Origin of the sequence: Kocuria dechangensis, assembly GCF_014636775.1 — a bacterium.
Classification (GTDB): Bacteria; Actinomycetota; Actinomycetes; order Actinomycetales; family Micrococcaceae; genus Kocuria; species Kocuria dechangensis.
This window is the reverse complement of sequence record NZ_BMEQ01000008.1, coordinates 1-114,212: the sequence shown is the minus strand read 5'-3', so window position 1 is coordinate 114,212 and position 114,212 is coordinate 1. Positions and strand designations below refer to the sequence as shown.

Below are 114,212 nucleotides of genomic sequence, written 5' to 3'. Positions count from 1 at the left end.
TACCTCTCGGACGCCTACAAGGCGCTGCGCCAGACCGTGCCGCTGGACATGCTCCGCGAGGACCTCGAGGACCTCGTCGAGTGGCTGGGCGAGCTCATCCGCCAGACGGACAACTCCCTGCTCGACGAGTGGGAGAAGCTGGCCGCCGGGGAGGAGTCGCCCATGGGCACCTCCGCGGACTCCCTGGAGGAGCTGATCGAGGAGCAGCCGCCGGCCATCACCTCGAACGCCCGCGCGTTCCGGGTCATGGTGCGCAACGCCCTGTTCCAGCGCGTGGAGCTCTTCGCCGACGAGAAGGACAAGGTGCTGGGCGCCCTCGACGGCGAGCACGGCTGGGACCGGGACCGGTGGGCGGACGCGATGGACGCGTACTTCGCCGAGCACAAGGACATCTACACCGATCCCCAGTCCCGCGGCCCCGGCCTGATCCGCATCGACGAGAAGCCCGAGGGGCTCGAGGGGTACTGGACCGTGGTCCAGGTCTTCGACGACCCGGACGGCCACCACGACTGGGGCATCAACGCCCGCATCGACCTGCGCCTCTCCGACGAGGACGGCTTCCCCGCGGTGGTCGTGGACAATGTCGGTCCCATCACCGAGTCGGGGCGCTGAGCCCGGCGGGCTGGCCCCGGTCCCCGTCACGACCGCGCCCCGCCCCACCTGACGGTGGGGCGGGGCGCGGTCTCTACGGGTCCTGGGGGACGACGGGTCAGACGGTGTGGCTGCCTCCGCCGCGGTGCGGGCCGTCCGCGGTCGTGGTGCCGGCGGCCTCCTGCACGTCCGCCCGCTCGCCCTCGACCGACTCGGCCTGCGCGTCCGGGACGCGGTCCGGCTCCGGGGCGACCCCGGTGCTCTCGAACTCGCGGTGCTTGCCGCGGGCACGGTCCAGCAGGTCGTGGAAGTACTTCTCGGACTCGATGAGCTCGTCCTTGTACCGGGCCGGGACCTTCGACAACCGCTCCTGGTACCGGGCCGCCTTGGCGGCCAGTGCGTGCCGCTCCTCGGCGGGAGCGGTCTGCGGGAGCGTGACGTACTGCTCGGCGACGGTCTGCAGGCCGCCGATCACGTGCACCGCACGGCCCTTCGGGCTGAACAGCGAGGCGAGGACGGTGATCGTCAGCACGCCCAGGATGACGCTCAGGGACAGCCCGATGCTGACCTCGATGACCTCCACGTGCTCGCCGTTGTTGATGAACGGCAGGTTGTTCTCGTGCAGGGCGTGGATGATGAGCTTCACGCCGATGAAGGCCAGGATGATCGCCAGACCCCACGAGAGGTAGATGAGCCGGTCCAGGAGACCGTCGATGAGGAAGTACAGCTGGCGCAGGCCCATGAGGGAGAAGGCCACGGCCGTGAAGACGAGGTAGGTCTCCTGGGTCAGGCCGAAGATCGCGGGGATCGAGTCGAGGGCGAAGAGCACGTCGGTTCCGCCGATGGCCACCATGACCAGCAGCATCGGCGTCATGACCTTCTTGCCGTTCTCCACGGTGAAGAGCTTGTCGCCGTCGTAGTGCTCCGACGTCTGGATGAAGCGCTTGGCAAGGCGGATCACGAAGTTGTCCGCCTCGTCGTGCTCGTCGCCGGCCAGCTCGCCCTTGATGAGGGAGCCTGCCGTCAGGAGCAGGATGAGGCCGAAGGCGTAGAAGACCCACGCGAACTGGTTGATCAGCCCGGCGCCCACGAAGATCAGGGCGGTGCGCGCCACGAGCGCGAAGGTGATGCCGAACAGCAGCACCTTCTGCTGGTCCGCGCGCGGCACCTTGAAGGAGGCCATGATGATGAGGAAGACGAAGAGGTTGTCGACGGACAGCGCCTTCTCCGTGATGTACCCGGCGTAGTACTCGCCGGCGTACTGGCCGCCCCACCGGAGGAGGACGAAGAGTCCGAAGAGGAGGGCGAGCCCCACGTAGATCGCCGACCAGACGGCGGCCTCCTTGAGCTGGGGCTCGTGGGCCTTGCGGACGTGGAAGAAGTAGTCGAACAGCAGGAGACCGACGATCACGACGATCGTCGCTGCCCACACGCTGGTTGAGACGTCCATAGGATTCTGCTTTCGGGGTCGGGGACGGGACAGCCGTAAGTCTCTCCGCCGCTCGGTCGGGACCGTCACGGTCCACCGTGCCGAGGTCGGCCGCTGCGTCCGGCCGGGCTCGACCACCCGACGTGCTGACGTCCACAGCGCTGAGGGATACTCCCCTAGGCCCTCCCAGTGTATACGGGACCCGCCGCCCACCTGCGCAGAGGGGCCCGTCCCGCCGTGCGGCGGGACGGGCCCCTCTGCGTGCCGGGCCCTGCGGGGCCCGGCGTCACCGGCGCGCGGGGACGGTCAGCGCTCGGTCTCCCGGGGCTCGACCGGCGTGGCGCCCTGGCTCTCCTCGTGGTGCTCGTCCACGGTCTTGCCGGTGTGCTCGTGCAGGTCCGGGACGTCCATGGGTGAGCGCTCCGCGGCGGTCCTGGCCGCGTGGTGCTTGCGCACCAGGTCGGCCTGCAGGACACGGATCTCCGTGGTCGGGGTGCCCTCCGGGATGCTCCGGTAGACCTCGATGGCCCGGTGCAGCTCCCCGACGGCCTGGGCGGTGCGGCCCTTGGGGCTGACCATGGAGGCGACGGTCGCGACCGCGATGATGGCCACGATCACGCCCAGTGAGACGAAGGTGGGGATCTCCGGGGCCCACGCGATGTGCTCGCCGCCGTTGACGAAGGGCAGCTCGTTCTCGTGCATGGCGTGCAGGATGAGCTTCACGCCGATGAACGCGAGGATCAGGGACAGGCCGTGCTTGAGGTAGATGAGCCGCTCCATGAGCCCGCCGAGCAGGAAGTAGAGCTGGCGCAGACCCATGAGGGCGAAGATGTTGGCCGTGAAGACGATGAACGGGCTCTGCGTGAGGCCGAAGATGGCGGGAATGGAGTCGAAGGCGAACATGAGGTCGGTGAGGCCGATGGTCACGAAGACGACCAGCATCGGCGTGAAGAGCTTCTTGCCGTTCACGACCGTCCGCAGCTTGTTGCCGTCGTACTCCTCCGTCATGGGCACGACGGTGCGCAGCCTGCGGATGAGGGCGTTCTCCTCGGTCTCGTCCTCGCCGTCGTCCTTGGCCTGGTGGTAGGCGGTCCACAGCAGGAAGACGCCGAAGATGTAGAAGACCCACGAGAAGTTTGCGATGATCGTGGCGCCCAGCAGGATGAAGATGCCGCGCAGGACCAGAGCGATGATGATGCCCACCATCAGCACCTCCTGCTGGTACTTCCGCGGCACCGCGAACCGGGTCATGATCACGATGAACACGAACAGGTTGTCGATGCTGAGGCTGTACTCCGTGATCCAGCCGGCGATGAACTGGGTGCCGGGCTCGGGTCCGGCGAACGCGAACATGAGCCCGCCGAACACGAGAGCCAGGGCCACGTAGATGCCGACCCAGATGCCGGCCTCCTTCATGGAGGGCTCGTGGGGCCGCCGGGCGACGATGACAAGGTCCAGCAGCAGGATCAGTCCCAGGACGATGAAGGAGCCGATCTCGAACCAGGCCGGTAGTTGTGTGTGCACGCGAGTACTTTCGCTTCGAAGTGGCGGCGCCCGTCGTGCGCCGCGTTCGGGGACGAGGCGGCGAGGGCACCGGAATGAGCCGCAAGTCTCTCCGCCGGCCTCGCCGGGCTCCGTGCCCGCGTCCCGAGATCGACCGTTGCGCCCGGCCAGGCTCCATTGCCCGGCGTGCTGACGTCCGCAACGCTGAGGGATACTCCCCTACGCGGGGAGAAGTCTACCCGAAGCTGGGAGAACGCCGGGAAAACCCCTGTCCTGCCGTTCCGGAGCCGGGCCGATCAGGCGTGCCCGGCCTGCTGCATCTGCCGCAGCTCCTTCTTGAGGTCGGCGATCTCGTCGCGGATCCGCCCCGCGAGCTCGAACTGCAGCTCTTCCGCAGCGGCCTGCATCTGCTGGGTCATCTGCGCGATGAGGTCGACGAGGTCCTCGGCGGGGGCGGCGGCGAGCCCGTCCCGGCGCAGCTTGTCCTCCGCGGCCACCACGGCGTCCCGTCCGCCCTTCTTCCCGGTCGGCGCGGTCTTCTTGCCGGCGGCCGCCCGCTGGGCGAGCAGCTCCCGGGTGTCCTCCTCCTCGCGCTGGAGCTGGTCGGTGATGTCCGCGATCCTCTTCCGCAGGGGCTGCGGGTCGATCCCGTGCTCCGTGTTGTAGGCGACCTGGATCTCCCGGCGCCGGTTCGTCTCCTCGATGGCGGTGGCCATGGAGGCGGTGATCCGGTCCGCGTACATGTGCACCTGCCCGGAGACGTTGCGGGCGGCGCGGCCGATCGTCTGGATCAGGGACGTCGTCGAGCGCAGGAAGCCCTCCTTGTCCGCGTCGAGGATCGCCACCAGGGAGACCTCCGGCAGGTCGAGGCCCTCGCGCAGCAGGTTGATGCCCACGAGGACGTCGAAGGTGCCCATCCGCAGCTCGCGCAGCAGCTCCACGCGGCGGAGGGTGTCCACGTCCGAGTGCAGGTACTGGACCTTCACCCCGTGCTCCATGAGGTACTCGGTGAGGTCCTCGGCCATCCGCTTGGTGAGCGTGGTGACCAGGACGCGCTCGTCGCGCTCCACGCGCACGTTGATCTCGTCGAGCAGGTCGTCGATCTGGCCCTTGGTGGGCTTGACGATCACCTCGGGGTCCACCAGGCCGGTGGGACGGATGATCTGCTCCACGTAGCCGTCCGCCTGGGACAGCTCGTACTTGCCCGGGGTGGCGGAGAGGTAGACGGTCTGGCCGATCCGCTCGAGGAACTCGTCCCACTTCAGCGGCCGGTTGTCCATGGCCGAGGGCAGCCGGAAGCCGTGCTCCACCAGCGTCCGCTTCCGGGACATGTCCCCCTCGTACATGCCGCCGATCTGCGGGATGGTCACGTGGGACTCGTCGACCACCAGGAGGAAGTCGTCCGGGAAGTAGTCGATGAGGCAGTGCGGGGCGGACCCGCGGGGGCGGCCGTCGATGTGCAGCGAGTAGTTCTCGATGCCGTTGCAGTAGCCCATCTGCTCCATCATCTCGAGGTCGTACGTGGTGCGCATGCGCAGCCGCTGGGCCTCGACCAGCTTGTTCTGGGACTCCAGCTCCTTCAGCCGCGCCGCCAGCTCCGCCTCGATCGACTTCACGGCCTTCGCCATCCGGTCCGCGCCGGCCACGTAGTGGGAGGCCGGGAAGACGTACATCTCGTTCTCGTCCCGGATGATCTCGCCGGTCAGCGGGTGGAGGGTGTAGATGGACTCGATCTCGTCGCCGAAGAACTCCACGCGGATCGCGTGCTCCTCGTACATGGGGATGATCTCCACTGTGTCCCCGCGCACGCGGAACGTGCCGCGGTGGAAGTCGACGTCGTTGCGCGCGTACTGCATGTTCACGAACCGGCGCAGCAGCTCGTCGCGGTCCATCTCGTCGCCCTTGCGCAGGGTGACCATCTGCTCCACGTACTCCTCGGGGGTGCCCAGGCCGTAGATGCAGGACACGGTGGCGACGACGACGACGTCCCGGCGCGTCAGCAGGGCGTTGGTCGCCGAGTGGCGCAGCCGCTCGACCTCCTCGTTGATGGAGGAGTCCTTCTCGATGAAGGTGTCCGTCTGCGGGACGTAGGCCTCCGGCTGGTAGTAGTCGTAGTAGGAGACGAAGTACTCGACCGCGTTGTTGGGCAGCAGCTCCCGCAGCTCGTTGGCCAGCTGCGCGGCGAGCGTCTTGTTCTGCACCATGACCAGCGTGGGCCGCTGGACGCGCTCGATCAGCCACGCGGCCGTGGCCGACTTGCCGGTGCCGGTGGCGCCCAGGAGCACGATGTCCTTCTCGCCCGCCTCGACGCGCGCGGCGAGCTCCTCGATGGCCTTCGGCTGATCGCCCGCGGGGACGTAGTCGGAGATGACCTCGAAGGGGGCGACGACACGGTTGATCTTCTGGGCGAGGCTCATGGGACAAGGCTACGCGCCGCCCCGGACACGGAAACGGGGTTCCTCCCCCGGCGATCAGGGCGGGTGAGCGGCCGCCGGGACGGGCCCGGGAAATAGGCCCCGGCCGCTCCCGGTTGCACCGGACACAGCACCGCGCCCCCGCAGGCGCGGCCCGTCGAGAGGAACCTCATGTCCATCGTCATCACCGGTGCCACCGGCCAGCTCGGCCGCCACGTGATCAGCTGCCTGCTGCGCCTCGACGTGCAGATCCCCGACATCGTGGCCGCGGGCCGCAACGAGGAGAAGCTCGGCTCCCTCGCGGAGCTGGACCTCAAGACAACACGGATCGACTACGACGACCCGGCGAGCCTCGACGACGCCTTCGAGGGGGCGGGCACGGTGCTGATGATCTCCGGCAGCGAGGTGGGCCGGAGGGTGGCACAGCACCGGAACGTGATCGACGCCGCCGTCCGGGCCGGGGTCTCCCGCCTGGTGTACACCAGCGTCCTCGGCGCGGACCTCGGCAAGCTCATCCTCGCCGAGGAGCACCTGGCCACGGAGCAGGCGATCGCCGAGTCCGGGCTCCCGTACACGATCCTGCGCAACGGCTGGTACACCGAAAACTACGAGCCGGCCCTCCGGTACGCGGAGGACACCGGGCTGCTGCTGGCCAATGCCGGGGACGGCAGGGTGGCCAGCGCCGCCCGGGAGGACTACGCCGAGGCGATCGCGGCGGTGCTGGCCCAGGACGGGCACACCTGGCAGACCTACGAGCTGTCCGGGGACCACGCGTGGAGCTTCGACGAGCTCGCCGCGGCGCTCACGGAGGTCCTGGGCCGGGAGGTGACGTACCGGCGTCTCACGCCCGAGCAGCACCTGGCGGCGCTCGAGGAGGCCGGCGTGGACGAGGCGACCGCACGGTTCCTCGTCGCCCTCGACGCCAACATCGAGGACGGCGCCCTGGACCTGATCACCGGGGACCTCTCCCGGCTCATCGGCCGGCCCACCACCCCGCTGGTCGAGGCCCTGCGCGCGATGCTCTGAGCGGCCCTGCGGCCTGCCTCCGACATGTTCGCCCGCATCACGTCCGAGGGGTTGTGAAGCTCCCCGGGAGTGCCCATGGTGGTGGGACGCACACCGGGGAACCCCTCGAGCTCCCCTTCCCAGCCAGCTAGCGAGTTCTTCCCACCAGGAGACGATCATGGCCACCTGCGACACCTGCGGCAACGACTACGACAAGACCTTCACCGTCACCCAGGGCGAGAGGACCGGCACCTTCGACAGCTTCGAGTGCGCGGCCCACGCCATGGCCCCGACCTGCGCGCACTGCGGGTGCCGCGTCCTCGGCCACGGCGTGGAGGCCGGCGGCACCATCTACTGCTGCGCCCACTGTGCCGAGCACTCCGGCGCCCACGGGCTCACCGACCGGGTCTGAGGCGACCGCCGCACCGGTGCTACAGGCCGATCTCGTCGAGGTCCGACCCGATGACGACCTTCCCGCTGTAACCGGTCTGCGCCGCCTGCCACTTCTCGACCGGCCAGCTGCCCGGCACGAAGTGGTTGAGCACGAGCGTCGGAACGCCGGCGGCCTCCGCGACGGCGCCGACCTCCTCCACGGGTGTGTGCGACTTGATGAGGTGCTGGAACGCCGCCTCGTCCTCGGGACTGCGTGGCTCCGGGTAGCGCTGGGCCGCCCACTCCGTGGCGATCACCTCGTGCACCAGCACGTCGGCGCCCCGGGCCATCCGGATGAGGTTCTCGCTCGGACCGGTGTCGCCGGAGAACACGACGCTGCCGTCCTCGGTGTCGAAGCGGAAGGCGAAGGACGGAAAGACCGGAGCATGCTGGACCAGCGTCGCCGACACCCTGACCCGGTCGTCCTCGTAGAAGACGACCGGCTTCATCCTCGGGTGCGGGTCCCCGTTCGGATCGTCCACGAGTCGCTCCGGCAACGGGACGTCGTGGCCGGCGAACATGTGCTGCGGGACGGGCATGCCCCCGTCTATGGCTCTGTCGTTGAAGTCCGTGGCGAAGGCGCGCACCAGCAGGCCGACTATCTCCTCTGTGCCGGGAGTGGGATTCTCCGGGGCGACGATGGGAGGCATCGGGTGGGAACCGGTCTTCGGCGGGAGGACGCCCCGGTTGCCCGGTCCCCAGATCTGCACAGGGATGTCGGCCTGACCGAGGCCGTTGTAGGCGCCGAGGCTGAGGATGTTCGAGAGGTCGTTGATGTGGTCCGAGTGCAGGTGCGTCAGGAACACCGCCCGCAGACCGCTGAGGGCCGCACGCGTCTGCCAGTTGCCCAGCTTCGCGTCCATGAGCCGGAAGCCGACGCCCTCGCCGGCGTCGACCAGGTAGTAGCGGTCCCCGACGACGAGCGCGGAGGCGATGCCCTGCCGGGGCGGCTCGGTGGTGCCCCAGCCAGGGCCGCCGCTGGTGCCGAGCAGAACGATCTTGGTCCGTGCGTCGGTACGCAACGGGGCAGCTGTTGAGACGGCCGCCGCAGCGGCGGGTGTCAGGAGAGGGACTGCTCCGGCCGCCGCGAAGCCTCCGAGCATCGTGCGCCGGGACAGAGAAGGTTTGTGAGAGGACACCGTGGACTCCTTCGGCCAGGTAGGGGTGGGATGCACATCACACTAGACCGGACGTCCGAGCGGGGCACCCTCGCGCGTGGATCCCGCGAACACGGCGGCGATCGCACGCTGCCGGTCACTGCTGCAGCCGACGCAGCGCACGCATCGTCGCGTCCCCGTACGCACCGCCGAACCGGACGGCGTGCACCAGCAGCGGCGGCAGCTGGTACCACGGCACCCGCTCCTCCCACCCGGGGGCGAGCGGGTGCTCCACGTGGTAGGCCGCCAGGCACTCCTGCCCGAATCCGCCGAACAGCAGCATCATCGCGATGTCCACCTCCCGGTGGCCCCAGTACGCCGACGGATCGATAAGCCAGTTCCGCCCGTGGACGTCCACGAGCCGGTTGCCGGCCCACAGGTCCCCGTGCACCAGGGTCGGTGCCTCCTCCGGCCCGGCCAGCTCCCGTGCACGCGGGGCGAGCTCCTCGACGACGTCGGCGGCGCGCGGGTCGATCCGGCCGGACCCGACGGCCTTCTGCGCCAGCGGCCGGATCCGCCGCTCCAGCAGGAACGCCGCCCAGTCCTGGGTCGGGGACATGTCCACCTCGAAGGACCCGATCCGCCCCGGCAGCTCGGGGTCGAGAGCGCCGAAGGCCTCCCCCTGCGCCCGGTGCAGCGCCGCCAGCCCGCGCCCGAACTCCTCCTCGGTGCCCGGCGAACGCCTCCCGTCCGCTTCCTCGATCCACTCCAGGACGATGCCCCGGTCGTTCCAGCGCACGACCTCCGGCACCCCGAGGACCTCTGGCGTGTGCTCCCGCAGGGCATGCAGCCCGGCGACCTCCACCGCCATCATCCCGGCGGGCGGATCCGCCATCGTCTTGGCGAACAGCGGCCCGCCGGCCGTCGCGAGGCGGTACGCCGCCGCGGTGTCACCGCCGCTGATCGGCACTGCCGCTTCGACGCCGAGGCCGTCGGTGAGGTCGTGGGGCAGGTCCAGGGAACTCATGCCTTCCGTTCTACTCCATCTCCTCCGCGAAAGGACGGTACGCAGGCATCCGACCGACCCGGAGCACACCCCAGCACCGGAAGATCCTGCCCCGGCAGGCGTTTCCGGCGGTAAAATCGAGGCCAGGGCTCCCAGGATCCAGGGGAAGGACCCAGCGATGGACGGCCAGGGTGAAGCGGTGGAGATGCCCGTGCCGGACGGCGGAGACGCCACGGCCACCGTGCTGGGCCTCACCGCCGCGGTGCTGCAGACGCTGCTCCTGCTGTTCATCCTGGTGCTGGGCCTGATGTGGGGCGGGTGGAGCCATCTCGCGTCCATGGCGCTGGCGCTGCTCGGCCTGGTCGTCGTCATCGGGATGACGGTGCAGCGGCGGCGATCCGTCATCGCCGTGCCTGTCGTCTCTGGGGTCCTGGCGTTCGTGCTCTCCTTCCTGGGTCCGCTCCCGGTCGGGAGCCCGTGATCCCGATGGGCACGAACGAGATCCCGAACCGCCGCCGCGGTGACCGGGCCGTGATCCTCGGACTCCTCTCGGCCACGGCCCAGACACTCCTCCTGGGTCTGACCCTCGTCGCCGGGATCGAGGGCGGGCGCTGGAACTGGTCCCTGTCGCTGCTGCTGATCGTCGCCGGCCTGGCCGTGATCTTCAGGCTGACGGTCCGGGGACGGCGCCTGGTCGCGCTCGTCCCGGTTCTCTCGACGGCTCTGGTCGTCGGACTCCTCGTGCTCGGGCCGTCCCCGTTCGGGAACGTCTGAGCCCGGATCCCCGCTGCCCGCAAGCACGCAGTGCGCATTTCTCGACGGCGGGAGGCGAGCGCCCGGAGCGAGCGCCCGGGACCAAGCGCCCAGGACCGAGCGCTGCGCGGCGTCCTCGCCGGAGGTCGCGCGTCCAGCATCGGCAGGAGGCGTGGCCGGACAGGGGTGCAGAACCGTCCGAGAGGGGTGGAAAATCATCGGAAGGGCCGCGGCCGCCTTCGCCGGCAGCACCGTTCCGCTGATCGACCACCCTGCCGGTGGCATCTGGTCCGACCGCACCGCATCGAGCTGACGACCCTGACCGTGGGAACCGAATACGACCGAGGACGGAGCACACCATGCAGATGGGACTGGTAGGACTGGGCAAGATGGGCGGCAACATGCGCGAACGCCTGCGCCAGGCCGGGCACACCATCATCGGGTACGACACCGACCCGGAGCTCTCGGACGCCGAGAGCCTGGCCGCGATGGTGGAGCGGATCGACCGCGCACCGCAGGTCGTGTGGGTGATGGTGCCGGACACGGTGGTGGACCCCGTGATCGACGAGCTGGCCGGGCTGCTGGGCGAGGGCGACGTCGTCATCGACGGCGGCAACTCCCGGTGGATCCACGACGCCCCGCGGGCGGAGAAGCTCGCCCGCCGAGGGATCGAGTACCTCGACTGCGGGGTCTCCGGGGGCGTGTGGGGCATCACCCAGGGCTATGCGCTCATGGTCGGCGGTGAGGAGAAGACCGTGGCGAAGGTGCAGCCGATCTTCGACTCCCTCAAGCCCGCGGGCGAGTTCGGGTTCGTCCACGCCGGTGAGCACGGCGCAGGCCACTTCGCCAAGATGGTCCACAACGGCATCGAGTACGCGATCATGCAGGCCTACGCCGAGGGCTGGGAGCTGCTGGAGGCCGCAAGCCACGTCACCTCGGTGCGCGAGACCTTCAACTCCTGGCGCGAGGGCTCGGTGATCAAGTCCTGGTTGCTGGACCTGGCGGTGAACGCGCTGAACGAGGACGAGCACCTCGACCGACTCGCCGGCTACGCCGAGGACTCCGGGGAGGGCCGGTGGACCGTCGAGTCCGCCCTCGACCTGGCGGTCCCGGTGCCGGCCATCGCCAACGCACTGTTCGCCCGTTTCGCCTCCCGCCAGGACGAGGCCCCGGCGATGAAGATGATCGCCGCGATGCGCAACCAGTTCGGCGGGCACGCGGTCAAGGACGTGGCCGCCGGACCCGAGCACGTCGAGGCCGGCCCCGGGGAGGAACCGGCCCACCCGGCCGAGCAGTAGGACCACCCCTCGACCCGGCTCGGTCGGAGCCGGGTCCGATGGGCCCGCTCCACGGCCTGCACAGCGGTGTGCGCGCGGGGTGTCAGTCCGAGGAGGCCCAGTGCTCGGGGCCTGCCGACCCTGCCGGGTACTCCTCCAGGGGCACCCGGCCGGACGTCCACGCCTCACGGATCTGGTCGACGACGCCCCAGGCGTGCTCGGCGGCCTCCGCGGAGATGGACAGGGTCGGGTCGCGGTCGAGGAGACCGTTGAGGACCTCCCCGTAGGGGGTCAGCCGTCCTGCGCCGAGGTCGGCGGTCAGGACGGCCCGGTCGACGACGAAGGGGTCGCCGGGTCCGTTGACGTTCAGCTCCAGGGTCATGGCGTCGGGGCTCAGACAGATGCGCAGGACGGTGGGTCCGGTCACCCCGGGCAGCCCGGCCGGCTGGTGGGGGACGTCCCGGAAGGTCACGGCGATCTCGCGGCGGGGGCGTGCCACGGCCTTGCCCGAGCGCAGCACGAAGGGCACCCCGGCCCAGCGCCACGTGGCGGACTCGAGGGTCACCTCGGCCAGGGTCTCGATCCCCCGGCCCGGGTCCACACCGTCTTCCTCGACGTAGGAGGGCAGGTGCAGGCCGTCGACGGTGCCCGCGGTGTAGCGGGCGCGCCGGCCGGCGGCCACGGGGTCCCCCGCCCAGGGACGCAGGGCCCGCAGCGCCTCGGTCTTGGTGTGGCGCAGATCGGTGGCGTGCACGGACAGCGGGGCGTCCATGGTGACCAGCGCCATGACCTGCAGCAGGTGGGACTGGATCATGTCGACCATCGCCCCGGCACGGTCGTAGTACCCGGCCCGGTTCTCCAGCCCCAGGGACTCGTCGTAGACGATCTCGACCTTGGCGACGTGCTCACGGTGGAGCACCGGCTCGAACACACGGTTGGTGAAGCGCAGGCCCAGGACGTTGAGCACGGTGGACTTGCCCAGGAAGTGGTCCACCCGGAAGACCTGGTCCTCGGGCACCAGGGAGGCGAGCATCCGGTTCAGCTCCGAGGCGCTGGGCTGGTCGACGCCGAAGGGTTTCTCCAGGGCCAGCACGGTGTGCTCCGGCAGCTCGACCCGGTGCAGGGCCTGGACGGCCTGGGCGGCCACGGCCGGGGGCACGGCGAAGTACAGGGCGGGGATCCCGGTGGCCGCGGCCAGCACCCGGCCGAGGTCCTCGGCCGCGGTGGCGTCGGTGACGAGGTAGTCGGCACCGGCCAGGGCGTGCTCCACAGCGGGCCCGGTGGCCTCGACGCTGTCGAAGGCGGCTCGGACGGTGTCCACCCACTGCTCCCTGTCGCGGGGCGCGCGGTCGGCGCCGATCAGGCGGAGCCGGCGGTCAGGCTGTTCGGTGAGCAGCCGCCCCAGGCCGGGCAGCAGCAGCCGGGAGGTGAGGTCGCCCGTGGCGCCCAGAACGACCAAGGTCCCGATGGTGTCCATGACTGCCTGCTCCTCCCACCGCCCGGGGGCGAGGCGGTCTCACATCCGCTGGTACTTGGCCCGGACCACCATGAACAGCCCGTAGCAGATCAGTCCCAGCGCCACGGCGCCGAGCAGCCAGACGCCGAACGGCTGCTCCTGGAGGGACTTGAGGGCGCCGTCGAGCCCCGAGGCCTGGGCGGGCTCGCTCTTGACGGTGGCCACGACGAACAGCACGCCGAGCACCCCAAGCGCGATCCCCTTGGCGACGTAGCCCACGGTGCCCAGGGCGCGCACTGCGGTCCCCGCCCGGCCGGGCGGCAGGGCCGTCAGGTTCTCCTCGAACTTCTTCGTGACGCCCTTGTGGACGAAGTACCCGGCCGCGACGATCAGCCCCAGCCCCACGGCCACCAGCAGGACCACGCCCGCGGGGTTCGCCATGAGCTGCGCGCTGGTCGACTGCGACGACTCCCTGCTGTCACTGGTCCCGCCGAGGGCGTAGACGCCGAAGATCGCGCCGATCGCGCCGTAGACCACGGCCTGGCCGCCGGCCTTGAGCCGTTTCTTGAGGGCCTCCTTCCCCGAGCGCCCCCGGCCCTCGAGGAGGGCCTCCGCGAGGAAGAACACGGCCAGGGCCGCGCAGCCGAGGAAGCACGCCCACAGCAGGACGCGTCCGCCCGGGGCGGTGCCGAGCTGGGCGATGGCGCCGCTCTGGTCGGCCTGGCCGGTGCCGCCGGTGGCGACCTGCAGGGCGATGACGCCGATCATGACGTGCAGCAGGCCGGAGGCCACGAAGCCCGCCCGTGCGGCCAGGAGGAACCCCCGGGAGTCCGTGGCGTCGTCCGCGGCATCGGCCGCCCGTCCGGCCTGTCGTCTGACCTCGCCCATGCTCGCCTCCACGGTGTGTGGGCCTCATCCTGCCACGGCTTCCGGCGCGCGTCACGGGGCACAAGTGGGGCGGGCGTTGTGCAGGCGAGCGCGGCGCAACCCCGTGGAGGAGGTGGCGCCGCGCTCGCGGGGCTGAGACCCGTGCGTCAGTTGTGCGGGCTGCTGCCGGTCGCCGTGCCCTCCGCGGAATCGTCCTTGTGGTAGAGGTACTCGTTGCCGTGCTCGTCCTTCTCCACGACGAAGTGCTCCTCGACCTCCCGGCAGTAGTCCTCGACCTGGCGGGCCCGCTTCTCGCCCGCCACGTCCAGGTCGCTGCGGTCCGCGGCGCCGTAGATCTTGAGGGCGATGTCGTTGAGGCGGTCGATGATGCTGTAGCCCGACGACGGCGCGTCGTCCGTGGAGGTGTGCTTCTTCTTCGACATGACGTCCCCCTGGTGGCTCCCGTGATGGAGGACACCATTTTATCGCCGTCGAACCGCCGATTCCCAGGGGCAGGGCGGTGGGGGTCAGTTGCGGGAGGTCCCGGTGTCCGTGGGCTCCCCGGAGTCGTCCCGATGGTAGAGGTACTCGTTGCCGTGCTCGTCCTTCTCCACGACGAAGTGCTCCTGCACCTCCCGGTACCACTGGTGGGCGGCTGCGCTCTGCGGCGTCCCCTCGAGGTCCTGCCGGCTCCGCGCGGCCGGGCCGTAGACCCGCATGGCGAGATCGTTCAGCCGGTCGAGGATGCGGTGCCTCGGCTCCGCGCCCTCACCCTCGGTGTGCTTGTCCTTCGACATGGCGACCCCCGTTGCTCCTGTGATGCTGGTCACCACTCTAGCCCCGGGGTGCGCGCGGCGGGGTCGGCTCCGGGCTGTTACGTCCGGGAACCGCGCCGTGGGGTGCCTGACCTCCTCGATGGGCGCGGCTCAGCGGCGCGGCGCCACGCGCTCCGCCCAGAAGCGGTCGACCTGCCGGAGCAGGTCCGCCACGGTCCCGTCGTTGACGAGCACGACGTCGGAGACGGCCGCGCGCTGCTCGTCCGTGGCCTGCGCCGCGATCCGGGCGCGGGCGTCGGCCTCGGTCATCCCCCGGTCCTCGACCATCCGCCGCACCCGCTCCTCCGCGGGCGCCTGGACCGTGAGCACGAGGTCGAAGCGTCCGTGCTGGCCGGTCTCCACGAGCAGCGGGATGTCCTCCACCACCACCGCGTCCTCCCCCGCCGCCGCGGCGAGCCGCACGGCCTCCCTGCGGACCAGGGGGTGGATGACGGCGTTGAGGCGGGCGCGGGCCTCGGGGTCGGCGAACACGATCGCCCCCAGGGCCTGCCGGTCGAGCCGGCCCTCCGGGGTGAGCACGGACGGCCCGAACTCGGCGATGATGCCCTCGAGCCCCGGCTGCCCCGGTTCCTGGACGGCGCGCGCGATGGCGTCGGCGTCGACCACCGTGGCGCCGAGCTCGGCGAGCCGCCGGGACACCGTGGATTTGCCCGAGGCGATCCCGCCCGTGAGTCCGATCGTCAGCATGGGCCCAGCCTAGCGGCGCGGCGGTGCGGGCCCGGGACGCGGGCCGGTCAGCCTCCTCCGGAACCTCCGCCCGAGCCGGCCACGGTGGTCATGACGTCCGGGAGCGTCCCGGGTCCGTGCGGGCGCCGGACCCGCAGCCAGCGGTACCCGTAGCCCTCCAGCCCGAGCTCCACGGCCGAGTCCCCGTCGAGGGCGCACGTGCCGTCGGCCAGCAGGTCCACCAGCTCGGCGCCCTCCTCCTCGTCCGGCAGCCGCAGCGGCACCTTCGTGGGGGACGCCCCCAGGTTGTGCAGCGCCACGATGCTGGAGCCCTCCCACGAGCACCGGTGGGCCAGCACCTCCGGACGCGGCTGGTCCAGGATCTCCACGCCGCCCCAGGCCAGCTCGCTGCACTCCCGGTACCGGCGGGCCAGGTGGGTGACGAAGTTCAGCAGCGAGTCCGGCGCCCTCCTGGCGGCGGCCACGTTGACGTTCGCCGGCCCGAACTCCCCCTCGACGACGGGCGCGGAGAGGGCCTCCGGGTCGGCGGCAGAGAAGCCGCCGTTGCGGCCCGAGGTCCACTGCATGGGCGTGCGCACGGCCATGCGCCCCTCCACGGCGAGGTTCTCGCCCATCCCGATCTCCTCGCCGTAGTACACCACCGGTGTCCCGGGCAGGGAGAAGAGCAGCGAGTAGACCATCCGGATCCGCTGCTCGTCGCCCTCCAGCATGGGCGGCAGCCGCCGGCGCAGCCCCCGGCCGTAGATCTGCATCCCCTCCTCCGGGCCGAACGCCGCGAAGACCTCCTGGCGCTCGGACTCCGAGAGCTGGTCCAGCGTGAGCTCGTCGTGGTTGCGCACGAAGTTGGCCCACTGGGCGTCCTGCGGGATGCGCGGCCGGTTCCGCAGCGCGGTCGCCAGCGGGCCCGCGTCCTGCCTGGCCAGCGAGAGGTACAGGTTCTGCATGGCGACGAAGTCGAAGATCATGGTCAGCTCGCCGGCGTCGTCGGTGCCGAACAGCTCGAGCTGCTGCTGGTACGGGAGGTTGACCTCGCCCAGCAGCGCCGCGCGGCCGTTGCGGCGGTTCATGAACTTCCGCAGGGACCGCAGGAAGCCGTGCGGGTCGGTGAAGCCGCCCTGGTTCTCGAAGTCGTCGCCCTGGCTGAGCGTCAGGAGCTGGGGGATCCCGTCGACGCGGAAGCCGTCCAGGCCGAGGTGCAGCCAGAACCCGACGACCTTGGCGATCTCGTCCCGGACCTTGGGGTTCGCCAGGTTGAGGTCCGGCTGGTGGCGGTAGAAGCGGTGCAGGTACCACTGCCCGGTGACGTCGTCCCGGGTCCAGATGCTGTCCTCCTTGTCGGGGAACACGGCCTTCTCGGACGTGTCCGGGGGCTCCTCCGCACGCCAGACGTAGTAGTCCCGGAAGGGGTTGTCCGTGCTCGAGCGGGCCGCCTGGAACCACGGGTGCTGGTCGGAGGTGTGGTTGACGACGAGGTCGGCGATGACCCGCAGCCCGCGGTCCTGCGCGGTGCGGACGAGCTCCACGAGGTCCCCGAAGCTGCCCAGCCGATGGTCGATCCCGTAGAAGTCCTGGACGTCGTACCCGTCGTCCCGGTTCGGCGTGGGGTAGAACGGCATGAGCCACAGGCAGGTGACGCCCAGCTCGGCCAGGTAGTCCACGCGCTCCGCGAGCCCGGCGATGTCCCCGGTGCCGTTGCCGTCGGTGTCCAGGAACCGCTCGATGTCCACGCAGTACACGACGGCCTGCTTCCACCAGAGGTCGGAGGTGTCGGCGATGCGCATGGGTGCTCCCTCGGTTGCGGATGCATCCCTGTCTAGCACCGCTCCCCCGTCCCGTCGAGGGTCCCGTCCTCGCCCTAGAGTGGGGGCCATGGACCCCGACCCCCTGCTCAGCCGCGCCACCCGCTACACGACGCTCGCCGCGGGCGCGGAGGCGGTCGCGGAGCTGGAGATCAAGCGCTCCCGGTTCCTGGCCGTGCTCCGCCGGGCGGGCACCGAGGCCGAGGCGCGGGCTCTGGTCGACGAGCTGCGCCGGAGCTTCCACGACGCCCGGCACCACTGCTCGGCGTTCGTGCTGGGCCCGGACCGGGACGTCCAGCGCTCCTCCGACGACGGCGAGCCGTCCGGCACCGCCGGCCTCCCCATGCTCGAGGCCCTGGTCCTGCGCCGCACCGGGACCGACGACCGCGGCCGGGACGTCGCCGACCTCTCGGACGTCAGCGCCGTGGTGGTCCGCTGGTTCGGCGGCACCCTGCTCGGGGCGGGCGGCCTGGTCCGCGCATACTCCGACGCCGTCTCGCAGGCCCTGGACGGGGCCCGGCTGGTGACCCGCCAGCGGATGCGCCTGTACCGGCTGCCCGCCTCCCACGCGGACGCGGGCCGGATCGAGAACGAGCTGCGGGCTGCCGGGACCGCGGTCCTGGGCACCGGCTACGGGGCCTCCGGCGCCGAGATCGGGCTCGCGCTGCCCGACGACGAGGACGCCGCCGCCACGCTGGCCGCCCGGGTCGCGTCCCTGACCGCCGGCACGGGGCAGCTGCGCCCGGCCGGTGTGGACTGGGTGGACCTCCCCCGCTGACCCGGGACGCCGGTCCCCGTGACGCGTCCCCGACGCCCCCTGGTCCCCCTGCTGCGCAGACGGCGACGGCCCCCACCCGGGAAGGGTGGGGGCCGTCGTCGTCAGTGCAGTGCGGGACTGCCTACCGGGTGCCTGTCGGCTCAGGCGCCGGTGAGCTTCTCGCGCAGAGCGGCCAGGGCCTCGTCGGAGGCCAGGGTGCCGGCGTCGGCGGCCGGGGCCTCGGAGGAGTAGCTGGTCGGAGCCGGGGTCGAGGAGGACGAGGAGGTGGTGCCACCGGCGGCGGCCTCGGCGTCCTCGGCGATCGACTTCCGGACCTGCTCCTTGTGGGCCTCCCAGCGGGCCTGGGCGTCGGCGTACTGCTGCTCCCAGGCGGCGCGCTGGGTCTCGTAGCCCTCGATCCACTCGTTGGTCTCGGGATCGAAGCCCTCGGGGTACTTGTAGTTGCCCTGCTCGTCGTACTCGGCGGCCATGCCGTACTGGGCGGGGTCGAACTCGGTGGAGTCCGGGTCCACGCCCTCGTTGGCCTGCTTGAGGGACAGCGAGATGCGGCGGCGGTCCAGGTCGATGTCGATGACCTTGACGAAGAGGTCGTCGCCCACGGAGACGACCTGCTCGGCCATGTCCACGTGGCGCTGGGCCAGCTCGGAGATGTGCACCAGGCCCTCGATGCCGTCCTCGACGCGCACGAACGCGCCGAACGGAACGAGCTTGGTGACCTTGCCCGGCACGACCTGCCCGAGGGCGTGGGTGCGGGCGAACAGCTGCCACGGGTCCTCCTGGGTCGCCTTCAGCGACAGGGAGACGCGCTCGCGGTCCATGTCGACGTCCAGGACCTCGACGGTGACCTCCTGGCCGACCTCGACGACCTCGGACGGGTGGTCGATGTGCTTCCAGGACAGCTCGGAGACGTGCACCAGGCCGTCGACGCCGCCCAGGTCCACGAAGGCACCGAAGTTGACGATCGAGGAGACCGTGCCCGTGCGGACCTGGCCCTTCTCGAGCTTGTGCAGGAAGTTGGAGCGGACCTCGGACTGGGTCTGCTCGAGCCAGGCGCGGCGGGACAGGACCACGTTGTTGCGGTTCTTGTCCAGCTCGATGATCTTCGCCTCGATCTGCTGGCCGATGTACGGCGCGAGGTCGCGCACGCGGCGCATCTCGACGAGGGAGGCGGGGAGGAAGCCGCGGAGGCCGATATCGAGGATGAGACCACCCTTGACGACCTCGATGACGGTGCCGGTGACGACGCCGTCGTCTTCCTTGATCTTCTCGATGTCGCCCCAGGCGCGCTCGTACTGAGCACGCTTCTTGGAGAGGATCAGGCGACCTTCCTTGTCCTCCTTGGTGAGGACCAGAGCCTCGACCTCATCACCCACGGTCACGACCTCGTCGGGGTCGACATCGTGCTTGATGGACAGCTCGCGGGACGGGATGACGCCCTCGGTCTTGTAGCCGATGTCGAGAAGGACCTCGTCGCGGTCGACCTTGACGACGGTGCCCTCGACGAGGTCGCCGTCGTTGAAGTACTTGATGGTCGCGTCGACAGCGGCGAGGAAGTCCTCCTCGGACCCGATGTCGTTGACGGCAACCTGCGGGGTGGTGGTGGTCATGTAGTAGGGGCTCCGATGTGGATAGTTTGTGATCAGTCGGAACGGAGAATGTCCGGCCGGACCGCGGCCGTTCCGAAGGATTGATGGACAAGGCACGTGCAGAGCACGCACCGGGTCAGTCTACGGTCGGTCCAAAACGGGGTCAACACGGCCCCGCGTGCGTGTCGCCACACCCCGCCGCGGCCCGGCACCGGCGCGGGTCAGGAGGGCGTCACCGGGTCAGAAGTGCGTCACGCCGTAGGGGGCCGTGGGCGTCTCCATGAAGTCCTGCAGGTCCCGCAGGGCGTCCTCGTCCCGGGCCACGATCAGCCCGGCCTGCTCCAGGGTGCTCGCCTTGACCGCCCCGAGGTACAGGGAGCCCAGCACGTCGACGCGCATCGCGACGTCCGCGCCCTCCGGCAGCTCCACCGCCGGCACCGACCGACCGGCGTCGTCGTCGGCGGTCCGGGGGCGGTCCCCCAGGCGCTCGACCACGGGCCGGCCGCTCGTGGTGTCGAGCTCCCAGATGCCGTCGGCGTAGCCCATCGAGTCCACCAGGGAGAGCACGATCCGGCCCCGGGGCGTGTAGGGGCGGGCCTCCAGGGCTGCGACCGGGTCGAGGACCCGGACCCAGACCTCGTCGAACTCGGCGGTGACCCGGTACTTCGCGCGGTCCACCATCGCCCAGGCCAGCGGGTCCTCCACCGGGGCCCGGCGGAACCGGACCCGGTCCACGAGGTCCAGGGAGGTGACGAACTCCCACAGGGCGAGGGAGACGTCCGGGGTCGCGCCCACGAGGTCGACGACGGTCAGCGTCAGCGGGTAGGACGTGTTCGGCTCGAACCGGTACGTCACGTAGCCGTCCGGCTGCATGGCGTCGTCGTAGTGCACGGCGCAGCGGATCTCGGGGTCCGGCTTCTGCGGGGTGAGCTGGTACTCCCCCGTGTACTCCGGCCAGTGGTAGGCCACGCGGCTCACCGACCCGTGCGAGCGCTCGTGGAAGCGCTGGAACAGGACCGGGGCGAGCCTGCGCACGGCGTCGCCGTCGGCCATCTCCACGGTGCCCACCGTGGGCGCCTTGAGCTGCAGGCGGGTGGTGGCGTCCACCTGCACCTCGCGCAGGAACGTGGCGGCGCCGAAGCCGAACCGGCCGTAGATGGTCGCCTCGGTGGCGGTCAGCAGGGCCACGGGGTAGCCGTCCCGCCGGGCGCGGTCGAGGTCCGCGGTCATCAGCCGGCGCAGCAGCCCGCGGCGGCTGTGGGTGGGGCGCACGGTGACCTCGGAGATCAGCCGGGCGCGCAGCAGCCGGCCCCGGCCCACGTTCACGGACCCCTCCCAGGAGGCGAAGCTCGCCACGGGCCGGTCGGTGGGCAGGGCGGCCTCCGGCACGGCGTGCGGGTAGGCCCCGCGCAGCCGCACGCGCTCGGCGTGCATCCAGGACAGGGTGCGCTCGAGGGTCTCCTCGCACGGCTCCGCCTGGTGGAAGCCCTGGCGGATCGCCCGCACCCACTCGGCCGCCGCCGGGTTGCGGGCGGTCCCGCCCGGGCCCACCCCGAACTCCGCGAACGTGTAGTCGTGCCCGCCGGCGGAGTAGGCCTCGGTCATCCGGCCCGGGACCGCCGGGGCCTCCGGAGCGGTCGGTGCGTTCTGCTGGGCGTCCATGGTGTCCCCCTCGGGTCGTGGTGCGGTGCTCGGGCGCGCGGCGCGGGTCAGTGGGCCGCCTCGTGCCAGGTCCGGCCCACGCCCACGTTGACCTCTAGGGGCACGGTCAGCCGGGCCGCCCCGCCCATCTCCTCGCGCAGGACCCGCTCCACGGCCTCCCGCTCCCCCGCGGCGACCTCGACCACGAGCTCGTCGTGGACCTGCAGGAGCATCCGCGAGCCCAGCTCCTCCTCCCGGAAGCGGCGGGCGACGCCGAGCATGGCCTTCTTGATGATGTCCGCGGCCGAGCCCTGGATGGGGGCGTTGAGGGCGGCCCGCTCGGCGACGGAGCGCAGCTGGCGGTTGTCGCTGGAGAGGTCCGGCAGGTAGCGGCGGCGGCCGTCGATCGTGGCGGTGTAGCCGTTGCGGCGGGCCTCCTCCACGACGCCGCGGAGGTAGTCCCGCACCGCGCCGAAGCGGGTGAAGTAGTCGCTCATCAGCGTCCGGGCCTCGTCCACCGGGATCCGCAGCTGCTTGGAGAGCCCGAACGAGCTCAGCCCGTAGACCAGCCCGTAGCTCATGGCCTTGACCTTGGAGCGCATCTCGGGGGTGACGTCCGCGGGGGCGACGCCGAAGATCTTGGAGCCCACGAAGCGGTGCAGGTCCTCGCCCTCGCGGAACGCCTCGATGAGCGCGGCGTCCCCGGACAGGTGCGCCATGATGCGCATCTCGATCTGGGAGTAGTCGGCGGTCAGCAGCGCCTCGTACTGCCGGCCCTCGGACGGCGCGCCCACCACGAACAGGGCGCGGATCCGCCGCCCCTCCTCCGTGCGGACGGGGATGTTCTGCAGGTTCGGGTTGGTGGAGGACAGCCGGCCGGTCGCGGCGACGTTCTGCATGTAGGTGGTGTGCACGCGGCCGTCCTCGGCGATGGCCTTCTGCAGCCCCTCGACGGTCTGCCGGAGCTTGTTGGCGTCACGGTAGGCCAGCAGCCCGGCGAGGAAGCGGTGGCCCTTGGAGTCCGGGTCCGTGCGGGTCAGCAGCTCGGCCACGGCGTCGGCGTCGGTGGTGTAGCCGGACTTGATCTTCTTGGTCTTCGGCAGGCCCAGCTCCTCGAACATCACCTGCTGCAGCTGCTTGGGGGAGCCGAGGTTGACGGGCTCGGCGATCTGGGCGAGCGCCTCCTCCTGCGCCTGCTCGATCACCCGGGCGAAGTCGTCGAGCAGGGTCTGCACGCCCTCGGGGTCCACGGCGATGCCCGCGAGCTCCATGCTGCCCAGCACGGCCGCCAGCGGCAGTTCGAGGTCCACGAGGAGGGCGGTCTGGTGCGTCTCCTCGAGCTTGGCCAGCAGGTGCTCGGACAGCCCGGCGGTCGCGACCGCCAGCTCCGCCGCCCGCCGCAGCGCATCCGGGGCGGGCCAGGGCTCGTCGTCGAAGCTCAGCTCCTGCTGGCCGCCCGCGGCCGCGGCGGCCGCGTCCGCCGGCGGGGCCACCGCCACGCCGAGCCGGTCCTCGAGGAGGGCCTCGAGCTCGTAGCTGCGCCGCGCCGGCTGCAGCAGGTAGGCCGAGAGCTGGGGGTCGTCCACGACGCCGGCCAGCAGCAGCCCGCGCACCGCCAGGGACTTCCAGACGTCCTTGAGCCCGACCACGACCTTGGCCCGGTCCTCGTCCGCGAGCCAGCGGCCCAGCGCGGCGTCCAGCGCGGCGTCCGCGGCGGCGAGGTCCAGGAACGCGGCGGACGGCTCGTCCCCGCTCCGGGCGAGGACCATCCCGGAGAGCTCACGGGCGCCCGGGACCAGGGCGTCGTCGTCGCGGTGGAGGGCGTGCAGCACGACCGGTCCGGGCGCGCCGGCCAGCCAGCGCTCCAGCTCCTCGGCGGTGCCGGGGCGCTCGACGTCCCCGAGGCCGAGGTCGACGGGAGCCGCGCCCTCCTCCTCGGCGCGGCCGAACGCGTCGAAGAGGCGGCGGCGGAGGCCCTCGCCGAACTCGAGGTCGTCGAAGACCTCCTCCACGGCCGCGGGGTCGGGCGTGGGCAGGGCTGCGTCGGCGAGGTCGACGTCCAGCTCGAGGTCGGTCAGCAGGCGGTTGAGCCGCCGGTTGCGCTCGACGGCCGCGCGGTGCTCCCGCAGCGCCTCCCCCTTCTTGCCCTTGATGCGGTCGGCGTTCTCCAGGAGCGAGTCGACGCCCCCGTAGGCGAGGATCCACTTGGCCGCGAAGCCCGCGCCCACCCCCGGCACGCCCGGGAGGTTGTCGGCCTGCTCGCCGGTCAGCGCGGCGAGGTCCGGGTAGTGCCGCGGCGGGATCTTGTACTTCTCCACCACGGCGGCGGCGTCCATGTGCTTGAGGTCGGAGGGGGTGCGTCCCGGGTAGACGACCGTGACGTGGTCGTCGATCATCTGGAAGGCGTCCCGGTCCCCGGAGAAGACGAGCACCTCGTAGTCCTGCTCGGCTCCCCTGCGGGCCAGGGTGGCCAGGACGTCGTCGGCCTCGTGGCCCTCCGCGGTGACCACCGGCACGCCGAGGGCGTCGAGGATCCGCTGGATCTGCGGGACCTGCCCGTGGAACTCCTCGGGGGTCTCGTCGCGCCCGCCCTTGTACTCCTCGTACTGCTCCGATCGCAGCGTGGGGCCGTCCAGGTCGAAGGAGACCACCAGGTGCGTGGGCTGCTGCTCCCGCACCAGCTTCACCAGCGTGTTCACGAAGCCGTAGACGGCCTCGGTGTGCCGCCCGTCGGAGGTCACGAACGCCGGGCCGCCGCCGTACTCCGCGGCCCGGGACAGGGCGAAGAACGCCCGGAAGGCGAGGGAGTGGCCGTCGATCAGCAGCAGCTTCCGGTCCGGGCGGGAGACCGGCCGGGGGATCTCGACGTCGACCGGGTGGTCGGTCTCCGTGCCGACGGTCACGGTGGGGACGGCGGTCTCGGGGCTCGGGTCGGTCTGGGTCTGCTGCGTCGTTGTGCTCACGGTCCCCATCCTAGGGCCCGGCCCGGACGGCGCGCGGGCCCCCCTCGCCGCCCCCGGGGCCGTCAGGAGACCTGGTTGATGATCGCCTCGGCGACCTCGCGCATGGACAGCCGCCGGTCCATCGACGTCTTCTGGATCCAGCGGAACGCCTCGGGCTCGGTCAGGCCCATCCTGGTGATGAGCAGGGACTTCGCGCGCTCCACGAGCTTGCGGGTGGCGAACTGCTCCTTCATGTCGGAGACCTCGCGCTCGAGCGCGGAGATCTCCTCGAACCGGGAGATCGCGATCTCGATGGCGGGCACGACGTCGTCGACCGTGAACGGCTTGACCACGTACGCCATGGCCCCCGCCTCGCGGGCCCGCTCCACGAGCTCCCGCTGGCTGAACGCCGTGAGCAGCACCACCGGGGCGATCCGCTCGGAGGCGATCTGCTCGGCGGCCGTGATCCCGTCGAGGACGGGCATCTTCACGTCCATGAGCACGAGGTCCGGGCGGTGCTGCCGGGCGAGCTCGACGGCGAGCTGGCCGTTGTCGGCCTCGGCCACCACGTCGTACCCCGCGTCCCGCAGCATCTCCACGATGTCGAGGCGGATCAGGGCCTCGTCCTCGGCCACGACCACGCGGCGGGCCGGGCGCAGTCCGGCGCTCTCCTCGGAGGCGGCGCTCTGCTCGGGGGCGGCGCTCTGCTCGGGGGCGGGGGCGTCCAGGGGCTCTGTGCCGTCCGCCGGGGACGTGTTCGGCTGCTCCGTCACGCTGACTCCTTGCTGGTGCTTCGGCCCCGCGGCGGGCTGGGCCGCGGGGGCGCCGGGGCTCACGAGCGGCTCGGGGAGGCCCGGCGCCGCGTGTTCCGTCCGACCCGCCCCAGCCTATAACTGTTGTAGAGTGGTCGAGCGCAGGACCGCCCCGTCGGGGCGACGCGGACTGCGACCGCCGGCCCAAGTGGCGGAACTGGCAGACGCGCCGCACTCAAAATGCGGTTCTCCGGAGTGTGGGTTCGAGTCCCACCTTGGGCACGAGCACCCCGGACCTCTCGGTCCGGGGTTTTTTCGTGCCCGCTCCCGCTCCTGCCCGGCCGGGGCGCTCAGGCCGGCCGGGGGCGCAGCAGGTTGGTGACCCGGGCCGTGGACAGCCGCCGGCCCTGCTCGTCCTCGACCACGACCTCGTGCACCGTGAGCGTCGCGCCCAGGTGCAGGGCCGTGCACGTGGCGGTCACCGTCCCGGTGGCCACCCCGCGCTGGTGGGTGGCGTTGACGTCCACGCCCACGGCGTACCGGTCGGGCCAGCCGTGCACGCTCGCCGCGGTCGAGGCCAGCGTCTCCGCGAGCACGCAGTGCGCTCCCCCGTGCAGGATCCCGCCGGGCTGGGTGTTCGGCTCCACCGGCATCGTGGCGGCCGACCGCCCGGGCGAGAGCTCCGTGAACCGGATGCCCATCGCCCGGGCGAGCCCGCCGACGCCGTGGCCGGGGAAGACCCCGTGCAGCTCCTCGGGGACGCCGTGGTCGAGCAGGTCCCGCACGTGCTCCTCGGGGCTCACGCCCGGCCCCCGCCCGGCCGCCGTGCGGCGGGCCGGCTCAGCCCTCGCGCCACGGGCCCACGCGCTCGCGCTCGCGGTTGGTCAGCAGCTCCCCGGCGTCGGCGATGTCCCCGACGCGGTGCACCTTGACGAGGTTGGTGGTGCCCGCGACGCCGGGGGGCGAGCCGGCGCAGATGACGACCATGTCGTCCTTGCCCGCGAGGCCCTGCTCCTGCAGGTGGCGGTCCACCTGGCGGGTCATCGCGTCGGTGTGGTCGACCTTCTCCACCTGGATCGGGGTGACGCCCCACAGCAGGGACATGAGGGCCATGACCACCCGCTCCGGGGTGAACGCCAGAATCTGGTGGGCCGGGCGCAGCCGGGAGAGGCGGCGGGCCGAGTCGCCGGACTGCGTGAACGCGCAGATGTAGCTGACGTCCAGCTGGCGGGCGATGGTCACCGCCGCCCGCGTCACGGCGCCGCCGCGGGTCCGGGGCTCGGTGCCCAGGCCGGGGACCCGCTCGAGCGCCTGGCTCTCGGTGGTCTCGATGATCCGGGCCATCGTCTCGATGGTCTCGATGGGGTACTTGCCCACCGAGGTCTCCCCCGAGAGCATGACCGCGTCCGCGCCGTCGAGCACCGCGTTGGCGCAGTCGGAGGCCTCGGCGCGGGTGGGGCGGGGGCTGTCGATCATCGACTCGAGCACCTGGGTGGCCACGATGACGGGCTTGGCCCAGCGCCGGGCCAGCTCCACGGCCCGCTTCTGCACGATCGGCACCTGCTCCAGCGGCAGCTCCACGCCGAGGTCGCCGCGGGCGACCATGATGCCGTCGAACGCGTCGATGATCTCGTGCAGGGCGTCCACGGCCTGCGGCTTCTCGATCTTGGCGATGACGGACAGCCGCTTGCCCTCCTCGTCCATGATCTCGTGCACGCGCTCGATGTCCTTGGCGTCGCGCACGAAGGACAGGGCGATCAGGTCGACGCCGCGGCGCAGGGCCCAGCGCAGGTCGTCCTCGTCCTTCTCGGACAGGGCCGGCACGTTGACGGCCACGCCGGGCAGGTTGATGCCCTTGTTGTTGGAGACCGCTCCGCCGACCACGACCTCGCAGGTCACGTCGGTGTCCGTGACGGCGGTGGCGCGCAGGGCGACCTTGCCGTCGTCGATGAGCAGGGAGTCGCCCACCTGCACGTCGCCCGGCAGGCCCTTGTGGGTGGTGGAGCAGATCTCCGCGGTGCCCTCGACGTCGCGGGTGGTGATGGTGAAGACGTCGCCGGGGAGCAGCGTGTGGGGGCCGTCGGCGAAGCGGCCGAGGCGGATCTTCGGCCCCTGGAGGTCGGCGAGGATCGCGACGGTCTGGCCGAGCTCCTCGGAGGCCCGGCGGAGGTTCTCGTAGGACGCGTCGTGCACCGAGTGGTCACCGTGGCTCATGTTCAGCCGGGCGACGTTCACCCCGGCCTGGATCGCCCGCACCAGGTTGTCGTAGGAGGAGATGGCCGGGCCGATCGTGGCCACGATTTTCGCTCGTCGCATGTGTGCCGCCTTGGGTTGAGGGATCTCGCCGCCGGGACCGCGCACGAGGAAGCGGCCGTGCCGCCGCGCAGGGCGCGGCGGAGCTCACGGCCGCTCTGCCTCGACGTCCCCGGCGGCGAGGAGGTCATCACCAGCCTATCAACGGCGCCCGGGCTGTCGAGGTGTCCGGCGCGCCCCCGCGGTGCGGCGCGGGGCCGACGTCCACGAGGACGTCCGGGGCGGGCTCGGGGGACGACGACGGCGCGGGCCGCACCTCCCAGGGGGGTGCGGCCCGCGCCGTCGTCGGGATGGAGCCCTACAGGGTGAGGTCGATCGCCCGGTCGGTGGGGGCCACCGGCTCGGGCAGGCGGGTCGAGCCCATGAGGAAGCGCTCGACGGCCGCCGCGCACGCACGGCCCTCGGCGATCGCCCACACGACCAGGGACTGGCCCCGGCCGGCGTCGCCGCAGGAGAACACGCCGTCCACGTTGGTCATGTACTGGTCGTCGCGGGCCACGTTGGTCCGCCCGTCCAGCTCGGCGCCGAGCTGGCCCGTGATCTCCTCGGACTCGTTGCCGGTGAAGCCGAGCGCCAGGAACACGAGGTCCGCCGGCAGGACCCTCTCGGTGCCTCCCTTGGGGGCGCGGCGGCCGTCGGGCAGGTACTCCGTCTCGGCGACCTTCAGGCCCGTGAGCTTCCCGTTCTCGCCCACGAACTCCACGGTGGAGGCCATGTAGGTGCGGTCGCCGCCCTCCTCGTGGGAGGTGGAGACCTCGAAGAGCCGCGGCATCATGGGCCAGGGGTCGGCGTCGGAGCGGCCGGCCGGGGGCTTGCGCCCGATGGCCAGGGACGTGATCGACGCCGCGCCCTGCCGGTTGGCGGTGCCGATGCAGTCGGAGCCGGTGTCGCCGCCGCCCAGGACGATGACGTGCTTGCCCTCGGCGTGGATCTGGCCCTCGACCTCGTCGCCGGCGACCACGCGGTTGGCCTGCACGAGGTAGTCCATCGCGAAGTGCACGCCGTCCAGATCGCGGCCGGGGATGCCGAGGTCGCGGGGCCGGGTGGCGCCGGTGGCGACCACGACGGCGTCGTAGCGGCGCTTGAGCTGGTCCCAGGTGATGTCCTTGCCGATCTCCACCCCGGGACGGAAGCGGGTGCCCTCGGCGCGCATGATGTCGAGGCGGCGGTCGAGGACCTCCTTCTCCATCTTGAAGTCGGGGATGCCGTAGCGCAGCAGCCCGCCGATGCGGTCGTCGCGCTCGTACACGGCCACCGTGAAGCCGGCCTGGGTGAGCTGCTGCGCCGCCGCGAGCCCGGCGGGGCCGGAGCCCACGACCGCCACGGTCCTGCCCACCAGCCGCTGCGGGACGAACGGCTTGATGATGCCCTCGTCGAAGGCCATCTCGCCGATCGAGTACTCGATCTGCTTGATGGTCACCGCCGGCTGGTTGATGCCCAGCACGCAGGAGGACTCGCAGGGCGCCGGGCACACCCGCCCGGTGAACTCCGGGAAGTTGTTGGTGGCGTGCATGCGCTCGACCGCCTCGGCGTCGAGGCCCCGCCACACGAGGTCGTTCCACTCGGGGATCAGGTTGCCCAGCGGGCAGCCCTCGTGGCAGAAGGGGATGCCGCAGTCCATGCACCGGCCGGCCTGCTTCTGCAGGACGCCGCGCTCCTGCGCCTCCTGGACCTCCTTCCAGTCCATGATCCTCACCGGCACCGGCCGCTTGGGGCGGTCGACGCGCTCGGTCACCTTCAGAAAACCGCGCGGATCAGCCACGGGTCGTCACCTCCAGGATCTTGTACCAGGTCTCGTCGCCGTCGGGGTCCTGCCCCGTGGTGAGGGCCTCCTCGCGGATGCCCTGCACGGCGGCGTACTCGCGCGGGAGCACCTTGGTGATCCGCGAGAGGGTGGCCACGGGGTCGGCCAGCAGGCGGTCGGCCAGCGCGGAGCCGGTCTCCTCGCCGTGCTTCTTGATCAGCTCGAGCACGGACTCGGCGTCCGCCTCGTCGAGCGGGAGCAGCTGCAGCTCGCCGCTGTCCCGGGCGTGCTTGTTGACCGAGGTCTCGGCCAGGTCGATCACGTAGGCCACGCCGCCGGACATGCCGGCGCCGAAGTTCCGCCCGGTCCTGCCCAGGACCAGGGCGGTGCCGCCGGTCATGTACTCGCAGCCGTGGTCGCCGATGCCCTCGACCACCGCGGTGGCGCCGGAGTTGCGGACCAGGAAGCGCTCCCCCACGGTGCCGCGCAGGAAGATCTCCCCGCTGGTGGCGCCGTAGCCGATGACGTTGCCGGCGATGACGTTCTCCGAGGCCTCGAAGACCGCGTCCCGCTCCGGGCGCACGACGATCCGCCCGCCGGAGAGGCCCTTGCCGGTGTAGTCGTTGGCGTCGCCCTCCAGCCGCAGGGTGATGCCCTGCGGGAGGAACGCGCCGAGCGACTGGCCGGCCTGGCCGGTGAGGGTCACGTCGATGGTGTCGTGGGCGAGGACGTCCGTGCCGAACGTCTTCGTGACCACGTGGCCCAGCATCGTGCCGACCGCGCGGTCGGTGTTGATGATCCGCTGCTGGATCCGCACCGGCTCCCGCTTCTCCAGGGCGGGCCGGGAGAGGCGGATGAGCTCGTTGTCGAAGTGCTTGCCCAGCTCGTGGTCCTGCCCGCGCATGTTGCGCACGGCGGCCCCGCGGTGCTCGAGGACCGTGGAGTGCAGGATCGGGGACAGGTCCAGGCCGTGGGCCTTCCAGTGGTCGATCGCGTCCCGGGTCTCGAGGACCTCGGCGTGCCCGACGGCCTCCTCGAGGGAGCGGAACCCCAGCTGGGCCAGGTACTCCCGGACCTCCTCCGCGATGAACTCGAAGAAGTTGATCACGTGCTCGGCCCGGCCCGTGAAGCGCTTGCGCAGGTCCGGGTTCTGGGTGGCCACGCCCACGGGGCAGGTGTCCAGGTGGCACTTGCGCATCATGATGCAGCCCTCGACGATCAGCGGGGCCGTCGCGAAGCCGAACTCCTCGGCGCCGAGCAGCGCCGCGATCATCACGTCGCGGCCGGTCTTCATCTGCCCGTCGGCCTGGACGACGACGCGGTCCCGCAGCCCGTTGAGCATCAGCGTCTGCTGGGTCTCGGCGAGGCCGAGCTCCCAGGGGGCGCCGGCGTGCTTGAGGGAGTTCAGCGGCGCTGCGCCCGTGCCGCCGTCGTGGCCGGAGACCAGCACGACGTCGGCCTTGGCCTTGGTCACGCCGGAGGCCACGGTGCCGATGCCGATCTCGGAGACGAGCTTCACGTGGACCCGGGCCTGCGGGTTGGACCGCTTGAGGTCGTAGATCAGCTGCGCCAGGTCCTCGATCGAGTAGATGTCGTGGTGCGGCGGCGGGGAGATCAGCGACACGCCCGGGGTGGAGTGGCGGGTCCGCGCCACCCACGGGTACATCTTCTGGGCCATGAGCTGGCCGCCCTCGCCGGGCTTCGCGCCCTGCGCCATCTTGATCTGGATGTCCTCGGCGTTGGTGAGGTACAGGCTGGTCACGCCGAAGCGTCCCGAGGCCACCTGCTTGATCGCGGAGCGGCGCTCCGGGTCGAGCAGCCGCTCGACGTCCTCGCCGCCCTCGCCGGTGTTGGACTTGGCGCCCAGCCGGTTCATGGCGATCGCCAGCGTCTCGTGGGCCTCCTGGGAGATCGAGCCGTAGCTCATCGCGCCCGTCTGGAAGCGCTTGACGATCGAGCTGACGGGCTCGACCTCCTCCAGCGGCACGGGCTTGCGGTCGGAGGAGAAGCCGAGCAGGCCGCGCAGGGTCAGCAGCTGCTTCGACTGGTCGTCCACGAGCCGGGTGTACGACTTGAAGATGTCGTAGCGGCCCGTGCGGGTGGCGTGCTGCAGGCGGAACACCGTCTGGGGGTTGAACAGGTGCGGGGCGCCGTCGCGGCGCCAGTCGTACTCGCCGCCGGTCTCCAGGTCCCGGAAGGGCTCGGTGACGCCGTCCTCGGGGTACGCGCGGCGGTGCCGGCTCGCGGTCTCCTCGGCGATGACGTCGAGGCCGATGCCGCCGATCTGGGTGTGGGTGCCGGTGAAGTAGTCGTCGACGAGCTCCTTGGACAGGCCGAGGGCCTCGAAGACCTGGGCGCCGCAGTAGGACGAGACCGTGGAGATGCCCATCTTGGACATGATCTTCTGCACGCCCTTGCCGAGGGCCTTGATCAGGTGGTGCACGGCCTGCTCGGCGGTGACGCCGGTGACGTCCCCGGAGCGCACGAGCTGCTCGGCGGACTCCATCGCCAGGTACGGGTTGACCGCGGAGGCGCCGTAGCCGATGAGCAGGGCCACGTGGTGGACCTCGCGCACGTCGCCGGCCTCCACGATCAGCGCCACCTTGGTGCGGGTGGCCGAGCGCAGGAGGTGGTGGTGCACCGCGGAGGTCAGCAGCAGCGACGGGATGGGGGCCCACGCGCCGTTGGAGTCGCGGTCGGAGACGATGATGTACTCCACCCCGCGCGCCACGGCCGCGGAGACCTTCTCGCAGATCTCGGCGATCCGCCCGCGCAGGGACTCCGCGCCGCCGTCCGGGCGGTACAGGCCGCGGACCTTGAGGGCCGCGGGCATGCCGTCCTCGCCCTCGATGTGCAGGAACTGGTCCAGCTGGTCGTTGTCGATCACCGGGAAGTCCAGGGCGATCTGGCGGGTGCGCACCCGCTCCGTGGTCAGCAGGTTCCCGGACGGGCCGATGGACCCGCGCAGGCTCGTGACGAGCTCCTCGCGGATCGCGTCCAGCGGCGGGTTGGTGACCTGGGCGAAGGACTGCACGAAGTAGTCGAACAGGGAGCGCTGCTTCTCGGAGAGCACCGCGATCGGGGTGTCGGTGCCCATCGCGTAGATCGGCTCCGCGGCCTTGGCCGCCATGGGGCCGATGATCATCTTCAGGTCCTCCTGCGTGTACCCGAAGGTCTTCTGGCGCAGGGTGATCGAGGATCGCGGGTGGACCATGTGCTCGCGCTCGGGGAGGTCCTTGATGTCGACGATGTTGGCGTCGGCCCACTCCTCCCACGGCTCGGCGGAGGCGATCTGGGCCTTGATCTCGGCGTCCTCGACGATCCGCCGCTGGGCGGTGTCGACGAGGAACATGGTGCCCGGGGAGACACGGCCCTTGCGGACCACCTTGCGGTCCCCGATGTCGACGACGCCGACCTCCGAGGCGAAGACGACCAGTCCGTCCTCGGTGACCCAGAAGCGGCCCGGGCGCAGGCCGTTGCGGTCCAGGAGGGCACCCACCTGGGTGCCGTCGGTGAAGGCCACCGCGGCAGGCCCGTCCCACGGCTCCATGAAGGAGGCGTGGTAGCGGTAGAACGCCTTGCGGGCCGGGTCCATGGTCTCGTGGTTCTCCCAGGCCTCCGGGATCATCATCATCATGGCCTGGGTGACGGGCCGGCCGGAGAGCACGAGCAGCTCGGCGACCTCGTCCAGGGACTGGGAGTCGGAGGCGCCCTCGGAGCAGATGGGGAACAGCTCCTCCGGGTTCCTGCCCAGCAGCGGGGACTTCAGCTGCGACTGGCGCGCGCGCATCCAGTTCCGGTTGCCCTTGACCGTGTTGATCTCGCCGTTGTGCGCGAGGGTGCGCATCGGCTGGGCCAGCGGCCAGGAGGGGAAGGTGTTGGTGGAGAACCGCGAGTGCACGACCGCGAGCTCCGTGGTGAACCGCTCGTCGGAGAGGTCCGGGTAGAACGGCTCGAGCTGCTGGGTGGTCAGCATGCCCTTGTACACGATGGTGCGGGAGGACAGCGAGGGGAAGTAGACGCCCATCTTGTTCTGGGCGCGCTTGCGCAGCCGGAACGCCTTCTGGTCCAGGCGCCGGCGGGCGGCGTCGTCCTCGGGCTGCGGCGCCGGCTCGGCGACGAACAGCTGCACGAAGTAGGGCATGACCTCCAGGGCGGAGGCGCCGACCACGGACTCGACCACGGGCACGGGACGCCAGCCGAGGACCTGCAGCTCCTCGGTGCGCGCGAGCTCCTCGAGGGCGGCCTGGAGCTTGTCGGCGTTGCGCCCGCCGTGGGGCAGGAAGGCCGTGCCCACGGCGTAGCCGCCGAGGGCGGGCAGCTCGAAGTCCACCACGGCCCGGAAGAAGGCGTCCGGGAGCTGGGTCAGCAGGCCCGCGCCGTCCCCGGTGCCCTCGTCGCCGCCCACGGCTCCCCGGTGCTCGAGGTTGCGCAGGGCGGTCAGGGCGGCGTCGACGATCTCGTGGTTCGGGGTCCCGTTGAGGGTCGCGACGACGGCGAGGCCGCAGGCGTCCTTCTCCTCGTCCGGGTGGTACAGGCCCTGTTCCTCCGGGGCGTTGGAGAACTGCTCGAACGGGGACGTCGCCTGCTCCTCGGCCTGCTCGGCCGGGCGTGGCTCGGTGCCGTCCTGGGGGTCGTTCGTACCGGGAGTGCCGGCGGGGGTAGAGGTCATGACAGACGTCTCCTCACCATGAGATGCGGTCAACAGGAGCGGCCCCCGCGGCAGAGCCCCGGTCGGGAGGTGCCGCCGGATCGAGCGCAGCCCCCCGGCTGGTCTCGGTCTGTGGTCGAGGAGGTGCCGGGCGACGGAAGGGCCCTGTTCCAAGAATGTCCGACGTTGGACGATCGTGGCGAGCGCGGGAGCCGGGACGTCGTGTTCCGCGTCCCTGGTTACGCGCCTGAGAAATCTAGCACCCGCATGTTACAGATCTGAAAACTCGGGCCGTTTTCCCGGCAAGCTCCCGGGTTCGTGGGCTACTCACGCGCGGGTCGGCGCGGGCTCCCCCGCCCGGGCCCGGCGCCGCCGGCGCGTGAGCGCGGCGAACAGGACCAGCCCGAGCAGCACGAGGCCCAGGGACGTCCACACGTGCACGCGCAGCCCCAGCACGATCAGCGACGGGTCGATCCGCAGGAACAGCTCGATCAGCATCCGGCCCAGGCCGTAGTGGACCAGGTAGAGGGCGAACAGCCGCCCGCCGTCGAGGCGGAACCGGCGGTCGAGGGCCAGCAGCAGGACCACCCCGGCCAGGTTCCACAGGGACTCGTAGAGGAACGTGGGGTGGAAGAGGGTCTCGGCGGGCAGCCCGTCCGGGAAGTTGGCGTTCGTGGGGTCGATCTCGAGGCCCCACGGAAGGGTGGTGGGGCGGCCGAAGAGCTCCTGGTTGAACCAGTTGCCCCAGCGCCCGATCGCCTGGGCCAGGAGCAGGCCCGGGGCGGCGGCGTCCGCGAAGACCGCCAGGGAGAGCCCGTGCCGGCGGCACACCCACCACGCGGCGGCCGCGCCGAAGGCGACCGCCCCCATGATGCCGAGGCCGCCCTCCCAGATCTTCAGGGCGTCCAGGGGGTCCGCGCCCGGACCGAAGTAGCCGGCCGGGTCGGTGATGAGCACGTGGTAGGCCCGGGCGCCCACGATGCCCGCCGGGACGGCCCACATCGCGATGTCCCACACGATGTCCGGGTCCAGTCCGCGCGCCTCCCAGCGGCGGGTGGTCAGCCACAGCGCCGCGGCGATGCCCGCGAGGATGCACAGGGCGTAGGCGTGGACCGTCAGCGGCCCGAGGGAGAACCCGGACCAGTCCGGCGACGGGATGCCCTGGTGGACGGGGACGGACAGCAGGGCCGGGTCAAGCAGCATGGAACGGTCGCCTCGCGGGGTCGGGGGTCGGGGCGGGCGCCGCGGGGCGCCCGCCCGTCACGCTATCAGGCGCGTCCCGACAGCTCCCGGGCCAGCGCGCCCACGGCCTCGGGGCCGCCGTCGGCGAGGGCCTTGACCAGGGCGGTGCCCACGATCACGCCGTCGGCGTACGCGCCGATCTCCTCGACGTGCTCGCGGCGGGACACGCCCAGGCCCACGCACACGTTCTGCGCGCCGGCGGCGCGGGTGTCCGCGACGAGCTGCTCGGCGACGTCCGAGACGGCGTCCCGGGCGCCGGTCACGCCCATCACCGAGACCGCGTAGACGAAGCCGCTCGCCGCCTTCACGACGAGGTCCAGCCGCTCCCGCGAGGAGGACGGGGCGACCAGGAAGATCCGGTCCAGCCCGTGCTCCTGCGAGGCCGCGAACCACTCGGAGGCCTCGTCCGGGATGAGGTCCGGGGTGATGATGCCCGCTCCCCCGGCCTCGGCCAGCCGCCGGGCGAAGGTGTCCACGCCCATCTGCAGGACCGGGTTCCAGTAGGTCATCACCACGGGCACCGCGTCGGTGCGCTCGGCCACGGCCCGGACCACCCGGAAGACGTCGGCGACCCGGAAGCCGTTGGCGAGGGCCGTCGTCGTCGCGTGCTGGATCACGGGGCCGTCCATGACGGGGTCCGAGTACGGGATGCCGATCTCGATGACGTCGGCGCCGTTGGTGCCCAGGGCCACGGCGGCCTCGATGGACTCCTCGACCGTCGGGAAGCCGGCGGGCAGGTAGCCCACCAGGGCGGGCCGGCCCTGCGCGCGGCACTCGGCGATGCGGGCGGCCAGCGGGGAGTCCGGGTTGGCGCGCAGCCCGGGCGGCAGGATCCGGGACGCGAGGTCGGGGCCGGTGGTCTCGTTGCGGGTGGTGGTCACAGCTGTTCGCCCTTCTCGCCCAGCTCCTCCTCGGAGCTGCCGTCCGGGAGCATCCCGAACCATTCCGCGGCCGTGGCCACGTCCTTGTCGCCGCGCCCGGAGAGGGAGACGACGACGATCTTCTCGGCCGCGGCCTCCGGGCCGAGGTCCTCGGCCCAGCGGCGGCCGACCTTCAGCGCGCCGGCCAGGGCGTGGGAGGACTCGATCGCGGGGATGATGCCCTCGGTGCGGCTCAGGAGCTTGAACGCGTCCATCGCCTCGGTGTCGGTGACCGGCTCGTAGCGGACCCGCCCGATGTCGTGCAGGTAGGAGTGCTCGGGGCCCACGGCCGGGTAGTCCAGGCCCGCGGAGATGGAGTGGGACTCGACGGTCTGGCCGTCCTCGTCCTGCATGAGGTACGTCTTCGCCCCGTGCAGCACGCCGGGCCGGCCCAGGGAGATCGTCGCGGCGTGCCGGCCGGTGTCCACGCCGTCGCCGCCGGCCTCGAAGCCGTAGAGCTCCACGGCCGGGTCGTCCAGGAAGCCGTGGAAGATGCCGATCGCGTTCGAGCCGCCGCCCACGCACGCGGCCACGGCGTCCGGCAGGCGCCCGGTCTGGTCGAGGATCTGGGCGCGGGCCTCCTCGCCGATCTGCTCGTGGAAGTAGCGGACCATCGCCGGGAACGGGGCGGCGCCGGCGGCGGTGCCCAGCAGGTAGTGGGTGGTGTCCACGGAGGCGACCCAGTCGCGCAGCGCCTCGTTGATCGCGTCCTTGAGGGTGCGGGAGCCGTTGGTCACGGGGATCACCGTGGCGCCGAGCAGCTCCATGCGGGCGACGTTGAGGGCCTGGCGGCGGGTGTCCTCCTCGCCCATGTAGACCACGCACTCCATGCCGAACAGGGCGGCGGCGGTCGCGGTGGCCACGCCGTGCTGGCCCGCGCCGGTCTCGGCGATGAGGCGGGTCTTGCCCATCCGCTGCGCGAGCAGCGCCTGGCCGAGCACGTTGTTGATCTTGTGGGAGCCGGTGTGGTTGAGGTCCTCGCGCTTGAGGAAGACCCGGCACCCGGCGTGGGCGGCGAACCGCTGCGCCTCCGTCAGCAGGGACGGCCGGTTGGAGTACTCGCGGGAGAGCCGCTGGAACTCCGCCGTGAACTCGGGGTCGGCCTTGGCCTTCTCGAACGTGTCCGTCAGCTCGTCGAGGACGGCGATCAGGGACTCGGGCATCCACCGCCCGCCGAAGTCGCCGAAGTAGGGGCCGGGGGCGTGGCGCAGGGACGCGGCCTCGGCCGCCGCCCCGGCGGGGTCCGCGGCGCCGCGCCGGCCGGCGCGGGCGGCGGCCCCGGCCGCGCGGAAGCCGGTGATGGTCGCGGACGGGTCGCCGGCCCGGACGAGGGCCTCGCCCACGAGGACGGCCTTGGCGCCGTGGGAGGCGTAGCGGGCGATCTGCTCCTCGCCCTCCACCCCGGACTCGGCCACGACCACGGCGCCCTCCGGCAGCAGCTCCGCGAGCCGGCCGAAGGTGTCGACGTCGACGTCGAGGGTCTTGAGGTTGCGGACGTTGACGCCCACGATGCGGGCGCCCGCGGCCGCGGCGCGCTCGATCTCCTCGGGCGTGTGGGTCTCGACCAGGGCGTGCATGCCGAGCTCGTGGGTGAGGTCGAGGAACCGGCGCAGCTGCTCGTCGGTGAGCGCCGCGACGATCAGCAGCACGAGGTCGGCCCCGTGGGCGCGGGCCTCCCAGATCTGGTACTCGTCGACGGTGAAGTCCTTGCGCAGCACCGGCACGGACACGGCGGCGCGCACGGCGTCGAGGTCGGCCAGCGAGCCGCCGAAGCGCCGCTGTTCGGTGAGCACCGAGATGACGGAGGCCCCGCCGTGCTCGTAGGCCGCCGCGAGGCGGGCGGGATCCGCGATCTCGGCCAGCGCGCCCTTGGACGGGCTGGAGCGCTTGACCTCCGCGATGATCTGGACGGCGTCCTCGTGGGGCCCGCGCAGGGCGGACTCGGCGTCGAGGGCGTGCGGGCGCTGGGCGGCCAGCCGCCGGAGCTCGTCGAGGCCGACCTGCTCCTGGCGCGCGGCCATGTCCGCCCGGACGCCCTCGATGATGGCGTCCAGGACGGTCCCCGTGCTCTGTTGCGACATGCTGTTCTGTCCTCTCGGCGGCGTGGGCCGCACTGGTGCGTGGTGCGGTGGCAGGCGCGGCCGGGACTCGGGTCGTCCCCTAGGCCGATGACCAGCCCCGGACGGGACTGGTCATCGGCTCCGCGGGCTGCGCTCCCGCGGCCGGCTCGCGCCGGCCCGGACTCAGGCCTTGTGGTGACGGGCCTCGTGCTTGCGCTGCTCGGAGCCGGCGCCGTGGCCCATGGACCGCAGGACCCAGCCGGCGATCAGGCCGACGACGATCAGGCCCAGGCCGACGATCAGCACGGGGGTGCTGCCCACGGTGAAGCCCACGATGCCGACGATCACGCCCACCGACATGATGCCCACGGTCACCCAGGCGGCGAGCGTGTTGCCGTGCCCGACGAAGCCCGTGTGGTCGAGGACGATCTGGTTTCCGTTTGCCATGTTCTGCACTCCCGATCTCCCGGCCGGGGCGCGGCCGGCCCCGGTCCCGCCGGCCCGGTCGGGGCGCGGCGCTTGCTGACAGTATGTCTCGCTCCATTGTGCCACTCCGCGGCGCGGGGCGCGCACGCGGCGCGGGGTCCCCGGGGCACGACCGTGGGGCGTCCGCGCCGGGGCGCCCCGGTCACGCGGTGGGGTCGCGGCCCTCGGTGAGGGCGTCCCACGAGTCGATCTCGTCGCCGCGGCGGGCCTCTCCCGGGCCCGGAGCGCCGGAGGTCTCGTAGCGCCGGGCCGCGGTCCAGGACCGGCCGGCGACGAGGGCCCACGCGCCGCAGGCGGCCACGAGGAGGGAGGCGGCGGCGGCGACCCACGGCCACGCGGTGCGGGCGAACTCGCCCCCGGCGTTGATCATGCCGGTGGTCTCCCCCACCACGGTGGTCGCGGCGCCGGCGGGGTCGAGCAGCACGGACACGGACGCGGCGAACGCCCCGAGCCCGGCGAGCACCACCACCACGGCCACGACGGCGCGCAGCACGCGCCCGGAGATCGCCACCGCCAGGGCCCCGGCGGCCGCGACCAGGCCCAGCGCCGTGACGGCGGGGGCGGCGTCGGAGCCGGCGACGTCCACGGTCACGGGCTGGAGGGTGGTCTGCACCGTGGCCGAGACCCATGTGGCGGCCGAGCACGCGAAGACGGCGAGCGCGGCCACCAGGGTCGCCAGGACGACGGTGGCCTTGCGGGAGCGGCGCGGGGCGGCGGGGGCCTCAGGCACGGGTCGCGTCCGGGCTCGTCGCGGCCGCCGCGGAGGGGGTCGCGACGTGGTCGACGTCGAGCACGTGCAGCCGCTCGGCGAGCAGCACGGCCCGCAGCGGCGCGGTGGCCTTGTTCAGCGACTCGAGGGCCTCGGTCTCCGGGTCCGAGTCGGCGACGATGCCGCCGCCGGCCTGGACGTAGGCCTTGCCGTCGACGAGCAGCGCGGTGCGGATCGCGATGGCCATGTCCATGTCCCCGGCGAAGTCCATGTAGCCGACCACGCCGCCGTAGACCGCGCGGCGCAGCGGCTCGTACTCGTCGAGCAGCCGCAGGGCCCGCGGCTTCGGCGCCCCCGAGAGGGTGCCGGCCGGGAAGGTCGCGGCCAGCACGTCGTACGCGGTGGCGTCGGGGCGCATCCGCCCGACGACGTTGGAGCACAGGTGCATGATGTGGCTGAAGCGCTCCACCTCCATGAACTCCGTGACCTCCACGGAGCCGGGGAGGGCGATCTTGGAGATGTCGTTGCGGGCGAGGTCGACGAGCATCAGGTGCTCGGAGCGCTCCTTCTCGTCCTCGAGCAGGTCCCGCTCCAGGGCGAGGTCCTCCTCGACGGTCCTGCCCCGGGGGCGGGACCCGGCGATGGGGTGGGTCACGGCCTCGTCCCCGGTGACGGTCACGAGCGCCTCCGGGGAGGACCCGACCACGGAGAAGGGCCGGCCGTCGGCGTCCTCGAAGCTGTAGAGGTACATGTAGGGGCTCGGGTTGATGGCCCGGAGCATGCGGTACACGTCCAGGGAGTCGGCGGTGCACTCGGTCTCGAAGCGGCGGGAGATGACCACCTGGAAGATCTCCCCGTCCACGATGGCCTTCTTGCCCTCCACGATGGAGTTCATGAACAGGGTGCGGTCCCAGCTCTGGTCGACGCGGGACTCGAGGTCCCCGCCGATCTCGTCCGTGCCGGTGAGGGTCGAGACGGTCACGTGGCCGAGCGGGCGGGCGAGCTTCTCGACCATGGCGTGCAGCCGTGACAGGGCGTCGTCGTAGGCCTCGTCGACGCGCTGGTCCGTGTTGTCGAAGTTGATCGCGTTGGCGACCAGCATGACGGTGCCGTCCGTGTTGTCGTGGATGGCGATGTCCGAGACGAGGTTCATGGCGAGCTCGGGGATGTGCAGGTCGTCCTCGGGCGGGTGCGGGAGCTTCTCCCAGCGGCGCACGGCCTCCCAGCCGACGAAGCCCACGAGACCGGAGGTCAGCGGGGGCATGTCCTCGAAGCGCTCGGTGTGGAGCAGGGCCATGGTGTCCCGCAGCGCCTCGACGGGGTTGCCGCCGGTGGGGGCGCCGACCGGGGCCTGCCCGATCCAGTGCGCCTGGCCGTCCTTGGCGGTGAGCGTGGCCCGGGAGTTGGCGCCGACGAAGGAGTAGCGGGACCACACCCCGCCCTCCGCCGCGGACTCCATGAGGAACGTGCCGGGACGGGCCGCTCCCTCCTCCAGCGCGAGCGCGCGGTAGAGGCCGATGGGGGTCATGGCGTCCGCGAGGATCTTGACGCGGACGGGGATGACGCGGCGCTCCGCGGCGAGCGCGCGGAACTCCTCGAGCGTGGGGCTGACGGTGCCCAGGTCCTGCATGGGTGTCGACCTGACTTCCTGGTGGCGGTGCGGTGCGTTGGGGGCGGTGCGGAGTGCGGTGCGGTGCGGGTTGCGGTGCGTGGGGGGGCTCAGACGGCGGCGGACGCGCCGAGGTCGCGGCCGTCGAAGCAGCTGCGGGTGCCCGTGTGGCACGCGGCGCCGGTCTGGTCCACCTGCACGAGCAGGGCGTCGCCGTCGCAGTCGAGGCTGACGCTGTGCACGCGCTGGACGTGGCCGGAGGTGTCGCCCTTGCGCCAGTACTCCTGGCGGGACCGGGACCAGAAGGTCACCCGGCCCTCGGTGAGGGTGCGGCGCAGGGCCTCGTCGTCCATCCAGCCGAGCATGAGCACCTCCTTGGTGTCGTGCTGCTGGACCACGGCGGCCACGAGGCCGGAGGCGTCGCGCTTGAGGCGCGCCGCCACGGCGGGGTCGAGGACGTCGTGGCCGGGATCCGGTGTCTGCTCGTTCATCCCCACCATCCTATCGACCCGGACGGCCGGGCCCGCCCGCCGCCGCCCGGGCCCCCGGCCCTGTCTCCTGTCCTGGTCCTGCCCTGTCTCCTGTCCTGTCGCCGTGGGACGGCACAGGTGCGCCACCGGGACGTGCCCGGTGGCGCACCTGTGCGGCCTCGGTGGCTGTCGTGGAGCGGGGCTGCCCCCCGCTCCCGGGACTAGCGGCGGTTGAGGAACCGGCGGAGCAGGCCGCCCGCGGCCCCCGCTCCGGCTCCCGCGGCGCCCGCCCTGCGCCCCCGTGCCTGACCGGCGGCGTTCACTCCCCGGGTCCCCCGGCGACCTCCCACGGCACGTCCGGTTCCTCCGGCGGTCCGGCCGGTGAGGCTCCTGATGATGCTGTTCAGTCCCACGGTGAACTCCTTCGTCGTCGACCTGTCGAGCGACTGTCGTCAGCTCACTGACGACTGTACGCCGGGAGGCCGCCCGGGGCCACGGGGCGCGGCGTCAGCGGACCTCGTAGCCCGCGGCGCGCAGCGCGTCCTTGACCTCGGCGATGGCGTGCACCGGGCCGAAGTGGAAGATCGAGGCGGCCAGCACGGCGTCGGCGCCCGCGGCCACGGCGGGCGGGAAGTGCTCGGGCGCGCCGGCCCCGCCGGAGGCGATGAGGGGCACGTGCACCCGTTCGCGCACGGCGCGGATCATCTCGAGGTCGAAGCCCTCCTGGGTGCCGTCAGCGTCCATGGAGTTGAGCAGGATCTCCCCCACCCCGCGGTCCTCGCACTCGCGGGCCCAGTCGAGGGCGTCGATGCCGGTGAGCGTGCGCCCGCCGTGGGTGGTCACCTCGAAGCCGGAGGAGGTGTTGCCCGTGCGCCGGGCGTCGAGGGACAGGACGAGCACCTGGCTGCCGAAGTGCCCCGTGATCTCGTCGATCACCCCGGGGCGCGCGACGGCGGCGGTGTTGATCGACGCCTTGTCCGCGCCGCAGCGCAGCAGCCGGTCGACGTCGGCGACCGTGCGGACCCCGCCGCCCACGGTCAGGGGGATGAAGACCTGCTCGGCGGTGCGCGCGACGACGTCGAAGGTCGTCGCCCGGGCCGCGGAGGAGGCCGTGACGTCGAGGAACGTCAGCTCGTCGGCGCCGGCGAGGTTGTAGCGCTTCGCGAGCTCGACGGGGTCGCCGGCGTCGCGGAGGTTCTCGAAGTTGACGCCCTTGACGACGCGCCCGGCGTCGACGTCCAGGCAGGGGATGACTCGTACGGCAACGCCCACGGGCGGGACCTCCTCGGGACCGGGTGCGGGGGATACGGGGTTCAGATGCGGGCGGCCTGGATCGGGGAGACCAGGATCGCCCGGGCCCCGACCTCGTAGAGGGCGTCCATCACCTTGTTGGTCTCGGCCTTGGGGACCATGGCGCGCACGGCCCACGCATTGCCGCGTCCCAGGCGGGAGATGGTGGGGCCCTCCATGCCGGGGGTGATGCTGGTCGCCGCGTCGACGAGCTCCTCGGCGACGTCGTAGTCCATCATCACGTACTGCCGGGCCACGAGGACGCCCTGCAGGCGGCGGCGCAGCACGGCCAGGCCCTCGGGCTCCTCGGCGGCGCGGCTGCGGATCAGCAGCGCCTCGGAGGTCATGATCGGGTCGCCGAAGACCTGCAGCCCGGCGGCGCGCAGGGTGTTGCCGGTCTCGACGACGTCGGCGATGGCGTCCGCCACGCCCAGGCGGATGGAGGACTCCACGGCGCCGTCGAGGCGGACCACGGACGCCTCGATGCCCTGCTCGGCGAGGTGGGCGCGCAGCAGGCCGTCGTAGCTGGTGGCGATGCGCTTGCCGGCCAGCTGCGCGACGGAGCTGAACTCCCCCAGGGGGCCGGCGAAGCGGAAGGTGGAGCGGGCGAAGTCCAGGGCCAGGTCCTCGTCGGCGTGGACGCCGGAGTCCAGGAGCAGGTCCCGGCCGGTGATCCCGACGTCGAGGATCCCGCCGCCCACGTAGACGGCGATGTCGCGGGGCCGCAGGTAGAAGAACTCGACGTTGTTCTCCGGGTCCACGAGGACCAGCTCGCGGGAGTCGCGGCGCTGCCGGTAGCCGGCCTCCTTGAGCATGGTGACGGCGGCTTCGGACAGGGCGCCCTTGTTGGGCACTGCGACACGCAGCATGGGATTCCTTCTCGACGACTTCTGGACGGCTTCTTCGACGGCTTCGGCGGGGGTGGGCGGCGCGGGCACCGGGCGGCGCCCCGGGGCGCCCGCTCAGAGGTGGGTGTAGACGTCCTCGAGGGTCAGGCCCTTGGCGACCATCATGACCTGGAGGTGGTACAGCAGCTGGGAGATCTCCTCGGCCGCCTCGGCCGGGGTCTCGTACTCGCAGGCCATCCAGACCTCCGCGGCCTCCTCGACGATCTTCTTGCCGATCCCGTGGACCCCGGTGTCGAGCTCACGGACGGTGCCGGAGCCTTCCGGGCGGGTCACTGCTTTGTCGCTGATCTCGGCGAAGAGGGTCTCGAAGGTTTTCACGACTACCAGGGTAATGGGTCGGCGGGCCCGCCCCGGACGCAGCCGCCCGGGGCGGGCCCCTCCGGCTCAGACACCCAGGGAGCGCAGCAGCAGCGCGGTCTGCACCGCGGCGGCCGCGGCCTCGTAGCCCTTGTCCTCCTGCGAGCCCTCGAGCCCGGCCCGGTCGAGGCCCTGCTGCTCGGTGTCGCACGTGAGCACGCCGAAGCCCACGGGCACGCCGGTGCGCACCGTGACGTCGGTCAGCCCCTGGGTGGCGGCGGAGCACACGTAGTCGAAGTGGGGGGTGCCCCCGCGGATCACGACGCCGAGGGCCACGACCGCGTCGACCGCCGGGGCGAGCCGGGCCGCGGCCACGGGCAGCTCGAAGCTGCCGGGGACCCGCACGACGGTGGGCTCCGCCACCCCGGCGTCGGCCAGGGCGCGGCGGGTGCCGTCGAGCAGCCCGTCCATGATCGTCGTGTGCCAGCTCGAGGCGACGACGGCGACGCGCAGGGCGCTCGCGTCGGTGCGGGTGAGGTCGATGTCGGGGGCTCCGTGTCCGCTCATGGGGCGAGGTCTCCTGTGCTGTCGATGGTGCGGTCGATGGTGCTGTCGGCGCCGGGGTGGGTGTCGTCGACGTGGTTCAGGCGGTGCCGCATGCGGTCCCGCTTGGTCGCCAGGTAGTCGTGGTTCTCGGGCCGGGCCGGGACCTCGTTGGGGACCATGGCGACGACGTCGATGCCCAGGTCCTCGAGGTGCTCGGCCTTGGCGGGGTTGTTGCTCAGCAGCCGGATCCGGGTCAGCCCGAGCCGGTGGAGGATGGCCGCGGCGGCGCTGTAGTCCCGGGCGTCGGCGGGCAGGCCGAGCAGCTCGTTGGCCTCGACGGTGTCCGCTCCCCCGTCCTGGAGCTTGTAGGCGCGCAGCTTGTTCACCAGGCCGATGCCGCGGCCCTCGTGGTTGCGCAGGTAGAGCAGGGTGCCGCCGTCGGCCGCGATCCGGCGCAGGGCGAGGTGCAGCTGGGGTCCGCAGTCGCAGCGGTAGGAGCCGAACACGTCGCCCGTGAGGCACTCGGAGTGCAGCCGCACCAGCGGGGGCTCCCCGGCGGGCGCGCCCCCGGGGTGCGCGGCGGTGAGGCTCAGGTGCTCGGCGACGGCCTCGCCGGGCCCGCCCGGCAGCTGCCAGCCGACCACCTCGAACCGGCCCTCGGGGGTGGGGACCACGACGGGCTCGGAGCTGACCAGGGGCGCGGCGGGCCTCATCGGGACTCCCCCTGCAGGTGCACCACCAGGTCCTCGATGCTCACGAGCGGGATCCCGTGGCGGTCGGCGAAGGCCCGCAGCTCGGGCAGGCGCATCATCGACCCCTCGTCGTGGACGAGCTCGGCGATGACGCCCACGGGCTCGAGCCCGGCCAGGACGCACAGCTCCACCGCGGCCTCGGTGTGGCCGCGGCGGGCGGCGACCCCGCCCTCGGCGGCGCGCAGGGGCAGGACGTGCCCGGGCCGGCTGATGTCCCCGGGTCCGGCGGAGGGGTCGGCGAGCACGCGGGCGGTGAGGGCCCGGTCGGCGGCGCTGATACCGGTGCTCACGCCCTCCCGGGCGTCGCAGGTGACGGTGTAGGCGGTGCCCTTGGCGTCCTCGTTGACGGCGACCATCGGGGGCAGCTGCATCGCGTCCGCCCGGGGACCGGTCATGGGCACGCACACCACGCCCGAGGTGTGGCGGACGGTGAAGCCCATCAGCTCGGGGGTGGCGTGCTGGGCGGCGAAGACGATGTCGCCCTCGTTCTCCCGGTCGGCGTCGTCCACGACGACCACGGGCCGGCCCTGGCCCATGGCCTCGACGGCCGCGGCGACCGGGTCCAGCCGGATCTCCTCCGGGGGTGTGCCCACGCCGTCGTGGGTGCTGGTGGTGCGCATCATGCTCCTTCTCCTGCCGCGGGCCCGGTGGCGGGACCCTGCGGCGTGCTGTCGATCCGGGCGAACGCCAGCAGGCGCTGGGCGTACTTCGCCAGGACGTCGACCTCCAGGTTGACGGTCGAGCCCGCCGGGCGGCGCCCGAGCGTGGTCTCGGCCAGGGTGGCGGGGATCAGCCCGACCTCGAACCACGGGGCGGGGTCCCCCGGCTCGCTGACGGCGGTCACGGTGAGGGAGACACCGTCCACGGCGATCGAGCCCTTCTCCGCGACGAACGGTGCGAGCTCGGCGGGCAGGGCCACGCGCACGCGCTCCCACTCGCCGAGGTCCTCGCGCTCGGCCACGGTGCCGGTGCCGTCCACGTGGCCCTGGACCACGTGCCCGTCGAGCCGGCCGCCCGCGGGCACGCAGCGCTCGAGGTTGACGGCGTCCCCGGCGGCGAGGGCCCCGAGATTGGTGCGGACGAGGGTCTCCCCGATGACGTCGGCCAGGAACTGCCCCGGGCCGATCTGCTCCGTGCGGGTCGCGGTCAGGCACACGCCGTTGACGGCCAGCGACCCGCCGTGCGGGAGGTCCGCGACGAGCGCGCCGGCGTCGACGAGCAGCCGGGCGCTCGTGCCGTCGGGGCGGGCCTCGACCGAGCGCACGGTGCCCTGGCCGGCGACGATTCCTGTGAACATCTGCTTCTTCCTCTGGTCTGGCGGGAGTGCGGGGAGTGTCGGGAGCGGCTCAGGCTGTGGGCCGCAGGTGGATCCACAGGTCGGGGCCCAGCTGCTGCACGGGCCCTCCCCCGGTCGGGTCGAGCTGCCACCGGGAGGCGCCGGCGAGGGTGCCGATCCGCAGGTCCTGGAAGGCGGCTCGGCCCGCGCCCAGCAGCAGCGGGGCCTGGTAGAGGGCGATCTCGTCGACGAGGCCGACGCGCAGGAAGGCCGCCGCGGTCGTCGCCCCGCCCTCGATCAGGACGTGCCGGACCCCGGCGTCGTAGAGCTCGGCGAGCGCGGAGTGCGGGTCGTGGGTGGTGACGTGGCGGAACCGCCCGTCCGTGCCGCGGACGGCGGCGCGGTCGGGGACGGGGCGCAGGCCCATGACCACGCGCAGGGGCTGGCGGGCGACGGCGCCGCCGTCGCCCGTGCGGGCGGTGAGCCGGGGGTCGTCCGCAAGCACCGTGCCGGTGCCCACGAGCACGGCGTCCGCGCGGGCCCGGACGTCGTGGCCGTGCTCCCGCGCGGACGACGACGTGATCCACTGGCTGGTCCCGTCGGCCGCGGCGATCCGGGAGTCGAGGGTCTGGGCGACCTTGAGGGTGACGAAGGGACGCTGCGCGCGCATCGTCTCGCCCCAGCGCTCGTTGAGCTGCTCCGCCTCGTCGGCGAGCAGGCCCGAGCGGACGTCGAGCCCGGCGGCGCGCATGGCGGCCGAGCCGCCGGAGGCCGCGGTCGTGCGGTCGGGGGCGCCGAAGACGACGCGGGGCACGCCCGCGGCGACGATGGCCTCGGCGCACGGGCCGGTGCGGCCCCAGTGGTTGCAGGGCTCGAGGGTGACGTACATGGTGGTGTCCCGCAGGTCGGTGCCGGCGGAGGCGGCGCGCTCCAGGACGTCGACCTCGGCGTGGGCGGTGCCGGCCCCGCGGTGGTGGCCGACGTGCAGGATCCGCCCGGTGGCGTCGACGAGGACCGCCCCCACGAGCGGGTTCGCCCCGCGCGGGCCGCGGGCCGCGGCGTGCAGGGCGGTCCGCATGAGCGACCGCTCGGCGTCACCGAAGGGCTGCGGGTCCATTCGCGTCGTCCTTCCCGGGTCGGGTCCGGGGCGCAGGACAACGGGGCCGCCGCCGGGGACCGGCGGCGGGCGCGGCGTGCACTGGGCGCGCGCCACGAGGGCCGTTGCACGTGTTGCCTTCCATCCAGACTGTGACTGTCGGTACCGGAGTTCCACCGGTTCGGCCGGACGGGAACCCCCGGCAGGTGCTGGCACCTGCGCGTGGGCACTCGTCCGGTTCGCGGACTGTGACCGCCGGTTCGGACTTCCACCGACCCCGGAACACGTTGTTGTTGCCAACGATTATGACACAGCGCACCCCGGGGAACGGCGGACTCAGCCCTGCCGGGCGCGCGCGGCGGCCCGCAGGGCCGTGATCGCGGCCTCGGGGTCCCCCGTGCCGTAGACGGCGGAGCCCGCCACGAAGGTGTCCGCCCCGGCCTCCGCGGCGCGCACGATCGTCTCCTCGGTGATCCCCCCGTCGACCTGCAGGGCCACCCGCCCGCCGCCGGCCCGGATCGCCTCCGCGGCGCGGCGGATCTTCGGGAGCGTGACGTCGAGGAAGGCCTGGCCGCCGAAGCCCGGCTCCACCGTCATGATCATCAGGGTGTCCAGCTCGGGGAGCAGGTCCAGGTACGGCTCCACCGGGGTCGCCGGGCGCAGCGCCATCCCGGCACGGGCGCCGTGGTGGCGCAGCTCGCGGGCGAGCTTGAGCGGGGCACGGGCGGCCTCCGCGTGGAAGGTCACGGACTCGCAGCCGAGCTCCGCGTAGGCGGCGGCCCACCGGTCGGCGTCCTCGATCATCAGGTGCACGTCCAGCGGCACCGAACTCACGGCGAGGATCCGCTCGACGACGGGCAGCCCCAGCGTCAGGTTGGGCACGAAGTGGTTGTCCATGACGTCCACGTGCACGGCGTCGGCGGTGGCGATCCGGGACAGCTCCGCCTCGAGGTTGACGAAGTCCGCGGAGAGGATCGAGGGGTGGATGCAGGTGCGGGTCACGGGGGCTCCTGGGTCGGCGGCGGGATCGGCGGGGTGGGTGGGCGTCCGGCGTCAGCGCTTGCGCAGCAGGGCCAGGAACATGGCGTCGGTGCCGTGGACGTGCGGCCACAGCTGGACGGTCGCGGGACCGGCGGTCCCCTCCCAGGGGCGGGAGGGGTCGCGGTCGCCGTCGAGGGCACCGGGCAGCGCCGCGGCCCGCACGGGCGCGAGGGCGTCGACCAGCTCGGCGTCGTCGCGGGCGGCCAGCACGTCCTGGACCACCGCCAGCGTCTCGGCGGCGTGCGGGGAGCACGTGACGTAGGCGACGGTCCCGCCGGGGCGGGTGACGTCCAGCGCCGCCTGCAGCAGCCCGCGCTGGAGGGGGCCCAGCTCGGCGAGGTCCCGGGGGGTGCGCCGCCAGCGGGACTCCGGGCGGCGGCGCAGCGCGCCCAGCCCGGTGCACGGGGCGTCCACGAGCACCCGGTCCCAGCCGGCGTCCTCGACCGGCCGGCCCCCGAGGGTCTCGGCGATCGTCCGGCCGTCGCCGGTGCGCACGGTCCAGGCCTCCGCGGGGACGGGCCGCAGCGCCTGGCGCACGAGCTCCGCGCGGTGCGGGGCGACCTCGTTGGCGGTCAGGTGGGCGCCGCGGCCGGCGGCGACGGCGGCGAGCAGCGCGGCCTTGCCGCCGGGGCCGGCGCAGAGGTCGAGCCAGCGCTCCCCCTCCGCGGGCCGGTGCCCGGCCTCGAGCAGGGCGCGGGCGACCAGCTGGGAGCCGGCGTCCTGGACGCGCACGCCGCCCTCCCGCACCGAGGCGAGCCGGTGCAGGTCCCCGCCGCTGCTCAGCGCGGAGCCCGGGACCAGCGTCCCCGGCTCCGCCCCCGTCCCGAGCGCCTCGGCGAGGTCGCCCACCCCGGGCAGGGCGACGAGGTTGACGACGGGGGCGGCGTTGTCGGCCTCGAGGAGGGCCTCGAGCTCCGCGGCGTCGCGGCCGTGGGCGACGAGCGCCTGGCGCAGGGCGCGGACCTCCCACGCCGGGTGGGCGTGGCGCAGGCCCAGCCGCGCGGCGTCGTCGGCCACGTCCTCGGTCAGCTCCGCGAGCCACTCCTGGAGGTCCTTGGCCGCGACCTTGCGCAGCACGGCGTTGACCAACCCGCCGGGCCCGGCGCCGATCACGGCCCGGACGAGCCCGACCGTCTGGTCGAGGGCGGCGTGGTCCGGCACGCGCATGGCCAGCAGCTGGTGGACGCCCAGGCGCAGCGCGTCCAGGACGGCGCCGTCGAGGTCGGCCAGCGGCCGGTCCACGCAGCGGGCCAGCACGGCGTCCCAGGTGCCCTGCCAGCGCAGGGCGCCGTAGGCGAGCTCGGTCGCGAAGCCGGCGTCGCGGCGGTCCAGCCGGTGGGCGCGGATGGCCCGGGGCAGGACGAGGTTGCCGTAGGCGCCCTCCTCGGAGACGGCGCGCAGCGTCTCGAACGCGGCGAGCCGGGCCGGGTCGGCCCGGCGGGTGCGCCGGCCCGGGGCCGAGGCGGAGAAGGACCGCTCGGCCTGCGCGCGCCGGTTGCGCTCGTGCCCCGTGGCGCTGCGGCGGGGCCCGTCCTGCCGGTCCCGGGCGGGGCGCCCGGCGCGCGGGCCCCCGGTCCGGTCCCCGGGCCGTCCGCCCCGCTGCTGTCCGCCGTGCTGCTGTCCGTCGCGCTCGCTCACTCGAACACCACTCCGTCCTCGTTCCAGCCGCGCGCCCAGGCGGGCGCGTCCATGGGCTTCTTCCCGGAGGGCTGCACCTGGCCCAGCTGCACCGCGTAGGACCCGGTGCCCACCAGCACGGCGCCGCCCCGCAGCACGCACTGCCCCGGTGCGAGACCGCGCTCGTCCGGCCGGGCGACCACCGGGCCGAGCTTGAACCGCCGCCCGTCGAGCGTCGTCCAGGCGCCGGGCTCGGGGGTGGTGCCGCGGACGCGGTGGGCGACGGCCACGGCGGGGTCGCACCAGCGGACCCGGGCGTCCTCGGCCGTGAGCTTGGGGGCGTGGCTGACCTCGCCCTGCTGCGGGGCCGGGCGCGCGGAGCCGGCCACCACGGCGAGCAGGGAGTCGGCCAGCAGCGGGGCCGCGGTGCGGGAGAGGCGCTCCAGGACGGTCCCGGCGGTGTCCTCGGGGCGGACCTCGTCGACCAGGGTGCCGATCACGGGCCCGGTGTCGAGGCCGGCCTCGAGCAGGAAGGTGCTGGCGCCCACCACCGTGTCGCCGGCCATCAGGGCGCGCTGGACCGGTGCGGCGCCGCGCCACTGCGGCAGCAGGGAGAAGTGCAGGTTGATCCAGCCGTGGGGCACGGCGTCGAGGGCGGCCTGCGGGACCAGGGCGCCGTAGGCGACGACCGCCGCGACGTCGACGCCGAGATCCCGGATCCGCCCGGTGAGCTCCGCGTCCACGCGGTTGGCCTTGAGCACCGGGATGCCGCGCCGTTCGGCCTCCTCCGCCACGGGCGAGGGCGTGAGGACCTTCTTCCGGCCGACGGGGGCGTCGGTGCGGGTGAGGACGGCCGCGACCTCGACGTCGGGGCGCTCGGCCAGGTGGACGAGGGGCGGCACGGCGACGGACGGCGTGCCCGCGTAGAGGATCTTCACGGCTCTCCTGGTGGGTGGGGGCGGGGTCTGAGGTGCCGGGGCGTCAGGCGCGGGGAGACCCGAAGGCGGAGCCGGCGCCGAAGGAGGTGCCCACGCTGGTGGCGCGCTGCCCCGCGACGCCGCTGACCACGCCGTTGTAGTCGGCGGCGCGGATGGCGCGCATCGCCTCCTTCTTCGCCTCGCCGACGAGGCGGTCCACGTAGAGGCGGCCGTCGAGGTGGTCGGTCTCGTGCTGCAGGCAGCGGGCGAGCAGCCCCGTGCCCTCGACGACGACGGGGGCGCCGTCCCGGTCCACGCCGACCACCCGCGCCCAGTCCCGCCGGGGGGTCTCGAAGCCCAGGCCGGGCACGGACAGGCAGCCCTCGCCGCCCTGCTGCGGCTCCTCGCCGATCTCCAGCACGGGGTTGACCACGTGGCCCTCGGAGCCCTCGACCGCCCAGGTGAACACGCGCAGGCTCACGCCCACCTGGGGCGCGGCGAGGCCGACGCCGCCGACGTCCAGCATCGTCTCGTGCATGTCCGCCACGAGGCGGCGCAGGGCGTCATCGAACTCCGTGACCTCCTGGGCGCGGGTGCGCAGGACGGGGTCGCCGATGGTGCGGATGGGCAGGATGGACATGGATGGACCTCGCTCTCGACCGTCCAAGTCTACGGTCCGGCCCGTGGGGCCGGGCACGCCGGGCGGCGCGCCTACGCGCCGCCGGGCTCCGCGGTGGCCTGCGCGCCCGCGCCCGGGACGGGGAGGCTCTGCACCGGCGGGGGCGGCACCGGGCGCAGCGCGGGCCCCGCCGCGGCGAGCGCCGTCTCCTGCGTCCACACCCGGTGCAGGGCACAGAACTTGTACCAGTGCGCCTCCAGCACCGCGGGCACCGCCTGCACGGGAACGACCTCGGTCTCGCCGATCGCGACCCCCAGCAGCAGGTCCGCGTTGCCGTAGGCCCACGGCTCCCACGTGCCGGCCTCGGCGTCCACGAGGGACTCCTCGGCCTTGAGCCCGGCCACGAGCTGCGTGACGACCTTCGGGTCGAGGGACTTCACCCGGCCGTCGCGGTCGGTGCCCTTGGTCTTGTAGTCGATCAGGCAGGTCCGCCCCGCGATCCGGGCCACGAGGTCGAGGGTGCCGGCGTAGCCCACGGTGGAGTTCCAGACGGTGACCTCCACGGCCAGGGGCTCCGGGGTGTAGAGGTCCCACCACTCGTCGAAGCGGGACGCGAAGCGCTCCTCGCCGTGCTCGGCCAGCGTGGCCCGCGCCTCCGCCGCCCGGTGGGGGCGGCCCATGGCGCGCAGGGCGATCTGCTCGGCGTAGGTGTGGACGCGGTCCCCGCGCGCGGCGGCGTCGTCCCGGTGCCGCTCGGCGGCCTTCGCGGCGTCCCGCACCACGGCGCGCAGCTGGGCCGGCGAGCCGAGGGCCGCGCGCAGGCGGTCGTCGCCCACGGCGGCCTGGGCGGCGCTGTAGCCGTACCAGCCGCCCAGGTCGGTGGCGGCCCGGCCGAGGACCGTGGTGATGGAGGGGACGGTCGCCTGCTCCGAGACGGAGCGGGCGTACATCCGGCCGTACTCGGTCTGTTCCGCCAACCTGGGCTGTGTCACGCTGCCTGTCGCCTTCCTGCCGGGCGGTCCCGGTCCCGTCGATCCGGCCCTGGGCGGTGCCGGTGTCCTGGGCCGAAGGCTACAGACCTCCTCGGACACCGGGGACCGGGCCGGGCCCGGTGGGCCTGGGCGGGACGGAGGACCCGGGCATGCCGGAGGCACCGGGTACGACGAAGGGCCCCGGCTCGGGAAGCCGGGGCCCTTCGGTGCGAGTGCGCGATACTGGGATCGAACCAGTGACCTCTTCGGTGTGAACGAAGCGCGCTACCGCTGCGCCAATCGCGCTCACTGCTCGAAAACCATAACCCACATCCGCGCCGGGGGCCAATTCGCCCCCGGCACCCGGGTCCGGGGCCCCTGATGGCACCCCTCTCCCCCTCCGCCCACTCCTGGGCCACCTCTCGGCCACCTCTCGCCGGCCCCGCAGGGCACGCCCCTTCCGACTCCCCCAGGACGCCCTTCACGACTCCCCGCGGGGCCCCGCCGAGCCCGCCCCGCCGCGTCCCGCCGGGGATTTGGCGTTTCCGAAACGGTCTGGGTAAAGTCTTCACCTGTCAGGAACACCGACGGGTTCCGGCCGGAGGAGCAGCCGAGAGGCGCTCCACCGACGAGGACCGGTCGGACGTCGCACGCCCCCGGCGGGAACGCCGGAAAAGGGCTGTGATACAGTTCTTCCTCGGAAGATCGAGAGATCGGCCGACAGACATGCGGACGTAGCTCAGCTGGTAGAGCACCACCTTGCCATGGTGGATGTCGCGGGTTCGACTCCCGTCGTCCGCTCGCAGTGATCGGCATTGACCATGCCGTGACCGACGGCCCTGTCCGTGAGGACCAGGTCCCGGTGGGGTGGCCGAGTGGTTAGGCAGCGGCCTGCAAAGCCGTCTACGCGGGTTCGAATCCCGTCTCCACCTCGGTGCACACCACCACGCTTGACGGTCTCCCCGGAGATCGGCAGTCAGGCGCGATTGGCGCAGCGGTAGCGCGCTTCCCTGACACGGAAGAGGTCACTGGTTCGATCCCAGTATCGCGCACCACCCAGAAGGCCCCGGCTCCCCGAGCCGGGGCCTTCGTCGTGCCCGTGGTCCGGGCCCGCCTCGTCGGTCTCGCTGCTTCGCCGGCTTCGTCGGCTTGGCGGACCGCTCCGGCCCCTCCTACGACGAGGGCCCCGGTCCCCGCACGTGCGGGGGCCGGGGCCGTCGTCGTGGGCCGCTCAGACGGCGGAGACGTCCCCCAGGATCCCCTCGCGGGCGAGCGCGGTCAGGCGCGAGACGGCGCGGAAGTACTTCTTCTGGTAGCCGCCGGCCATCATCTCGGGCGTGAAGACCTGGTCGAAGGGCTTGCCGGAGGCGATGATCGGCAGGTTCTTGTCGTAGAGCCGGTCCGCGAGGACCACGAAGCGCAGCGCGACCGCCTGCTGCTCGATGGTGTGCACGTCCTGCCACACCACCGCGTCCAGCCCGTCGATGAGCTTGCGGTAGCGGGAGGGGTGCACCTTCGAGAGGTGCTCCACGAGGGCGGCGAAGTCGTCGGCGGCCACGACCTTGCCGGAGAACCGCTCCTCGACGGCGCGCTCGAGCTCCGCCCCGGACAGCGGCGCCGGCGCCTCGGGCAGGCCGCGGTGGCGGAAGTCCTCGCCGTCGATGCGCAGCACCTCGAACTGGTCGCTGAGCACCTGGATCTCCCGCTGGAAGTCCTGGGCGGCGAAGCGGCCCTCGCCGAGGGAGCCCGGCAGCGTGTTGGACGTCGCCGCCAGCCGCACCCCGGCGTCGGAGAGCTCCCGCATCAGCCGGGACATCAGCACGGTGTCCCCCGGGTCGTCGAGCTCGAACTCGTCGATGCACACCAGCGTGTACGAGCTGAGCGCGTCGACCGCCTTGCGGAACGTCAGGGCGCCCACGAGGTTGGTGTACTCCACGAACGTGCCGAAGGCCTTCGGGCCCGGCACCGCGTGCCACAGGGAGGCCAGCAGGTGGGTCTTGCCCACGCCGAAGCCGCCGTCCAGGTAGATCCCCTGGCGCACGTCGCTGCTGCGCCCGCCCCCGCCGAAGAGCTTCGCGAAGAACCCCCCGCCGCCCCCGCCGCGGCCGTTGACGGAGCCCGCGAACCGGCGCAGCTCCTCCACGGCCCGCGCCTGCGACGGCTGCTGGGGGTCGGGGCGGTAGGTGTCGAACGAGACCTCCCCGAACCGCTCCGACGGCCGGAAGCCCTCCAGCAGTTCATCGGCCGACACATTGGGGCGCCGATCGGCGAGGTGTTCGATCTGGATGCTCACAGGTGGACCTCTCTGTCCGCCGGGACCGGCGGTTGGCTGGACGGCGTGCGCCGACGGGCGCACCCGGGTGCTCCGGCGATTTTACCGGCTGGCCGTCCCGCCTCCTGCGCCCGCGGCGAAATCCGGGCCGCGCGCGCCCGCCGGGGCCGGCCCCGGCGGACGGGCTCCGCCGCCGCCCGATACGCTGGGACGAGACCGGCCCGCCAGGGCCACATCCCGTCCCCGACCGGAAGGATCCACCATGGGCGTTGCCGTGGAGCACAACGAAGAGTTCGCGCAGTACGCGCACCCCGAGCGTCTCGTCTCGACCCAGTGGGTCGCCGAGCACCTGGGCGACCCGGGCGTCGTCGTCGTCGAGTCGGACGAGGACGTCCTGCTCTACGAGACCGGGCACGTCCCCGGCGCCGTGAAGATCGACTGGCACACCGACCTCAACCGCCCCGACACCCGCGACTACGTGGACGGCGCCGAGTTCGCCGAGCTGATGGCGCGCAAGGGCATCTCCCGCGACACCACGGTCGTGGTCTACGGCGACAAGTCGAACTGGTGGGCCGCCTACGCCCTGTGGGTCTTCGAGCTGTTCGGCCACCCGGACGTGCGGCTGATGAACGGCGGCCGGGACAAGTGGATCGCCGAGGGCCGCGAGCTGTCCACGGAGAAGGTCGTGCCCGCGCGCGTCGACTACCCCGTGGTCGAGCGCGACGACGCCCCGATCCGCGCCTTCAAGGAGGACGTGCTCGCCCACCTCGGCCAGCAGCCCCTGATCGACGTGCGCTCCCTGCCCGAGTACACGGGCGAGCGCACCCACATGCCCGAGTACCCCCAGGAGGGCACCCTGCGCGGCGGGCACATCCCCACCGCCGCGTCCGTGCCGTGGGCGCGCGCCGCCGCCGAGGACGGCCGGTTCAGGTCCCGCGAGGAGCTCGAGGCGATCTACCGCGACGAGGTCGGGCTGTCCGAGGGCGACGACATCATCGCCTACTGCCGCATCGGGGAGCGCTCCTCCCACACCTGGTTCGTGCTGAAGCACCTCCTCGGCTACGACAAGGTCCGCAACTACGACGGCTCCTGGACCGAGTGGGGCAACTCCGTGCGGGTGCCCATCGTCCTGGGCGAGGAGCGCGGCGAGGTCCCGGGGTCCGCCCGATGAGCGCGGCACTGCCCGGCCAGCTCGAGGAGCTCGTGGAGGACTTCACCGCCGTGCCGCAGGAGGACAAGCTGCAGCTGCTGCTCGAGTTCTCCCGCTCCCTGCCGGCCCTGCCCGCGCGGCTCGGGGAGCACCCGGAGGAGCTGGAGCAGGTCGTCGAGTGCCAGTCCCCGCTGTTCCTGGCCGTCGAGTGGGAGGAGGGCGCCGAGCCCGGCCCGGAGACCCCGGTGCGGCTGTTCTTCTCCGCCCCCGCCGAGGCGCCCACGACCCGCGGCTTCGCCTCGATCCTGCACGAGGGACTCGACGGGCTCCCGGCCCGGCAGGTCCTGGAGATCCCCGACGACCTGCCGGAGCGCTTCGGGCTCACCCAGCTCGTCTCCCCCCTGCGGATGCGCGGGATGTCGGCGATGCTCGCCCGGATCAAGCGCCGGGTCCGCGAGCTCCAGGCCGCCTGAGCGGCCCGGGAGCACCTCGTGGCCAGGAGCGGGCGCCGCGCCGGCCCGACGGCGGCCGTCGCGCTGCTGGAGCGGGCCGAGGTGCCCTACGCCCTGCACGAGTACGAGCACGACCCCGCGGCGGCGTCCTTCGGCCTGGAGGCCGCCGCCGCGCTGGGCCGGGACCCGGAGCAGGTGCTCAAGACGCTGCTGGTGGTCCATGACCGGGACTGGGCGGTGGCGGTGCTGCCGGTCTCCGCGCGGCTGTCCCTGCGCGCGGCCGCCGCGGCGCTGGGCTGGAAGCGCGCGGCCCTGGCCGACCCCCGGCTCGCGGAGCGGCGCACCGGCTACGTGGTGGGCGGGATCTCCCCGCTCGGCCAGAAGACGCCCTCGCCCCTCCTGCTGGACGACCCCGCGCGGGCGCTGCCCACGGTGCTCGTCTCCGGCGGGCGGCGCGGGCTCGAGCTCGAGCTGGCGCCGGAGGACCTGCTCGGGCTCACCGGAGGGCGCACGGCCGCCCTGCAGGCCTGAACGGACGCACCTCCCGCACCGCCCGCACCGCGGGCCGCGGGCCGCCGCCGCGTCAGGACTGCCGGGCCCGCTCCCCGGAGGGGCGGCGCACCAGGCGGTCCTGCGCGAGCCGTCCCGGCAGCCAGCGCCGCACGGCGTCCTCCCAGCGCCGCGGGTCCACGTTCCACTCCTTGGTGTGCCGGGCCCGGGCGAAGGGCACGAACTCGGCGAGCGGGTTCAGCTCCGCGAGCCGGCGGGAGCTCTCCGCCGGGACGAACTCGTCGTCCACGGAGTGCATGATCAGCGTGGGCGCGCGCAGGTGCTCGGACCGGGACAGCCAGTCGAGCGCCTTGAGGTCCACCGGCGCGGCGAGGCCCGTGAGCATCCGCCCGGCCGGGTGCGAGATCAGGTTCGTGGCCAGCCGCCCGATCCCGGAGGGGATCCGGCGGGTGCGGGAGTGGTGGGCGATCAGCTCGTACCAGTCCACCACCGGGCCCGTGAGCACGAGCGCCGCGACGTCGTCCCGGTAGAAGGACAGGTCCGCGGTCTGCAGGGCGATCGCCCCGCCCATCGACCACCCGAAGAGCACGATCTGGGTGGCCCCGCGCGACTTCGCGTAGCTGATCGCCGTCTGCACGTCCTTCCACTCCGTGAACCCGAGCCCGTACCGGTTGTCGTGCGAGGGCGGGGCCTCCCGGTCGTTGCGGTAGGAGATGAGCAGGGACGTCAGCCCGAGCTCCCGGGCGACCGGCACGGCGCGGACCGCCTCCATCCGGCTGGCGCCGCGGCCGTGCACCATGACCGCCCAGGGCCCGGGGAGCTCCCGGGGGCGCTCCCCCTCCGGGGTCGGCCCGCCCTCGGCGGGGACCACCCAGCACGGGGCCGGCCCCACCTCGATGGGGATCTCGACCTCCTCGAACGGCAGCCCCGCGGCCCCGGGGTCCGGGTAGACCGTCCCCGACCAGAACCCGCGCGAGGCCTTCCGGAGGTCCCCCGAGTACACCTCCTCCACGACCCGGGTGACGGTCCCCTCCTGCGGGGAGTAGGCCCGGATCGCGCCGATCCGGGCGTGGCCGCGCCCCGCGTCGAAGCGCAGGCTGTAGGTGCCGGCGACCGTGGTGTCCACGGTGGCCGGGAGCCGCACGAGCGTCGTGGCCGCGGGGTCCCCCTCCTCACCGGTGCGGGTCACCCCGAGGATCGGCAGGTCCTCCGAACGGTACTTGGGCGGGACGACCACCTGGCGCGCGAAGTAGGCGGCCGCCGCGCTCGAGAGGCCGAAGGTCAGCGACGCCGCGCCGACGGTCACGCCGGCGCCCACGACCGCACCGCGCGCCCACTGCGACGCGGGCGCGGGCACGGGGGCGGCAGGCGGCGGCAGCAGCAGGCGTCGGAGCATGGCACCCAGTCTCCCACGGGCCACGGGCATAACCGGGCCCGGCACGTCGTTGTCCTCCCCAGGCGGACCCCGTCCCACGGGCCGGCCGCGACCACCACGGACACCACCCGAGGAGACCCCATGAGCGAGACCACCCAGCCCGCCGACCGCCCCGACCCCACCGAGCCCGCCGGCGCCACCGGCCCCGCGGCACCTGCCGCCCCCGCCGCACGGACGGAGGAGGACTGGCGCTCGATCCTCTCCCCGGAGGAGTACCACGTGCTGCGCGAGGCCGGGACGGAGCGGCCCTTCACCGGCGAGTACTGGGACACCAGGACCGAGGGCGTCTACCAGTGCCGCGCCTGCGGGGCCGAGCTGTTCCGCTCCGAGACCAAGTTCGACGCCCACTGCGGCTGGCCCTCCTTCTGGGCGCCGCTGGCCGAGGAGCGGGTGCGCTACATCAAGGACACCGCCCTGGGGATGGAGCGGATCGAGGTCCGTTGCGCGAACTGCGACTCCCACCTGGGCCACGTCTTCGGCGGCGAGGGCTTCCCCACCCCCACCGACCTGCGGTACTGCATCAACTCGGTCTCGATCCGGCTGGCGCCCGCCGGGTCCTGAGCCCGCCGGCCCGCGGCGGGTCGGTGCCGCCGGGCAGGACGTCCTCGTCCCTGCGGCGTGGCACGGCCCACACCGGCCGCGCTTCGGCCTACCCTGCCAGTGTGAGTGCGGTGAACGACCTGTCACGGGTACCCCAGGACTTCAGGGCCGCTCTGGCCCACCTGCGGCGCGCCCGGTACCGGGACGGGATCGAGCTGACGGAGATCCCGGCCCCGGCCCACCTTGCCCCCTACGCGGTGGCGGTGCGCGCCGAGGTCCGCCGCCCGGCCGGTCTTCCCGCCGGCCCTGCGCTCGTGGCCGACCCGGCCGCGGCGCTCGCCCCGACCGGTCCCGCGGGCTCGGCCGGGGCGGAGGACGAGCTGGCCACCGGCCGGTTCGTGCTCCTGCACGATCCCGCCGAGCCGCCGGCCTGGGGCGGCGCGTTCCGCGTGGTCACCTGGGCACGGGCCGCCGTCGAACGGGAGATCGGCTGCGACGACATGGCGGGCGAGATCGTGTGGACCTGGCTGCTGGAGGCGCTGGAGCGCCACCGGGCCGGATATTCTCGTGAGGGCGGCACCGCGTCCCGCGTCCTCGCCGAGGGCTTCGGCGTCCTGGGCGACCAGGTGGAGGGGGCGGACGTCGAGCTGCGGGCCTCCTGGACGCCCGACGGGCCCGACGTGGAACCGCACCTGGCGGCCTGGGCCGACACGGTGTGCACGTTCGCCGGGCTGCCGCCGTACCCGCCGGGCGTCACCGTCCTGCACCCCCGCCGCTGACCACCGAACCGACCGCGCCCCGCCGGGGCCGACACAGAATCGAAGACTCTCCTTGACCACCCCAGCCGACCGACGATCCGAGTCCCCGGAGACCCCGACCCCCGTGGTCGAAGGGTTCGAGGACTACGAGATCCCCGACAGCGTCCACCTGGCCGCCCCGTTCGACGGGATCCCGCCCGTCATCGACACCGTGGACGGGCTCGAGCGGGCCGCCGCCGTGGTGGCCCGGGGCACGGGCCCCGCCGCGATCGACACCGAGCGGGCCTCCGGCTTCCGGTACGGGCAGCGTGCCTTCCTCGTCCAGCTGCGCCGCGAGGGCGTGGGCACGATCCTGATCGACCCCGAGGCCACGGGCTCCCTGGCGGTCCTCGGCGAGGCCCTCTCCGGCGTGGAGTGGGTGCTGCACGCCGCCACCCAGGACCTGCCCTCCCTGCGCGCCCTGGACATGCACCCGGACGCGCTGTTCGACACCGAGCTGGGCGGGCGCATCGCCGGGCTGCGGCGGGTGGGCCTGGCCGCGGAGACCGAGGAGCTGCTCGGCTACACCCTGGCCAAGGAGCACTCCGCCGTGGACTGGTCCAAGCGGCCGCTGCCCCGGGACTGGCTCAACTACGCCGCCCTCGACGTCGAGATGCTGATCCAGCTGCGCTACGCCATGGAGGACCTGCTGCGGGAGAAGGGCAAGCTCGAGTGGGCCCTGGAGGAGTTCGAGGCCGTGCGCACCGCGCCGCCCGCCCCCGCGCGCCAGGACCCCTGGCGCCGGACGTCTGGGATCAACAAGATCAAGGGCCACCGCCAGCTCACCGCCCTGCGCAACCTGTGGGAGGAGCGCGAGCGGCTCGCCCAGCACAAGGACCTCTCCCCCGGCCGGCTGCTGCCGGACGCCGCCCTCGTGGCCGCCGCCCAGGCGATGCCGCGGACGGTGCCGCAGCTGCTGGCGACCCCGGCGTTCCACGGCCGGCTGGCCGCCCGTGAGGCGCCCCGCTGGCTGCGGGCGGTCGCGGAGGCGCAGCGGGCCACCGAGCTGGTCCCGTTCACCGTGAAGTCGGACGCCCTGCCCCCGGTGAAGGCGTGGGAGGCCAAGCGGCCCGAGGCCGCCGCGCGGCTGAAGGCGTTCAAGCCCGCGGTGACCGACCTGGCCGAGGCCCACGGGCTGCCCACCGAGAACCTCCTCACCCCGGAGCACCTGCGCCGCTTCTGCTGGCAGCCGCCCCGCAGCACGGCCGACCAGGCCGTGGCCGACCGCCTCCAGGACCTGGGCGCCCGCCGGTGGCAGGTCGAGCTGGTCGCCCCGGTGATCGGGGCCGCGTGGCGGGAGCTGCGCGCCCGCAAGCGGGCCGGGCGCCAGGCCGGCCACGACGCCCCGGAGCCCGCCGGCGCCGAGCCGGCGGCCTGAGCCCGGCCCCGGCCTGAGCCCGGCCCCGGACGGAGCCCGGCACCGGGGACGGCGCACGGAGACGGGCCCCGGCGCGGTGCCGGGGCCCGTCTCCGTCAGCGGCGGGGTCGCCGCGCGCGGTGCCCGGTCAGTTCGAGGACTCGCCCGGGGCGGGGAACGGCTCGGCCGTGTTCACGGGGCTGTCGGTGACGACGGGCTTCGCCGTCTCGAGGTGGGAGTAGTCGCTCTCACCGGTCCCGGCGGTGGCCGTGCCCTTGTCCGTGTCCGTGGTGGAGCCGGAGACCTTCTCCTTGACGGCGGAGGACGCGTCCGCGGCCTTCGTGCCGACGGTGCCGGCCGCCTTCTTGGCGCCGCCGGCCAGCTTCTCGCCGACCACCGGGACCTCGGCCTTGACCCAGTCGGTGCCCTCGGAGACCTTCTCCTGGACCTTCGGGTCGTGCCAGGTCTTCAGGGCGTTCTGCTTGAGGGACTCGTAGCTCTTGCGGCCCGAGGCCGATCCGACCACGAAGCCGACCGCGAACCCGGTGGCGAAGATGAGGCGCTTGATCATGGTGGTGTCCTTCCGTCGGCCGGGCCCTGCGGTCCGGCCGGGCTGCTGGTGTGCTCGTCATCCTACTGAGGTTCGTCATCCTACTGAGGAACGTGACGCGACCGTCACCCCGAGCGCCGTGCTCCGCTGTCAGCGATCACGCTCCGGCCCCGCCGCCTAGACTGGCGGAGGACCACCCCACCCGTCGAGAGGACACCCATGACCGCGTCCGAGCCCATCCCCGGGCCCACCACCCTCCCCCGCCGCCGGCTGCTGGGGGCCGCCGGCGCCGGGTCCGCCGTGCTGCTCACCGCGTGCGGCGGCCAGGACGAGGCGGGGACCGCGCAGCCGGTGGCGCCCAGCACGCCCGTGGACGCCGGGGCCGTCGAGGACATCCCCGTGGGCTCGGCCGTCAAGGTGGACCAGGAGGGCGTCCAGGCGGTCGTCGGACGCCCGGACCGGGACACGGTCAGCGCGTTCTCCCCGGTCTGCCCGCACCAGGGGTGCATGGTCGCCCCGCGGGAGAAGCTCTACGTCTGCCCCTGCCACTCCTCGCAGTTCGACCTCGCCACGGGGGACGTGCTCGCGGGCCCGGCGGAGGCCGGGCTCACGCCCTACCCCGTGATGGTGCAGGACGGGCGGATCATCCTGGGCTGAGGCGTCAGGCCCGGCGGGCGTCCGGCAGACGGGGAGCGCCGGGGGCCTCCACCGGCTCCTCGGCCTCGACCGGGCGGGCGTAGGGGACGCGGGTGCCCAGCACGGACGCCAGCGTGTCCTGGGCGACCCGCTGGGCGGTGAGGCCCACCCGCTCCAGCACCTGGGAGCGGGAGCCGTGGGCGAGGAACTCCGTGGGCAGGCCCACCTCGTTGAGCGCCGTGTCGACGCCGGCGGCGCGCATCTCCTGCCGGATCCGGGAGCCGATCCCCCCGGCGCGCACGCCGTCCTCCACGACGACGACGATGCGGTGCCGGCCCGCGAGCTCGATCACCGAGCCGGGCACGGGCAGGACCCACCGGGGGTCGACCACGGTCGAGGAGACGCCGTGGGCCTCGAGCCGGTCGGCGACATCGAGGGCGAGCCCGCTCATCGCGCCGACGGACACGAGCAGGACGTCGCGGCGCGCGCCGTTCGCCCCGGGCTCCCCGCCGCGGCGGGCGAGGACGTCCACGCCGTCGGCCAGCCGCTCGACGGCCGGCACGGGGGTGCCCACGGAGCCCTTGGGGTAGCGGATGACGGTGGGGGCGTCGTCGACGGCGACGGCCTCCCGCAGCTCCTCCATCAGCGTCGGCTCGTCGCGGGGAGCCGCGAGGTGGAGCCCGGGCACGATCTGGAGCAGGGCGAGGTCCCACATGCCGTGGTGGCTGGGCCCGTCCGGGCCGGTGACGCCGGCCCGGTCCAGGACCACGGTGACGCCGGCCCGGTGCAGGGCCACGTCCATGAGCAGCTGGTCGAAGCCCCGGTTGAGGAAGGTGGCGTAGAGCGCGACCACCGGGTGCAGCCCGCCGTAGGCCATGCCCGCGGCCATGGCGATCGCGTGCTGCTCGGCGATGCCGACGTCGACCACGCGGTCGGGATGGGCGGCCTGCATCTTCTGCAGGCCCACCGGGATGAGCATCGCGCCCGTGATCCCCACGACGTCCTGGCGCTCGTCGGCGATGCGCGCGATCTCGTCGCGGAACACCGCGGTCCAGCTCCGCTCGGAGCTCGTGGCGGTGGAGCGCCCGGTGAGGGGGTCGATGACGCCCACCGCGTGGAACTGGTCGTCCTCGTGGGCGATGGCCGGCGCGTAGCCGTGGCCCTTCTCCGTGATGGCGTGCACGATCACGGGCCCGCCGTAGTTCTTGGCGTTGCAGAGGGCCTGCTCGACCGCCTCGAGGTCGTGGCCGTCGACGGGGCCGAGGTACTTCATGCCGAGGTCCTCGAAGATGCCCTGCGGGACCACGACGTCCTTGAGGCCCTGCTTCATGCCGTGCAGGCCGCGGTAGACCATCTCGCCGAGGGGCCCGGAGTGCTTCAGGAGGTTCTTGACGGAGTCCAGGGTCTGCTCGTAGCGGCGGTCGGTGCGCACGGCGTCGACGCCCTGCTGGACGCTCGCCTGCAGCTCCGCGAGGTGGTTGGCGAAGCCCCCGACGGTGGGGGCGTAGGAGCGGCCGTTGTCGTTGACGACGATGACGACCTTGCGCCGCCGGTCGGAGGCGATGTTGTTCACGGCCTCCCAGGCCATGCCGCCGGTGAGGGCGCCGTCGCCCACCACGGCCACCGTGTGGCGGTCGTCCTGGCCGGTCATGGCGTAGCCGCGGGAGATGCCGTCGGCCCAGGACAGGGAGGAGGAGGCGTGGGAGGACTCGACGATGTCGTGCACCGACTCGCCGCGGTCCGGGTACCCGGAGAGCCCGCCCTGCTGGCGCAGCGACCCGAAGTCCTTCCGGCCGGTGAGCAGCTTGTGGACGTAGGACTGGTGGCCGGTGTCGAAGACGATCGAGTCCCGGGGCGAGTCGAAGACCCGGTGCACGGCGACGGTCAGCTCGACCACGCCGAGGTTCGGGCCCAGGTGCCCGCCGGTCGCGGAGACGTGCGTGACGAGGAAGTCGCGGATCTCCGCCGCGAGCTCGACCAGCTCCGCACGGGACAGCCCCGCGAGGTCCTCCGGGCCGGACACCCGCTCCAGCACGCTCATGCTTCCTCCCGCACTCCATCGACGTCGTGGCCCGCGCCAGCCGGGATCACCGGCGCGGCACGTCCCCCCGATCCTACTCGCTCGCCCCGACACGCCCGGACGGCGCGGAGGGGCCCGGTCCGTTCCCGGACCGGGCCCCTCCGTCCAGCGGCCGAAGCCCTGGGGTCAGGACTTGGCGATGTTCCGCAGCACGTACTGCAGGATGCCGCCGTTGCGGTAGTAGTCGGCCTCACCCGGCGTGTCGATGCGCAGGACCGCGTCGAACTCGACGGTGGAGCCGTCCGCCTTCTTCGCGAAGACCTTGAGGGTCTTCGGCGTGGAGCCCTCGTTGAGCCCGGTCACGCCCTGGATGTCGAAGATCTCCGTGCCGTCCAGGCCGAGGGAGTTCGCGGACTCGCCGGCCGGGTACTGCAGCGGCAGGACCCCCATGCCGATGAGGTTCGAGCGGTGGATGCGCTCGTAGCTCTCGGCGATGACGGCCTTGACGCCCAGCAGGGAGGTGCCCTTCGCGGCCCAGTCGCGCGAGGACCCGGAGCCGTACTCCTTGCCGCCCAGCACGACCAGGGGGACGCCGGCCTCCTTGTAGTTCATCGCGGCGTCGTACACGGCGGCCTGCGGGGCCCCCTCCTGGGTGAAGTCGCGGGTGAAGCCGCCCTCGACCCCGTCCAGGAGCTGGTTCTTGATCCGGATGTTGGCGAAGGTGCCGCGGATCATGACCTCGTGGTTGCCGCGGCGGGAGCCGTAGGAGTTGAAGTCCTTGCGCTCCACGCCGTTCTCGATGAGGTACTTGCCGGCCGGGGTGTCGGACTTGAAGGAGCCCGCCGGGGAGATGTGGTCGGTCGTGACCGAGTCGCCCAGCTTCAGCAGCACCCGGGCGCCCGAGATGTCCTCGACCGGGGTCGTCTCCATGGTCATGCCCTCGAAGTACGGGGGCTTGCGCACGTAGGTGGACTTCGGGTTCCACTCGAACGTCTTGCCGGTCGGGGTGTCCAGGTTCTGCCAGCGCTCGTCACCGTCGAAGATGGTGCTGTACTCGCGGGTGAACATCTCCGTGTCGATGGACGCGTCGATGATCTTCTGGACCTCGGACGGGTCCGGCCAGATGTCCTTGAGGAAGACGTCCTTGCCCTCCGAGTCCTGGCCCAGGGGCTCGGTCTCGAAGTCGAAGTCCATGTTCCCGGCCAGGGCGTAGGCGATGACCAGCGGCGGGGACGCCAGGTAGTTCATCTTGACGTCCGGGTTGATGCGGCCCTCGAAGTTGCGGTTGCCCGAGAGCACCGAGGTCACGGCGAGGTCGTTGTCCTGGATCGCCTGGGAGATCTCCTCCTCCAGCGGGCCGGAGTTGCCGATGCAGGTGGTGCAGCCGTAGCCGACGGTGTAGAAGCCGAGCTCCTCGAGCGCCGGGACCAGCCCGGACTTCTCGTAGTAGTCGGTGACGACCTTCGAGCCCGGGGCGATCGAGGTCTTGACCCACGGCTTCGCCTTGAGCCCCTTCTCGACGGCGTTGCGGGCCAGCACGGCCGCGGCCATCATCACCGACGGGTTGGAGGTGTTGGTGCACGAGGTGATCGAGGCGATCGACACGGCGCCGTGGTCGAGCTCGAACTCGCGGCCGTCGGGCATGGTCACGGGGACCAGCTTGGTCGGGCGGTTGTTCTCGGCGTAGGCGTGGTGCTCGCGCGGCTTGTCCACCTCGGACTGGTGGTCCTCGGGGGTGTAGCCCGGCGCGTCGGAGGCCGGGAAGGACTGGGCCGAGGCGTCGTCGACGGTGGTGCCGGAGGCGTTGTCGTCGACGTGCGTGGCGTAGTTCTTCAGGTCCTCGTGGAACTGGGACTTCGCCTCGGAGAGCGAGATGCGGTCCTGCGGGCGCTTCGGGCCGGAGATCGAGGGGACCACGGTGGAGAGGTCCAGCTCGAGGTACTCCGAGTAGGCGACCTCCTTGGCGGGGTCGTGCCACATGCCCTGTTCCTTGACGTACGCCTCGACGAGCGCGATCTGCTCGGCGGAGCGGCCGGTGAGGCGCAGGTAGTCCAGGGTGACCTCGTCGATCGGGAAGATCGCCGCGGTGGAGCCGAACTCGGGGCTCATGTTGCCGATGGTGGCACGGTTGGCCAGCGGCACCGCGCCGACGCCCTCGCCGTAGAACTCCACGAACTTGCCGACGACGCCGTGCGCGCGCAGCATCTCGGTGATGGTCAGCACCACGTCGGTGGCGGTGGCGCCGGCCGGGATCTGGCCGGTGAGCTTGAAGCCCACCACGCGCGGGATGAGCATGGAGATCGGCTGGCCCAGCATCGCGGCCTCCGCCTCGATGCCGCCCACGCCCCAGCCGAGCACGCCGATGCCGTTCTCCATGGTGGTGTGGGAGTCGGTGCCGACGCAGGTGTCGGGGTACGCGCGCAGCACGCCGTCGACCTCGCGGGTCATGACGACGCGGGCCAGGTTCTCGATGTTGACCTGGTGCACGATGCCCATGCCCGGGGGCACGACCTTGAAGTCGTCGAACGCGGTCTGGCCCCAGCGCAGGAACTGGTACCGCTCGCCGTTGCGCTGGTACTCGATGTCCATGTTGATGCCGATGGAGTCCGTGGTGCCGAACGAGTCGATCTGGACCGAGTGGTCGATCACGAGCTCGGCCGGGGCCAGCGGGTTCACGCGGGCGGGGTCGCCGCCGAGGTCGGCGATGGCCTCGCGCATGGTGGCGAGGTCCACGATGCAGGGCACGCCGGTGAAGTCCTGCATGATGACGCGGCCGGGGGTGAACTGGATCTCGATGCTGGGCTCAGCGGTCGGGTCCCAGTTCGCCAGGGCGTTGATGTGCTCGGAGGTGATGTTGGCGCCGTCCTCGGTGCGCAACAGGTTCTCGAGCAGAACCTTCAGGCTGTACGGGAGCTTCTGCGCGCCCTCCAGCGTGTTCAGTCGGAAAATCTCGTATTCGGTGCCGTCGACGTCGAGGACGCCCTTGGCTCCGAAGCTGTCCACTGTGCTCATGTGCGTGGAACTCCTTCTCGCCACCGTCTGGGAAACGTCCGCGCAAGGGTCCGGGGTGCCCGGATGTTCCTCCGCGAACAGTCACCCGTCAGTGTAGCCCGTGTGAGCCGCACGACCTCGGAGGACGCCGCCGGGGCCCGACACACGACGGCGCCCGTCAGGGCTCCAGCACGGCCAGGGTTTCCACGTGGTGGGTGTTGGGGTACATGTCGAAGGCCCGCACGGACCGCACGTGCCACCCAGCGCGGCGGAACCGCCCGAGGTCGCGGGCCAGCGTCGCGGGATCGCACGCGAGGTAGGCGATCCGGCGCGGGGCCAGCGCCACGAGCTGGTCCACGACCGTCCGGCCCGCCCCCGCCCGCGGCGGGTCGAGGACGACGACGTCCGGGCGGGACGCGCCCCGGTCCCGGGACGCGCTCCGGCCCCGGGAGGGGCGGCGGCCTCGGGACGGCGCCGCGGCCTGCGGCCACAGCCGCGCCAGGACCTTGTCGACGCTGCCCCGCTCGACACGCACCTGCGGGCGGTCCGCGAAGGTGCGCCGGGCGTCGGCGCTGGTGACCGGGGACCCCTCGACGGCCACGACGGACCCGGCCTCCCCCACGGCGTCCGCGAACGCGGCCGTGAACAGCCCCGCCCCGGCGTAGAGGTCCAGGGCGTGCTCGCCCGGCCCGGCGCCGGCGGCGTCGGGCACGGCCCGGTGCAGCAGCTCCGGGGCGGCGCGGTGGATCTGCCAGAAGCCCTCGGCGGAGACCTCCCAGCGGTGGGGGCCCGCGTGCTCGACGACGGCGGGGCGGCCCGCCCACGCCTGCGCCTGCCGCTCGTCCTCGGCGCGGGCGGTGACCGAGACCTCCCGCCGGGCCGTGAGCCGGGCCAGCTCGCGGCGCAGCCGGTCACGGTCCGCGCCGGGGGCGAGGCTCAGGTGCACGAGCGGGGTGCTGCCGTCCGCGGGGGCCGCGACGTCGACGCGCTCCGCGCCGGTCAGGTCCAGCTCCGCCAGGCGCAGCTCGTCGACGGCCGGCAGCACGAGGGGGAAGCGGTCCACCGGGACGACGGCGGCGCTGCGGTGCGGGTGCATGCCGATCCGCCCGGCGGCGTCGACGGCGAAGTGGACGCGGGTCCGCCAGCCCCGCCCCAGGGGGTCCTCCCCCGGCATCGGCTCCACCTCGACGACCGTCTCGAGCCCGGCGAGGCGGGAGAGCTGCTCGGCGACCACCGCGGCCTTGAGGGCGCGCTGGGCGGGCAGCTCGGCGTGGCCGAACTCGGCCCCGCCCACAGGGGCCTCGCCGCGCGCCCACGTCAGCAGCGGGTCCGCGAGGGCCCACACGTGCTCGGCGCGGCGCTGCGGGTCGGCCTCCAGGACGCCGACCACGTCGCCGCGCCAGAAGCGCGCCTCGGGGCCGGCCTCGGTGAGGCGCACGCGCACGAGCTCGCCGGGCAGGCCGTGGCGGACGAACACGACGCGGCCCTCGGCGGTGCGGGCGACGGTGTGCCCGCCGTGCGCGATCGGTCCCAGGCGCAGCTCCAGCTCGGCGGGCGGGGCCGTGTCCGGGCCGGGGGTCCCGGGGGCGGGAGCGGGGAGGGGGGCAGGGTTCACGGTCGGGGCGCTCTCTGGTCGGGGGCGGCGGGCCGGTAGGCGGTGGCGGACTCGGGGCCCACGTCGTGCCCGGCGGCGGAGGCGAGGTGCCAGGGCACGGAGGCGGTCATGACCCCGCGCTCCTGGTGGAGCCGGGCCCGCAGGGGGCGGATCGCCTGGTTGTGCAGCAGGCGCTCCCAGCGCCGGCGCACGACGTACTCGGGGAGGTAGACGACGACGAGGTCCCGGGGGGACTTGCGGCGCACCGAGCGCACGTGGTCGACGACGGGCCCGATGGTGTCGCGGTACGGGGAGTGCAGGACGGTCACCGGGACGGGGATCTCCAGCCGCTGCCACTCGTCGAGGATCCGCCGGGTCGCGGCGGCGTTGGTGTCCACGACCACGGCCTCGAGCGTGGAGGGGCGGGAGGCCCGGGCGTAGGCGAGGGCCCGCATGAGCGGCTTGCGCACCGAGGAGACGTAGATGATCGCGTGCACGCGGGAGGGCAGGGCCCGCACCGGGGAGTCGGGCTCCAGGGCGAGCTCGGCGTCGACGGCGTCGTAGTGCCGGCGGATCCCCCACATGACGGCGCTGAGCACGCCGATGGCCACGATGGTGATCCACGCGCCCTGGGTCAGCTTGGTCACGAGCACCACCACGAGCACCGCGGCGCACAGCACGAGCGCCACGGCGGCGACGGCCCGGCGCGCGAAGAGCTCGCGCCCGGCGCCGGGGCGGCGGTGCATCCGCCGCACCCGGGCCCAGTGCCGGACCATCCCGGCCTGGGTGAGGGTGAAGGAGACGAACACGCCCACGATGTAGAGCTGGATGAGCCGGTTGACGTTGGCCCCGAACGCGACGGTGAGGACCACGGCGACGAGCAGCAGCAGGAGGATGCCGTTGGTGAACGCGTACCGGTCCCCCCGGGCCTGCAGCTGCCGGGGCAGGAACGCGTCGCGGGCCAGCCGGGAGGCCAGCGTGGGGAAGCCCGAGAAGGCGGTGTTGGCGGCGAGCACGAGCACGCCCACGGTGGCGGCCACGAGCACGTAGAACCACAGCGAGTCGGTGCCGAAGACCGTCTTGGCGAGCTGGCCCAGGACGGGGTCCTGGAAGAAGTCGGCCGCCGGGTGGCGGCCGTCGATGAGCAGCTGCTCGTCGGGGTCGCCGACCACGACGACGTCGGTGCGGTCCGCCAGGTACATGACCCCGGCCAGCAGGGCCGCGGAGAGCGCGCCCAGCACCCCGAGGGTGGCCGCCGCGTTGGCGGCGCGGGGCTTGCGGAAGTAGGGCACGGAGTTGGTGATGGTCTCCACGCCGGTGAGCGCCACCGCGCCGGAGGAGAAGGCGCGCAGCACCAGCAGGGCCCCGGCCAGGCCCGCGAGGCCGGCGTCGAAGCCGGCGGCGGGCAGCACCTCGTACCCGGCGCTGGGGGCCTCGTCCAGGCTCCCGGCGACGTCCAGGCCCAGTCCCACGAGGATGAGGGCGGCGAGGACCACCAGGAAGAAGTATGTGGGCACGGCCGCGGCCCGGCCCATGAACGCGAGCCCGCGCAGGTTGAGCAGGCCCACGACCAGGATCCCCGCCACCGCGAGCACCACGCGCCGGTCGGCGAGGGCCGGCAGCGCCGCCGTGACGTACTGGGCGGCGGTGGCCATGGACACCGCGACGACGAGCGCGTAGTCGGCCATCAGCGCGGCCCCGACGCCCACGCCGGCGGTGCGGCCCAGGTTCTTGGAGGCGATCTCGTAGTCCCCGCCCCCGGAGGGGTAGGCGCGGACGTTCTGCCGGTAGGCGGCGATGACCACCCCGAGCACCACGAGCACGGCCAGTCCGACCCACGGGGAGATCGCGACCGCCGTCGTGCCCGCGAGCGCGAGCGTGAGGATGATCTCGTCCGGGGCGTAGGCGACCGACGACAGCGCGTCCGCCGAGAACACGGGCAGGGCCGTGCGCTTGGGGAGCACGGCGTCGTTGAGCCGCTCGTTGTGGATGGGCTTGCCGACGACTGCTCGCCGCACCGCCCGGGGAATGCTCTGCACGGCTCCCCACGGTAGTCCGTCCCGGCCCGGTTGTCCGCCGCGCCACCGGGACCTGGGGCGTGATCTGCGCCGTCATCCTCCTCACCCATGCTCCCCTCGGGCCCGGGGCCGGAGGAGGCGGCCGCCTCACCGCTCGATCGCGGCCCGGACACTGGTGAGGAAGTCGTCGACGAGCGGCGTCGTGTCGCGGCGCCAGACGGCGGCGAGGTCGATGGTGGGCGTCCGGTCGAGGGCCACCACGTGCGTGCTCCGGCTGTCCGGTGAGCCGGGCCGGGGGGCCGCGCTCTCGGGGACCAGCGCGACGCCGAGACCGCAGGCCACCATGGCCAGCTGGCTGGTGATGGAGTGGGCGGTGTGGCGGGCCTCCGGGGCGAAGCCGGCCGCCCGGCAGGAGGCGACGACCTGGTCGTGGTAGTCCGGGGAGATGTGGCGCGGCAGCCAGATCCAGGGCAGCTCGGCCGCCGACCCGAGGTCGTGCGGGGCCAGCGGGGTGCCGGCCCAGTCGGCGGAGACGGCCAGGACGAACTGCTCGCTGCGCAGGATCGCCCGCCGGCAGTCCGGGGGCGTGGCGAGCTGGCGCACCAGGGCCACGTCGAGCTCGCGGCGGCGCAGCATCCGGACGGCCATGTGCGTGTCGACCTCCTCGACCTGGATCTCGACGCGGGGGTGGCCGCGCCGGAAGAGGGACAGGGCGCCCGGGAGCGGGTCGTTGAAGGCGGAGGTCACCGCCCCGATGCGCAGCTCGCCGGCCTGTCCGTCGGCGGCGTGCCGCGCGGCGGCCTCCGCGGCGGTGGACGCGCCCACGAGCATCCGGCACTGGTCGAGGAAGACGGCCCCGACGGCGGTCAGCCGCACCTCGCGCGTGCTGCGGTGCAGCAGGACGACGCCGAGGCGGTGCTCGAGGCCCTTGATGGCCTGGGACAGCGGGGGCTGGGACATGTGCAGCCGCTCGGCGGCCCGCCCGAAGTGCAGCTCCTCGGCCACGGCGATGAAGTAGCGGGCCTCGCGCACCTCGACCATTGATTCACCAGGCCTCTCACTGTCGGTCCGATTCGGACCTTCAATCTACAGCCGCGACCGGGTCCAATGGAGGCATGACGAGCAACGACCTTCTCCGACGGCTGGCGCGGCTGGACCCCCCGCGGTCAGCGACGCCCTGGACTCCCTCGGCCTCTCCCCCGGCACCGGGGGACTGCGGGCCCAGTGGAGCGCACCCCGCATCAGCGGCGTGGTGCGCACGGTGGCCCTCGAGCCGGATCCCGGGGACGCCCCGAGCCCCCACATCGCCACCGCCGCCGTCGCCGCGGCCGCCCCCGGCGACGTGGTGGTCGTGGCCAACGACGGGCGCACCGACGTCTCGTGCTGGGGCGGGCTGCTCTCCCTGGGCAGCGTCCGGCGCGGGATCGCCGGTGTGATCGCCGACGGGGCGTGCCGCGACGTCGCCGAGGCCGAGGAGTACGGCTTCCCCGTCTTCGCCCGCGGGACGACCCCGCGCACGGCCCGCGGCAGGCTGCGGCAGAGGGCCGTCGGGGGCACCGTCACGGTGGCCGGCGTGGAGGTCGAGGAGGGCGACCTGGTGGTCGCCGACGGCTCCGGGGTCGCGTTCGTCCCCCGCGCCCGTGCCGAGCAGGTGCTCGAGCGGGCCGAGCAGATCCTGGCGCGGGAGGCCGCCGTCGCCGCCGACCTCCGCGCCGGGGCGGCCGTCGACCGGGCCGTGCACGACGCCCGGCTGGCCGGCACCGCGTCCCCCGGCCGCCCCGGGGAGGCGGCTCGACGAGCGCCACGACCACCGGGCGCTCCCCCGCGGAGGTCCTCGCGGCCCTGCCCACCGCGGCGGTCTCCGACGCCCTGGACCGGCTCGCCCTGCCCGGGTCCCTGCACGGGATCGGGCCGCTGCGCCCCGGCCTGCGGGCGTGCGGCCCGGCCTACACCGTCGTCCACGGGGTGTGCCGGGACGTGGAGACCATCCTGGCGACCGGCTATCCGATGTGGAGCTCCGGGCGCTTCATGCGCACCGGCAAGGACCGGGTCCGGGTCGCCGCCGTGCAGCAGCCGCTGACCGTCGACGGCGTCACGATCCGTCCCGGTGACCTGGTGTGCGGCGACGAGGACGGCGTCGTGGTGGTGCCGGCCGACCGTGCCGGAGAGGTCGCCGACCTCGCCGCCCGGATCGACGCCGCGGAGGACGCGATCGTGGCCGCGGTGCGCTCCGGCCTGACCCTGACCGAAGCCCGCGCCGCCCACGGCTACCACGCCCTGCAGACCGCCCGCACCACCGCAGCCCGCACCAGCGCAGCCCAGGAGGCCACCCGATGACCGCCACGACAGGCACCACCCGGCCGGTCCGGCTCGACACCCGCGGCCACTCCAGCGCCACCCTCTACGAGGCCGCCCAGGCCGAGAGCCGGCGGCGTGCCCCGGGCGCAACGCCCTCCTGCCTCGAGGCCGACATCGCCGTGGACCCGGCCGTCCGCGCCGCCTGGCCCGGGGCCCGGATCGCCGCACCGGCCTACACCGTGCAGGGGGCCGGTGGGGACAACCCCGCGCTGCACCACGCGGTGGCCGCCGCACCGGCCGGTCACGTCCTGGTCGCCGACCTCGGCGGCGCACCCTTCGGGCACTGGGGCGAGGTCCTGGCCGTCGCCGCCCGGCACCGTGGCCTCGCCGGGCTCGTCGTCGACGGCGGGGTCCGCGACGTCGAGGAGATGCGCGCCCTCGGGTTCCCGGTGTTCTCCCGCGGCAGCTCCGTCCGCGGCACCCGCACGCTCTTCGCCGGCGCCCTCGGGGTGCCGATCCACGTCGGGGGCGTCCCCGTGGCCACGGGCGACCTGGTCGTCGGCGACGCCGACGGCGTCGTGGTCGTCCCCCGGCACCGCGTCGACGCGGTCCTGGAGCAGGCCGACGAGCGGATCGCCGAGGAGCAGCACATCCTTGCGGCGCTGGGCTCCGGGGCCACGACCCTCGAGCTCTACGGACTGGAGTGAACCCGGCATGAGCAACCGACCCGTCAACGAGCTCCACCAGTTCACCCTTCCGCTCACCATCGGGGGCACCCGCCTCGAGATCGCCGGCATGCACCGGGAGGGCACCGGCGTCCCGCTGGTGTTCCTGCACGGCTTCGGGTCCACCAAGGAGGACTACGCCGACGTCGTCCAGCAGGCCGAGCTGGCCGACCGGCCGGTCCTGGCCTGGGACGCCCCCGGCTGCGGGGCCACGACCTGCTCGGACCTCACCGCGATCTCGGTCCCGTTCCTGGTCGAGGTCGCCCGGGCCGTCCTGCGGGCGAAGGGCATCGAGCGGTTCCACGTCGTCGGCCACTCCATGGGCGGGCTCACCGCCCTGGTGCTCGCGGACCAGGACCCGTCCCGGGTGGTCGGCTTCGTCGACATCGAGGGCAACGTGGCGCCGGAGGACTGCTTCCTCAGCCGCCAGATCATCAGCCACCAGATCATCAGCCACCACCACCCGGACCCGCAGGGCTTCATCGACGAGTTCCGGACCCGCGTCTGGGCCTCTCCCTACTGGTCCAGTGCCCAGTACGCCGCGGGCCTGCCGCACAAGGTCCGGGCCGGGGCGGTGCGGCCCATCTTCGAGTCCATGGTGGAGCTCTCCGACCACGGCGGCCTCATGGACCGCTTCCTCGGCCTCCCCTTCCCGAGGATGTTCATGTACGGGGAGCAGAACGACACCCTGTCCTACCTGGGGCACCTGGCTGAGAACGGCGTGGAGCTGGCCGAGATCCCCCACAGCGCGCACTTCCCCATGTACTCCAACGCGCCCGCCATGTGGGCCCGGATCACCGGCTTCGTCCTCCGCACCGGCCGGCAGGAGGTGCCGCGCCGGCCCTGACCCCCACCGGCACGCGTCCGGCGGCCGCGGGCGTCCCCGGCCGGGACGCCCCGGCGGGGTGGCCTAGGCTGGAGGGCATGGCGCATTTCGTGATCATGGGAGTCGGGCGGGTCGGCGTGATGATCGCCCACACCCTCGAGGACTCCGGGCACACCGTCGCGGTCATCGACCAGGACGACCGGGCCTTCCGCCGGCTGCGCACCTCCTTCGGGGGCAAGAAGGTCACCGGCCTCGGCTTCGACCGGGAGGTGCTGCGCCGGGCCGGGATCGAGGAGGCCTACGCCTTCGCGGCGGTCTCCAGCGGGGACAACTCCAACATCATCGCCGCCCGCGTCGCGCGCGAGACGTTCAAGGTCCGCCGCGTGGTGGCCCGCATCTACGACCCCTCCCGCGCCGAGTTCTACCAGCGCCTGGGCATCCCCACGGTCGCGGCCGTGCGCTGGAGCGCGGACCAGGCGCTGCGCCGGATCCTGCCCGAGCAGGCGATCACCGGCGACTTCCGGGAGGCCTCGGGGCGGCTGCAGCTCGGCGAGCTCTCCCTGGACGACTCGTGGTCGGGGCTGCACCTGGACGCGATCGAGGAGGCCGCCGGGGTGCGCATCGCGTTCGTCACCCGGTTCGGCGAGGGGATCCTCCCCGGCCCGGACACCAGCTACCAGCAGGGCGACGTGGTGCACGCCATGATGCGCACCGACGACGTCGAGGCCGTCACCCGCGTCCTGTCCAGGCCCCCGACGCCCGACGTCCTGGACCTCGCCAACTCGCTGCGCCGGGACGCCGACGGCAGCACCGGCGACGACCGCTACTCCGGAGGGAACTGATGCGCGTGGTCATCGTGGGCGCCGGCGCCGTGGGCGCCTCGATCGCCCGGGAGCTGCTCTCCCACCGCCACGAGGTGGTGATCTTCGACGAGAAGCCGGAGGTGATCGGGCGGTCGGACCTGCGCGGCGCCCAGTGGATCATCGGCGACGCGTGCGAGCTCTCCACGCTGCGGGAGGGCGGGCTGGAGGAGACGGACGTCGTCGTCGCCGCCACCGGGGACGACAAGGCGAACCTCGTGGTCTCCCTCCTGGCGCGCAGCGAGTTCGGCGTCCCCCGCACCGTGGGGCGCGTGAACAACCCGAAGAACGAGTGGCTCTTCGACGACGCGTGGGGCGTGGACGTCGCGGTCTCCACACCGCGGCTGATGACGGCGCTCGTGGAGGAGGCCGTCGAGGTCGGCGACGTGGTGCGGCTGCTGACGCTGCAGACCGGCGGCGCGACCCTGGCGGCCTACACCGTCCCCCACGAGCACCCGGTGGTCGCCACGATGGTCTCCCAGGTCCCGTGGCCGCCGGAGGTCACCCTCGTGGCCATCCTGCGCGACGGGGTGCCCATCAGCCCCTCCGGCGACGACGTCCTCGAGGGCGCCGACCAGCTGTTCTTCATCTCGAGCGCCGAGGGCGAGTCCCAGCTGCGGGCGATGTTCACGACCGCGGACCCCCAGGAGCCGGAGCGCGCCTGAGCGCCGGCGGGCTCAGACGCCGTCCTGCTCCTCGGCGGCGATCTGCTCCGGGGGCCGGGACACCAGCCACGCCAGCCAGAGGGTCAGCGCGTAGAGGGGGACGCCCATCGCCAGCCGGGCGACGCCCAGGCCCGTGACGTTCTCGGCGAAGTACAGCGGGAGCTGCACGAGCAGGCGGGCCGCGAACATCGCCATGAGCATGAGCGTGGCCACCCGGTAGGCGCGGCGCCGGACCGGGACAGCGCGCCACTCGGTGCCCTCGCCCCGGATGAAGCCGTAGAAGACGCCCAGCAGCGGCCAGCCGGCCACCAGGGACACCCCCAGGCCCACGAACGAGGCGGCGTTGATCCAGAACCCGGGGACGTAGTAGTCCAGGGCCTCGCCGGTGGCCCGGGCGAAGAGCGCGCACACCCCGACCCCGACCAGGCCGGAGACGGCCTGGACGAGGGACTGGCGCTGCGCCAGCCGCAGGACGGTGAACACTGCGGCGGTGCCGAGCGAGGCGCCGAGCGCCGTGCCGAGGGCGCCGCCCACGAACAGGACGACCAGGAAGACGAGCCCGGGCAGGATCGTCTCCGCCAGGCCGCGCCAGCCGCCGACGGCGTGCAGGACGTCGAGCTGGCCGTTGTCCTTGCGGCGCATGCCGGAGCGCTCGGCGTAGGCCGCCATCGAGCGCTCGACGTCCCCGCCGCGCCGGGCGGGGCCGGGGCTCTCCTCGGGCTCGCGGGGGTCCGTCATCCGGTGACCTGCCTCATCTGCTGACCTGCTTGGCGACGATCTCGTAGCGGGGGTTGAACATCGTGGGCTGACCGTCCCGGAAGCTCACCACGCCCACGCAGCGCAGCCGGGAGCCGGCGGTGACGCCCGGCACGCTGCGCTGGCCCTGCCACACGAGCCGCAGCGACCGGGGGCCCGCCCCGTCGGGAGCGCCCTGCGGCGCCGGCTGCTCGAGCACGCAGTCGGGCACGAGCAGCGCGGAGAAGCTCTGCACGCCCGTCACCGGCGGGACGGTGACCTCGGTCACCAGGCCGCTGGCCATCAGCCGGCGGCGGCCGCCGGGGGCCGGGCGGGACGGGTCGAGGTCCCCCGCGCTGACGGGCGGCTCCGTGACCGTGTCGATGGCGCCCGTGGCCGGCCGGGTCGAGTGCTTCCGGGTCCACGTCGTCGTCCATGTCGTCGTCACGGCTCAGCCGATCTCCGTGATCTCCGGGCCGCGCCGGGGCGGGGCCACGGGGGCGATGTCCTGGGGCTGCGGCTCCTCGTCCTCGTCCTCGTCGTCGGGCTCGCGCACCGCGTTCTCGGGGACCGTCAGCGGCAGCAGCTCCCGCGGGGGCATGGGGCGGTCCCCGCGCACGACGACCAGCTCCCGCACCACCTCCTCGAGGGCGGTGGACTCGGCGGCCACGGCCGCGGTGCCCGTGAACACCGCCCGCACGAACCAGCGCGGGCCGTCGACGCCCACGAAGCGGGCCAGCCGGAAGCCACGGGTGCCGTCGGAGGCGGTGGCCGGGAAGCGGGTGAGCACCTGCAGCCCGAAGGGCCCCTCCTCGAGGGTGGGCTCCCCGTTGCTGGTGCGCAGCGACTCGACGAGCTCGCGGCGGACCTCGTCCCACAGCCCCTCGGACCGGGGCGCGGCGAACGCCTGGACCTGGACGGAGCCGCCGTCCAGGTCGAGGGTCACCGAGCGGGGGCGCTGGGTGCGGTCGTCGACCTCGAGCCGCACGGCCAGGCCCGCCCGGGGCCGGACGAGCACCGAGCCGAGGTCGAGGTAGCCGTCGCGGCTCTCGATCTGGGAGACGTCGAGGGGGCCCTGCGGCTCCTGCCGCGCCTGCGCCGCCGCCTCCTCCGTGGTGGGCACGGCCTCCTGCGCCTCGGGGGCTGCGTCCTGCGCCTGCTGCTTCTTCTTGCGACCGAACATGTTCTGGATTCTCCTCCACCGGCACGGGGGGCCGGATCCTGGGTCAGCTCGTGGGGGACAGGCCCGGGTCAGGCGGTGCCGCTGGAGCCGAAGCCCGCGCCGCCGCGCTCGGAGTCGGGCAGGACCTCGACGACCTCGAAGACGGCCTGCTCGACGCGCTGCACGACGAGCTGCGCGATGCGGTCCCCCCGGCGCACCTCGAACGGCTCGGCCGCGTCGGTGTTGAGCAGGGTGACCATGATCTCCCCGCGGTAGCCGGAGTCCACGGTGCCGGGGGCGTTGACCACCGTGATGCCGTGGCGGGCCGCGAGCCCGGAGCGCGGGTGGACGAAGCCCGCGTAGCCCTCGGGCAGGGCCACGGCCACCCCGGTGGGGACCAGGGCCCGCTGGCCGGGGGCCAGGGTCACGTCCACGCGGGAGCGCAGGTCGGCGCCGGCGTCCCCGGGCTTGGCGTACACGGGAGGAGGAAGGTCCGGGTCGAGCGGCAGCAGCGCGATGCTGAGCGGGCGCGCGGTCCCCTGGTGCGGCCGGTGGCCTGTCGACTGGTGGTTCACAGTGCCCCACTCTAACGCTCCGGACGGGGGCGCGGACGTGAGAGGGTTAAGGCATGTCCCACCCTGCTTCCTCCAGCACGTCCCCGGCCGACGAACCGCGCGGCGCCCACGGCTCCGCCGGCGGTTCCACGGTGCTCTACGAGGAGAAGCTCACCCCCGCCTGGTGGATGTGGCTCCTCGTCCTCTTCGCCGGCCTCGTCGCCTTCGTGGCGCTCGCCCCCATCAGCATGTGGCTGGCCGGTCTCGCCGCCCTCGTGGTCGGCGGCGGCGCCGCCGTGGCCCTCGTCGCCTCCACCACCTCCCTCGTCGTGACCGAGGACTCGCTCCAGGTGGGCCGCGCCCGCATCGAGCGCCGTTTCGTCGGCGAGGCCGAGGCCTTCCGCGGGGACGACGTGCGCCGCGTCCGCGGGCCCGAGCTCGACGCCCGAGCGTTCATGAACTTCCGCGCCTCCGTGGGCCCCGTCGTCCGGATCCGGATCACCGACCCCGTGGACCCCACTCCCTACTGGCTGACCTCCTCGCGCCACCCCGAGCGCGTCGTCGAGGTCCTCTCCGCGCACCGCTGACCGGCCGGCGCCCTGCCCGCACCGCGGCCCGCCGCGGGGACGGACCGGTGCGGACACGGCAGAACCCCGCTGCGACGGCCGTCGCGGCGGGGTTCTTCACCTGCGGGATTCTTCGGCGGCGGGGCCGCCGGGAGCGATGCGGGGACTCAGCCCACGCACTCGACGCAGTACTTCACGCCGTTCTTCTCCTCGGCGATCTGCGAGCGGTGGCGGACCAGGAAGCAGGAGCCGCAGGTGAACTCGTCCTCCTGGGCCGGGAGCACCACGACGGAGAGCTCCTCGTTGGAGAGGTCCGCCCCCGGGAGCTCGAAGCTCTCGGCCGCGGCGGCCTCGTCCTCGTCGACGCTCCCCGACTGGGAATCGCTGCGGCGCGTCTGCAGCTCCTCGATCGAGTCCTCCTTGAGCTCGTCGTCCTGCTTGCGCGGCGCGTCGTAGTCAGTGGCCATAGTTGGGTCTTCGCTCCATCGGGGTCCAGGCGATCGGCTCCGGCGGGGCTCTTCCGGGCCCGCCAGGCCCTGTATCGCGTAGATTGTTCACCATACGGGGGTAAAAATCCAACCGCGTCCCCCGCCCGTGAGCGCGCGGCCGGAGACCGGTCCGACGGGCCTCCCGTGCCGCGCCGACGACGGCCAGTAGGATGGGGCGGCAGGGCCGCACCCGGAAGGATCCGTGCGGCCGCGACCCCCTTCCCGCCGTGCCGGCTCGACGACCGGGACGCACCCGAGAACCACCCACCGGAGGATTGACAGCATGGAGCAGTTGCGCCTGGCAGGTGTGCACGACGACGGTGAGCACCTGGTCGTCGAGGACGAGGCGGGCACCCGCCGCCTGCTGAGGATCGACCAGGAGCTGCGCCTCGCGGTGCAGCGGGCCCGCCGGCTGCCCGCCGCCCGCCAGCGGGGGGCGGGCCAGTTCGGTCCGCGGGAGATCCAGGCGCGCTTCCGCGCGGGCGCGACGGTCGAGCAGATCGTGGCCGAGAGCGGCTGGGAGGCCTCCCGGGTCCGGCGCTACGAGTGGCCGATCCTGGCCGAGCGGGCGCACGTCGCCACGGAGGCCCAGAAGGTGGAGATCGAGGACCGCTCGGCCCACCGCGGCTACCACTCCGTCTTCGAGGGCGAGCCCCTGACCCTGGGCCGGGCCGTGGCCCACCGGGCCGGGGACCTCGGGGTGGACGCCTCCTCGCTCGAGTGGGACTCGTGGCAGAGGGAGGACCAGCTCTGGACCGTGGTCGCCCGCTTCACCGTGGTCGACCCGGACGCGGTCCCCGTGGCGGATCCCGCCCCGGCCGAGTGGATCTACAACCCGGCCAACCAGAGCGTGCGCCCCTCCAACGCCTGGGCGGAGGCGCTGACCGCGCCGGAGCAGCCGGACACCCCCATCAGCACCGGTCTCGGCGTGGTGGACGGCGGGCTGGACCCCGAGCTGACGCAGCTGCGCCGCTCCGCGGTGGAGGCCGACGAGCTGCTCGACGTCCTCCAGGCCCGCCGCGGCCAGCGGCTCGGGGAGGACAAGGAGGGCGACGACGCCCTGGCCGAGATCCTCGGCCGCGGGATGGGCCACCCCGAGCGCCGGCCGCGCCCGCTGGGCGCCCCTGAGGACACCGCCGTGTTCGACCGCCCCTTCCAGCCCGCCACCCAGTTCCCCGGCTCCCCCGCCGCCGGCACGGACGAGGAGACGGACGAGGAGACCGGCGAGGCAACGGGCGAGGACAAGAAGAAGGACACGCGGGAGGAGACCGCTGGGACGGCGTCCCGGCCCGCCGGGCGGCGACCCGCGGCGGACGCCGAGGCGGAGCCCGCCGGGCGGGAGCTCACCGCCGAGCAGGAGCCCGCCGCGCAGGACGGCGGCGGGACGGAGGCCCCGCGCCGGCGGGAGCCGGCCGCCGAGGTCGTCGTCGTGCCGCCGGCCGGTCTCCCCGCTGCCCTCCCCGCCGACGAGCCGGCCGGTCCCCCGGAGGGCGACACCGCTCAGGACCCCACCGCTCAGGACGGCACCGCTGAGGACCGCGCCGCGGAGGACGAGCCCTCGGAGGGCGAGGCGCCCGGGGCCGACGAGAACATGCCCGGCCGCCCCCGGCCCCGCAACCGCACTGCCAAGGCCCGCCGGTCCTCCCGTTCCTCCGTGCCGAGCTGGGACGAGATCGTCTTCGGCAGCTCCGCCGACTGACGCGCGGGCGCGGTCCGCCGCGCCCGGAGCGCGTCCCGCGCCGGGGACGGGATAGAGTGCACGGGACAGGGGGCGGGTCCGGCCTGCCCTCTGCGCCCGCGCGCCACACGGCCGGCGCAGGGCACAGGCGGACGAGACCACGTCAGGGGCTGCACGGCATGGGCAACACCATCCAGGACGATCTGTTCGGGGACGACGAGCTGGACACCGTCGCGCCGGAGGCCGGCGACGACGACGAGCTCCTCGGCCCCGGCCGGAGTCCCGGTCCGGGCCGGTTCGTCGCCGGGCTCGTGCTCGGAGCAGTGGTCATGGTGGTGCTCGCCGGTGTCGGCGCGCTCTTCCTCGGCGGCGTGGGCCGCGACCTCTTCGGCGCCGCCCAGGAGACCGAGGTCTCCCCTGCGCCGGCCGCCACCGTCAGCACGCCCTCGGCCACGCCCGCCCCCTCCCCCACGCCCACCCCTTCGCGCACCGCCTCCCCCACGCCGTCGCCCACGCCCACGCCGGAGCCCGAGCCGGAGCCCGTCGTGCCCGCCCCGGTGGTCCCCGAGCCGGTCGTCCCCGAGCCGGTGCTCCCCGAGCCGGTCGTCCCCGCCCCGGTGGTCCCGGAGCCGGTCGCCCCCGCCCCGGCCCCCGAACTGGTCGTGCCGGCCCCGGCACCCGAGCCCGTGGCACCCCCGGTCCCGGTGGTCCCCGAGCCGGTCGCCCCCGCCCCGGCCCCCGTGCCCGTGGCGCCCCCCGCCCCCGCCCCCGAGCCGGCGGCGCCGGAGGAGCCCGCCGCGCCGTCGGAGGAACCGTCGACGCAGGGCCCCACCACGGAGGGGTCCGGCGCCGGGTCGGCGGAACCGGAGGAGGGCGCGGAGGAGGACCGGCAGGGAGCCGGGAGCTCCTCGGACGCCGCCTCGTCCGCCGCCCAGCCCCGCGAGGAGCGGCCGGCCGGCGGGCGGCCCGAGGCCCCCTGAGCCGGGCGGCTCAGGCCAGGCGCAGCAGCGGGACCTCGCGCTCGGCGCGGGTGAGCGATCCGTGCTGGCCGACCATCGACAGCACCGACGGGCGCAGCCGGCCCAGGTCGAACAGGGCGAGCGGGTCCTTGGCCGCGACGAGGACGTCCCCGATGCGCGCCCGCACAGCCTCCCGGACGTCCCCGGGCGCCCCGAAGTAGCCGGCCTCCAGCGCCGCGTCCCGGGAGAAGATCCACACGCGGGACCCGAACTGCTCCCGCCACGCGGCCGTGAGCCGGCGCACGTCGTCGGCGCTCGCGTCCGGCTCGAGGTGCAGCTGCACCATCCGGGGCTCCCCGGCGGTGTGCCGGACCCCGTCGAGCAGCCCGGGGAGGACCGAGTAGTCCACCCGGGCGTCCTGCGGCACGTCCACCATGCCGTGGTCCCCGGTCACGAGCACCGTGGTGCCCGCCGGGACCCGGGCCACGAGGCGGCGCAGCGCCGAGTCGAGCTCCTCGAGCTGGGCCGTCCACTCCCATGACTCCCAGCCCCGGGCGTGGCCGGTGCGGTCGAGGTCGTCCCAGTAGAAGTACATGAGCGCGTCCGTGCCGGCGGCGAGCTCGTCCAGGGCCCGGCCCACCCGTGCCGCGGGCCCGTCCGCGGCCACGAACCGCCCGCCCCGCAGGGCCGCCCGGGTCAGGCCCGAGTCGGCGAACTTGTGCCGGCTCACGGTCACGACGTCCACGTGCTCGGCGGCGCGCTCCAGCACGGTGGGCAACGGCTGCCAGGCGAGCGGGTCGACCCCCGCGTCCCAGCCGCCGAGCTGGTTGACGACGCTGTCCGTCGCGGGGTCCAGGACGTCGTAGCCCACGAGCCCGTGCGCACCCGGCGCGGTGCCCGTGCCCAGGGACGCGAGGGACGAGGCGGTGGTCGTGGGGAAGGCGGCGTCGAGGGTCGCCAGGCCGCGGGCTCCGGCGAGGACGGGCGCGTGCCCGGCCCGGGCGCGCAGCTGGGCGCGGCCGAGGCCGTCCACGAGGACGACGACGACGCGGCGCGCGGCGGGCAGCCCCAGCGCGTTCTCGAAACCGGGCACGCCCAGGGAGGCCGCCGCGGAGGTCATCACCTCGGCCACGGACCGGTGTCCGTAGCGCGGCGGGGCCGGCAGGTCGCCGGGCAGGCCGGGCGGCGTCTCCCGGACCGCCCTCATCGGGCGGCGCCGCCGTCGCGGCCGGTGAACCGGTCGGTGAACCGCGCGCGCGGACCCGCCGCGGCGGCCCGCCGGGGCGCGGGAGTGCGCCCGTGCGCGGGCTGCGCGATCTGCGCGCCGTTGGTCAGCGGTGCGAGGTTGGCCCGGCGCAGGGTGCGGGCGAACTCCCGGGCGCCGTCCACGGCGGCGGGGCCGTCGGCCTCGGCGCTGATCCGCAGCACGATGTCCTCCCGGGCGGCCGTGCCGGTGTAGCCGTGGTCCGCCTGGCACTGCGGGTCCTCGCACAGGGCCGGGGCGAGGTCCACGTGCAGCGTGCCCGTCCACGCGATCGCGAGCGTCACCTCGGAGATGGGGCTGTCCGGCCGGTAGCTCGCCGGCTGGTAGTAGGAGTAGCTGAGCGTGACGGAGCGGATCTGGGAGATGCCCACCGTCTCCGTCGACACCCGCGCCACCACGTCCCGGCCGCTCTCGTCGAACTCCTCGTCGTCCACGTGCGTGACGTGCAGGACGTCCTCGGCGAGCACGAGCACCGTGATGTGGCGGTGCACCTCCGTGCGGTCGATGTGGGTCTCGAGCTGCACGAGATGGGAGACGGGGGACCGGCCGTCCAGGGAGTCCTGGACCACGTCGATCACCATCTGGGGGTAGAACCCGGCCTTGTTGATGTCCTCGACCAGTCGCTGGCCGCGCTCACCTGAATACGTCATGGGTGCCATTTTCCCCCACGCCGGGGCCCGCGCCCAACACGCCCGTCCGGCACGGCCGCTCGGCGCGCCCGGTCAGCCGTCGGAGGAGCACTGCACGCCCCCGCCGGGAATCTCCACGCAGTCCAGCAGATAGGGGTCGGTGAGCTCGTCGACGGGTTCGGAGGTGGCCGGCGCCATGGGGGTGGGCGAGGGCGTGGGGCCGAGGGCGCCCGGCTGCTCCGACAGGAGGTAGCCGCCCAGCACCACCGTCAGCCCCAGCAGCGTGAGCAGCAGCCCCACCGCCACCCGTCCGCGCCGGCGGGTCCTGGAGGGGCGCCGGTCCGGCAGCACGCTCGTGGGCGCGGCCGGCAGGGCCACCGCGCGGGTGCTCCCGTCGCCGGGGACCGTCCTGCTGCCGGCGTCGTCGGGCCCGCCGGCCGGTGCCTGTCCTGCGAGGTCCTGTCCTGCCGTGTCCTGGCCGGACGTGTCCTGACCGGTGCTCTCCTGGCCGGCCGTGTCCTGACCGGTGGCGGGGGGCGCGGGTGCCTCCTCCGCGCCGGCCGCGCCGGCCGCGCCGGCCGGGTCCCCGGCGGGCGCGGCGCCGCGCTCGCGCAGGCGGGTGGCCCACGGCTCGGGCAGCGGGTCGAGGACGTCGAAGATCTCGAAGGGCTCCCCGTCCCGGGTGAGGGCGGGGTCGAAGTGCCGCTTCGGCGCGGACTGGGTGAGCGCGTGGAGCACCGACGCCGCGGCGTCCCGGCGCTGCCGGACGTCGGGGGTCAGCAGGGCCGCCACGTACTCCGCGAGGTCGCTCTGCTCCCCCACCACGGCACGGCCCTCCGCCGGGCTCATCACCTCCTGCGGCTCGAGGCCGGGCTCGAGCATCCGCAGGGCGGTGATCCCGGCCGCGTAGAGGTCCTGGGCGGGGTCGGGGTCGGCGAGCTCGTACGCCTCGGGGGGCAGGTAGCCGGGCGTGCCGACCAGCGTGCCGGTGCGGGTGAGCCGGGCGTCCTGGACCCGCACCGCGATCCCGAAGTCGGAGAGGAAGACGTGGGGCCGGCCCGTCCCCGTGCTCTCCAGCATGAGGTTGGCCGGTTTCACGTCCCGGTGCACCCAGCCCTGCGCGTGCACGAACTGGAGCGCCTGCAGCAGCTGGGCGAGCACCTCCTCCGTGAGGTCGGTGGACGCCGCCCCGTTGTCCTGCAGCGCGGACTCCAGGGTGCCGCCGTGCAGCAGCGGCATGGCGATCACCACGTGCGAGTCCTCGGCCGCCCACCCGTAGGGGGTGAGCAGGTGCGGGTGGTCGAGCTTGACCGACTGCTCCCGGGCGAAGCGCAGCAGGTCGGCGGAGTCGCGCTGCCGGAGCACCTTCGCGGCGCACAGCTGCTCGAGCCGGCAGTCCCAGGCGCGCCACACCGCGCCGCTGCCGCCGCGCGCGATGGGGTCGATGAGCGTGTACCGCCCGGCTATGGTGTCCGCCACGGGGTCCTGACCCCCCTAGCTGCGCATGGCCCGGCGAGCGCTGTCGGTCCGCTGCTGGGGGTTGCCGAGCCCGACGGAGGCGCCGAGGACGGTCAGGGAGTCGGTGGAGACCAGCACCGGGTTCAGCTCCACCCGGGCGATCTCGGGGTGGCGGTCCTTGAGCAGGGCGACCCTGTTGACGAGGTCCTCGAGCCGGTCGACGTCCGCGGCGGGCACCCCCTGGTAGCCGAACAGCTTGCGGGAGGCCTTGGGCTCGCGGATCATGCGGTGCACGTCCTGGTCGGTGAGCGGGGGCACCCGGTGGGCCCAGTCCTCCAGGAGGTTCACGGCGTCCCCGGCCATCCCGAAGGAGACGACGGGGCCGATCAGCGGGTCCTCGATGGCCCGCACGACGACGGCCTGGCCGGTGGGCGCCATGGCCTGCACCTCAAGGTCGAAGGAGCCGAAGGCGGCGAGGGTGCGGTGCATCGTCTCGATCGCGGTCCGCAGCTGCTCGCCGTTCTGGATGTTGAGCTGCACCCCGCCCAGGTCCAGGCGGTGGCGGAGGTTGGGGTCCGTGGTCTTCAGCGCCACGGGGTAGCCGAGCCGCTCCGCGGCGGCGAGGGCGTCGTCGGGGTCGGTGAAGCGGGCGCTGGGCAGCAGCCCGATGCCGTGGGTGGCGAGCAGCTCCCGCGTCTGCTCGGAGTCCAGCTCGAGCAGGCGGTCGCCGGGAACGCGGGATGCCAGGGACTCCACGAACGTCTCGGCGGCCTCGCCGTCGATGTCCTCGGGCACGGCGAGGTGGCCCTGGTCCTGGGCGCGCCAGCGGACGTGGTCGACGACCTTCGACAGCGAGCGCAGCGCGGCCCCCGGGGAGTCGAAGCAGGGGACGTCGAGGCCGTCGTCGGCGTGGTGGACGTAGACCGGGGTGCCGGGCTCGGTGCCGCCGGTGAACACGACGACCACGGCCTTGCCGTGCTCGCGCCCCACCCGCCCCACGAGCTCGGCCACCTCGGCGCGCGTGGTGTGCGGCACCGGCATGAGGGTGACCACGGCCGCGTCGACCGACTCCGCGCCCAGCGTGCGGGCGACCGCCGCCCGCAGCGCCTCGAGGGCCTCGGGCCCGCCGTCCGCGGTCGGCACCCCGGCCTGGGTCACCGCGACGTCCAGGCCCAGCTGCATGCACCGGTCCTCCATGAGCTGGCCGAGGGCCAGGGCGTTGGAGACGAGGCCCGTGCGGGGGCCCGCCGGCAGGGGCTGGCTGACCAGGATCCCGGCGACGTCCATGAGCTGCTCGCTGGTGTCCGCGCGGATCACCCCGGCCTGGCGGAACATCGCGTCCAGCGTCCCCGGCGGGGCCTGGGTGGTGCGCCCGGTGTGCCCGGGCGGCAGGCGCAGCCCGGTCACCTCGCTCTTGGCGACGATGACGGGCTTGTTCAGGGACAGCCGCCGGGCGATGCGGGAGAACTTGCGGGGGTTGCCCACGGACTGCAGGTAGAGCCCGCACGCCCGCGTGGCGGAGTCGTCCTCCCAGTACTGCATCATGTCGTTGCCGGACACGTCGGCGCGGTTGCCCGCGGAGAGGTAGGCGGACACGCCGACCTCGTGGCGCACGGCGGCGGCGTGGAGCATCATCCCGATCGCCCCGGACTGGCTGAACAGCCCCAGCGAGCCCTCCCGGGGCATCTCGGCCAGGATGGAGGCGTTGAAGCGGTGCTCCGGGGCGGTGTTGAGCAGGCCCAGGCTCGCGGGGCCCACCAGGCGCATGCCGTGGACGCGCGCCCGGTGGACGAGCTCGATCTGCCGGGCCCGCCCCGTGGCGCCCGCCTCCGCGTAGCCGCCGGTCACCACGACGACGGAGCGCACCCCCGCCTGCCCGCACTCCTCGACCACGCCGGCCACCTGGTCCACGGGGACGGCGATCACGGCGAGGTCCACGCGGCCGGGCACGTCCCGGATCGAGGTGGCGTGGGCCATCCCCTCCCGCTCGAACGGGGTGGGGCTCACCCCGTGCAGCTGCCCGGCGAAGCCGGAGGCGATCAGGTGCTCGACGACCGCGTGCCCGGCGTGGCCGGGGTCCCGGGAGGCGCCGACGACGGCGATCGAGGACGGCGTGACGAGGTCCGCGACGGAGCGCGCCTCGGCGCGGTGCTCGCGGGCGGCCATCACCGCCAGCGACCGCTCGGTGGGGTCGATGTCGAAGCCGACCGCGACCACCCCGTCGTCGAAGCGGCGGGTGAGCTCGTAGCCCGCCTCGGCGAACACGTGGAGCATCTTGCGGTTCTCGGGGAGCACCTCGGCGGAGAAGCGGTCGATGCCGTTCTCGCGGGCGGCGGCGGCCAGGTGCTCGAGCAGGATGGAGCCGATCCCGCGGCCCTGGTGGGCGTCGGAGATCATGAACGCGACCTCGGCGTCGTGGGGGTCGTCGGTCCGGTCGTAGCGGCCCACGCCGATGATCTGGTCGCCGAGCAGGAGCACGAAGCACACCCGGTCCCGGTGGTCCACCACGGTGAAGCGGTCCAGCTCGCGGGCCGACAGGGTCGGCTTGTAGGAGAAGAAGCGCAGGTAGATGCTGCTCTCGGACTGCGAGCGGTGGAAGGCGAGCAGCGCGTCCCGGTCCTGCGGGGAGATGGGGCGAAGGTGCGCCGTCGCGCCGTCGCGGAGGATCACGTCGGCTTCCCAGTAGGCGGGGTACCTGCCGGCCGTGTCCGTGTCCGAGGTCTCTGGAACCATAGACTTCAGGCTAGTGGACAAACCTGCACCGTCAACGGTGCGCCCCGGTGCGTCCTCCGCGCGGTTCCGTCCCGGGACCGCGTGCCGGACCGTTCCCGGCTCCGCCGCCGGCCGGCCCCCGACCGACCCCCGACCGAAGGACCCCCAGCTTTGATGGCTCGCCGCCGCGCGTCCTCCCGCCCGTCCGCCGAGGACGAGCTGCCCGCCGACTTCCGGGAGAACATCGTCGACATCGACGTGACCTCCGAGATGGAGACGAGCTTCCTCGAGTACTCCTACTCCGTGATCTACTCGCGCGCCCTCCCGGACGCGCGCGACGGGCTCAAGCCGGTCCAGCGGCGGATCCTGTTCATGATGAACCAGATGGGCCTGCGCCCGGAGCGCGGCCACGTCAAGAGCGCCCGCGTGGTGGGCGAGGTCATGGGCAAGCTCCACCCCCACGGCGACTCGGCGATCTACGACGCGATGGTGCGCCTGGCCCAGCCGTTCGCCATGCGCCTGCCCCTGGTGGACGGGCACGGCAACTTCGGCTCCCTCGACGACGGCCCGGCGGCCTCCCGCTACACCGAGGCCCGCATGGCCCCGGCGGCCCTGGCGCTGACGGCCGACCTCGACGAGGACGTCGTGGACTTCGTGCCGAACTACGACAACCAGTTCACCCAGCCCGCCGTGCTGCCCGCCGCGTACCCGAGCCTGCTCGTGAACGGCTCCTCCGGGATCGCCGTGGGCATGGCCACGAACATGGCCCCCCACAACCTGCGGGAGGTCGTCGCCGGCGCCCGCCACCTCGTCGAGCACCCCGAGGCCACCCTCGAGGACCTGATGCGCTACATCCCGGGCCCGGACCTGCCCTCCGGCGGGCGGATCGTGGGCCTGGACGGCGTCCGGGACGCCTACCGGACCGGCCGCGGGTCGTTCAAGACCCGGGCGAAGGTCTCCGTCGAGCAGGTCTCCCCGCGCAAGCAGGGCATCGTGGTCACGGCGCTGCCGTACATGGTCGGCCCCGAGAAGGTCACGGAGAAGATCAAGGAGGCGGTCCAGGCCAAGAAGCTCCAGGGCGTCTCCGACGTCGTGGACCTCACGGACCGCAAGAACGGGCTGCGGCTCGTCATCGAGGTGAAGAACGGCTTCAACCCCCAGGCCGTGCTCCAGCAGCTGTACAAGTACACCCCCATGGAGGACTCCTTCGGGATCAACAACGTGGCGCTGGTGGACGGACAGCCCCGGACCATGGGCCTGCTGGACCTGCTGCGGGTCTACGTGGAGCACCGGCTGTCGGTGGTCCGCCGGCGCACCGCGTTCCGGCGGGGCAGGCGGCGCGACCGCCTGCACCTGGTCGAGGGCCTGCTCGTGGCGATCGTCGACATCGACGAGGTCATCCAGATCATCCGCTCCTCCGACGAGACCGCCGCGGCGCGCGAACGGCTCATGGCCGTCTATGACCTCAGCCGCCTCCAGGCGGACCACATCCTGGAGCTGCGGCTGCGGCAGCTGACCAAGTACTCCCGGATCGAGCTCGAGAAGGAGCAGGAGGAGCTGCGCCGGGAGATCGCCGAGCTGGAGGAGATCCTGGGCTCCGACTCCCAGCTGCGGGCGCTGGTCTCCGACGAGCTCGCCGAGGTCGCCGCGACCCACGGCGACGACCGCCGCACCGAGCTGCTCGAGGCCGACGCGCTGCCCGGCCCCGCCGCGGCCCTCCCGGAGCCCGGGAAGAAGTCCGCCGGGGGCCTGGCCCTGGAGATCGCCGACGACCCGTGCTGGGTCTTCCTCTCCACCTCCGGCCAGCTCGCCCGCACGCCGAGCCGGACGCCGCTGGTCGACCCGCCGCGGCGGATCAAGCACGACGCCCTGACGTCCGTCGTGCCGGCCACCGCCCGCGGCGAGATCGGGGCCGTCACCTCCGCGGGGCGCATGGTGCGCGTCCAGGTGATGGACGTCCCGGTGCTCACCGCGTTCGACGGCACGCCCAAGCTCGGCGACGGCGTCCCCGTGAAGGACTTCCTCACCCTCGGCCGCGGGGAGCGGCTCGTGGGGCTGGCCCCGCTCAACGCCGTGCTCGCCCTGGGCACCCGCCAGGGCGTGGTCAAGCGGGTCAACCCGGACCACCCCCTCAACCGCGAGGACTGGGAGGTCATCACGCTCAAGGACGGCGACGCCGTCGTCGGCCTCGCCGAGTCCGGGGCCGAGGACGACGAGCTCGTCTTCCTGACCCGGGACGCGAAGCTGCTGCACTTCGACGCCGCATCCGTGCGACCCCAGGGCCGCACGGCCGGCGGCGTGGCCGGGATCAAGCTGGCCGACGGCGACGAGGTGCTGTTCTTCGGCGTCGTGCGCGCGGCCGACGAGACGCCCGTGGTCGTCACGCTCGCGCGCGCCGGGGAGGTGCTGCCGGGGATGTCCCCGTACTCGGTGAAGGTCACCCCGTTCGCGGAGTACCCGCCCAAGGGCCGGGCCACCGCCGGGGTGCGCGCGCACCGCTTCCTCAAGGGCGAGACCGGCCTGGTGCTGGCCTGGGCCGGGCACGGGCCCGCCAAGGCGGTCGCGGCCTCGGGCGTGGCCCGGGCGCTGCCCACGGAGCACGGCCGCCGGGACGGCTCGGGCGTGCCCCTGGACCAGGCCATCGACGCGGTCGGCCCGGCCTACTCCTGAGGCCAGGCCCGCCCCGCGGGGCGGGCCTCAGCCGCGGGGGCCGAGCAGGCCCAGCTCGCGGACGGCCGTGCGCTCCTCGACCAGCTCCGCCACGGAGCGCTCGATCCGGGCCCGCGAGAAACCGTCCAGCTCCAGCCCCGGGACCACCGTGGCCGCCCCGTCCCGGCAGGTGACGGGGAACGAGCTCACGAGGCCCTCGGGCACCCCGTAGGACCCGTCGGAGGGCACCGCCATGGAGGTCCACGACCCGTCCGGGGTGCCGCGCACCCAGTCGCGCACGTGGCACAGGGCCGCGTGGGCGGCCGAGGCCACGGAGGACCCGCCGCGGACCTCGATGATCTCCGCGCCCCGCTTCGCCACCCGCGGGATGAAGGTCTCCGCCACCCAGTCGGCCCCCAGGCCCTTCTCGGCGAGCGCCTCGGGCGCGGGCCGGCCGCCGACCGTGGCGTGCGTGAGGTCCGGGTACTGGGTCGCGGAGTGGTTGCCCCAGATCGCCACGCCGTCGACGTCCGCGACGCGCGCGCCCGTGGCGGCCGCCAGCTGCGCCACCGCGCGGTGGTGGTCGAGCCGGGTGAGGGCGGTGAACCGCTCCCTCGGCACGTCGGGGGCGTGGGAGGCCGCGATGTACGCGTTGGTGTTGGCCGGGTTGCCGACCACCACGGCGCGGAAGTCGTCCGCCGCGCCGTCGTTGGCCGCCCGACCCTGCACCGAGAAGATCCCCGCGTTGGCCTCCAGCAGGTCCGCCCGCTCCATGCCCTTGGACCGGGGCCTCGCCCCGATGAGCAGCCCGACGGACGCGCCCTCGAAGGCGGCCGCGGCGTCGTCGAAGACGTCCACGCCCTCTAGGAGGGGGAACGCCCCGTCCTGCAGCTCCAGGGCCGTGCCCTCGGCGGCGCGCCGGGCCTGCGGCAGCTCGAGCAGGTGCAGGCGGAGCGGGACGCCGGGGCCCAGCAGGTCCCCGGCCGCGGCGCGGAAGACGGTGGCGTAGCCGATCTGGCCGGCGGCGCCGGTCACGACGACGGTCACGGGGCGGGAGGAGGTCATGCGGTGCCCTTCCTGGGAGACGGACGCTCGGTCCGCCCAGGCTAACCGCCGGGCGCCCCCGGGGCCGGGCGCGACCCGCTCAGGCGTCGATGCGCTCCTGGTCCAGGTGCGCGGCGCCGTCGATGATGAAGTCCTTGCGCGGGGCCACCTGGGAGCCCATGAGCAGCGAGAACGCGTGCTCGGCGGCCTCGGCGTCCTCGACCCGGATCCGGCGCAGCATCCGGTGCCGCACGTCCATGGTCGTCTCGGCCAGCTGGTCCGCGTCCATCTCCCCGAGGCCCTTGTAGCGCTGGATCGGCTCCTTGTAGCGCCGCCCCTCGGACTCGAGGCGCCCGAGCAGGCTCCCGAGCTCCTTCTCCGAGTAGGTGTAGACCATCTCGTTGGCCTTCCCGCCGGCATTGACGATCTCCACCCGGTGCAGCGGGGGCACCGCCGCGTAGACCCGGCCGGCCTCCACGAGGGGGCGCATGTAGCGGTAGAAGAGCGTGAGCAGGAGGGTGCGGATGTGGGCGCCGTCGACGTCGGCGTCCGTCATCATGATGATCTTGCCGTAGCGGGCGGCCGGCAGGTCGAAGGTGCGCCCGGAGCCGGCGCCGATCACCTGGATCAGCGAGGCGCACTCGGCGTTGGCGAGCATGTCCGTGATCGACGCCTTCTGGACGTTGAGGATCTTGCCGCGGATGGGCAGCAGCGCCTGGTAGTTGGAGGACCGGGCCAGGCGCGCGGTGCCGAGGGCGGAGTCGCCCTCCACGATGAACAGCTCGGAGCGCTCGACGTCGTCGGAGCGGCACTCCACGAGCTTCGCGGGCATCGAGGAGGTCTCCAGGGCGTTCTTGCGCCGCTGCGTCTCCTTGTGCACCCGCGCCGAGATGCGGGACTTCATCTCGGCCACGACCTTCTCCAGCAGCTGGCCGGCCTGCTGCTTGTCCTGCCGGGCGCCGGAGGTGAGCTTGGCGGTGAGCTCCTGCTCGATCACCCGCGCCACGATCTGGCGCACGGCCGGGGTGCCCAGGATCTCCTTGGTCTGCCCCTCGAACTGCGGCTCGGCCAGCCGCACGGTGAGCACCGCGGTGAGCCCGGCGAGGACGTCGTCCTTCTCGACCTTGTCGTTGCCGGCCTTGAGCCGCCGGGCGTTGGCCTCGATCTGCTTGCGGAACGTCTTGAGCATCGCCGCCTCGAAGCCGGCCAGGTGCGTGCCGCCCTTGGGGGTCGCGATGATGTTCACGAACGTGCGCAGCGACGTGTCGTAGCCGATCCCCCAGCGCAGGGCGGCGTCCACCTCGCAGGTGCGCTCCACCTCGGTGAGCTTCGACCGCCCGTTCTCGTCGAGCACCGGGACGGTCTCCTTGAACTTGCCCTCGCCGTGGAAGCGCCAGACGTCGGTGACGGAGCCGTCCACGGCCAGGTACTCCACGAACTCGGAGATCCCGCCGTCGTGCTGGAAGACCTCCTCGTGGACCCCGAACTCCCCCGGCGTGCCGGGCAGGCCGCGCTGGTCCCGGACGGTGATCCGCAGGCCCGGGATGAGGAAGGAGGTCTGGCGGGCGCGCTTGGCCAGCTCCTCGTAGCTGAACCTGGCGTCCGGGGTGAAGATCTGCTCGTCCGCCCAGTACCGGATCCGGGTGCCGGTCACGCCGCGCTTGGCCTTCCCCACGACGTCGAGCACCGACCCCTCCAGGAACGGCTCGAAGTGGGCGTGCGGCGAGGGGCGGCCCTTGTCCACGAAGCGGCCGGGCTCGCCCCGGCGGAAGGACATCTGGTAGGTCTTGCCGCCGCGGTCCACCTGCACGTCCAGCCGTGCCGAGAGGGCGTTCACCACGGACGCGCCGACGCCGTGCAGGCCGCCGGAGGCGGTGTAGGAGCCGCCGCCGAACTTGCCGCCGGCGTGCAGCTTGGTGAAGACGACCTCCACGCCCGTCAGCCCCGTGCGGGGCTCGACGTCGATCGGGATGCCGCGGCCGTCGTCGTGGACCTCCACGGCGCCGTCCGCGTGCAGGACCACCGTGATCTCCTGCCCGAAGCCGGCGAGGGCCTCGTCCACGGAGTTGTCGATGATCTCCCACAGGCAGTGCATCAGCCCGCGGGAGTCGGTGGAGCCGATGTACATGCCCGGCCGCTTCCGGACGGCCTCGAGGCCCTCGAGGACGGAGAGGTGACGGGCGTTGTACTCGGAACGGGACGGGGTCACGGGGCGCACTGCTCCTGGGGCTCGGGGGAACGGGATCGGGGGACGGGATCAGGGGAACGGAGGAATCGCCCTTCACTGTAGTCGGCGCGGCGGACACGGGGTCCTGCGGCCCTCCCCCCGGTCCTCCTCCGCTCCTTCGGCGGGGTGCGCCCGGGGGCCTACGCCCGGGGCGAAACAGTCCCAGCGGCGGGATCGAATGTCGGTGCGCCGTGGTTGTATATACCAGTATCCCGTTGCGTCCCCGAGACCCCGGGTACCCGCACCGGACGGCCCCGCGCTCCCGGTGCACCGCGTACGACACTGGAGGAGGATCCCGTGAACGCAACATTGGAAAGCCGAGAACTGAATGCGACCGACCGCTGCGACGCGTGCGGCGCCCAGGCCTACGTCCGAGTGATCCTCGAGTCCACCGGCGGCGAGCTGCTCTTCTGCGCCCACCACGCGCGCAAGAACGAGGAGAAGCTCCGGCCCCTCGCCGCCACCTGGCAGGACGAGACGGAGCGCATCGGTTCCTGAACCCGGTTCCCCACGACGACCGACCGGCCGACGGCGGGTCGACACTCAGAGGGCCCCGACACCGTGTGGTGTCGGGGCCCTCTGCGCGTCGCCGGGCCGCCCGCCCCCGGAGGGAGCGGGCGGGAGCCGTCAGTCCAGGTAGTCGCGCAGCACCTGCGAACGGGACGGGTGGCGCAGCTTCGACATGGTCTTGGACTCTATCTGGCGGATCCGCTCGCGGGTCACGCCGTAGACCTTGCCGATCTCGTCGAGGGTCTTCGGCTGGCCGTCGGTCAGCCCGAAGCGCATCGCCACGACCCCGGCCTCCCGCTCGGAGAGCGTGTCCAGGACCGAGTGCAGCTGCTCCTGCAGGAGCGTGAAGCTCACGGCGTCCGCGGGCACCACGGCCTCCGAGTCCTCGATGAGGTCGCCGAACTCGGAGTCCCCGTCCTCGCCGAGCGGGGTGTGCAGGGAGATCGGCTCGCGGCCGTACTTCTGCACCTCGACGACCTTCTCGGGGGTCATGTCCAGCTCGTTGGCCAGCTCCTCCGGGGTGGGCTCGCGGCCGAGGTCCTGCAGCATCTGCCGCTGGACGCGGGCGAGCTTGTTGATGACCTCGACCATGTGCACCGGGATGCGGATGGTGCGGGCCTGGTCGGCCATGGCGCGGGTGATGGCCTGGCGGATCCACCACGTGGCGTAGGTGGAGAACTTGAAGCCCTTCGTGTAGTCGAACTTCTCGACCGCACGGATCAGGCCCAGGTTGCCCTCCTGGATCAGGTCCAGGAACAGCATGCCGCGGCCGGTGTAGCGCTTGGCGAGGGAGACGACCAGGCGCAGGTTGGCCTCGAGCAGGTGGTTCTTGGCCCGCTTGCCGTCGTGGATCACCCAGCGCAGCTCCTTGCGGGTCTGTGGGTCCAGGGAGTCCTTCTGCTCGGCGAGCTTGTGCTCGGCGTAGAGGCCGGCCTCGATCCGCAGGGCGAGGTCTACCTCCTGCTCGGCGTTCAGCAGCGCGACCTTGCCGATCTGCTTGAGGTAGTCCTTGACCGGGTCCGCCGTCGCGCCGGCGGAGACGACCTGCTGGGCGGGGGCGTCGTCGTCGTCGTTGGCGGTGATGACGAAGCCGGAGGTCTTCTCGTCCTTCCGGACCACCGGGGTCTCCTCGACCTCCTCGGCCTCCTCCGCCTCGGCTCCCTCCTCGACCTCCTCGACGACCACCGTCTCGTCGGTGAGGTCCACCTCGATGTCGGTGTCGTCGACGACCACGTCCTCCTCGAGCTCCGTGTCGACGTCCTTGGCCGCCTTCTCGCGAGGGGCCACGGCCTTCTTGCGGCCGGTGGCGCGCTTGGCGGCGGGTGCCCCGGCGGCATCCTCCGTGGTCCCGGCCTGGGCGCCGGCGGCCCTGCTCGCCGTCGCCTTGGTGGCGGTGGTCTTCGTGGCGGTGGTCTTCGCCGACACGCCCTTCGTGGCCGTGGTCCTGGCCCCGGCCGACTTGGTGGTCGACGGCTTGGCTGCCGTCGACCTGGCGGCTGTGGTCTTCTTGGCGGCCACAGTCTTCTTGGCCGCGGTGGACTTCGCCGCGGAGGTCTTCGTCCGCGACGACGTGCCGGTGGCCGGGGCCTCGGTCCCGGACGTGGACTGCGGGTCCCCGGTGAGCGGGGCCTCCGCAGCGGTGTCCGTCGTCTTCTTGCTGGCGGCAGGTGACACTGAGAGCCTTTCGTTGAACGGTCACGGCGGCCGCCCTCGGGGCAACACGCCTATGACCCTGTCAAGTCCGTGCGCCGGGCGTCGTCCGGCGCGGCAGGCTTGAAGGGTCCTGACAGCCCGAACCACCCCCGCACGGGATTTGTTCCCGGTCCGCCCCAGGATCCCGAAAAACCACGTGGAGAGGTCGCGGAGGAGGCTGCCGGGGAGAGCGCTGAGGGGCGGGCCGGGGTGCTCACCCGTGCCACGCCGTGCTCCGGTCCCGGGCCCACAGCGGGACCGGGCGGGCGTCGGCCAGCCGCAGCACCCGCAGGGCCGGCGCGTGTCCGGGGACGAGCGACGTGGCCCGGCGGACGAAGTGGGCGGTGTGCGAGCCCCGGGCCCGGAAGCGGTTCAGCTGCGCGAGCTCGACCAGCACGCCGGCCATCGCCGCGGCCTGCTCCGCCCCGTCCGGGCCCCTCCCCCGCCGCGCGCCCGGGACGGGCTCGAGCAGCCAGGCCAGGCCCAGCAGCACCCGGTACAGGGCGTCCAGCCGGCGCCAGTCCGGGGCGTGCTCCCACTCCCCGGCCAGCACGCGGGTGAGCCGGACGAGCTGCACGGCGTCCGGCTCGGGCGCGCTCCGCGGCCCGGGGGCCTGAGGACCACCCGGCCGCTGCCGCCCCGCGCCCGGCGGGGCCGGTGGCACGGGCGGCACCGGCGGCACGTCCGGCGGGAGCGGCCGCAGGGACGGCCCGAACAGCTCCCCGGCGCCGCCGCCCGGCCCCGGCGCGCCCTCGAAGGTCTCGTCGCACAGCTCGGCCCACATCGCGGCCGCGGCCAGGACGCCCTCGCCGTCGTCCGCCGCGGTGGCGGTGTCGGCCAGCAGCAGGTCGGCGAGCACCGGCTCGGCCAGGCCGGCCGCCAGGAAGCCCAGCAGGTCGTCGTCGAGGGCGAGCAGGGGGCCCTGCCAGTCGTCGCCGGCGGCCACGACGCGCTCGAGCACGGCGCGCCAGGCCGCGAGCGTGTCCGCCACCCGCTCCAGGTGGTGCCAGGCGCCCCCGCCCGCGCGGACCCACCGCGCCGCGGCGGCGGCGACGCCGCGGGCCGTCCCCTCGGGCAGGGCCCCGTACTCGTGGTCCATGGCCTGCCGGGGTCCGGACGCCCAGGAGCTGCCCGTGGCGATCAGCGCGGCGTTGACGGCGCTGTCCAGGACGGCGGCGACGTCGTGCACCTCGGCCGGGTCCTCGGCGGGCCACCAGCGGTCGCCGGCCACCACCCAGCGGGCGGCCACCGTGCGGTCGGCCCGTGCGGCCGCCTCGTCCACGAGCGCGAGCACCTCCGCCACCCCGTCGGGCCCGCCGTCGGGGCCGTCCCCCGGGGAGAGGCCGGTGTAGACGATGGCGAAGACGCGGTCGCTCACGGCGTCGTGGCCCACCAGCTCGGCGAGCTCCTCGACGAAGGTCGCCGCGAAGCGGACGCCGACGGGCCGGCGCGGGAGGTCCACGCGCACGCAGGCCCCGGCCGTGGTCCGGCCCGCGGCGAACAGGACGAGGGAGTCGGCCGGCCAGTAGCCGAGGGTGTGGGGCACGACGGCGAGGAGGTCGGCGGCGCACCGCACGACGGGGACGAAGGGATCACGGGTGGTGTGCTCGCTCATGCGCCCAGGATGGGCCTCCGCGCGGACCCGCGCCCCGGAGTCCACCCGGCTGGGGACGCCGGCCGGACGGCGGTGTCCCCGGCCGCCGGGGTGCAGTGCGGACGGACCGTGCGGACGGGCGGGGCTGCCGGGCGGTCCGGCGCCTCAGGCGGCGTCGGTGCCGTGCCGGCGGCGCACCCGGCGGGCGGTGGCCAGCACTCCGGCGACCCCGAGCGCCGCCACGAGGTACTGCGCGGCGATCGCCAGCCGGAACGAGTCCGGGGCGTAGAGCTCGTCGCGGAAGCCGGCGGCGTGCAGGAGGTCGAGGACGAGCCCGGTGACGAAGATCGCCAGGACCGTGGCGGTGAAGCCGCCGACGTTGACGATCCCGGAGGCCGTGCCCGACCGGCGCGGCGGGTTGAAGCTGCGGGCGACGTCGAAGGCGATCATCGAGGCGGGCATGCTCACGGCGATCACGCACACCGCCAGGAGCACGACCGGCTCCGGGGCGGTGCCGGGCCACACCAGCAGGACCGTCCACGTGCCGAAGATGATCGCCGTGACGATCAGGGACAGCCGGACGCGGTGCCCCGGGTGCCGGGCGGTGAGCCGGCCCAGGACGAGGCCCACGGCCAGGTTGGTGAGGACGAACGAGGTCATGACCACGGAGATCGTGGTGTCCGACAGGCCCTGCGCGTACTCCAGGTAGGGGTAGCCCCACATCAGCGCGAACGTGTTGCCGGCGAACTGGGTGGTGAAGTGCACCCAGAAGGCCAGCCGGGTGCCCGGCTCGGCCACGCTCTCCCGCAGCACCTGGCCCGTGCGGCGCAGGCTGAGGTCCCGGTTGAGGACGTCGACCCCCGGCGGGGCGTTGCGGAGCAGCGCCGCGGAGAGCACGGCGCCCAGCAGGGCGAGGGCGGCCAGCGCGCCGAACGAGGAGGTCCAGCCCGCGCGGTCGAGCAGCCACGCGAAAGGGATGATCGAGACCAGCTGGCCCACGTTGCCCACCACGCCCAGGAGCTGGGTCAGCAGCGGGACCCGCAGGGCCGAGAACCAGGCCGGGATCAGCCGCATCACGCACACGAACGTGGTCGCATCCCCCGCGCCGACCAGCACGCGTCCCGCCACGCCCTCGGGGACCGTGTCCGCGAGCGCGAGCTGCACCTGCCCGGCCGCCATGAGGAGACCGCCGGCGGCCACCATGATCCGCGAGCCGTAGCGGTCCACGAGCACGCCCACGGGGACCTGCAGCCCCGCGTAGACGAGGACCTGCATGAGGGAGAACATCGACAGCGTGGACGCCGCGGTGCCGAAGCGCTCGGCGGCGTCCACGGAGGCGACGCCGAAGCTGGTCCGGTGGGCGACGGCGCTGAAGTAGGCGAACATGCCGATCCCGTAGACCAGGCAGGCCCAGCGGGAGTCCTTCCCGGGCTCGTGGGGGCGGGACCGGTTCGGGTTCATGCACTTCGCTCTCGGGACGGGGTCCGGGCCCACGCCCGGGACGGCACGGCCGTCCCGGGCGGCGGCGGGACCGGCCCCGCGCCGGACGGCGGGTCAGTCCTGCTCGTCCTCCTGGGCGGCGAGGAAGGCCTCGACCGCGGCACCGATCTCGTCGGCGTCGGGGAGCTCGGACTCGTCCCCGACCAGCAGCGAGCGGGGGGCCGAGGCATCGACGACGTCATCGTAGCGCTGTTCCAGTCCGGTCACGACCGCCTGCACCTCGGGCGAGGCGTGGACCTGCTGGTCGATCTGGCGCTCGATGTCCCGGGCCGCCTCCCGGAGCTCGTCCGAGGGGAGGGTGAGCGAGGTCACGGCGCTGATGTGCTCCAGGGCGGCCACCGCGGCGTGCGGCAGGTGCGCGTCCGCGAGGTACTGGGGCACGTGGACGGTGAAGCCGATGTTGTCGATCCCGGCCTCGGTCAGCCGGATCTCCAGCAGCTGAGCGGCCGAGGCGCTCATCTCGACCACGGGCTTCCAGGCGTGCTTGGTCGGCAGCAGGTCGGCACGGCTGCCGTGCACCGAGACCAGGAAGGGCCTGGTGTGCGGCACGGGCATGGGGATGCCCGAGACGATCGCGACGAGCGAGACGTCCATGCGGCGGGCCAGGCCCACCACGGCCTCCGTGAACCGGTTCCACTGCAGGTCCGGCTCGGGGCCGGTGAGCAGCGCGAAGCTGCGCCCGAGGGCGTCGGTGACCAGCCGCAGGGACAGCTCCGGGTTCTGGAACCGCTCGAAGTGGTCCTCCACGAAGCGCACGTGCGGGCGGCGGGCCCGGTAGTCGTAGAGCTGGTCGAGGTCGAAGCGGGCGACGACCTCGTGCGGCAGCCCCTCGGTGATCGCGTGCTCGATCTGCACGGCCACGTGCCCGGCCTCCGCGTAGCCGGACAGGGCGACGATCAGCGGCAGGCCTCGAACCCGGGCGTCCTCGAGCAGCGCGGGATTGCTCAGGTACAGCGAGGTGGGGTCCAGCACAGCTCTTCCTCCTGGTGGTCGGACGGGGATGTCGGCGGGGACCTCCTGCGGGCGCCGGTGGGTGCCCGGGGGTCCGTGGGACGGCCCGTCGTGGCACGTCCCGGATCATGTCAACCCCCTGACGGCCCTGCCTTATTCCCCGCCGCACTCCCGCCGCACTCCCGTCGCGCTCCCTGCCGCGTCGCCCCCGGGGAGGCCCCGGGGGCGGGGCTAGGATCGACAGCACGCCTGCCGGACGGGCCCCGGGGCGCCACGAGCGGCCCCGCGCCGGCCCGGCCGGTCCGACCCAGCGAAAGGACGACCCATGCCCGACGTACAGGACCTGCTCGAGCCCCGGGGCATCGAGCTCACCGCCACCCACAAGGCCCTCACCCGCACCACGGCGCACGCCCTGGTGCTCGGCGTCGAGAAGGCGGACCGGGACGGCGCGGGCCAGGAGAAGAAGGAGAACGACGGCGCGGGCCGCGTCGTGCTCCCCGCCGGTGAGCAGAAGAAGCTGTCCTCCGTGGTGGAGGCCGCCGCGGTCCTGCGGGTCGGCGGCGCCGCCGACGAGGTCACCGTCCTGCCCTCGCCGGCCGGGCTGCCCTTCACCGTCGTGGTGCTGACGGGGCTGGGCACGCTGCCCGAGGAGCCCGCCGCCCGCGCCGAGGCCCTGCGCCGCGCCACGGGCGCCGCAGTGCGCCGCCTCGCCGGCACGGACTCCGCCGTCATCGCCCTGCCCGTGGCCTCCGAGCAGGACGCCGCCGCGGTGGCCGAGGGGGCCGCCTTCGGCGCGTTCGCGTTCGCCCACCAGCGGGCCCGCACCTCCGGCTCGGTCAAGCCGCCGCTGGGCTCCGCCGTCGTGCACGCCCCCGAGGTGCCCCGCGACGCGCTGGGCCGCTGCCTCGACCGCGCCGCCGCCCTCGGGCGCGGGGTGCGGGCCGCCCGCACCCTCGTGGACCTCTCCCCCAACGTCAGCTACCCGGAGGCGGTCGCCGACTACGCCCGGCACGCCGTGAAGGGCACCAGGGTCTCCGTGAGCGTGCTCGCCGAGAAGGAGCTCGCCAAGGGCGGCTTCGGCGGCCTCCTGGGCGTCGGCCAGGGCTCCGTGCACGGGCCCCGCCTCGTCAAGCTCGAGTACGCGCCCGCCCGGGCCACCCGGCACTACGCCTACGTGGGCAAGGGCATCACCTTCGACTCCGGCGGGCTGTCCCTCAAGCCCCCGGCCTCGATGATGACCATGAAGTCGGACATGGCCGGGGCCGCGGCCGTCCTCGCCACCGTGCTGACGGCCGCGGAGCTCGGCCTGCCGGTGAAGGTCACCGGCTGGCTGTGCCTCGCCGAGAACCTGCCGTCCGCCACCGCCACCCGCCCGGGCGACGTGATCACCATCCGCGGCGGGCGCACCGTCGAGGTGCTCAACACCGACGCCGAGGGCCGGCTGGTCCTCGCCGACGGCCTCGTGGCCGCCTGCGAGGAGGGCCCGGACGCGGTCGTCGACATCGCCACCCTCACCGGCGCCCAGCTGGTGGCCCTCGGCGCGCGCACCGCCGGGGTCATGGGCGACGAGGAGCTGCGCACCGCCGTGGTCGACGCCGCGCGCGCGGCGGGCGAGGACGCCTGGGCCATGCCCCTGCCCGAGCACCTGCGCGCGTCGCTGGACTCCAAGGTCGCCGACATCAAGAACGTGGGCGACAAGCAAGGCGGCATGCTCGTGGCGGCCCTCTTCCTGCGGGAGTTCGTCGCGGACGCCGGGAGCACCCGCGTGCCGTGGGCGCACGTCGACATCGCGGGCCCCTCCTTCAACGAGTCCGCCCCCTACGGGTACACCCCGGCCGAGGGCACCGGAGCGGGCGTCCGGACCCTCGTGCGGCTGCTCGAGAACGCGGTGGCCGAGCGCCGCTGAGGGCCTCCGCCACGCCCCGCCGCCGGGGGAGCCGCCTCTTGGAAGCTCCCTCGGCGGTAGGGATAAGGTATGTACGAAGTGAACTGAACCTGTCACCGGACGGGTGCCCCCACCCGGAACGAAGTCAACGCGCAAGGGAGCCAAACACGTGGCCGACAACGAATTCGACATCCTCGTCCTCGGCGGAGGCAGCGCGGGCTACGCCGCCGCGCTGCGCGCCGTCCAACTCGGTTTCACGGTGGGCCTGGTCGAGAAGAACAAGCTCGGGGGCACCTGCCTCCACTGGGGCTGCATCCCCACCAAGGCCTACCTGCACTCCGCCGAGCTGGCCGAGGACGCCCGCGAGAGCTCCAAGTACGGGGTGCACACCACCCTGGAGTCCATCGACATGGCCGCCGTGCGGGACTACAAGGACAAGATCGTCGCCGGCAAGTTCAAGGGCCTCTCGGGCCTCATGAAGATGCGCAAGGTCACGGTCATCGAGGGCGTCGGGAAGCTCACCGGGCAGAACACCGTCGACGTGGACGGCACCACCTACACCGGCAAGCACATCGTCCTGGCCTCCGGCTCCGTCTCCAAGACCCTCGGCGTCGAGATCGGCGGCCGCGTGATGACCTCCACCGAGGCGCTGGAGATCGACTTCGTCCCCAAGAGCGCGATCGTGCTCGGCGGCGGCGTGATCGGCTGCGAGTTCGCCTCCATGTGGAAGTCCTTCGGCGTGGACGTCACCATCATCGAGGGCCTGCCGAACCTCGTCGCCAACGAGGACCCGTCGATCATCAAGGTCCTCGAGCGCGAGTTCAAGAAGCGCGGCATCAAGTCCAACCTCGGGACGTTCTTCGAGAAGGTCGAGCAGGACGACAACGGCGCGAAGGTCACCCTCGCGGACGGCAAGGTCTTCGAGGCCGACATCGTCCTGGTCGCCGTGGGCCGCGGGCCGAACACCGCGGACATGGGCTACGAGGAGCAGGGCATCCCGATGGACCGGGGCTTCGTCACCCCGAACGAGCGCCTCCACACCGGCGTGGGCAACATCTACGCGATCGGCGACATCGTCCCCGGCGTGCAGCTCGCGCACCGCGGCTACCAGCAGGGCCGTTTCGTCGCCGAGGAGATCGCCGGGCTCAACCCCGCCGTGGTCGAGGACGTGAACGTCCCCAAGGTGACCTTCACCGAGCCCGAGATCGCCTCCGTCGGCTACAACGAGCCGCAGGCCAAGGAGAAGTTCGGCGCGGACAACGTCGAGGTCGCCGAGTACAACCTCGCCGGCAACGGCAAGAGCTCGATCCTGGGCACCGGCGGCATCATCAAGCTCGTGCGCCAGAAGGACGGCCCCATCGTCGGGTTCCACGGGATCGGCAAGCGCATCAGCGAGCAGATCGGCGAGGGCCAGCTCATCGTCAACTGGGAGGCCTACCCCGAGGACGTCGCCGCGTTCATCCACGCCCACCCCACCCAGAACGAGGCCCTCGGCGAGGCCGCCATGGCGCTCGCCGGGATGCCGCTGCACGGCTGATCCGGCCGGGCCCCGCCCTCCGGGGCGGGGCCTCCCACAGCACCCCGGACCCGGGCCCAGCCCGGACCGCACCCACACGAAGGCACCGAAAGAAAGACGGTCGGACCATGTCAGAAACCGTAAACCTGCCCGCACTGGGCGAATCCGTGACCGAGGGCACCGTCACCCGGTGGCTCAAGCAGGTCGGCGACGAGGTCGCCGTCGACGAGCCCCTGGTCGAGGTCTCCACCGACAAGGTCGACACCGAGATCCCCTCCCCCGTCGCGGGCGTGATCGAGGAGATCCTGGTGCAGGAGGACGAGGACGTCGAGGTCGGCGCCCCGCTGGTCGTCATCGGTGACGGCTCGGGCTCCGGCGGATCCGCGCAGCCCTCCCCCGAGCAGGCCACGGAGGCCGCCACCGAGGCCGAGACCCCGGAGGCGACCGACGAGGCCGCCGAGCAGAAGGCCCCCGAGCAGAAGGCACCGGAGCAGAAGGCACCGGAGCAGGCGCCCCAGGCGCAGGCCCAGCCCACCGGCGAGGGCACCGAGATCACCCTGCCCGCCCTGGGCGAGTCCGTCACCGAGGGCACCGTCACCCGGTGGCTCAAGCAGATCGGCGACGAGGTCGCCGTCGACGAGCCCCTGCTGGAGGTCTCCACCGACAAGGTCGACACCGAGGTCCCCTCCCCGGTCGCGGGCACCCTGCTCGAGATCCGGGTCCAGGAGGACGAGGACGCCGAGGTCGGCCAGGTCCTGGCCGTCATCGGCTCCGGCGCCCCCACCGAGAAGGCCCCCGAGCAGCCCGCTCAGAAGCCCTCCCCCGAGCAGGCCACGGAGGCCGCCACCGAGGCCGAGACCCCGGAGGCGACCGACGAGGCCGCCGAGCAGAAGGCCCCCGAGCAGAAGGCACCGGAGCAGGCGCCCCAGGCGCAGGCCCAGCCCACCGGCGAGGGCACCGAGATCACCCTGCCCGCCCTGGGCGAGTCCGTCACCGAGGGCACCGTCACCCGGTGGCTCAAGCAGATCGGCGACGAGGTCGCCGTCGACGAGCCCCTGCTGGAGGTCTCCACCGACAAGGTCGACACCGAGGTCCCCTCCCCGGTCGCGGGCACCCTGCTCGAGATCCGGGTCCAGGAGGACGAGGACGCCGAGGTCGGCCAGGTCCTGGCCGTCATCGGCTCCGGCGCCCCCACCGAGAAGGCCCCCGAGCAGCCCGCCCAGAAGCCGGCCGAGAAGGCCCCGGCCGCCGCGGCCGAGAAGGCCCCGACGGCCGGTGGCGAGGGCTACGAGGGCGCGGCCGCCGGGAAGCCGGAGGCCGCTCCGTCCCGCGACGAGGCCCTCGTGAAGACGGAAGAGCCCGTCATGGCCGAGACCTCCGGCGCGGAGCAGAAGGCCGCCGCGGAGGAGCAGCCGCAGGTGAGCGGCGCCGGCGCCGCCGAGGCCGGCGCCTATGTGACCCCGCTGGTCCGCAAGCTGGCCAAGAAGGAGGGCGTGGACCTCTCCACGGTCACCGGCACGGGCGTGGGCGGACGGATCCGCAAGCAGGACGTCCTCGCCGCGGCCGAGCAGCAGAAGTCCGCCGCCCCCGAGGCACCGGCCGCCGCGGCCCCGGAGCAGCCCGCCGCGAAGGCTGCCGCCCCGGCCCCGAAGCCCGACGCCAAGCGCGGGACCACGGAGAAGGCGCCGCGGATCCGGCTCACCATCGCCCAGCGCATGCGCGAGTCCCTCCAGGAGTCCGCGCAGCTCACGCAGGTCACCGAGGTGGACATGACCCGCGTGGCGGTGCTGCGGGACAAGGCCAAGGCGAAGTTCCAGGAGCGCGAGGGCGCCAAGCTGACCTACCTGCCCTTCTTCGCGAAGGCGGTGGCCGAGGCCCTGCAGGCGCACCCCAAGCTCAACGCCACCTTCAAGGAGGCCGAGAAGGAGATCGTCTACAACGGCTCGGAGAACATCGCGATCGCGGTGGACACCCCGAAGGGCCTGCTCGTCCCGGTGATCAAGAACGCCGGCGACCTCAACCTGGGCGGGCTCGCCAAGCAGATCGCCGACCTGGGCTCCCGGGCCAAGGAGGGCAACATCACGCCGGACGACCTGACCGGCGGCACCTTCACGATCACGAACCTGGGCTCCTTCGGCGCCCTGTTCGACACCCCGATCATCAACCAGCCGCAGGTCGCCATCCTCGGCACGGGCTCGATCGTGAAGCGGCCGATGGTGATCTCCGACGCCGACGGCAACGACACCATCGCCATCCGGCAGATGTGCTACCTGTCGCTGACCTACGACCACCGGCTGGTCGACGGCGCCGACGCGGGCCGCTTCCTCCAGGCGCTCAAGGCGCGCCTCGAGGAGGGCCGCTTCGAGTCGGAGGTCGGTCTCTGACCGGTCCGGTCACCGGCCGCTGACGCGCGGCAGCGCCACGGGAGGGCGTGTTCCTGGTCACAGGGACACGCCCTCCCGTCCGTCCCCGGAGGCCGCTCGGATAGGCTCGAGTCCATGACTTTCGTGACCGGACTCCTCGTCTTCCTGCACCTCGTCGGCGCCGCCATCATCGTGGGCACATGGATCTACACCATGAAGAAGCCCGCGGTCTCCCCGGGGCAGTTCCACGCCTCCCTGCTCAGCCTGGTCACGGGCCTGCTGCTCGTGGGGATCTACGAGATGGGTGACGCGGACGTCAACCACGCCAAGATCGGCGTCAAGCTCGTCCTCGCCCTGGTCGTGGCGGTCGCGGCCTTCGTCGGCCAGCGCAGGACCAAGCGTGGCGAGGCCGTCTCGACCGGCCTGGCCCACGCGGTGGGCGGCACGGCCCTGCTGAACATGGCGGTGGCCGCCATCTGGTGAGCCCCTCCCCCCCCCTCTGTCCGACCCCCGGCGCCGCTCGTCAGCGCCGGGGGTCGTCCGTTGCCGGGAGCGACCCGGACGGCGCGCCCTCCCCCGCGGGAGCGACCTCGCGCACCCGCCATCGCTCCCCGTCGGCCACCAGGACGACGTCGACCGTCTGCACCCAGCCGTTGCCGGCCGGGACGACGGCGAGCCCCGGTCCCGGCGTCCCCCGGTACCCCTGCATGCGGACCTCCGCCCGGTAGACGGCCGTCGTCCCCGCGGCGACGTCCCGGCCGGCGGGCGCCGGTCCCAGCGGCGCCACGGCCACCACCTCCAGCACCAGTTCCCCGAACGGGTCGTCGCCCGACCCGCGGTCGCGCGCGACGGTGCGGCGGTCGGCCTCCAGCGCGGCGCCGGGCTCGTAGACCTCCTCGAGCAGGCGGAGGTCCCCGGTCCGCAGCGCCTGCCCGCGCCGGGCCACCAGCTCCCGCAGCGCCCGCTCGGGGTCCTCGCGGACCGGTGCGGCTTCCGCCGCCGGCTTCTCCTCCGCTGATTTCTCCTCCGACGGCTGCCCCGCTCGCTCCTCCGCCGCCGGCTTCTCCATTGCCGGTGCCCCCGCCGCCGCCCCGGACGGCGCGTCCGACGGGACGTCCTGCGGGGCCGGGGCCACGGCCGCCGGCGGTGGGGCGGCCTCCTGCTCCGGCCAGGCCAGGAGAGCGGCGCCCCCGGCGACCAGCCCGGCGGCACCGGCGAGCAGGAGCACGCGACGGCCGCCCGGCCCGCGGGCCGGGCGGGGGACACCGGCGGGCTCCCCCGCGGCCGGCTCGTCCGGTGTCCCCGCCGGGGACTCATCGCCCAGGACCCGGACCAGTTCCCCGGCCGACGGCCGCTCGGCGGCGTCGGCGGCGAGGGCGGCCTCCACGCACCGGAGCAGCCGGCGCGGCGCGGTGGGGCACAGCAGGGCCAGGGACACCCTCCGGCCGTTCCCCGCCGGCACACGACCGGTGAGGGCCGCCCAGGCCACGGCGGCGAGGTCCCGGACGTCCTCCTCGGGCCGCCCACCGCCCGTCACGCCGGCGAGCCGCGCCCGGTCCTCGGCGTCGAACACGACCCGGCGGGCGGAGATCCGCCCGTGGCTCCGGCCCAGCTCGTGCAGCCGGGCCAGGCCCGCGGCCGTCGCCCGCAGCACGGCCGCCACCTCCTCGGGCCCCAGCCGTCCCCGGGCGGCGAGACGCTCGGCGAGCGAGCCGCCGGGCGCGTGGTCCTCGACGAGCCCCAGGGGCGCTCCCGCGGGGCCCAGGAGCCCGCGGACGGCGACCAGCCCGTCCGCCTCGAGCCGTGCGAGGCCGGTCGCCACCGCCTGGGCCGCCGCGACCGACGCCTGCCGCTCAGGGCTGCCCTCCGGGGCGCACAGGCGCAGCACGAACAGCTCCCCGGAGCGGGTCTCCCGCACCAGCCAGGTGCGGCCCCCGCCGCCCAGCTCCCGCACGGGCCGCAGCCCGTCCGTCTCCGGGAGCCGCACGCCGTCCGGGCCGTCTCCAGGGAGAGGGCGGTCCGCACGGACCGCGGCCGCGAGCCGGGCGCGCGGCGAGCCCGCCCGTGCAGGGCCGCCCGACGGGCCGTCCGTGCGCTCTCTCATGCCCCCAGGATGCCTGCGCGGGCCCTCCGCCCGCGGAGGCTGTCCACAGGGCCGGCGGCCGTTCACGTCCGAGGAGGGCGGTAGTCTTGAAGGCATGCCACTCTCCTTCGAACGACTCGGCTTCGACCCCGACCTCGTCGACTACCGCGCGGCACTGGAGCTGCAGCGGAACGTGCACCGCGAGGTCGTGGCCGGGGAACGAGCCAACACCGTGCTCCTGCTGGAGCACCCGCCCGTCTACACGGCCGGCCGGCGCACCGAGCCCCACGAGTACCCGTACGACGGCACGGAGGTCGTGGAGATCGGCCGCGGGGGCAAGCTCACCTTCCACGGTCCCGGCATGCTCGTGGGCTACCCGATCGTGCGGCTGACCACGCCCATCGACGTCGTGAAGTTCGTGCGGGTGCTCGAGCAGGTGATCATCGCCGTCGTCGCCGACTTCGGGGTCGCCGCCACCACGGTGGAGGGCCGCTCCGGGGCCTGGATCCTGGCGGACGAGCACGGTCCCGACCGCAAGATCTCGGCCATCGGGGTGCAGGTCTCCAAGCGGACGACCATGCACGGGTTCGCGCTCAACTGCTCGAACGACCTGCGCCCGTTCGGCAAGATCATCCCCTGCGGCATCACCGACGCCTCCGTCACGAGCATCACCCAGGAGACAGGGCGGCTCGTGACCCCGGCCATGGTGGCCGAGCGCATGGAACAGGAAATTTCCGCCCGCCGGGACGAGTTGTGCCAAGAGTTCACCCCTGCCGGCACGCCCGGCCCGCTGCCCTGGCCCACCACCGTCAGCTGACCCGCGCCCGTCCCGGGACCACCGGGACAGTGAGCACACCACCGTCGACATCTCGACAAGGAGACCGACCATGACCGTTGCCCCCGAGGGCCGCCGACTGCTGCGCGTCGAGGCGCGCAACGCCCAGACGCCGATCGAGAAGAAGCCCTCCTGGCTCAAGAACACGGCCCGGATGGGCCCGGAGTTCCAGGAGCTGAAGTCGCTCGCGCGCGGCAAGGGCCTGCACACGGTGTGCGAGGAGGCCGGCTGTCCCAACATCTACGAGTGCTGGGAGGACCGGGAGGCCACGTTCCTCATCGGGGGGTCCAAGTGCACGCGCCGCTGCGACTTCTGCGACATCGCCACCGGCAAGCCGGACCTGCTGGACGTCACCGAGCCCCGCAAGGTCGCGGAGTCCGTCAAGGAGCTCGGCCTGCGCTACGCGACCGTCACCGGCGTGGCCCGAGACGACCTCGACGACGGCGGGGCCTGGCTGTACGCCGAGACGATCCGCGCCATCCACACGCTCAACCCGCACACCGGCGTGGAGATCCTCATCCCGGACTTCCAGGGCAAGCCGGACCGGTTGCAGCAGGTCATCGACGCGCAGCCCGAGGTCTTCGCGCACAACGTGGAGACCGTGCCCCGCATCTTCCGCGAGATCCGCCCCGCGTTCACCTACGAGCGCTCCCTGGACGTCATCACGCAGGGCAAGGAGGCGGGAATGATCACCAAGTCGAACCTGATCCTCGGCATGGGCGAGACCACGGAGGAGATCCACGAGGCGCTGTGCGACCTCCACGACGCAGGGTGCGACATCATCACGCTGACGCAGTACCTGCGCCCGTCGCCCCTGTTCCACCCGATCGACCGGTGGGTGAAGCCCGAGGAGTTCGTGGAGCTGTCCGAGCAGGCCGAGGAGATCGGCTTCCTGGGCGTCATGGCCGGCCCCATGGTCCGGTCCTCCTATCGCGCCGGCCGGCTGTGGGCCCGCGCCATGGAGAAGTCCGGCCGGGAGATCCCCTCGCACCTGGCACACATCGAGGACACCGGGAGCGCCTCGCAGGAGGCCTCCTCGCTCGTGCAGCGCCTGGGCTGAGCGCCCACCCGCTAAACTGGAGGACGACCACGGGCGGGGCCCCTCACAGGGACCCGCCACTGTGGTCCCCGAACCACTGCCACCGCACCACAGGACGAGGTCTCACCGTGTCACCTTCCCACGCCAAGTCGCGCTCCACGTCGCGGTCCTCCTCCCCCGGGAAGGCCGCGGAGAAGCCGACCCGGGCGCAGAAGCGCGAGGACAAGAAGCGCCGGAAGGCTGCCAAGGGCCCGGGCTTCCTCAGCCAGATCAAGCAGGTCTTCCGCATGACCCGCGAAGTCGAGCCGAACATCGGCTGGTGGATGCTGCTGATCGGCCTCGGCGTCCTGCTCGCGTTCCTGCTGGTCGGCGTGCTGACCGGCAACTGGATCACCTGGCTGCTCATCGGCCTGCCCTTCGCCGTGCTGGCGGCCTCCTTCTTCCTTTCCCGCCGCGCCGAGCGCGCGGCGTTCGCGCGCATCGAGGACCAGCCCGGCGCCGCCGGCGCCGCCCTGTCCGCCCTGCGCCGCGGCTGGATCGTGGAGGAGCAGCCCGCGGCCATGGACCCCCGCACCAAGGACCTCGTCTTCCGCGCGGTGGGCCGCCCCGGCGTCGTCCTCGTGACGGAGGGTCCCGCGAACCGGGTGGACAAGCTCGTGACCAAGGAGCGGCGCCGGCTCGGCCCCGTCATCCAGAACGTGCCGATCCACGTCCTCAAGACCGGCAAGGGCGAGGGCCAGGTGCCCCTGCGCGAGCTGTCGAAGCGGATGAACAAGCTGGAGAAGAAGCTCACCAAGCAGGAGGTGCAGACCGTGCACAAGCGGATGAGCACCCTGGGCAACCGGCTGCCCATCCCCAAGGGCGTGGACCCCATGCGGGCCCGCCCGGACCGCAAGGCCATGCGCGGCCGCTGAGCCCCCGCCTTCCACGGGACGACGACGGCGCCCCTCACCTCGCGAGGTGAGGGGCGCCGTCGTCCGTCGTGGTACCGGGAAGACCCGGGCTCAGCGGGTCCGGACGAGGACGGTGTTCGCCGCGCGGTCGTGGAGGCCGCGCTGGTCGGGGTCGAAGACGACCGGCGGGACCAGGAGGCACAGGAGCACGGAGCGCACGGCGGCGCGGGCGAAGCCCACGGGCCGCCCCTCCATCGTCTGCACCTGCAGGCCGAGGACGAAGTGCCCGGGGGTGTGCCCGGTCGCGCCCACGAGCACGACGTTGAGCACGAGGAGGAAGCCGAGGGTCACCAGACCGTGCTCGTTCCACTGCGGCAGCAGCCACTGGGCGAGCGCCCAGCACAGGTACCAGTCGACCAGCAGCGCCACCAGGCGCCGCCCGAAGCGGCCGACCGAGCCGGGGCCCTCCTCCGGCCGGCCGAGGCGCTGCCCCGGGTACTGCTGGCCGGTCTGCGGCCCTTCGAGCCAGGAGCCCACGTCGCGTCTGTCGATCATTGCTCCAGCGTATCCGCCGCGCCCGACACCCCGGTCCGGCCCCCTCTCTCCCCTAGACTGGCAGGCAACCGTGCCCCGTCGGGGCGCCCTGCCCGGCGCAACGGCGAGTGCGGCGTGTAACACCGCGGAAACACGAGGGATACGGCGCATTAATCCCCGGTCCGTAGCGTGGACACCGGAAAAGGGCGCAGTGCCCCGCCACGGCACCGCCGCCCAGCCCACCTATGAAGGAGAACAGCTGATGTTCCAGACACCCGAGGAAGTCCTCACGTTCATCAAGGACGAGGAAATCGTCTTCGTCGACATCCGGTTCACGGATCTGCCCGGCGTGCAGCAGCACTTCAACCTCCCGGCCAAGGCGGTGGACGACGACTTCTTCGAGCACGGTCAGCTGTTCGACGGCTCCTCCATCCGTGGCTTCCAGGGCATCGCCGAGTCCGACATGCAGCTCATCCCGGACCCGACCTCCGCGTTCGTCGACCCGTTCCGCGTCGAGAAGACGCTCGTGGTGACCTGCTCCATCGTCAACCCGCGCACCGGTGAGCCCTACCACCGCGACCCCCGCGGCGTGGCCGAGCGCGCCGAGGCCTACATGGCCTCCACCGGCATCGCCGACGTCGCCAACTTCGCCTCCGAGGCCGAGTTCTTCATCTTCGAGGACGTCCGCTTCGACGTGCAGCCCCAGGGCTCCTTCTACCAGGTCGACTCCGACGAGGCCCCCTGGAACTCCGGGCGCAAGGAGGAGGGTGGCAACCTGAGCAACAAGACCCTCACCAAGGGCGGCTACTTCCCGGTCTCCCCCGTCGACAAGCAGGCGGACCTGCGCGACGCCATGTGCGTGGCGATGGACGAGGTCGGCCTCGAGGTCGAGCGCTCCCACCACGAGGTCGGCGCCCCGGGCCAGGCGGAGATCAACTACCGCTACAACACCCTCACCAAGGCCGCGGACGACCTGCTGAAGTTCAAGTACGTCATCAAGAACACCGCGGACGCCTTCGGCAAGACCGCCACGTTCATGCCGAAGCCGGTCTACAACGACAACGGCTCGGGCATGCACTGCCACCAGTCCCTGTGGAAGGGCAGCGAGCCGCTGTTCTACGACGAGAAGGGCTACGCGGGTCTGTCCGACCTCGCCCGCTGGTACATCGGCGGCCTGCTGGAGCACTCCTCCGCCGTCCTGGCGTTCACCAACCCGACCGTGAACTCCTACCGCCGCCTGGTCAAGGGCTTCGAGGCCCCGGTCAACATGGTCTACTCGCAGGGCAACCGCTCCGCCGGCATCCGCATCCCGATCACGGGCACCAACCCCAAGGCCAAGCGCCTGGAGTTCCGCGCCCCGGACCCATCCTGCAACCCGTACCTCGCGTTCGCGGCGCAGCTGATGGCCGGCCTGGACGGCATCCGCAACCGCATCGAGCCGGCCGACCCGATCGACAAGGACCTCTACGAGCTCCCGCCGGAGGAGGCCAAGGACATCAAGAAGGCCCCGGGCACCCTGGAGGAGGCCCTGCTGGCCCTCGAGGCCGACCACGAGTTCCTGCTGGCCGGTGACGTGTTCACCGAGGACCTCATCGAGACCTGGATCGACTACAAGCGCGAGAACGAGCTCAAGCCGCTGTCGCTCGTCCCGCACCCGCTTGAGTTCCAGCTCTACTACGGCGTCTAAGAGGAGAACGTAGCGGCGGCGCCGCCAGTCCTTATCGAGTCCGCCCCGGCTGCGATCGCAGCCGGGGCGGACTCCTCCGTTTCCGGCCTCAGACATGCGTCCGTGTCCAATGTCGTAGTCGCGGACTCGTGCCTCATGCCAGCCGGCACCGTCCTGGTGTCCTGGCTGGCCCGAATGAGCAATGAGGCGGACAAGTGCTGGAGGTCATGGACCCGGAGCCCCTCAGGCACCGCGGATACCGGCCGCGTCACTGAGGAGGGCCGCTTGACGGCACGGGCGCCGACCAGGTGCTCCGCCGAGTCCTCCCGTGTCCCGATCGTAACCGTCACAATCGTCGATTCGCCCAGGCCCACCCGTAGTTTGGGGAAGCTTCATTACTTCGATCAGGGGGATGCCATGAAGACATGGAAGAAGTTGGTGGCGGGCACGACCGTGGCAGGAACTCTGCTGGGGGGTTTCGGGCTCGCCGGTGTTGCTGTCGCCGCTCCACCGGAGCCCGTCACGTTCACCGACATCTGGCGGTGTGACGGCTTCAAGGTCCAGGTGGAGGCCGAGGGCGACGCGGGGTTCATTGAAGTCCCCGGCTTGGACGAGTTCATCACCACGTCGCCGAACACCACTGTGACACTGACAAATCTCAAGAACGGCAACAGCGTCACCTACAAGGTCAATGGCACGTTCCACATCGAGAGCGACGGCAGGCTCACTGTGGTCACGGCAACCGGGGTGAATCTCTTGTCGACCCCTGAACCCGGCATCTATCTGATCTCGGGCAATGTCACTTTCACCGTCCGGGGGAAGAAGGAGATCGAACGGTTCTCTGGACCCGGCAACGTCACGGACGTTTGTGAGGTCCTGGCCTAGACGGTATGTAGTGACCGCCCGGGTGCGCTGGGGGTTGCGGGCCGGGGCCTCACTCACTGA

97 protein-coding genes, 5 tRNA genes, 2 pseudogenes and 1 riboswitch (1 of these 105 running past the window's edge) are annotated in these 114,212 nt (G+C 73.3%); of the genes and pseudogenes, 38 read left to right on the top strand and 66 right to left on the bottom strand.

Annotated elements, in window-relative coordinates; all coding sequences use genetic code 11:
* A protein-coding gene (locus tag IEW07_RS09640) for a DEAD/DEAH box helicase (protein WP_188536641.1) crosses the window boundary here: on the top strand, positions 1-612 show its final stretch. Its footprint begins 2,001 nt before the window's first position; 612 of the gene's 2,613 nt are visible here — the last part of the coding sequence; the start codon falls outside the window, past its left edge; it ends in the stop codon at positions 610-612.
* 97 nt (positions 613-709) lie between these two features.
* Here IEW07_RS09640 and IEW07_RS09635 read toward each other — a convergent pair whose 3' ends face one another.
* From IEW07_RS09635 to uvrB, 3 genes and pseudogenes are all read right to left on the bottom strand, one after another.
* Positions 710-2,041, bottom strand: a complete 1,332-nt coding sequence (locus IEW07_RS09635; RefSeq protein WP_188536639.1) for a TerC family protein — start codon at positions 2,039-2,041, stop codon at positions 710-712.
* A 528-nt stretch (positions 2,042-2,569) separates the two neighbouring features.
* A pseudogene (locus tag IEW07_RS09630) lies at positions 2,570-3,544 on the bottom strand (TerC family protein); the annotation flags it as partial.
* Between the two features lie 275 nt (positions 3,545-3,819).
* Complete coding sequence (gene uvrB, locus IEW07_RS09625) at positions 3,820-5,940, bottom strand: excinuclease ABC subunit UvrB (RefSeq protein WP_188536635.1); 2,121 nt, start codon at positions 5,938-5,940, stop codon at positions 3,820-3,822.
* A gap of 168 nt (positions 5,941-6,108) precedes the next feature.
* On the opposite strand from uvrB, the gene IEW07_RS09620 reads away from it, so the two are divergent.
* A complete protein-coding gene (locus tag IEW07_RS09620; RefSeq protein ID WP_188536633.1) occupies positions 6,109-6,963 on the top strand; it encodes an SDR family oxidoreductase in 855 nt (284 codons plus the stop codon).
* A 157-nt stretch (positions 6,964-7,120) separates the two neighbouring features.
* On the top strand, positions 7,121-7,354 hold the full coding sequence (locus tag IEW07_RS09615; RefSeq protein WP_188536631.1) for a metallothionein: 234 nt from the start codon (positions 7,121-7,123) through the stop codon (positions 7,352-7,354).
* Between the two features lie 19 nt (positions 7,355-7,373).
* On the opposite strand, the gene IEW07_RS09610 is transcribed toward IEW07_RS09615, so the two are convergent.
* Both IEW07_RS09610 and IEW07_RS09605 read right to left on the bottom strand, forming a co-directional pair.
* Positions 7,374-8,396 carry an MBL fold metallo-hydrolase gene (locus tag IEW07_RS09610; protein ID WP_229741711.1) on the bottom strand — a complete coding sequence of 341 codons (1,023 nt, stop codon included), beginning with the start codon at positions 8,394-8,396 and terminating at the stop codon, positions 7,374-7,376.
* Positions 8,397-8,628: 232 nt separating this feature from the next.
* A complete protein-coding gene (locus tag IEW07_RS09605; RefSeq protein ID WP_188536629.1) occupies positions 8,629-9,498 on the bottom strand; it encodes a fructosamine kinase family protein in 870 nt (289 codons plus the stop codon).
* A 157-nt stretch (positions 9,499-9,655) separates the two neighbouring features.
* On the opposite strand from IEW07_RS09605, the gene IEW07_RS09600 reads away from it, so the two are divergent.
* The 3 genes from IEW07_RS09600 to gnd all read left to right on the top strand — a co-directional run bounded on the left by IEW07_RS09600 (position 9,656) and on the right by gnd (position 11,528).
* Positions 9,656-9,958, top strand: coding sequence for a hypothetical protein (locus IEW07_RS09600; protein ID WP_188536627.1), 303 nt, complete (start codon positions 9,656-9,658; stop codon positions 9,956-9,958).
* 5 nt (positions 9,959-9,963) lie between these two features.
* Entirely contained in the window at positions 9,964-10,251 is a 288-nt protein-coding gene (locus tag IEW07_RS09595) for a hypothetical protein (RefSeq protein ID WP_188536625.1), read from the top strand.
* Between the two features lie 338 nt (positions 10,252-10,589).
* Entirely contained in the window at positions 10,590-11,528 is a 939-nt protein-coding gene (gnd, locus tag IEW07_RS09590) for a phosphogluconate dehydrogenase (NAD(+)-dependent, decarboxylating) (RefSeq protein ID WP_188536623.1), read from the top strand.
* Between the two features lie 82 nt (positions 11,529-11,610).
* On the opposite strand, the gene IEW07_RS09585 is transcribed toward gnd, so the two are convergent.
* The 6 genes from IEW07_RS09585 to IEW07_RS09560 form a co-directional block, all read right to left on the bottom strand.
* Positions 11,611-12,984 (bottom strand): glucose-6-phosphate dehydrogenase, encoded by a 1,374-nt coding sequence (locus IEW07_RS09585; RefSeq protein WP_188536621.1) that lies wholly within the window; start codon positions 12,982-12,984, stop codon positions 11,611-11,613.
* Between the two features lie 39 nt (positions 12,985-13,023).
* Positions 13,024-13,851: a DUF1206 domain-containing protein gene (locus IEW07_RS09580; protein ID WP_188536619.1), complete on the bottom strand. Its 828-nt coding sequence runs from the start codon at positions 13,849-13,851 to the stop codon at positions 13,024-13,026.
* 146 nt (positions 13,852-13,997) lie between these two features.
* On the bottom strand, positions 13,998-14,273 hold the full coding sequence (locus tag IEW07_RS09575) for a hypothetical protein (protein WP_188536617.1): 276 nt from the start codon (positions 14,271-14,273) through the stop codon (positions 13,998-14,000).
* 84 nt (positions 14,274-14,357) lie between these two features.
* Complete coding sequence (locus IEW07_RS09570; RefSeq protein ID WP_188536615.1) at positions 14,358-14,627, bottom strand: hypothetical protein; 270 nt, start codon at positions 14,625-14,627, stop codon at positions 14,358-14,360.
* Between the two features lie 129 nt (positions 14,628-14,756).
* Positions 14,757-15,353, bottom strand: coding sequence for a dephospho-CoA kinase (gene coaE, locus IEW07_RS09565; RefSeq protein ID WP_188536613.1), 597 nt, complete (start codon positions 15,351-15,353; stop codon positions 14,757-14,759).
* 47 nt (positions 15,354-15,400) lie between these two features.
* Entirely contained in the window at positions 15,401-17,134 is a 1,734-nt protein-coding gene (locus tag IEW07_RS09560) for an alpha-amylase family protein (RefSeq protein ID WP_188536611.1), read from the bottom strand.
* 88 nt (positions 17,135-17,222) lie between these two features.
* Between IEW07_RS09560 and IEW07_RS09555 the strand changes: the two genes are divergently transcribed.
* Entirely contained in the window at positions 17,223-17,930 is a 708-nt protein-coding gene (locus IEW07_RS09555; protein WP_188536609.1) for an IMPACT family protein, read from the top strand.
* 140 nt (positions 17,931-18,070) lie between these two features.
* On the opposite strand, the gene rpsA is transcribed toward IEW07_RS09555, so the two are convergent.
* The 4 genes from rpsA to IEW07_RS09535 form a co-directional block, all read right to left on the bottom strand.
* Entirely contained in the window at positions 18,071-19,537 is a 1,467-nt protein-coding gene (rpsA, locus tag IEW07_RS09550) for a 30S ribosomal protein S1 (protein ID WP_188536607.1), read from the bottom strand.
* A 219-nt stretch (positions 19,538-19,756) separates the two neighbouring features.
* Complete coding sequence (locus IEW07_RS09545; protein WP_188536605.1) at positions 19,757-21,178, bottom strand: GNAT family N-acetyltransferase; 1,422 nt, start codon at positions 21,176-21,178, stop codon at positions 19,757-19,759.
* Positions 21,179-21,225: 47 nt separating this feature from the next.
* Positions 21,226-24,129, bottom strand: a complete 2,904-nt coding sequence (gene polA, locus IEW07_RS09540; RefSeq protein WP_188536603.1) for a DNA polymerase I — start codon at positions 24,127-24,129, stop codon at positions 21,226-21,228.
* Positions 24,130-24,182: 53 nt separating this feature from the next.
* Positions 24,183-24,758, bottom strand: coding sequence for an ANTAR domain-containing response regulator (locus IEW07_RS09535; protein ID WP_188536713.1), 576 nt, complete (start codon positions 24,756-24,758; stop codon positions 24,183-24,185).
* A gap of 295 nt (positions 24,759-25,053) precedes the next feature.
* Between IEW07_RS09535 and IEW07_RS09530 the strand changes: the two genes are divergently transcribed.
* Positions 25,054-25,133 (top strand) — tRNA-Leu (locus IEW07_RS09530).
* Between the two features lie 68 nt (positions 25,134-25,201).
* Here IEW07_RS09530 and IEW07_RS09525 read toward each other — a convergent pair.
* The 26 genes and pseudogenes from IEW07_RS09525 to IEW07_RS09410 all read right to left on the bottom strand — a co-directional run bounded on the left by IEW07_RS09525 (position 25,202) and on the right by IEW07_RS09410 (position 52,691).
* Positions 25,202-25,654, bottom strand: coding sequence for a PaaI family thioesterase (locus IEW07_RS09525; protein ID WP_188536601.1), 453 nt, complete (start codon positions 25,652-25,654; stop codon positions 25,202-25,204).
* 37 nt (positions 25,655-25,691) lie between these two features.
* Positions 25,692-27,167, bottom strand: a complete 1,476-nt coding sequence (gene pyk / locus IEW07_RS09520) for a pyruvate kinase (RefSeq protein ID WP_188536599.1) — start codon at positions 27,165-27,167, stop codon at positions 25,692-25,694.
* A gap of 295 nt (positions 27,168-27,462) precedes the next feature.
* Positions 27,463-28,926, bottom strand: a complete 1,464-nt coding sequence (locus IEW07_RS09515) for a glutamate synthase subunit beta (RefSeq protein WP_188536597.1) — start codon at positions 28,924-28,926, stop codon at positions 27,463-27,465.
* Positions 28,919-33,580 (bottom strand): glutamate synthase large subunit, encoded by a 4,662-nt coding sequence (gene gltB / locus IEW07_RS09510; RefSeq protein ID WP_188536595.1) that lies wholly within the window; start codon positions 33,578-33,580, stop codon positions 28,919-28,921. The genes IEW07_RS09515 and gltB overlap by 8 nt, the downstream gene beginning before the upstream one ends.
* Positions 33,581-33,886: 306 nt before the next feature.
* Entirely contained in the window at positions 33,887-34,762 is an 876-nt protein-coding gene (gene lgt / locus IEW07_RS09505; protein WP_188536593.1) for a prolipoprotein diacylglyceryl transferase, read from the bottom strand.
* Between the two features lie 65 nt (positions 34,763-34,827).
* Positions 34,828-35,634, bottom strand: coding sequence for a tryptophan synthase subunit alpha (gene trpA / locus IEW07_RS09500; RefSeq protein WP_371870227.1), 807 nt, complete (start codon positions 35,632-35,634; stop codon positions 34,828-34,830).
* 44 nt (positions 35,635-35,678) lie between these two features.
* Positions 35,679-37,022, bottom strand: coding sequence for a tryptophan synthase subunit beta (trpB, locus tag IEW07_RS21620; protein ID WP_371870226.1), 1,344 nt, complete (start codon positions 37,020-37,022; stop codon positions 35,679-35,681).
* Positions 37,023-37,043: 21 nt separating this feature from the next.
* Positions 37,044-37,742, bottom strand: a pseudogene (gene trpC, locus IEW07_RS21615) (indole-3-glycerol phosphate synthase TrpC); the annotation flags it as partial.
* Between the two features lie 222 nt (positions 37,743-37,964).
* Complete coding sequence (locus tag IEW07_RS09490; RefSeq protein WP_188536588.1) at positions 37,965-38,228, bottom strand: HGxxPAAW family protein; 264 nt, start codon at positions 38,226-38,228, stop codon at positions 37,965-37,967.
* A gap of 181 nt (positions 38,229-38,409) precedes the next feature.
* Positions 38,410-38,997, bottom strand: a complete 588-nt coding sequence (locus IEW07_RS09485) for a Trp biosynthesis-associated membrane protein (protein ID WP_188536586.1) — start codon at positions 38,995-38,997, stop codon at positions 38,410-38,412.
* Positions 38,990-40,606: an anthranilate synthase component I gene (locus IEW07_RS09480; RefSeq protein ID WP_188536584.1), complete on the bottom strand. Its 1,617-nt coding sequence runs from the start codon at positions 40,604-40,606 to the stop codon at positions 38,990-38,992. The genes IEW07_RS09485 and IEW07_RS09480 overlap by 8 nt, the downstream gene beginning before the upstream one ends.
* An 89-nt stretch (positions 40,607-40,695) precedes the next feature.
* A complete protein-coding gene (hisI, locus tag IEW07_RS09475) occupies positions 40,696-41,076 on the bottom strand; it encodes a phosphoribosyl-AMP cyclohydrolase (RefSeq protein WP_188536582.1) in 381 nt (126 codons plus the stop codon).
* A 486-nt stretch (positions 41,077-41,562) separates the two neighbouring features.
* Positions 41,563-42,327 carry an imidazole glycerol phosphate synthase subunit HisF gene (gene hisF, locus IEW07_RS09470; protein ID WP_188536580.1) on the bottom strand — a complete coding sequence of 255 codons (765 nt, stop codon included), beginning with the start codon at positions 42,325-42,327 and terminating at the stop codon, positions 41,563-41,565.
* Positions 42,328-42,368: 41 nt separating this feature from the next.
* On the bottom strand, positions 42,369-43,214 hold the full coding sequence (gene hisG / locus IEW07_RS09465) for an ATP phosphoribosyltransferase (RefSeq protein ID WP_188536578.1): 846 nt from the start codon (positions 43,212-43,214) through the stop codon (positions 42,369-42,371).
* Between the two features lie 93 nt (positions 43,215-43,307).
* Complete coding sequence (locus tag IEW07_RS09460; protein ID WP_188536576.1) at positions 43,308-43,571, bottom strand: phosphoribosyl-ATP diphosphatase; 264 nt, start codon at positions 43,569-43,571, stop codon at positions 43,308-43,310.
* 66 nt (positions 43,572-43,637) lie between these two features.
* Positions 43,638-44,117: a 6,7-dimethyl-8-ribityllumazine synthase gene (gene ribH, locus IEW07_RS09455; RefSeq protein WP_188536574.1), complete on the bottom strand. Its 480-nt coding sequence runs from the start codon at positions 44,115-44,117 to the stop codon at positions 43,638-43,640.
* Complete coding sequence (locus IEW07_RS20965) at positions 44,114-44,809, bottom strand: GTP cyclohydrolase II (RefSeq protein WP_229741709.1); 696 nt, start codon at positions 44,807-44,809, stop codon at positions 44,114-44,116. Before IEW07_RS20965 ends, ribH begins: the two co-directional genes overlap by 4 nt.
* Positions 44,806-45,468 carry a 3,4-dihydroxy-2-butanone-4-phosphate synthase gene (ribB, locus tag IEW07_RS20960; protein WP_229741725.1) on the bottom strand — a complete coding sequence of 221 codons (663 nt, stop codon included), beginning with the start codon at positions 45,466-45,468 and terminating at the stop codon, positions 44,806-44,808. Before ribB ends, IEW07_RS20965 begins: the two co-directional genes overlap by 4 nt.
* Positions 45,468-46,145 carry a riboflavin synthase gene (locus IEW07_RS09445; protein WP_188536573.1) on the bottom strand — a complete coding sequence of 226 codons (678 nt, stop codon included), beginning with the start codon at positions 46,143-46,145 and terminating at the stop codon, positions 45,468-45,470. Before IEW07_RS09445 ends, ribB begins: the two co-directional genes overlap by 1 nt.
* A gap of 49 nt (positions 46,146-46,194) precedes the next feature.
* On the bottom strand, positions 46,195-47,241 hold the full coding sequence (gene ribD, locus IEW07_RS09440) for a bifunctional diaminohydroxyphosphoribosylaminopyrimidine deaminase/5-amino-6-(5-phosphoribosylamino)uracil reductase RibD (protein ID WP_229741707.1): 1,047 nt from the start codon (positions 47,239-47,241) through the stop codon (positions 46,195-46,197).
* A 106-nt stretch (positions 47,242-47,347) separates the two neighbouring features.
* Positions 47,348-47,510, bottom strand: a riboswitch (FMN riboswitch).
* A 46-nt stretch (positions 47,511-47,556) separates the two neighbouring features.
* Complete coding sequence (gene rpe, locus IEW07_RS09435; protein ID WP_188536571.1) at positions 47,557-48,222, bottom strand: ribulose-phosphate 3-epimerase; 666 nt, start codon at positions 48,220-48,222, stop codon at positions 47,557-47,559.
* Positions 48,223-48,273: 51 nt separating this feature from the next.
* Positions 48,274-49,899 (bottom strand): RsmB/NOP family class I SAM-dependent RNA methyltransferase, encoded by a 1,626-nt coding sequence (locus tag IEW07_RS09430; protein WP_188536569.1) that lies wholly within the window; start codon positions 49,897-49,899, stop codon positions 48,274-48,276.
* Complete coding sequence (gene fmt / locus IEW07_RS09425; RefSeq protein WP_188536567.1) at positions 49,896-50,816, bottom strand: methionyl-tRNA formyltransferase; 921 nt, start codon at positions 50,814-50,816, stop codon at positions 49,896-49,898. Before fmt ends, IEW07_RS09430 begins: the two co-directional genes overlap by 4 nt.
* A gap of 43 nt (positions 50,817-50,859) precedes the next feature.
* A complete protein-coding gene (def, locus tag IEW07_RS09420) occupies positions 50,860-51,435 on the bottom strand; it encodes a peptide deformylase (RefSeq protein WP_188536565.1) in 576 nt (191 codons plus the stop codon).
* A 71-nt stretch (positions 51,436-51,506) separates the two neighbouring features.
* Complete coding sequence (locus IEW07_RS09415) at positions 51,507-52,406, bottom strand: cytochrome (protein WP_188536562.1); 900 nt, start codon at positions 52,404-52,406, stop codon at positions 51,507-51,509.
* A 213-nt stretch (positions 52,407-52,619) separates the two neighbouring features.
* Positions 52,620-52,691: transfer RNA gene (locus IEW07_RS09410), tRNA-Val, on the bottom strand.
* 422 nt (positions 52,692-53,113) lie between these two features.
* On the opposite strand from IEW07_RS09410, the gene IEW07_RS09405 reads away from it, so the two are divergent.
* From IEW07_RS09405 to IEW07_RS09395, 3 genes are all read left to right on the top strand, one after another.
* Positions 53,114-53,186 (top strand) — tRNA-Gly (locus tag IEW07_RS09405).
* Between the two features lie 60 nt (positions 53,187-53,246).
* Positions 53,247-53,317: transfer RNA gene (locus IEW07_RS09400), tRNA-Cys, on the top strand.
* A 48-nt stretch (positions 53,318-53,365) separates the two neighbouring features.
* A tRNA-Val gene (locus IEW07_RS09395) sits at positions 53,366-53,440 on the top strand.
* 176 nt (positions 53,441-53,616) lie between these two features.
* On the opposite strand, the gene zapE is transcribed toward IEW07_RS09395, so the two are convergent.
* The gene (gene zapE / locus IEW07_RS09390; RefSeq protein WP_188536560.1) at positions 53,617-54,678 is read right to left on the bottom strand and encodes a cell division protein ZapE; all 1,062 of its coding nucleotides are present in this window, start codon (positions 54,676-54,678) and stop codon (positions 53,617-53,619) included.
* A 241-nt stretch (positions 54,679-54,919) separates the two neighbouring features.
* Between zapE and IEW07_RS09385 the strand changes: the two genes are divergently transcribed.
* Genes IEW07_RS09385 through ybaK form a run of 3 tightly spaced genes read left to right on the top strand, consistent with a single transcriptional unit; the run spans position 54,920 to position 56,790 of the window.
* Entirely contained in the window at positions 54,920-55,828 is a 909-nt protein-coding gene (locus IEW07_RS09385) for a sulfurtransferase (protein ID WP_188536558.1), read from the top strand.
* On the top strand, positions 55,825-56,280 hold the full coding sequence (locus IEW07_RS09380) for a SufE family protein (RefSeq protein ID WP_188536556.1): 456 nt from the start codon (positions 55,825-55,827) through the stop codon (positions 56,278-56,280). Before IEW07_RS09385 ends, IEW07_RS09380 begins: the two co-directional genes overlap by 4 nt.
* An 18-nt stretch (positions 56,281-56,298) precedes the next feature.
* Positions 56,299-56,790: a Cys-tRNA(Pro) deacylase gene (gene ybaK / locus IEW07_RS09375; RefSeq protein ID WP_188536554.1), complete on the top strand. Its 492-nt coding sequence runs from the start codon at positions 56,299-56,301 to the stop codon at positions 56,788-56,790.
* A gap of 52 nt (positions 56,791-56,842) precedes the next feature.
* On the opposite strand, the gene IEW07_RS09370 is transcribed toward ybaK, so the two are convergent.
* Positions 56,843-58,165: an alpha/beta hydrolase family protein gene (locus tag IEW07_RS09370; RefSeq protein ID WP_188536552.1), complete on the bottom strand. Its 1,323-nt coding sequence runs from the start codon at positions 58,163-58,165 to the stop codon at positions 56,843-56,845.
* Between the two features lie 120 nt (positions 58,166-58,285).
* Here IEW07_RS09370 and msrB point away from each other — a divergent pair, with 120 nt between their 5' ends.
* The 3 genes from msrB to IEW07_RS09355 all read left to right on the top strand — a co-directional run bounded on the left by msrB (position 58,286) and on the right by IEW07_RS09355 (position 60,919).
* Positions 58,286-58,765, top strand: a complete 480-nt coding sequence (gene msrB, locus IEW07_RS09365) for a peptide-methionine (R)-S-oxide reductase MsrB (RefSeq protein WP_188536550.1) — start codon at positions 58,286-58,288, stop codon at positions 58,763-58,765.
* A gap of 110 nt (positions 58,766-58,875) precedes the next feature.
* On the top strand, positions 58,876-59,523 hold the full coding sequence (locus IEW07_RS09360; protein ID WP_229741705.1) for a DUF3000 domain-containing protein: 648 nt from the start codon (positions 58,876-58,878) through the stop codon (positions 59,521-59,523).
* 52 nt (positions 59,524-59,575) lie between these two features.
* On the top strand, positions 59,576-60,919 hold the full coding sequence (locus tag IEW07_RS09355; RefSeq protein ID WP_371870224.1) for an HRDC domain-containing protein: 1,344 nt from the start codon (positions 59,576-59,578) through the stop codon (positions 60,917-60,919).
* Positions 60,920-61,046: 127 nt separating this feature from the next.
* On the opposite strand, the gene IEW07_RS09350 is transcribed toward IEW07_RS09355, so the two are convergent.
* A complete protein-coding gene (locus tag IEW07_RS09350; RefSeq protein WP_188536546.1) occupies positions 61,047-61,469 on the bottom strand; it encodes a hypothetical protein in 423 nt (140 codons plus the stop codon).
* Positions 61,470-61,667: 198 nt separating this feature from the next.
* On the opposite strand from IEW07_RS09350, the gene IEW07_RS09345 reads away from it, so the two are divergent.
* Positions 61,668-62,105 (top strand): Rieske (2Fe-2S) protein, encoded by a 438-nt coding sequence (locus IEW07_RS09345; protein ID WP_188536544.1) that lies wholly within the window; start codon positions 61,668-61,670, stop codon positions 62,103-62,105.
* 4 nt (positions 62,106-62,109) lie between these two features.
* Here IEW07_RS09345 and dxs read toward each other — a convergent pair whose 3' ends face one another.
* The 5 genes from dxs to IEW07_RS09320 all read right to left on the bottom strand — a co-directional run bounded on the left by dxs (position 62,110) and on the right by IEW07_RS09320 (position 71,748).
* Positions 62,110-64,125 carry a 1-deoxy-D-xylulose-5-phosphate synthase gene (gene dxs / locus IEW07_RS09340; RefSeq protein ID WP_188536542.1) on the bottom strand — a complete coding sequence of 672 codons (2,016 nt, stop codon included), beginning with the start codon at positions 64,123-64,125 and terminating at the stop codon, positions 62,110-62,112.
* A gap of 165 nt (positions 64,126-64,290) precedes the next feature.
* On the bottom strand, positions 64,291-67,116 hold the full coding sequence (locus IEW07_RS09335) for an aconitate hydratase (protein WP_188536540.1): 2,826 nt from the start codon (positions 67,114-67,116) through the stop codon (positions 64,291-64,293).
* 157 nt (positions 67,117-67,273) lie between these two features.
* Positions 67,274-68,710: a class I SAM-dependent RNA methyltransferase gene (locus tag IEW07_RS09330; RefSeq protein WP_188536538.1), complete on the bottom strand. Its 1,437-nt coding sequence runs from the start codon at positions 68,708-68,710 to the stop codon at positions 67,274-67,276.
* Positions 68,707-70,728, bottom strand: a complete 2,022-nt coding sequence (locus IEW07_RS09325) for an APC family permease (protein ID WP_188536536.1) — start codon at positions 70,726-70,728, stop codon at positions 68,707-68,709. The genes IEW07_RS09330 and IEW07_RS09325 overlap by 4 nt, the downstream gene beginning before the upstream one ends.
* 126 nt (positions 70,729-70,854) lie before the next feature.
* Positions 70,855-71,748, bottom strand: coding sequence for a LysR family transcriptional regulator (locus IEW07_RS09320; RefSeq protein ID WP_188536534.1), 894 nt, complete (start codon positions 71,746-71,748; stop codon positions 70,855-70,857).
* Between IEW07_RS09320 and IEW07_RS20955 the strand changes: the two genes are divergently transcribed.
* The 6 genes from IEW07_RS20955 to IEW07_RS09290 all read left to right on the top strand — a co-directional run bounded on the left by IEW07_RS20955 (position 71,747) and on the right by IEW07_RS09290 (position 76,081).
* Positions 71,747-72,787, top strand: coding sequence for an RraA family protein (locus tag IEW07_RS20955; protein WP_308738223.1), 1,041 nt, complete (start codon positions 71,747-71,749; stop codon positions 72,785-72,787). The two genes, IEW07_RS09320 and IEW07_RS20955, sit on opposite strands and share 2 nt — an antisense overlap.
* The gene (locus IEW07_RS09310; RefSeq protein WP_229741704.1) at positions 72,715-73,044 is read left to right on the top strand and encodes an RraA family protein; all 330 of its coding nucleotides are present in this window, start codon (positions 72,715-72,717) and stop codon (positions 73,042-73,044) included. Before IEW07_RS20955 ends, IEW07_RS09310 begins: the two co-directional genes overlap by 73 nt.
* Positions 73,041-73,712 (top strand): RraA family protein, encoded by a 672-nt coding sequence (locus IEW07_RS09305; protein WP_188536532.1) that lies wholly within the window; start codon positions 73,041-73,043, stop codon positions 73,710-73,712. Before IEW07_RS09310 ends, IEW07_RS09305 begins: the two co-directional genes overlap by 4 nt.
* Before the next feature lie 7 nt (positions 73,713-73,719).
* Positions 73,720-74,577 carry an alpha/beta fold hydrolase gene (locus IEW07_RS09300; RefSeq protein WP_188536530.1) on the top strand — a complete coding sequence of 286 codons (858 nt, stop codon included), beginning with the start codon at positions 73,720-73,722 and terminating at the stop codon, positions 74,575-74,577.
* A gap of 77 nt (positions 74,578-74,654) precedes the next feature.
* A complete protein-coding gene (locus tag IEW07_RS09295; protein ID WP_188536527.1) occupies positions 74,655-75,398 on the top strand; it encodes a potassium channel family protein in 744 nt (247 codons plus the stop codon).
* On the top strand, positions 75,398-76,081 hold the full coding sequence (locus IEW07_RS09290; protein ID WP_188536525.1) for a potassium channel family protein: 684 nt from the start codon (positions 75,398-75,400) through the stop codon (positions 76,079-76,081). The genes IEW07_RS09295 and IEW07_RS09290 overlap by 1 nt, the downstream gene beginning before the upstream one ends.
* A 12-nt stretch (positions 76,082-76,093) precedes the next feature.
* Here the strand turns inward: IEW07_RS09290 and IEW07_RS09285 are convergent, their stop codons facing one another.
* The 4 genes from IEW07_RS09285 to dut all read right to left on the bottom strand — a co-directional run bounded on the left by IEW07_RS09285 (position 76,094) and on the right by dut (position 78,496).
* On the bottom strand, positions 76,094-76,819 hold the full coding sequence (locus IEW07_RS09285; protein WP_188536524.1) for a DUF3159 domain-containing protein: 726 nt from the start codon (positions 76,817-76,819) through the stop codon (positions 76,094-76,096).
* A 13-nt stretch (positions 76,820-76,832) separates the two neighbouring features.
* Entirely contained in the window at positions 76,833-77,264 is a 432-nt protein-coding gene (locus IEW07_RS09280; RefSeq protein ID WP_229741702.1) for a single stranded DNA-binding domain-containing protein, read from the bottom strand.
* A gap of 3 nt (positions 77,265-77,267) precedes the next feature.
* On the bottom strand, positions 77,268-77,999 hold the full coding sequence (locus IEW07_RS09275; RefSeq protein WP_188536522.1) for a DUF3710 domain-containing protein: 732 nt from the start codon (positions 77,997-77,999) through the stop codon (positions 77,268-77,270).
* 68 nt (positions 78,000-78,067) lie between these two features.
* Positions 78,068-78,496 (bottom strand): dUTP diphosphatase, encoded by a 429-nt coding sequence (gene dut, locus IEW07_RS09270; RefSeq protein ID WP_371870225.1) that lies wholly within the window; start codon positions 78,494-78,496, stop codon positions 78,068-78,070.
* Between the two features lie 110 nt (positions 78,497-78,606).
* On the opposite strand from dut, the gene IEW07_RS09265 reads away from it, so the two are divergent.
* Positions 78,607-79,119: a DUF3093 domain-containing protein gene (locus IEW07_RS09265; protein ID WP_188536518.1), complete on the top strand. Its 513-nt coding sequence runs from the start codon at positions 78,607-78,609 to the stop codon at positions 79,117-79,119.
* A gap of 146 nt (positions 79,120-79,265) precedes the next feature.
* On the opposite strand, the gene IEW07_RS09260 is transcribed toward IEW07_RS09265, so the two are convergent.
* Positions 79,266-79,565 (bottom strand): DUF4193 domain-containing protein, encoded by a 300-nt coding sequence (locus IEW07_RS09260; RefSeq protein WP_058858605.1) that lies wholly within the window; start codon positions 79,563-79,565, stop codon positions 79,266-79,268.
* Between the two features lie 304 nt (positions 79,566-79,869).
* Between IEW07_RS09260 and sepH the strand changes: the two genes are divergently transcribed.
* On the top strand, positions 79,870-81,285 hold the full coding sequence (sepH, locus tag IEW07_RS09255) for a septation protein SepH (protein ID WP_188536516.1): 1,416 nt from the start codon (positions 79,870-79,872) through the stop codon (positions 81,283-81,285).
* 158 nt (positions 81,286-81,443) lie between these two features.
* On the top strand, positions 81,444-82,244 hold the full coding sequence (locus IEW07_RS09250; protein ID WP_188536514.1) for a hypothetical protein: 801 nt from the start codon (positions 81,444-81,446) through the stop codon (positions 82,242-82,244).
* 10 nt (positions 82,245-82,254) lie between these two features.
* On the opposite strand, the gene IEW07_RS09245 is transcribed toward IEW07_RS09250, so the two are convergent.
* The 4 genes from IEW07_RS09245 to IEW07_RS09230 form a co-directional block, all read right to left on the bottom strand.
* On the bottom strand, positions 82,255-83,355 hold the full coding sequence (locus tag IEW07_RS09245; protein ID WP_308738222.1) for an alkaline phosphatase family protein: 1,101 nt from the start codon (positions 83,353-83,355) through the stop codon (positions 82,255-82,257).
* A 71-nt stretch (positions 83,356-83,426) separates the two neighbouring features.
* On the bottom strand, positions 83,427-84,137 hold the full coding sequence (locus tag IEW07_RS09240; protein WP_188536510.1) for a DUF5998 family protein: 711 nt from the start codon (positions 84,135-84,137) through the stop codon (positions 83,427-83,429).
* A gap of 72 nt (positions 84,138-84,209) precedes the next feature.
* Positions 84,210-85,595, bottom strand: coding sequence for a serine/threonine-protein kinase (locus IEW07_RS09235; RefSeq protein ID WP_188536508.1), 1,386 nt, complete (start codon positions 85,593-85,595; stop codon positions 84,210-84,212).
* A 15-nt stretch (positions 85,596-85,610) separates the two neighbouring features.
* The gene (locus tag IEW07_RS09230) at positions 85,611-88,307 is read right to left on the bottom strand and encodes a bifunctional acetate--CoA ligase family protein/GNAT family N-acetyltransferase (protein WP_188536506.1); all 2,697 of its coding nucleotides are present in this window, start codon (positions 88,305-88,307) and stop codon (positions 85,611-85,613) included.
* A gap of 153 nt (positions 88,308-88,460) precedes the next feature.
* On the opposite strand from IEW07_RS09230, the gene IEW07_RS09225 reads away from it, so the two are divergent.
* Positions 88,461-90,956 (top strand): DNA gyrase/topoisomerase IV subunit A, encoded by a 2,496-nt coding sequence (locus IEW07_RS09225; protein ID WP_188536504.1) that lies wholly within the window; start codon positions 88,461-88,463, stop codon positions 90,954-90,956.
* A gap of 27 nt (positions 90,957-90,983) precedes the next feature.
* Here the strand turns inward: IEW07_RS09225 and IEW07_RS09220 are convergent, their stop codons facing one another.
* Both IEW07_RS09220 and IEW07_RS09215 read right to left on the bottom strand, forming a co-directional pair.
* On the bottom strand, positions 90,984-92,000 hold the full coding sequence (locus IEW07_RS09220) for a malate dehydrogenase (RefSeq protein ID WP_188536502.1): 1,017 nt from the start codon (positions 91,998-92,000) through the stop codon (positions 90,984-90,986).
* Positions 92,001-92,079: 79 nt separating this feature from the next.
* Complete coding sequence (locus tag IEW07_RS09215) at positions 92,080-94,188, bottom strand: DNA gyrase/topoisomerase IV subunit B (protein WP_188536500.1); 2,109 nt, start codon at positions 94,186-94,188, stop codon at positions 92,080-92,082.
* Positions 94,189-94,503: 315 nt separating this feature from the next.
* Between IEW07_RS09215 and IEW07_RS09210 the strand changes: the two genes are divergently transcribed.
* The gene (locus IEW07_RS09210; protein WP_058858595.1) at positions 94,504-94,704 is read left to right on the top strand and encodes a DUF7455 domain-containing protein; all 201 of its coding nucleotides are present in this window, start codon (positions 94,504-94,506) and stop codon (positions 94,702-94,704) included.
* Positions 94,705-94,833: 129 nt separating this feature from the next.
* On the opposite strand, the gene IEW07_RS09205 is transcribed toward IEW07_RS09210, so the two are convergent.
* The 4 genes from IEW07_RS09205 to IEW07_RS09190 all read right to left on the bottom strand — a co-directional run bounded on the left by IEW07_RS09205 (position 94,834) and on the right by IEW07_RS09190 (position 100,474).
* Complete coding sequence (locus tag IEW07_RS09205) at positions 94,834-96,390, bottom strand: RNA polymerase sigma factor (RefSeq protein WP_188536498.1); 1,557 nt, start codon at positions 96,388-96,390, stop codon at positions 94,834-94,836.
* A gap of 232 nt (positions 96,391-96,622) precedes the next feature.
* Positions 96,623-98,023 carry a DUF4192 family protein gene (locus IEW07_RS09200; RefSeq protein ID WP_188536497.1) on the bottom strand — a complete coding sequence of 467 codons (1,401 nt, stop codon included), beginning with the start codon at positions 98,021-98,023 and terminating at the stop codon, positions 96,623-96,625.
* Between the two features lie 144 nt (positions 98,024-98,167).
* Positions 98,168-99,463 carry an MFS transporter gene (locus IEW07_RS09195; RefSeq protein WP_188536495.1) on the bottom strand — a complete coding sequence of 432 codons (1,296 nt, stop codon included), beginning with the start codon at positions 99,461-99,463 and terminating at the stop codon, positions 98,168-98,170.
* 93 nt (positions 99,464-99,556) lie between these two features.
* On the bottom strand, positions 99,557-100,474 hold the full coding sequence (locus IEW07_RS09190) for a PAC2 family protein (RefSeq protein ID WP_188536493.1): 918 nt from the start codon (positions 100,472-100,474) through the stop codon (positions 99,557-99,559).
* Positions 100,475-100,778: 304 nt separating this feature from the next.
* Between IEW07_RS09190 and IEW07_RS09185 the strand changes: the two genes are divergently transcribed.
* The 4 genes from IEW07_RS09185 (at position 100,779) to IEW07_RS09170 (ending at position 106,700) form a co-directional block, all read left to right on the top strand.
* On the top strand, positions 100,779-102,359 hold the full coding sequence (locus tag IEW07_RS09185) for a leucyl aminopeptidase (RefSeq protein ID WP_188536491.1): 1,581 nt from the start codon (positions 100,779-100,781) through the stop codon (positions 102,357-102,359).
* 148 nt (positions 102,360-102,507) lie between these two features.
* On the top strand, positions 102,508-103,875 hold the full coding sequence (lpdA, locus tag IEW07_RS09180; RefSeq protein ID WP_188536489.1) for a dihydrolipoyl dehydrogenase: 1,368 nt from the start codon (positions 102,508-102,510) through the stop codon (positions 103,873-103,875).
* A gap of 107 nt (positions 103,876-103,982) precedes the next feature.
* Positions 103,983-106,238: a 2-oxoglutarate dehydrogenase, E2 component, dihydrolipoamide succinyltransferase gene (gene sucB, locus IEW07_RS09175; protein ID WP_188536487.1), complete on the top strand. Its 2,256-nt coding sequence runs from the start codon at positions 103,983-103,985 to the stop codon at positions 106,236-106,238.
* Between the two features lie 114 nt (positions 106,239-106,352).
* The gene (locus IEW07_RS09170) at positions 106,353-106,700 is read left to right on the top strand and encodes a hypothetical protein (protein WP_188536485.1); all 348 of its coding nucleotides are present in this window, start codon (positions 106,353-106,355) and stop codon (positions 106,698-106,700) included.
* 40 nt (positions 106,701-106,740) lie between these two features.
* Here the strand turns inward: IEW07_RS09170 and IEW07_RS09165 are convergent, their stop codons facing one another.
* Complete coding sequence (locus IEW07_RS09165; protein WP_188536483.1) at positions 106,741-108,321, bottom strand: hypothetical protein; 1,581 nt, start codon at positions 108,319-108,321, stop codon at positions 106,741-106,743.
* Between the two features lie 94 nt (positions 108,322-108,415).
* Here IEW07_RS09165 and lipB point away from each other — a divergent pair, with 94 nt between their 5' ends.
* The 3 genes from lipB to IEW07_RS09150 all read left to right on the top strand — a co-directional run bounded on the left by lipB (position 108,416) and on the right by IEW07_RS09150 (position 111,088).
* Positions 108,416-109,117 (top strand): lipoyl(octanoyl) transferase LipB, encoded by a 702-nt coding sequence (lipB, locus tag IEW07_RS09160; protein WP_188536481.1) that lies wholly within the window; start codon positions 108,416-108,418, stop codon positions 109,115-109,117.
* Positions 109,118-109,187: 70 nt separating this feature from the next.
* The gene (gene lipA / locus IEW07_RS09155) at positions 109,188-110,195 is read left to right on the top strand and encodes a lipoyl synthase (RefSeq protein WP_188536479.1); all 1,008 of its coding nucleotides are present in this window, start codon (positions 109,188-109,190) and stop codon (positions 110,193-110,195) included.
* Between the two features lie 107 nt (positions 110,196-110,302).
* The gene (locus tag IEW07_RS09150; protein WP_188536477.1) at positions 110,303-111,088 is read left to right on the top strand and encodes a DUF4191 domain-containing protein; all 786 of its coding nucleotides are present in this window, start codon (positions 110,303-110,305) and stop codon (positions 111,086-111,088) included.
* 90 nt (positions 111,089-111,178) lie between these two features.
* On the opposite strand, the gene IEW07_RS09145 is transcribed toward IEW07_RS09150, so the two are convergent.
* Positions 111,179-111,622 (bottom strand): RDD family protein, encoded by a 444-nt coding sequence (locus tag IEW07_RS09145; protein WP_188536475.1) that lies wholly within the window; start codon positions 111,620-111,622, stop codon positions 111,179-111,181.
* Positions 111,623-111,863: 241 nt separating this feature from the next.
* On the opposite strand from IEW07_RS09145, the gene glnA reads away from it, so the two are divergent.
* Positions 111,864-113,288, top strand: a complete 1,425-nt coding sequence (gene glnA / locus IEW07_RS09140) for a type I glutamate--ammonia ligase (protein WP_188536473.1) — start codon at positions 111,864-111,866, stop codon at positions 113,286-113,288.
* A gap of 396 nt (positions 113,289-113,684) precedes the next feature.
* The gene (locus tag IEW07_RS09135; RefSeq protein WP_188536472.1) at positions 113,685-114,152 is read left to right on the top strand and encodes a hypothetical protein; all 468 of its coding nucleotides are present in this window, start codon (positions 113,685-113,687) and stop codon (positions 114,150-114,152) included.
* The last annotated feature ends 60 nt before the right edge of the window (positions 114,153-114,212 follow it).

Bases quoted from the DNA above. Each gene is read 5' to 3' on its own strand.
- IEW07_RS09350 (WP_188536546.1), bottom strand. From the start codon at position 61,469: ATGATCAAGCGCCTCATCTTCGCCACCGGGTTCGCGGTCGGCTTCGTG.
- IEW07_RS09585 (WP_188536621.1), bottom strand. From the start codon at position 12,984: ATGGACACCATCGGGACCTTGGTCGTTCTGGGCGCCACGGGCGACCTC.
- IEW07_RS09490 (WP_188536588.1), bottom strand. From the start codon at position 38,228: ATGGCAAACGGAAACCAGATCGTCCTCGACCACACGGGCTTCGTCGGG.
- IEW07_RS09335 (WP_188536540.1), bottom strand. From the start codon at position 67,116: ATGAGCACAGTGGACAGCTTCGGAGCCAAGGGCGTCCTCGACGTCGAC.
- lipB (WP_188536481.1), top strand. From the start codon at position 108,416: ATGCCACTCTCCTTCGAACGACTCGGCTTCGACCCCGACCTCGTCGAC.
- rpsA (WP_188536607.1), bottom strand. From the start codon at position 19,537: ATGACCACCACCACCCCGCAGGTTGCCGTCAACGACATCGGGTCCGAG.
- ribD (WP_229741707.1), bottom strand. From the start codon at position 47,241: ATGGACCCGCAGCCCTTCGGTGACGCCGAGCGGTCGCTCATGCGGACC.
- IEW07_RS09555 (WP_188536609.1), top strand. From the start codon at position 17,223: ATGGACCCCGACCCCCTGCTCAGCCGCGCCACCCGCTACACGACGCTC.
- IEW07_RS09600 (WP_188536627.1), top strand. From the start codon at position 9,656: ATGGACGGCCAGGGTGAAGCGGTGGAGATGCCCGTGCCGGACGGCGGA.
- coaE (WP_188536613.1), bottom strand. From the start codon at position 15,353: ATGCTGACGATCGGACTCACGGGCGGGATCGCCTCGGGCAAATCCACG.
- IEW07_RS09165 (WP_188536483.1), bottom strand. From the start codon at position 108,321: ATGAGAGAGCGCACGGACGGCCCGTCGGGCGGCCCTGCACGGGCGGGC.
- ribH (WP_188536574.1), bottom strand. From the start codon at position 44,117: ATGAGCGGACACGGAGCCCCCGACATCGACCTCACCCGCACCGACGCG.
- IEW07_RS09380 (WP_188536556.1), top strand. From the start codon at position 55,825: ATGAGCGCGGCACTGCCCGGCCAGCTCGAGGAGCTCGTGGAGGACTTC.
- IEW07_RS09195 (WP_188536495.1), bottom strand. From the start codon at position 99,463: ATGAACCCGAACCGGTCCCGCCCCCACGAGCCCGGGAAGGACTCCCGC.
- gnd (WP_188536623.1), top strand. From the start codon at position 10,590: ATGCAGATGGGACTGGTAGGACTGGGCAAGATGGGCGGCAACATGCGC.
- IEW07_RS09250 (WP_188536514.1), top strand. From the start codon at position 81,444: ATGGGCAACACCATCCAGGACGATCTGTTCGGGGACGACGAGCTGGAC.
- IEW07_RS20965 (WP_229741709.1), bottom strand. From the start codon at position 44,809: ATGAGGCCCGCCGCGCCCCTGGTCAGCTCCGAGCCCGTCGTGGTCCCC.
- uvrB (WP_188536635.1), bottom strand. From the start codon at position 5,940: ATGAGCCTCGCCCAGAAGATCAACCGTGTCGTCGCCCCCTTCGAGGTC.
- IEW07_RS09545 (WP_188536605.1), bottom strand. From the start codon at position 21,178: ATGGACGCCCAGCAGAACGCACCGACCGCTCCGGAGGCCCCGGCGGTC.
- lgt (WP_188536593.1), bottom strand. From the start codon at position 34,762: ATGCTGCTTGACCCGGCCCTGCTGTCCGTCCCCGTCCACCAGGGCATC.
- IEW07_RS09620 (WP_188536633.1), top strand. From the start codon at position 6,109: ATGTCCATCGTCATCACCGGTGCCACCGGCCAGCTCGGCCGCCACGTG.
- ribB (WP_229741725.1), bottom strand. From the start codon at position 45,468: ATGCGCACCACCAGCACCCACGACGGCGTGGGCACACCCCCGGAGGAG.
- IEW07_RS09345 (WP_188536544.1), top strand. From the start codon at position 61,668: ATGACCGCGTCCGAGCCCATCCCCGGGCCCACCACCCTCCCCCGCCGC.
- IEW07_RS09225 (WP_188536504.1), top strand. From the start codon at position 88,461: ATGGCTCGCCGCCGCGCGTCCTCCCGCCCGTCCGCCGAGGACGAGCTG.
- glnA (WP_188536473.1), top strand. From the start codon at position 111,864: ATGTTCCAGACACCCGAGGAAGTCCTCACGTTCATCAAGGACGAGGAA.
- dxs (WP_188536542.1), bottom strand. From the start codon at position 64,125: ATGAGCGTGCTGGAGCGGGTGTCCGGCCCGGAGGACCTCGCGGGGCTG.
- IEW07_RS09295 (WP_188536527.1), top strand. From the start codon at position 74,655: ATGGCGCATTTCGTGATCATGGGAGTCGGGCGGGTCGGCGTGATGATC.
- IEW07_RS09595 (WP_188536625.1), top strand. From the start codon at position 9,964: ATGGGCACGAACGAGATCCCGAACCGCCGCCGCGGTGACCGGGCCGTG.
- IEW07_RS09135 (WP_188536472.1), top strand. From the start codon at position 113,685: ATGAAGACATGGAAGAAGTTGGTGGCGGGCACGACCGTGGCAGGAACT.
- def (WP_188536565.1), bottom strand. From the start codon at position 51,435: ATGTCCATCCTGCCCATCCGCACCATCGGCGACCCCGTCCTGCGCACC.
- hisI (WP_188536582.1), bottom strand. From the start codon at position 41,076: ATGAACGAGCAGACACCGGATCCCGGCCACGACGTCCTCGACCCCGCC.
- IEW07_RS09635 (WP_188536639.1), bottom strand. From the start codon at position 2,041: ATGGACGTCTCAACCAGCGTGTGGGCAGCGACGATCGTCGTGATCGTC.
- IEW07_RS09285 (WP_188536524.1), bottom strand. From the start codon at position 76,819: ATGACGGACCCCCGCGAGCCCGAGGAGAGCCCCGGCCCCGCCCGGCGC.
- IEW07_RS09575 (WP_188536617.1), bottom strand. From the start codon at position 14,273: ATGTCGAAGAAGAAGCACACCTCCACGGACGACGCGCCGTCGTCGGGC.
- IEW07_RS09170 (WP_188536485.1), top strand. From the start codon at position 106,353: ATGACTTTCGTGACCGGACTCCTCGTCTTCCTGCACCTCGTCGGCGCC.
- gltB (WP_188536595.1), bottom strand. From the start codon at position 33,580: ATGACCTCTACCCCCGCCGGCACTCCCGGTACGAACGACCCCCAGGAC.
- IEW07_RS09370 (WP_188536552.1), bottom strand. From the start codon at position 58,165: ATGCTCCGACGCCTGCTGCTGCCGCCGCCTGCCGCCCCCGTGCCCGCG.
- IEW07_RS09310 (WP_229741704.1), top strand. From the start codon at position 72,715: ATGTGGAGCTCCGGGCGCTTCATGCGCACCGGCAAGGACCGGGTCCGG.
- hisG (WP_188536578.1), bottom strand. From the start codon at position 43,214: ATGCTGCGTGTCGCAGTGCCCAACAAGGGCGCCCTGTCCGAAGCCGCC.
- IEW07_RS09385 (WP_188536558.1), top strand. From the start codon at position 54,920: ATGGGCGTTGCCGTGGAGCACAACGAAGAGTTCGCGCAGTACGCGCAC.
- IEW07_RS09260 (WP_058858605.1), bottom strand. From the start codon at position 79,565: ATGGCCACTGACTACGACGCGCCGCGCAAGCAGGACGACGAGCTCAAG.
- IEW07_RS09290 (WP_188536525.1), top strand. From the start codon at position 75,398: ATGCGCGTGGTCATCGTGGGCGCCGGCGCCGTGGGCGCCTCGATCGCC.
- IEW07_RS09445 (WP_188536573.1), bottom strand. From the start codon at position 46,145: ATGTTCACAGGAATCGTCGCCGGCCAGGGCACCGTGCGCTCGGTCGAG.
- IEW07_RS09480 (WP_188536584.1), bottom strand. From the start codon at position 40,606: ATGCAGGACCTGGGCACCGTCAGCCCCACGCTCGAGGAGTTCCGCGCG.
- sucB (WP_188536487.1), top strand. From the start codon at position 103,983: ATGTCAGAAACCGTAAACCTGCCCGCACTGGGCGAATCCGTGACCGAG.
- IEW07_RS09320 (WP_188536534.1), bottom strand. From the start codon at position 71,748: ATGGTCGAGGTGCGCGAGGCCCGCTACTTCATCGCCGTGGCCGAGGAG.
- polA (WP_188536603.1), bottom strand. From the start codon at position 24,129: ATGGGGACCGTGAGCACAACGACGCAGCAGACCCAGACCGACCCGAGC.
- IEW07_RS09230 (WP_188536506.1), bottom strand. From the start codon at position 88,307: ATGGTTCCAGAGACCTCGGACACGGACACGGCCGGCAGGTACCCCGCC.
- IEW07_RS09220 (WP_188536502.1), bottom strand. From the start codon at position 92,000: ATGACCTCCTCCCGCCCCGTGACCGTCGTCGTGACCGGCGCCGCCGGC.
- IEW07_RS09560 (WP_188536611.1), bottom strand. From the start codon at position 17,134: ATGCGCATCGCCGACACCTCCGACCTCTGGTGGAAGCAGGCCGTCGTG.
- IEW07_RS09265 (WP_188536518.1), top strand. From the start codon at position 78,607: ATGTCCCACCCTGCTTCCTCCAGCACGTCCCCGGCCGACGAACCGCGC.
- pyk (WP_188536599.1), bottom strand. From the start codon at position 27,167: ATGCGACGAGCGAAAATCGTGGCCACGATCGGCCCGGCCATCTCCTCC.
- sepH (WP_188536516.1), top strand. From the start codon at position 79,870: ATGGAGCAGTTGCGCCTGGCAGGTGTGCACGACGACGGTGAGCACCTG.
- IEW07_RS09580 (WP_188536619.1), bottom strand. From the start codon at position 13,851: ATGGGCGAGGTCAGACGACAGGCCGGACGGGCGGCCGATGCCGCGGAC.
- IEW07_RS09240 (WP_188536510.1), bottom strand. From the start codon at position 84,137: ATGACGTATTCAGGTGAGCGCGGCCAGCGACTGGTCGAGGACATCAAC.
- IEW07_RS09615 (WP_188536631.1), top strand. From the start codon at position 7,121: ATGGCCACCTGCGACACCTGCGGCAACGACTACGACAAGACCTTCACC.
- IEW07_RS09200 (WP_188536497.1), bottom strand. From the start codon at position 98,023: ATGAGCGAGCACACCACCCGTGATCCCTTCGTCCCCGTCGTGCGGTGC.
- IEW07_RS09300 (WP_188536530.1), top strand. From the start codon at position 73,720: ATGAGCAACCGACCCGTCAACGAGCTCCACCAGTTCACCCTTCCGCTC.
- IEW07_RS09275 (WP_188536522.1), bottom strand. From the start codon at position 77,999: ATGTTCGGTCGCAAGAAGAAGCAGCAGGCGCAGGACGCAGCCCCCGAG.
- IEW07_RS09305 (WP_188536532.1), top strand. From the start codon at position 73,041: ATGACCGCCACGACAGGCACCACCCGGCCGGTCCGGCTCGACACCCGC.
- msrB (WP_188536550.1), top strand. From the start codon at position 58,286: ATGAGCGAGACCACCCAGCCCGCCGACCGCCCCGACCCCACCGAGCCC.
- IEW07_RS09570 (WP_188536615.1), bottom strand. From the start codon at position 14,627: ATGTCGAAGGACAAGCACACCGAGGGTGAGGGCGCGGAGCCGAGGCAC.
- lipA (WP_188536479.1), top strand. From the start codon at position 109,188: ATGACCGTTGCCCCCGAGGGCCGCCGACTGCTGCGCGTCGAGGCGCGC.
- IEW07_RS09605 (WP_188536629.1), bottom strand. From the start codon at position 9,498: ATGAGTTCCCTGGACCTGCCCCACGACCTCACCGACGGCCTCGGCGTC.
- IEW07_RS09145 (WP_188536475.1), bottom strand. From the start codon at position 111,622: ATGATCGACAGACGCGACGTGGGCTCCTGGCTCGAAGGGCCGCAGACC.
- IEW07_RS09185 (WP_188536491.1), top strand. From the start codon at position 100,779: ATGCCCGACGTACAGGACCTGCTCGAGCCCCGGGGCATCGAGCTCACC.